Origin of the sequence: Rhodococcus sp. MEB064 (assembly GCF_000834565.1) — a bacterium.
Lineage (GTDB): Bacteria > Actinomycetota > Actinomycetes > Mycobacteriales > Mycobacteriaceae > Rhodococcoides.
The window spans coordinates 57672-173014 of sequence record NZ_JXQS01000003.1; the positions used below are offsets into that span (position 1 = coordinate 57672).

Sequence of the window (115343 nt, forward strand, 5' to 3'; positions counted from 1 at the left end):
CCGGGAGGGTTTCTCATGGCACACAAGAAGGGCGCGTCCAGCTCACGCAACGGTCGCGATTCCAACTCACAGCGCCTCGGCGTCAAGCGCTTCGGCGGCCAGTCCGTCAGCGCAGGCGAGATCATCGTTCGCCAGCGCGGCACTCACTTCCACCCCGGCGTGAACGTCGGCCGTGGCGGCGACGACACCCTGTTCGCTCTCTCTGCGGGTGCAGTCCTGTTCGGAACGAAGCGCGGCCGCAAGACCGTCAACATCGTCCCGGTCGCCGTAGACGCTCCGGTCGCCGTAGAGGTCTGATCCTCCTGCGGTGACAGCGTCGTCTCCGACGCTGCACACCTCGGCGCTGCATATCAGTACGCGTTCCCGTCAGGGGCGGTTCGGAGGGCTTCCTCCGTCCGCCCCTGACGGCGTTCCACCCAGCATCACTCTCGTTAGTTGTCTCGGAAGGACCACCCATCCATGTCGCGTTTCGTCGACCGTGTCACCCTGCATGTCAGTGCAGGCAAGGGCGGGAACGGGTGCTCCTCGGTCCACCGCGAGAAGTTCAAGCCGCTCGGCGGACCCGACGGTGGTAACGGTGGTCGCGGTGGCGACGTCGTCTTCGTCGTCGACCCGAGCGTCCACACACTCCTCGACTTCCACTTCCACTCGCATGCGAAAGCCGGCAACGGTACGCAGGGAGCGGGCAGCAACCGCGACGGCGCCATCGGCGAGGATCTGATCCTCGGTGTTCCCGACGGGACCATGGTCCTCGACAGCGAGGGACGCATCCTGGCGGACCTCGTCGGGGAAGGCACGCGCTTCGACGCCGCTGCCGGTGGCCGTGGTGGCCTGGGTAACGCAGCCCTGGCATCGCGCGCACGCAAGGCGCCCGGTTTCGCACTGCTCGGTGAGGACGGCGTCGAACGCGACCTGGTCCTGGAACTGAAGTCGGTCGCCGACGTCGGCCTGGTCGGATTCCCCAGCGCCGGGAAGTCCTCGCTGGTGTCGGTGCTGTCCGCAGCGAAGCCCAAGATCGCCGACTACCCCTTCACGACGCTGGTTCCGAACCTCGGCGTCGTCTCGAGCGGGGACACCACGTTCACCGTCGCCGACGTCCCCGGTCTCATCCCCGGCGCGAGCCAGGGCAAGGGGCTGGGCCTCGACTTCCTGCGTCACCTCGAGCGTTGCGCCGTTCTCGCGCACGTCGTCGACTGCGCGACCCTCGATCCGGGCCGCGATCCCGTGTCGGACGTCGATGCTCTCGAGGCCGAACTCGCGGCCTACACGCCGGCCCTGTCCAGCGACGCAGGGCTGGGCGAACTCGCCGACCGCCCGCGCATCGTCGTCCTGAACAAGGTCGACGTGCCGGAGGCCCTCGAGTTGGCGGACATGGTGCGCGCGGACTTCGAAGCCCGCGGGTGGCCCGTGTTCTCCATCTCCGCGGTCAGCCGGGAAGGTCTGCGCCCCTTGACGTTCGCGTTGGCCGAACTCGTCGCCCAGTACCGTCTCGATCACCCCAAGGCCGTTCCGCGTCGACAGGTCATCCGTCCGGTCGCCACCGACAAGGCCGGCTTCAGCGTCATCGCCGATCCCGACGTTCCGGGTGGCTTCATCGTGCGCGGTGAGCGCCCCGAGCGGTGGGTCAACCAGACGTCCTTCGACAACGACGAGGCCGTCGGCTACCTGGCCGACCGCTTCGCACGGCTCGGTGTCGAGGCCGAACTGGTCAAGCAGGGCGCACAGCCCGGCGCCTCGGTCACCATCGGGGACGTCAGCTTCGAGTGGGAACCGCAGACTCCGGCCGGTGTCGACGTCACGATGACGGGCCGCGGCACCGACTCGCGCATCGATCAGGTCGAGCGCATCGGCGCGTCCGAGCGCAAGCACGCACGCCGTGTCCGGCGAGGGCTGGACAGCGACGACCAGTGACGGTGACACAGCCGCACGGGAGTACCCGGGAGACCATCGCGTCGGCTCGCAGCATCGTCGTCAAGATCGGCTCGTCCGCGTTGACGAGTATGGAGAAGGGTCTCGACCTTTCCCGACTCGACGCGCTCGCCGACGCCATCGAGGCGAGGATGCGCAACGGCACCGATGTGGTCGTGGTGTCCTCGGGTGCCATCGGAGCCGGCATGGCGCCTCTGGGCCTCAAACAGCGTCCCCGAGACCTGGCGACCAAGCAGGCCGCCGCCAGTGTGGGCCAGCTCGCTCTGGCGCATGCGTGGGGCACGTCCTTCGGACGCTACGGCCGGACGGTCGGGCAGGTGCTCCTGACCGCCGAGGACATCGCGCGCCGAGCCAATCACCGCAACGCCCAGCGCACGCTGGACCGTCTGCGCTCGCTCGGCGCGGTAGCGGTGGTCAACGAGAACGACACGGTCGCCACGGCCGAGATCCGGTTCGGTGACAACGATCGGCTCGCTGCCCTGGTAGCCCATCTCGTCGGCGCCGACGCCCTGGTGCTGCTGTCCGACGTGGACGGTCTGTACGACGGTGACCCGCGCAAGGACCCGAACGCGAGGTTCCTGACGGAAGTGGCCAGTCCCGAGGATCTCGACGGCGTCGTCGCCGGGTCCGGGGGAGCGTTGGGAACGGGCGGCATGGCCTCGAAGCTGTCGGCTGCGCGTCTGGCTGCCGACGCCGGCGTACCGGTCCTGTTGGCTGCCGCGTCGGATGCCGCGTCGGCGCTCGGCGGCGGCGCGGTGGGAACCACGTTCACGGCTCGCCCCAACCGGTTGTCGTCGCGGCGTTTCTGGGTGCGGCACGCCGCCGACACGACCGGTGCGCTGATGCTCGACGCGGGCGCGGTGGCCGCGGTGATCGACCGGAGACGGTCCCTGCTGTCCGCCGGCATCGTCTCCGTCGCCGGCACGTTCGACGCGGGGGACGTGGTGTCCCTGACGGCGCAGGACGGTGCGGTCGTGGCTCGCGGTGTCGTGGCCTACGACTCGACGGAGATCACCGGGATGCTCGGACAGTCGACCGCCGACCTTGCGCCGGAACTGCGACGGCCCGTCGTGCACGCGGACGATCTGGTCCCCGGCTGACCCGTCACGAGGCGTGCGAGGGGGAGGCCGCGAGAACGCGTCGCAACGCGATCGCCACCAGCGCGACCGCCACTCCGGCAGCCACGACGGACCACAGAGCCCACCCGAAACCGGTGAGCTGCGCGAGTGTGCCGAAGGTGATGGGCGCGGTGAGCACTCCGATGCGCGCGACGAGCGACACCACGGTCATCGCCGTTCCCGGCGCGATCCCGGGTAGTCTGCCGGCGAGGCCGAAGGCCGCGGGGAAGATGGGCGCGGCACCCAGACCGGCCACCGCGAACATCGCTGCCGCGACGTACGGGGATGTCACGGCGGGGGCTGCTACGAAGGCTGCGGCGATGAGCAGCGCGCCGCCCATCAGGACGGCGTGCCGCCCGAAACGATCCACCATCGTGTCACCGATGAGTCGACCGACGAACATCGCCGACGAGAACGCCACTACGGACAGCCCGGCCAGACCGGCTCCGGCACCGAGTTCCGTGGAGTAGACGGCGCCCCAGGACTGGGGGACGTCCTCTACCAGTGCCGCCACCAGCACGAGCAGTCCCAGCAGAGCCAGCGCACCGGAGAACGGGACACGGGAACGGCGGGGCGTCGCGCTGACAGGTTCCGCGGGCGCTGTCGGGGCGTCGCGGACGAGGAAGTGCGCGGCCACCACTGCAGCGACCAGCAGGACCCCGCCGACCAGCGAGAAGTGGACCACCACGGACAGTCCCGCCGCGGCTGCTGCCGCTCCGGTCAGTCCGCCGGTGACGGCGCCCGCGCTCCACGATGCGTGGAATCGGTTGAGCAGAGACCGATCACGTCGCTTCTCGACGATCACGCCCTGCGCGTTCATGGCGACGTCCATCACCGCGTCGGCGCCGCCGAGGACTGCGAGAGACAGGGCGAGCATCCACCAGGTCCCGGCCACCGCGGGGAGGACGAACGCGAGACACAGCAGAGCCGCGGAGAGCACCACGACCATCCGGCTGCCGAGCTTCCTGATGCCGATGGCGGCGAGGGGAGTGGCCAGCAGCCCTCCCGTACCCGTCCCCGCCAGAGCGAGTCCGAGGACCGATGCGTCGAGGGACAGCGCGTCGCGGATCGCGGGGATGCGCGGTGCCCAGTTCCCGAGCACCGCCCCGTTGACGAAGAATACGACCGCGACGGCCCACGGCCGTCCTGTGGTCGAGGTCGTTCCCGCCGTCACAGGAAAGCAGCCAGGACCTCGGAACAGCCCGCCTCGATCTTCTCCGCCGCGAACTCGTCCCCGCGGGTCGTCCCGCGGTTGACGATGAATACCGGGATCTCGTTCTTCCACGCGTGGCGGACGAAGCGCAGTCCGGACATCACGGTCAGCGACGACCCGAGGACGACAAGAGCCGACGCGGCGTCGACCATGTCGTAGGCACTGCGGACCCGAGGCTTGGGAACACTCTCGCCGAAATAGACGATGTCGGGTTTGAGGATGCCGCCGCAGACCTCGCAGCCGACCATGCGGAAATGAGCCGTGCTCTCGATGATCGCGTCGGCGTCCGGAGCGATCTCGACTCCGTCGGCGCCGACCACGGATTCGATGAACCCCGGATTGAGTGCGGTCAGGCGCTCGTCCAGTGCGACGCGGGAGATCAACCGGTCGCAGTCCAGGCAGCGGACGCGGCCGTAGACACCGTGCAGGTCGATCACCGACCGTGACCCCGCCTTGGTGTGCAGCATGTCGACGTTCTGCGTGATGATGCCCGACACGGTGCCGACCCGCTCGAGCTCGGCGAGCGCGCGGTGTCCGGCGTTGGGCCGGGTCGCGTCCATGTGGCGCCAGCCGACGTGATTGCGAGCCCAGTAGTGGCGTCGGAAATCGTCGTCGCCGATGAACTGCTGGAACGTCATCGGGTTACGTGGAGGGGAGTCGGGCCCGCGGTAGTCGGGGATACCCGAGTCGGTGGACATGCCGGCGCCCGTGAGTGCGACGACGCGGCCGCCGGCCATCGCGTCCTGGAGAGAGATGGCGCTGCGCGGCGACCGATCGAGAGAGCGTGGGGAAACCGAGGTCACGTTCTCCAGAGTAGGTCGCCGCGCAGCGTCGTGCGTCAGGCAGGAACTTCGATCAACGGGTAGACGCCGTTCTCGTCGTGCCGTTCGTCGCCCACCACGGGTGGGTTGAAGACGCACAGCATGCGCATGCGCGTCCGCGTCTCCACCGTGTGACGCTCGTGCCCGTTCAACAGGTACATCGACCCCGCGCCGAGCTCGTAGGTCTCCCCGGTCTCGCGGTCGGTCAACGTCCCCTCGCCCTCGATGAGCCAGACGGCCTCGACGTGGTTGGCGTAGTGGAAGTTGTTCACGGTGTTCGGCTCGATGGTGGTCTCGTGGAACGAGAAGCCGACCTTGTCGCCGCCCAGGACGATGCGCTTGGACCGCCACTGGCCGTCCTCGCTCGCGATGTCGCGCTCGGTTCCGGTGATGGCTTCGGTGGTGCGAACGATCATGTGAACCTCCTACGGTGGGGGGTGGTCAGGAGCAGACGGTCGTGGTGGCCTCGGACAGGATGCCCAGCCCGTGGTCGAGATCCTGTTCGGAGATGGTGAGGGGCGGGAGGAGCTTGACGACCTCGTCCGACGGGCCCGACGTCTCTGCGAGCAGCCCGTGCTCGTATGCCAGCGCGGTCACCTTCGACGCCTTCTCCGCGTCGTCGAACACCAGACCCTGGACCATTCCTCGGCCTCGGGTGCTGATGCCGTCGAACCGAGCGGACAGCTCGATGAACGCATCCTGGATCCGCTCGCCCTTGGCCAGGATCGATGCCTCGAAGGCTCCGTCGGACCAGTAGTGGTCGAGTGCGGCCTTGCTGGTCACGAAGGCCGGGTTGTTGCCGCGGAACGTGCCGTTGTGCTCGCCCGGACCCCAGACGTCGAGTTCGGGACGCATCAGCGTCAGGGCCATCGGCATCCCGTATCCGCCGATGGACTTCGAGAGCGTGACGATGTCGGGCACGATGCCGGCGTCCTCGAACGAGAAGAACGGGCCCGTGCGGCCGACGCCCATCTGGACGTCGTCGACGATGAGCAGGATGTCGCGTCGCTTCAGCAGATCGGCGAGTCCGCGCAGCCACTCGGCGCGAGCCACGTTGACCCCGCCCTCACCCTGGACCGTTTCCACGATGACCGCGGCAGGACGGTTGATGCCGCTGCCCGAGTCGTCGAGGACTCGCTCCATCCACTGGAAATCGTCCGTCGCTCCGCCGAAGTAGTTGTCGAACGGCATGGGGGTGGCGTGGACCAGGGGGATGCCGGCGCCGGCGCGCTTCATGGAGTTGCCGGTGACGGACAGGGCGCCGAGGGTCATGCCGTGGAAGGCATTGGTGAAATTGATGACCGAGGAACGGCCGGTGACCTTTCGCGCCAATTTCAGTGCCGCTTCCACCGTGTTCGTTCCGGTGGGGCCGGGGAATTGCACTTTGTAGTCGAGTCCGCGCGGCTCGAGAATGCGCGAGGTGAACGACTCGAGGAATTCCCGCTTGGCGACGGTCGACATGTCGAGACCGTGCGTGATGCCGTCACGCATGATGTAGTCGACCAGAGCCTTCTTGAGGACGGGATTGTTGTGGCCGTAGTTCAGCGCACCCGCTCCGGCGAAGAAGTCGAGGTACCTGCGGCCGTTCTCGTCGGTGATCCACGAGCCCTGCGCCGTGTCGAACACGGCGGGCCACTGGCGGCTGTAGCTGCGAACTTGTGACTCGCGGGCCTCGAAGATGTCGATGGTGGCGTCGGTGGGGCTGATGCTGGTGGTGGTCAAGGAAGTCCTCCGGGGTGATCGTCGAATGGGGGCGCCTGTCGTGCGGCGTGCGCTACGTGGCGTCGAACGGACCGACCGTGTAGAGGTCTTCCGGTTCGTGGCTGTCAGGGAAAGCATTGGCGGCGAACAGGTCTCGCCGGTCGATGCCGGTCCCGCGCCGTCGGGCGAGCGAGGTGAACAAGGCGATCGAGGCGTCGTTGTCCGGGCTGATGGTGGTCTCGAGCAGGCGCGGCGCCGTGCGGTCCACCAGGGTCTCCAGCATGCGGACGGCAAGGCCGTGTCCGCGCTGATCGGCGTCCACGGCAACCTGCCACACGAAGAGGGTGTCGCCCTGCTCGGGGCGCCGGTAGCCGGAGACGAAGCCGACGGGAACGTCGTTCGTGTCGGTCGCCACGACGGAGGTGGCGGAGAAGTCACGGCACCACAGGACGTAGGCGTAACCGGAATTGAGATCGAGGACAGTCGAGTCCCGGGCAATTTCCCACAGGCGTATTCCGTCGTCGGTGCGAGGCGGTCGGAATGTGAACTGGATGGCGTCGGTCGGGTTATCTTGTCGTAACACTGGCGTCATATTGCCTACGAACGTAACAAGGACGCTGCCGCATGTCAGGTGCCTCGGTGGCCGACGTGCAGGAAAGGCACGCTAACCGCCAGTACCCTCGCCTGTTGTGAGGGTGCTCACACGGGACTGTGACGCCGGTCCAGATGGTGCCGATGTGACCAGTGTGAACGGTGTGGCGACAGCCGGCGCGCGTCACGGACCCGGAAATAAATGGCAACGGTGCGGCGAGGCACGCACCGTTCACGCGTCGTGGTAGCTAATGTCCGGCTCATTATGACTCCGAAAGTCAGGCTTCCGCAGTTCAGAGCACCGTCCACCGGTTCGGATCGCGCGCCGATCCGCAGCCGGATCGCTGCTCTCTGCGCGACCCCGGTGGCCATGCTGCTCGCCGTTCTTCTTCCCACCCTGGCCGCGGGCATCTTCTGGGTAGCGCAGACGGACCAGGACGCGACCACCGGCACGGTGACCGTCCGATCGACGGCGGGGGGATCTGCCACCGATCCGCTGGCTCCGTCCAGATCCGCGTTGACCAACACGGCGCTGCCGCTGCAGATACTCGCCGGCGGCATGACGGAACTGACCGACGGAAGCACCGAACTCGACGACGGTGCACACCAGATGTCCGACGGGCTGCATCAGGCGCGCGACGGATCCGCGAAGTTGGCCGACGGGATGACGCAGCTCCGCGCAGGACTGTGGCAGCTCGGCGACGGTTCCTCCCAGGTCAGCGGCGGAGTGGATCGCGTCGTCGGTGCCCTGACCGGGGTCGGTGCGGCGCAGGGACAGATCGAACTGATCGTGCAGCAGACGCTCGACTCGCTGGCCGCATCGGGAGACCCGCAGGCAGCGGCGTCGGCGGATCAGTTGCGCCCCGTGCTCGATCTGCTGCGCACGCAAGGACTGAACGGGGGTGTGCTGACCGATCTGGAGACCCTGCGCAAGGGTGCACAGACCGTGGCGTACCAACTCGACGACCCGAAGTCGGAGTTCGTCGACGGCATGGTGCGTGCCACCGACGGCTCGGCCCAGCTTCGCGACGGATTGGTCCTGCTCGACGACGGCGGCGTCCGCCTCGTGGACGGCACCACCCGTCTCGTCGGCGGCGTGGGTCCGATGGAGACCATGTTCACCACGTTGCGATCCAATGTGGAGAAGGCCTCGACCTCGCTTCCGGCCGCAACGCAGGTCGAGGCGGACTCGGCCGGCAGCACCAACTCCTATGTCGTTCGCTCGGCCTCGGACAACTGGCCCTATCTCGCGGCGGCCTTCGCGCTCGTCGCGGCCGCCCTGGTCGGATTCTTCGTTCCTCGCGTGCGTGCCGCCGTCCTGGGTGCCGTCGCGACGTCGATCACGATGGTGCTCGCCCTGGCCTTCGCGGACACCGGCGCGAGCCTCTCCGGTTCGGTGACAGCGACCGTCCTGATCGTGCTGTGGGTGGCGGCCACGGTCGCCGCAGCGCGTGCGATACGCACGGCGCTCGGTCTGACGGTCGGCGGCATCGTGCTGGCGTTCCTCGGCATCGCGCAGATCGTGCTCGCCGGCATGGTGCTGCGCGGCGCCGGTGGTGTCGTCGACACCGTCTCGATGTTCACCCCGATCGGCCAACTGGTGCGAATTCTGGGCGCGTCCGTGGACGGAGGCTCGCTGGTGTTCGTGCTGGTCTCGACCGTCGCCGCGGTGGTCACCCTCGCCGTCTCGGTGGCCGTTCTCCTCGCGCACGGCGCCGCCAGGGACCCCGATGAGACGGCGGATGCGTCGGAACCGGACGACTCGAGCGCTGACGACGACCGATTCGCCGACGACACGGTCGCCTCCTCCGTACCGTGAGGACAGCGGCGTCAGGCGCCGGACGATCCCGTACAGCGAGGAGCGTGACGTGCTGCTCGACGGAGCCAACGCAGTCATCTACGGCGGAGGCGGAGTCCTCGGTGGTCGACTGGCGCTCGCCCTGGCCCGCGAGGGAGCTCGCGTCCATCTCGCCGGCCGCTCACGCGAGCGTATGGGTGTCGTCGTGGACGCGATCCGCGAGGACGGCGGGTATGCGGAAGCCGCCGTCATCGACGTTCTCGACGAAGTCGACGTCGACGAGTACGTGGACGTCGTCGCTGCGTGCTCCGGCAGCATCGACATCTCCGTAGACGTGATCGTTCCCGGCGCACGCGCCGCGTCCGTCGACGCTCGGCGCAGGCTCGACCGTACGGAGGTCGCCGACCTCGAGCGCCCGGTGCTCGACGCGCTGCGGGCACACTTCATCACTGCGCGTGCCGCGGCCCGGCACATGGTGTGCCAACACTCCGGTCTGATCCTCGTTCCGCGATGCGACACCGCGCCGGCTCACCTGGACGCGCTGTCCCTGGCGTCCGCCGTGATCGACCGACTCGCTGCTCAACTGGCCACCGAGCTCGCCTCGACAGGAGTGCGCGTGGCCACGGTGGCCGCCGATCTCGGCTCACCGGACGACACGGCGTCACGCCTGGTGGCCGCCGCGTCAGACGGCGATACGTAGCGCCTCCACGAGGTCCCGGTAGAGGGTGTCGGAGTCGAGCAGCTCGCGGTGCGTGCCGCGTGAGCGCACCTGCCCACGTTCGAGCACGAAGATGGTGTCGGCGTCGATGACCGTCGACAAGCGGTGGGCGATGGTCACGACGGCACCGTGCACCGACAATTCACGGATCGCATCGTGGATCGCAGCTTCGGTGATGCCGTCCACCTGCGCCGTGGCCTCGTCGAGAAGCAGGATGTCGGGCGGACGCACGATCGCCCTGGCCAGTGCGATGCGTTGGCGCTCACCACCCGACACTGCGGAATCGCGCAGTTCGGTGCTCAGCCCGGCGGGGAGTTGCTCGATCTTCTCGGACAGGCGGACACGCCCCAGTGCCGCCCAGAGCTCGGCGTCGGTGGCATCCGGGTGGGTCAGTCTGAGGTTGTCCGCGATGGTGCCCGGCAGCGTCGGGGTCGCCTGCTCCACGTATCCGATCCGCGCGCGGATCTGGTCGTGCGACAACTGTGCGTAGGGAACGCCGGCCAGCGCCAGCTCACCGTTCCGCGGCTCCAGGAACCTCAGGAAGAGAGAGAACAGCGTCGTCTTCCCGGCGCCCGACGGCCCTACGACGGCGGTGTGTCCGCGAGCCGCGATCTCCATGTCGATGCCGTTCACCGCGGCGCTCTCCTCGCCGTAACCGGCTGTCACGCGTCGGAGAGACAGGGCGGCGGGGGCGTCGGTGATGCTGCGCGGCAACTCGGTGACAGCCACCGGTGTAGCAGCCTCGAGGTCCATCACCTGGATCTCGCGGATACGCGACGCCGCGGCGATGCCACGTTGGAGTTGCGAGACGTACAGCGTGAGTTGCGCGACGGGCCCCACCAGCTGGAAGGCGTACAGCAGGAACGCGACGAGGCTCGACACCGCGAGGGCGCCCGAGCTCACCCGGTACGCGCCCACACCGAGGACAGCGATGATGGTGAGCTGGATTCCACTGCCGGTGATGGTCCACGCCCATGCCTCGAGGCGCACGGCACGGATGCCGAACATTGCCGACGTGCGAGCCTCGTCGATCACGCGCTCACTCGAACGGTCCTCCGCACGGCTGGCCTTGACGGTCCGGACTGCACGCAGGGCGCCCTCGAGGATGCCGCCGAGCCGTCCCATCGCTTCCTGTGCATCACGTTGCGCGCGAGCCACTTTGGGCATCAGCACCCCGGCCGCGAGCCCGATCAGAGCGATGCCGAGAACCGCGGTACCCAGCAGCGGGAGATCCAGGGTCGCCATCAGGACGATGACTCCGACGATCGCGATGCTCCCGTTGACGATCTCCACGAGTGCCCACGACGACGCTTCCCGCAGCAGCACCGTGTCGGAGGTGACACGGGTCAACATCTCACCGGCCGGCCGCGCCGTCACCGCGGGAATGGTCGCTCCGAAGAACCGACGGACCATCGACGACCGGGCTTCGAGCACCACGCGTTCGGCCATCGTGCCGAGCAGCAGACGTTGCGCCATCCCGACGATCACGCCGACGACGAGCAGGCTGACCAGCAGAACGATCGCGGACTTCGTCGCCCCCGGGACTCCGAACGAATCCAGGAGGCGCTTGGTCACCAGCGGTGTCGCCAACGACGACGCCGTCACCAGCAGACCCAGCAGCAGGCCGAACCGGAACAACCGACGATGCGGGCGGATGAAGGTCCACAGAATGCGCAGGTTGGGGAGCCGGCCGAGGGACTCCGGAGTATCTGTCGTCACCTGGTCACACTAGTCGCGGGCCGCACGTGTTCCTCGAGCCGCGGCTTACCCGCGGCCGATGAGGGCGAACGGGAGGACCGCATCCGCTCCGGCCTGCCGCAAGGCTCGTGCGGCCATGGTGGCGGTCCACCCCGTGTCGGTCGAGAGGTCGAGGAGCAGCACCGGGCCCCGATGGGCGGTGAGGTCCGGCGGCTCGAAAGCATCCACCAGCGACGCGACCCGGAAGGCGGAGTTCGCACCGGACACCGGGCGCGCGTCCGGCCGTCGATGCAGCGTGCCGAGGGGTTCCAGACGGCCCACCCGCGCCAGACGTTCGCCGAGATCCTGCAAGAGGAGCGGACGAGTGTCGCTTTCCATCACCATCACTCCGGTGGGTCGCTCGTCCCACGTCCATTCCGCCAGGACCTTGATGCACGCCGCTTCCAGTCCGTCGGGGGCAGGACCGTCCTCGCCGTCGGTCAGCGCGCGCAGGCGCGGCCCCCACACGGGGTCGGTGAGTCGTCCGAGGATGCGCCCGGTCTCGGGACCCAGCGTGATCTTCCCCGACAGGTCGACGCCGACCTTCTTCAGGCCGGTGGGCCACTGCTTGCGTACCGCCAGATCGAGTCCTGGTCTGTCCAAGCGCTGCCGAGTGGATTCGACGTCGCCCTCGGACACGTCCGCGGACAGATGCTCACCCGTGCAGTTGTCGCATCTCCCGCACCGATCTGCATCGGCATCGCCGGTGAGCGACGGGTCGTCGAGTTGGCGACGGAGAAAGGACATGCGGCACTCGGTGGTCGACTGGTACTCGATCATCGCGCGCTGCTCCGACAAGCGTGCCTCGTCCAGACGCTCGTAGCGTTCGCGGTCGTAGTGCCAGTGCTCGCCGGTACCCAACCAGCCGCCCTTGACCCGTCGTACGGCTCCGTCCACGTCCAGAACCTTGAGCACCATCTCGAGCCGAGTCCGGCCCAGCTCGACCAAGGGCTCCAGAGCAGGAGTCGACTGAGGGCGTTCGGTATCGAGGACTTCGAGCACCCGCCGCACGACGTGCTCACGGGGAAACGCGACGGAGGCGAAGTAACTCCAGATCTCCCGGTCCTCGGCGCCCGGCAGCAGGATGACGTCCGCACGCTCGGTGGCGCGGCCCGCGCGGCCGACCTGCTGGTAGTAGGAGATGGGTGACGACGGTGCGCCGACATGGACGACGAAGCCGAGATCCGGTTTGTCGAAGCCCATGCCGAGAGCCGAGGTGGCGACCAACGCCTTGACCCGGTTGTTCAGCAAATCCTGTTCTGCCGCTTCGCGTTCCGTCGGGTCGGTCTGTCCGGTGTAGGCGGCGACCTCCATGCCCCGATCGCGGAGCAGTGCCGCCAGATCGGTCGCACCCGCGACGGTCAGCGAATACACGATCCCCGAGCCGGGCAGAGTTTTCAGGTGTTCTGCGAGCCAGGCGATGCGGGCCGTCGGATCGGGGATCCGAACGACGGACAGGTGCAACGACTCTCGTTGGAGACCACCGCGCAGAATGGTGGTGTCGGATCCACCGACACCGAGTTGGGCGGCGACGTCGGCGACGACGCGGTCGTTCGCGGTGGCGGTCGTCGCGAGGACGGGCACACCCTCGCGGAGCTCGGCGATCAGGGAGCGGATGCGTCGGTAATCGGGCCGGAAGTCGTGGCCCCAGTCGGACACGCAGTGAGCCTCGTCGACCACCACCAGCCCGGCGTCGGCCGACAGCGACGGCAGCACCTGGTCGCGGAAGTCGGGGTTGTTCAACCGCTCCGGGCTGACGAGCAGGACGTCCAGCTCACCGGCGGCGACGCGGGCGTGCACGTCGTCCCACTCGGTGACGTTGCCGGAGTTGATGGTGGCTGCCGTGACGCCGGCGCGCTCGGCGGCAGCGACCTGGTTACGCATCAGGGCGAGCAGCGGCGAGACGATGACGGTGGGTCCGAGCCCCTGCTCGCGCAGCAGCCGCGCGGCGATGAAGTACACCGCCGACTTGCCCCACCCGGTCCGCTGCACCACCAGGGCACGGCGGTGATGGACCACCAGGGCTTCGATGGCGGTCCACTGGTCCTCACGCAGAACCGCATCGGGGCCGGCGAGGTCGGTGAGCAGTTCCTGCGCCCGTTCGCGGGTGCTCATGCGCGTGAGCCGTCGCCGGCGAGGAGGGCGTCGATCTCGGCTGCGGTCGGTGCCGCGGAACCGGCGCCCGGACGGGTGGCGGTCAGTGCGCCGGCAGCGCACGCTCGCCGGACGGCGAGCTCGGGCCCGTCCCGCCACGCCGTCGCCAGGACTCCGGTGAACGCATCCCCGGCGCCGGTGGTGTCGACGGCCTCGACGGCAGGTGCACTGGCGGTGGCCCCGGCGCCGTCCGGTCCGCGCCACCGGGCGCCGTCCGCGCCCAGCGTGGTGACCAGGTGGGGTATACGCCGCACCGCGTCGGCTCCCAACGCGGCCTCCTCGTCGCGGTTGACGACGACGACATCGATCGCGGCCAGGAGCTCGTCCGAGAGTGGTTGCACAGGAGACGGATTGAGGAACACCACGGTCCCGTGAGCCCGTGCGTGGCGTGCCGCAGCGAGCACCGTCTCCGTCGGGATCTCGAGTTGGCACAGCAGGACGTCCGCCGCCGCGACGGCCTCCAGCTCGTCCTCGGTCAGATCGGTGACGGTGCTGTTGGCAGCTCCGATCACCACGATGGAGTTCTCGGCCGAGTCGTCCACGGTGATCACGGCGACTCCGCTCGCGCCGGGCACCTCGCGCAGCAGCGAGGCGTCTACCTCGGCGTCGACGAGCGTCTCGCGAAGTTCGAGAGCGAACGTGTCCGACCCGACGGCGCCGACGAACGTGACGTCCGCGCCGGCGCGCGCCGCGGCGACGGCCTGATTGGCCCCCTTGCCTCCGGGGCTGGTGCGGAAGGACGAACCCAGGACTGTCTCACCGGGGACGGGCAGGGAGGGTGTGCGGGCGAGAAGATCCATGTTGATGCTTCCGACCACGGCGATGCGCGGTCGTGCGGATGCGGTGCGTGCATGCTGCGGATCGGCCATGATCGCGACCCTAACGGGTGTCGCCGACATCGACGTCACCCTTCCCGGGTCGTGCGGCCGGAACTCGGTTAGGTTGTCGTCGCACCGCAAAATGCTGTCGGAGACAGATCCACCAGTGGAACGAGAGGACTGGACACCATGGCCGAACTGTTCTGCAACGGAGGAGCCATGCGTGGCGGCAACCTCCACCACAATGTGTCCGCGCATACCTTCCTCGGCTCCGTGACGACGGCTCCGAACTACCGCTTCTTCGCCGTGCGGGACGAGTTCCCCGGCCTGCTCCTCACGGAGACGGGCGGCGCCTCGATCGCCGGTGAGCTCTACGACGTGCCGATGGAGAACATCCGCACCGACTTCCTCCCGGAGGAGCCGGCCGAGCTCGAACTGTCGGTGATCGAGCTCGCCGACGGACGTTCGGTCATGGCCGTCGTCCTGCGGCCGGGGCTGGTCGACTCGATCGCGGACGATCTGACCGAGATCACCGACCTCGGCGGGTGGCGCGCGTACCGCGGATTGCCCGACCCCGACACTGCAGGAGCTTGACGAGTGAGCGATTTCCTCGCCTTCCCCGATCTCGCGTCCCGCGCTCTCGGAGGGTCCGTCAGCGCCGCGAACGACGAACTCTTCGCGCAGCGCGAGAACCTGATCAAGCCGACGGCCCCGTTCTTCGACCCCACCGAATTCGGTCACAAGGGCAAGGTCTACGACGGCTGGGAGACGCGTCGACGGCGGGACGAGGGCCACGATTACGCGATCGTTCGACTGGGCGCCGCGGGCATCGTGCACGGAGTGGTCGTGGACACCGCGTACTTCCGCGGCAACTATCCACCGTTCGTCTCCGTCGAGGCGGCGTCGATCGAGGGATATCCGTCCGCCGGGGACATCCTGAATGCGCACTGGCACACGCTCGTCGACAAGTCGCCGGCCGACGGCGACACCGCCAACCTCTACCCGGTCTCGGACGGCCGTCGGTGGACGCATGTCCGCCTGTCGATCTACCCGGACGGGGGAGTGGCGCGACTGCGGGTGCACGGTGAGGTGGTGCCCGACGCACGTTTCCTGGGAGGAACGGTGGATCTGCTGGCGGCCGAGAACGGTGGCCGGCTGGTCGAGTGCTCCGACGCGTTCTACGCCTCGCCCGCCAACATCATTCTCCCCGGTCGCGCCCGGAACATGGGGGAGGGCTGGGAGAACTCGCGTCGACGTGGCGGTGGGAACGACTTCGCCGTCTTCGCGCTGGGTGTTGCCGGCGTGCCGCGGCACGTGGAGATCGACACGTCCTACTACGTGGGCAATGCGCCGGGCTGGGCGTCGCTGCGGACCGTCGACGCCCGGACGGCCGACGTGGACGACCCCGCCGCCTGGACCGAGGTGCTGGCGAGAACCGCCGTCCAGCCGGACACGCGGCACATGCTGCTGCTCGACGACGCCCCGGCCGCAACGCATCTGAGATTGGACGTCTATCCCGACGGGGGTCTGTCACGACTGCGGCTCTTCGGGGATCCCGACGACCGCTCGCGTGACGACGCCCGCATGCGCTGGTGGTCGTCGCTCCCCGAGGAACATCGCGCGCTGGTACCCGAGCAGGCACCGGCATGATGGACGTCGTCTTCCGGGCGCCGCGAGCGATCGTGACCGGACCCGACGGCCGACAGGTGGAGACCTCCTGCGCGGTCGGGGTGGTCGACGGCCGGATCGCGGTGATCGGCGGAATCGACGACGTGATCGACGCGACCACTGTCGTCGACCTCGCCGACGACGAGGTCCTGCTCCCCGGGTTGGTCGACACGCATGTCCATGTCAACGAGCCGGGGCGTACCGAGTGGGAGGGCTTCGCCAGCGCGACCGCCGCGGCTGCTGCGGGCGGCGTCACCACGGTGATCGACATGCCGCTCAACAGCATTCCCTCGACGGTGTCCACCGAGGCGCTGGCCGTCAAGCGTGACGTGGCCGGCCCGCAGGCACGAGTGAACGTGGGGTTCTGGGGCGGCGCCGTACCCGGCAACGTCGGCGATCTCCGACCGATGCACGACGCCGGAGTCTTCGGGTTCAAGTGTTTCCTGCTGCATTCCGGAGTCGACGAGTTCCCACCGCTCTCGCCGGTCGAACTCGAGGCGGCGATGGTGGAGATCGCGTCCTTCGACGGACTTCTCATCGTGCACGCCGAGGACTCGCGCATCATCGCGGAGTCCGAGAACGACGGCGGCCGTGAGTATGCCGACTTCCTGGCCTCGAGGCCCCGCGCTGCGGAGAACACCGCGATCGCCGACGTGATCGCCGCGTCGACACGCACGGGGTGCCGGGTCCACATCCTGCACCTCTCGAGCGCCGAGGCGGTGCCGCTGGTCGCCGAGGCCAAGCGAGCCGGTGTCCGCATCACCGCGGAGACGTGTCCGCATTACCTGTCGTTCGCCGCCGAGGAGATCTCGGACGGCGCCACTCAGTTCAAGTGCTGTCCTCCGATCCGTGAGGCCGGCAATCGAGATGCGTTGTGGCAGGGGCTGTCCGACGGTGTGATCGATACCGTGGTCACCGACCATTCGCCGTGCACCGCGGAGCTGAAGCGGTTCGACATCGGTGATTTCGGCGCAGCGTGGGGCGGTATCGCGTCGTTGCAGGTGTCGTTGTCCGCGGTGTGGTCCGAGGCTCGCCGGCGAGGGCACGGATTGGCCGACGTCGTCACGTGGATGGCGGTGGCCACGTCGGCTCAGGTGGGGTTGACCTCGAAGGGGTCCGTCGAGGTGGGCAGGGACGCGGATCTGATCGTGTTCGCTCCCGATCAGGACTTCGTCGTGCATGCGGCGGAGCTACGGCACAAGAACCCTGTCACCGCGTACGACGATCGTCGTCTGAGCGGTGTCGTGCGGTCGACGTGGCTCGCGGGCGTGCGTGTCGATCCCGACGGGGATCCGCAGGGAGTGCTGCTCGACCGCGAGTGATCGCTGTTTATGCTCGGACCATGGTGACCGACCGCCCCGTACTCGCGGTGATGCACGACGGCGATCGTCCCGTCGGCATGGACGCCGTCGAAGCGCTGTACGACGTCCGCTACGCCACCGCATCCACCTTCGCCGACGCCGTCGACGGTGCCCGCGCAATCCTGCTGTGGGACAACATCCGTGAGGCACTGCGCGAGGTGTGGCCGAGGTGCTCCGACCTCGAGTGGGTGCACCTCGCGGCGGCCGGGGTGGACACCCTGTTGTTCGACGAACTCGTGGCATCCGATGTCGTGGTGACCAATTCGCGAGGCGTGTTCGACGCCCCCATCGCGGAGTTCGTCCTCGCGTCCGTGCTGGCGATGGCGAAGGACGTCCGGCGCACCGTCCAGCTCGGCAGGGAAGCTCGGTGGCTGCACCGCGAGACCGCAGACGTCGCGGGGGCGCGCGCGATGGTGGTCGGGACGGGAAGCATCGGCCGCGCCGTCGCACGTCTGCTGCGCGCTGTCGGGATGACCGTGTCGGGCGTCGGGCGCACGGCGCGCACCGGTGATCCCGACTTCGGGACGGTGCACGCGAGCAGCGACCTGGCTACCGTCGTGTCGGACATCGACTACCTGGTCTTGATCGCTCCGCTGACGCCCTCCACCCGCGGGATGGTCGGGCGCGAGGTGTTGACCGCCGCGAAGCCGGGGGTGCGCGTGATCAACGTGGGCCGCGGCGCACTGCTCGACACCGAGGCGCTGGTCGACGGCCTGCGGACCGGTCAGGTGGGCGGCGCCGCACTCGACGTGTTCGAGACCGAACCACTCCCGCCGGACCACGTCCTGTGGACCCTCGACGACGTGTTGCTGACAGCGCACATGAGCGGGGACACCACCGGCTGGCGTGAGCGGCTGATCAGCGTGTTCGTCGACAACGCCGACGCGTTCGCCGCAGGTCGGCAGCTGTCCAACGTCGTCGACAAGAAGCTGGGTTTCGTCCCGAGCTGAACCTACCGAGCCTCGGACGCCGGGACACGCTCCAGATTCTTGCGGTCGTAGAGCGCCATGACGATCCCGCCGAACGCGAGTCCGAGGACGAGTCCCAGCACCGTCATTGCCAGACCGTGCGCCAGGCCGGAGTTCCAGCGGGCGTCGAAGTACAGGATCGACCGCACCGCGAGGTAGACCTGGTGCATCGGTTCGAACTGGGCCAGCCACCCGAACAGGGCCGGCGACGCCTCGATGGGAATGGTCGCTCCGGCGGACGGCAGCCCGAGGATCACGAAGACCACGAGGTTGACCACCAGGCCGGGCGTGCCGAGGACGGCCATCACCGACAGGGCGGTGACGCCGATGGCGGAGATCGCGAGCGTGCCGTACATCCACAGTGCGAGGGAGTGGGGCACCGGCATTCCGAGGGCTGTGGCGATCGCGATGTAGAGAGCCGACACGACGACCGCGATGACCACCATCGTCAGCCACTTGGCGGCCAGCGTCGCCAACCGGTTCTCGGTCGAGCGGGGACGCTGGCGGAATCGAGCCCCGACTTCGAGGGGGACGTACCCCAGCGCGCTGTCGATCAGCGCGTTGGCGATGGTCGCGCCGGTGAACCCGGCCAAGACGAGAAGGAGCGCGAAGTAGAACGACGACAGGCCGAGTCCGGTGCCGCCCGGCAGCGGGTCGTAGGGCGTGACGACGATGTCGATCGGCTGAGCCAGCGTCAGTGATGCGGCACCCGACAGCGTGGACCCTTCCGGCAGGGCGCCCGTCACCTGCGCCGTGAGTTGTTCTCCCAGTGCGCCGTTGGCGGTGTCGAGTGCGGTGTCACCGATGGTGGTGAGGATCGACGATCCCAACGTGCCCGCACGCTGGTTGGTCAGGATGGTGACCATCGGCTTGTCGATGTCGCCGGCCACGACGCTGGCCTGCGTGAGAATTCCGACCCGCTTGGTGAAGTCGCTGGGGATGACGATGGCGCCGTAGACCTCACCGTTGGCCAGCATGTTCTGCGCGTCGGCGATGCCGACTCGGCGGAGGTCGATCTTCTCCGGATCGACGCCGTCGACGATCCCGGTGGCGATCTGTTCGCCGATGTTCGCCTGCTGACCGTTCGGGAGGACGTCGCCCTCGTCGCTGACCACCAGGGCCACCGGGAAGTGACGCAGGTTCTCGCGGGGATCGAGAATGCCGCCGAGGTACAGGGCGGCCAGAAGCGACATGATGATCGAGACGGCCGCAACCGGAACGAGCCAGGTGAGGGGACGCTTGAATGCGGGTGTGACCGTGTCGGGGGACATGTTCGAAAGACCTCTCGTCCGTCAGCCGGAACGACCGGCGCTCGATACAGTTCTGTATCGTAGGTGTCGAGGACGATCATGCACCACACGAACGACGGAGGCAACGTGACCGCAGGAACACCCGGGCGATCGCGGAACAGGGCGGAAACCCGTGAGCGCGTTCTCGACGGAGCGAAGGACGTGTTCCTCGAGCGGGGTTTCGGCCGGTCCACGCCCGAGCAGATCTGCGAGCGCGCGGGGTACACGCGGGGGGCGTTCTACTCGAATTTCTCGTCCATGGACGAGGTGTTCCTGGCGCTCTGGACGCGTCAGGCGGCGGTGGTGTCGCAGCGGGTCCGGGCCGCCATCGAGGCCGTCGACTACGGCGACATCCGCCGCGATCGGACGGACAGCCGCGAGTTCCTCGACCTCGTCGTCGAGGCGCTGGGCGGCCTGGTCGTCGACGTGTCGTGGCACGTCCTGATGGCGGAGTTCGGCGCCCATGCCGCGCGCAATCCGGAACTGGCGGTGCTGGTGACCGAACACCGCGCAGCGTTGCGAGAAGCTCTGCGGCCCATGATCGTTCGCGGACTCGCTCTGTTCGGCCGGGAGGTCGCGGTGGACGACGACACGTTGGGTCGCGGTGTCGTGGCGGCGTTCGAGGGCGCCATGTCGCAGGCGATGATCGAGCCCGACAACCCTCGTCCGGCCCGCCTGGCCGTCGAGTTGGTCGGCGCCGTCATCTGGTCCTACTCCCGCGAGTACGTCGATACCGTCGCTGACGAGGCTCGGATCACGACGATATGACCGTACTCGCGGGGGGAAGGCGAGGGCTCAGAACGCCCGCTCGTACTGCGGGGGAGTGCCGGGGGCGATCTCGGCACCCAGTTCGCGTGCTGCCCGCCGTGCCCAGTAGGGGTCACGCAGGAGCTCGCGAGCCAGGAACACGGCCACGGCTTCTCCGGTGCTGACGATGTCCTCGGCCTGCTTCGGTTCGGTGATCAAGCCCACCGCCGCTGCCGGCATAGTCGTCTCGTTCTGGATGCGCCGAGCGAACGGGACCTGGTAGCCGGGTTCGACCGGAATCGACGCCTTGGCGACGTTGCCACCGGTGGACACGTCGACCAGGTCCACTCCGTGATCGGTCAGGCGGTCCGCGAGCATGACGGTCTGATCGGGGGTCCAAGCCTCCGAGTCGACGCCGCGCTCCTCGCCGGTCCAGTCGGTTGCCGACACCCGTACGAACACGGCCTTCTCGGCGGGCCAGACCTCGCGGACCGCGTCGACCAGACGCAGCAGGAAGCGGATGCGGTTGTCGAAGCTGCCGCCGTACTCGTCGGTGCGCAGATTGCTGGCGGCGGAGAGGAACTGGTGCGCCAGGTAGCCGTGCGCCGCATGCACCTCGGCCACCTCGAAACCTGCCCGGTCGGCGCGGATCGCTGCGGACCGGAAGTCGTCGACGACGCGGTCGATGTCCGCGATCGTCATCTCGCGCGGAGCCGGGTAGTGCCCGAACTCGACGGCGCTGGGGCCGACCGTCTCCCACGCCAACGCGTGGTCCGCAGCCAGCGGCTTCCCGCCGCGCCACGGTGCCTCGGTCGATGCCTTACGGCCCGCGTGCGCGAGCTGGATGGCCGGAACGCTGCCATATCGGGTGATCGAGGCCACCACCTCGGCCAGCGCATCCGCTTGCGTGTCGTTCCAGATGCCGAGGTCCCACGGGGTGATGCGTCCCTCGGGGCTGACGGCAGCCGCCTCGGTCATGACCATCCCGACACCGCCGACGGCGCGGGACTCGAGGTGCGTGCGATGCCAGTCGTTGACGGCTCCGGTGTTCGGACCCTCGGCATCGGCCGAGTACTGACACATCGGCGACATCCACACCCGATTCGGCACAGTCACTCCACGAAGGGTCAACGGTTCGAACAACACACTCACGACGGCGTCCTTCCATGTCCGGTTGCAGGCGCACGAGATACCCCTGCTCTCCCTCGGAAGAACCACCGAACGCCCCGAACATTCCCGACCGGCCTCTGACCTATCCTGGCTGTGTGACTGCTACCACGACCAGCACCGGCGTCGACCTGGAGGCGGGGGTTCACGCTGCCGCTCGCCGCGCGCGGGTGGCGTCCCGTGCTCTCGCCTTGCTCACGACCGCGCAGAAGAACGACGCGCTGCATGCCGCGGCCGACGCGCTGCTCGCCTCGTCGGACGCGATCCTCGCCGCGAACACCGTGGACCTCGAGTCCGCCGACGCGTCGGGAACTCCGCCGTCGCAGCTGGACCGCCTGCGCCTGACGCCCGACCGGATCGACGGCATCGCCGCGGGACTCCGGCAGGTGGCGTCGCTTCCCGACCCCGTGGGGGAGATGCGCGACGGCCGGACCCTGCCGAACGGCCTGGAGATCCGTCAGGTGGCCGTACCGCTGGGCGTCGTCGGCATGATCTACGAGGCGCGGCCCAACGTCACCGTCGATGCGTTCGGATTGACGCTGAAGTCCGGGAACGCCGTGCTGCTGCGTGGGTCGTCCTCCGCCGCGCGGTCCAACGAGGCGCTCGTCGGTGTCCTGCGCAGCGCCCTGAGCGCCATCGGGCTGCCCGCGGATGCCGTACAGCTGCTCTCCAGCGAGGACCGATCCACGGTGACCCACCTGATCCGTGCCCGCGGCCTCGTCGACGTCGTCATCCCCCGCGGCGGCGCGGGCCTGATCTCGGCGGTCGTGCGGGACGCGACGGTCCCCACCATCGAGACCGGCGTCGGCAACTGCCACGTGTACGTACATTCCTCCGCCGACCTGGACATGGCCGAGCGCATCGTGCTCAACGCCAAGACCCGACGCGTCAGCGTGTGCAACGCGGCCGAGACCGTGCTGATCGACGCCGCCATCGCCGACGTGGCCGTTCCCCGACTGATACAGGCGCTGTCCGACAACGGCGTTCGCATCCACGGTGACCTGCCCGGTCTCATTCCTGCGACGGACGAGGACTGGGGAACGGAGTACCTGTCCGACGACATCGCTCTGGCAGTCGTCGACGGCGTGGACGCGGCGATCGAGCACATCGACACCTGGGGAACCGGGCACACCGAGGCCATCGTCGCGTCCGATCTCGCTGCGGCGCGGGCGTTCACGATGCGTGTCGACGCCGCCGCCGTCATGGTCAACGCGTCCACCGCCTTCACCGACGGTGAGCAGTTCGGCTTCGGCGCCGAAATCGGCATCTCGACCCAGAAACTGCATGCACGCGGCCCGATGGGTCTCCGCGAACTCACCTCGACCAAGTGGATCGTGCAGGGCGACGGCCACATCCGTCCGGCCTGACTCCCACTTCCACTCCGTACGAAAGGCCACCCGCGTGACCCAGACTGCCCACGACACGGTCCCGTTCTTCTCCGACGTCGACGACGTGTCGACGCGACTCGCCGCCACCGGCTACCTGGCCGACAAGGCCACTGCCACCGCGGTGTTCCTCGCGGACCGCCTGGGCAAGCCGCTCCTCGTGGAGGGCCCCGCCGGCGTCGGCAAGACGGAGTTGGCGCGTGCCGTGTCCCAGGCTGCGGGCGCGGAACTGATCCGCCTGCAGTGCTACGAAGGTGTCGACGAGGCTCGCGCGCTGTACGAGTGGAACCACGCCAAGCAGATCCTGCGCATCCAATCCAGTTCCGGCGCAGGGTGGGACGAGACCCGGCACGACGTCTTCTCCGAGGAGTTCCTGCTCTCGCGCCCCCTGCTGACGGCGATCCGCCGCAGCGATCCGACCGTGCTGCTCATCGACGAGACCGACAAGGCCGACATCGAGATCGAGGGACTTCTTCTCGAGGTGCTGAGCGATTTCGCCATCACGGTTCCGGAACTCGGAACCATCACCGCGACACGCCGTCCGTTCACGGTGCTGACGTCGAACGCGACCCGTGAGCTCTCCGAGGCACTCAAGCGTCGCTGCCTGTTCCTGCACCTCGACTTCCCCGACGCGGACCTCGAGCGTCGCATCCTCGCCAGCCGTGTTCCCCAGTTGCCGGCCGCAATGGCGGAGCAGATGGTCCGCACCGTCCAGGTGCTGCGCGATATGCAACTTCAGAAGCTGCCGTCGGTGGCCGAGACGATCGACTGGGGCAGAACGCTTCTCGCGCTCGGCATGGACGACGTGAACGATGCGGCGGTGCGATCCACCCTCGGCGTCATCCTCAAGCACCGGTCGGACCAGGAGCGCGCGATCGCCGAACTGCGACTCGGCTGACACGCATGGCCCAGCCCAGCGCTCCCGGTTCGGACGTCACCGGTCTGTCCGCGCACCTCGTCGGGTTCGTCGAGGCACTGCGGCGGCGCGGCATCGATGTGGGGCCGTCGGAAACCGTCGACGCAGGATCCGTGCTGGCCGTCCTCGACCTGCTCGATCGCGAGGTCGTCCGTGAGGGGCTGGCGTGCTCACTCGTTCGCCGGCCGGGCCACCGTCCCGCGTTCGATGCGTTGTTCGACCTCTGGTTTCCGGTGGCGGTGGGTTCCCGGACGCAGGACGACGACTCGGCCGTGCGGCCGCCACTGGCGGAGGACGGCACCGTCGATCTCGATGCGCTCAAGCACGTCCTCGCCGAACTCCTGGCGGAGGGCTCCGCCGAGGCCATGGCGCAGGTGCAGAGCCTCGTCGGCGACATCGTCGACACCTACGGCAAGTACAGCTCGAGCAAGGGCGAGTCCTTCTCCGAGTACCAGACGTTGCGAGCCGTCGAGCCGAGCACGCTGATGTCGAAGATCCTCGAGGGTCTGCGTGGCCGGTCCACCGATCCCGGCAACCCGACGTCGGGCGACTTCGAGTCCGAGTTGGCACGCCGGACCGCGGCGGTCCGCATCGCCGAGTTCCGGTCGATGATCGAGAAGGAGACACGTCGGCGCACCGCCGAGGTGTTGGGCAAGGAACGGGTCGCGTCGTACGGAGTGCCGCGGTTGGCCGAGGACGTCGACTTCCTCCGCGCCACCGAGACGGAATTGGCGGCGCTCCGCAAGAACGTCGCCCCCCTCGCCCGACTGTTGGCGAGCAGGCTGGCCGCGCGCCGACGACGCTCACGTGCCGGGTCCATCGACCTGCGGCGGACGCTGCGGAAATCACTGTCCACGGGCGGTGTGCCGATCGACCTGGTCAATCGCAAGCCTCGCGCGGCCCGCCCGGAACTGGTGATCCTGTGCGACGTGTCCGGGTCGGTGGCCGGGTTCAGCCAGTTCACCCTGCTACTCGTGCACACCCTGCGCGAGCAGTTCTCCCGCGTCCGCGTATTCGCCTTCATCGACGCCGCCGACGAGGTGACCCGCTTCTTCGACACCACCCTCGCGCGGACGTCGTTCGCCGAGTCCATGTCGCGGATGGTGGCCGAATCCGAGCTGATCACCTACGACGGACACTCCGACTACGGCCACTCCTTCGAGACGTTCGTCGCCCACCACCTCACGTCGCTCACGCCGCGGTCGTCGCTGCTGATCCTGGGCGATGCCCGGACCAACTATCGGGACCCGAAGATCGAGGCGCTGGCGCAGATGGTCACCGTCGCCAAGCACGCGCACTGGCTCAATCCGGAACCGACGGCGCAGTGGGGCTCCGGCGACTCCGCTGCCGACGTGTACCGGCGGGTCGTGCAGATGCACGAGTGCCGATCGGCGTCGCAACTGGCCGATGTCGTGAGCAGATTGCTCCCCGCCGGCTCCTGACGGCGTGCAGCGCACCGGGGACGGCCGCCCCCACGTAGAGTCGACCCTCGTGCAGGAACCGACGACGCAGCCCGTGGGCAGACGCCCACGACGCCTCGGTGTCATGGGCGGCACATTCGATCCCATTCATCACGGGCACCTCGTGGCCGCCAGTGAGGTCGCGGACAGGTTCGATCTCGACGAGGTGATCTTCGTCCCCACGGGTCAACCGTGGCAGAAGGAGGATCGTTCGGTCAGCCCCGCCGAGGACCGCTACCTGATGACGGTGGTGGCGACGGCGTCCAATCCGCGCTTCTCCGTCAGCCGGGTCGACCTCGACCGAGCCAAACCGACCTATACCGTCGACACGCTGCAGGATCTCTCGCGCCAGCACCCCGGAGACCAGCTGTTCTTCATCACCGGCGCGGATGCGCTGGGCAGCATTCTCGGCTGGCAGAACTGGCAGGAACTCTTCGAACTGGCACGGTTCGTCGGAGTGTCCCGGCCGGGGTACGAGTTGGGTGCGGACCACCTGGCCGAGTACCTTCAGCGCCTGCCGAAGGACGTCCTGACCTTGGTGGAGATCCCGGCCCTCGCGATCTCCTCGACGGAGTGCCGACGTCGAGCGGCCGAGAACCGGCCCGTCTGGTACCTCGTTCCCGACGGCGTCGTCCAGTACATCTCGAAGCGTGATCTGTACCGGCGGGCAGGGGAGCAGCGTGACGACGGCGTCGCGACCGTCTCGGAGCCCGCACCGACACACGTGACCGACGACCGACCTGCTTGACACACCCGAAATACCCGAAGTATCCGAAATCAGGAGAACACCACGTGAGCGCAACACCCGAGGCCATCCAGGTCGCCAGCATCGCCGCACTCGCTGCGGACGAGAAGCTCGCCGCCGACGTCATGGCACTCGACGTCTCCGACCAGCTCGTCATCACCGACTGCTTCGTCATCGCGTCGGCACCCAACGAGCGTCAGGTCAACGCCATCGTCGAGAACATCGAGGAGAAGCTGCGCGACGCCGGTCACCAGCCGGTCCGCCGTGAAGGAACACGGGAAGGCCGGTGGGCTCTGCTCGACTACGCCGACGTCGTCGTTCACGTGCTGCACAACGACGAGCGGCACTTCTACGCCCTCGAGCGTCTGTGGAAGGACTGCCCGGTCCTCGAGATCGAGGGTCTGGGCGCCGTCGACAGCACCACCACGTACGGCACGGACGATCACGGCACCGACGACTACATCGCCGAGGACGACGACCTTGCAGACGAAGACCTGGGGGACGACGTACTGGCGGACGAGGATCTGGCCGACGACACTCGCGTAGACGAGTGACGGCAGCGTCACCTGCCGTCCGCCGACTGGTTCTGCTGAGGCACGGCCAGACCGAGTACAACGCCGCCTCGCGCATGCAGGGGCACCTGGACACCGAGCTCACCGACGTCGGCCGTGCACAGGCTGAGGTGGCCGCGCGCGAACTGGCGACCCGCGAGCCCTACCGCATCGTGTCCTCCGACCTCCGGCGAGCGCACGACACCGCGTCGGCTCTCTCCACGGCGACGGGCGTGCCCGTCGAGCTGGACGAGCGGTTGCGGGAGACGCATCTCGGCGACTGGCAGGGACTCACTCATCTCGATGTCGACGACGTCTCGCCCGGAATCCGCGAGACCTGGCGTGCCGACGCGGAATTCCGTCCCCCGGGCGGTGAGTCGCGTGTCGACGTCGCGAAGCGGTCGATGCCGCTGATCGACGAGTTGCTGGACGATCCTGCGTGGACCACGTCGCCGGTCGTCGTGGTCGCGCACGGGGGAACTATCGCTGCGCTGACGGCGGCCCTGCTGGACCTTCCCGTCGACCGCTGGCCGGTGCTCGGCGGTCTGGGCAACGCCAGCTGGGTGCAGGTCGCGGCACACGGGAGCGCACCGTCGTGGCGTCTGGACGTGTGGAACGCCACCGCCGCCGTGGCCGGTGACGTGCTCTGATGGCCGATCGTCCGGTTCTGCTCGTCATTGCCGACTCGCTCGCCTACTACGGTCCCGAGGGCGGCCTCGCGGCCGATCACCCGAAGATCTGGCCGACCATCGTCGGGCGTGAACTGGGCTGGGACGTCGAACTCGTCGGACGCATCGGATGGACGTGTCGCGACGCGTGGTGGGCGTTGACGCAGGATCCGCGGGTGTGGGCGGCGATCCCGAACGCCGCTGCCCTCGTCCTCGCGACGGGCGGTATGGACTCGCTCCCGTCACCGTTGCCCACCGCGCTGCGGGAGCAGATCCGCTACGTTCGTCCGCCGATCCTGCGACGGGGAGTCCGCGCCGCGTACGGCTGGCTGCAGCCTCGCCTCTCCCACCTCGGTCGACCGGTGGCTCTGCCTCCGCACCTCAGCGTCGACTACCTCGAGCAGATCCGCGCCGCCGTCGCCGCCGTCCGCCCCGAGATCCCGGTCGTCGCGACGCTTCCGTCCGTGCACCGGTGCGATGCGTACGGTCGCGTACACGCCGGTCGGGAACCAGCGGTCCGTGCGACGACGGCCTGGGCTGCCGAACACGGTCTCGAGCTGGTGGATCTGAAGGACGCAGTCGAGGAGAACATCGTGTCCGGCAACGCCAATCCCGATGGAATCCACTGGGGTTGGGACGCTCATGAGCGCGTCGCCGAGGCCGTCCTCGCCGCGGTGCGGGCGTCCGTCCGGGCCTGATCCGGCCGCCTGTCCACAGGCACCCCGGTCATCCACAGGGTGTGCCGCGGAGGGGCCGAGGAGTCGCAGGCGTGGCCTAGCGTCGCGCTCATGTCCCTCGAGACCGACGCCGACGTCCCCGATACGGCACTCGACCCTCCCGAACGAGCGCGCCCACGCCTGCGGGTGAACCCCGGCTCGCGCGGTGCGCGTGCCCTGGCCGTCGCGGTCGCCGTCGTGGTGGCGGCGACCGCCGCACTGGTCTGGCGGGACTCGCCGCAGGTGTCTCCGGTTCCCCCACTTCCCGCACTCGACGCGGTGCCCGCGGCAGTGGCGTCACCGGTCGAACCACCGTCCCTGCTCGTGGTCAGCGTGCTCGGAGCCGTCGTGCGGCCGGGCTTGGTCACCGTGCCGGCCGAGGCCCGCATCGCCGATGCTGTCGCGGCAGCCGGAGGCCGGCGCGACGACGCGGACTTGTTCGGACTGAATTGGGCCCAGAAGGTGTCGGACGGGGACCAGATCGTCGTCGGATCCACGACCGGCTCGGTGCCCACGGCGAGTCCCGCGAGACCACCGAGTGCGGACGGCGACGCCGCCGAGCCCGTCGGTGGCACCGTCTCCCTCAACGAGGCAACCGAGGCCGAACTGGACGCGTTGCCGGGAGTCGGACCGGTGACGGCGAGCGCAATCGTGGAGTGGCGCACCGAGAACGGGCAGTTCAGTTCGGTGGATCAGCTGTCCGAGGTGCCGGGAATCGGGCCCACGCGTCTGAGCCGCCTGAAAGATCTGGTGACGCCGTGACGGAACGTCCCGCGACCGACCTGCGGCTCGTTCCCGCCGCGATCGGGGCGTGGGCTGCCTGCATCGTGGCGGTGGCCTTCGGCTGGGTGTCGGCGCTCGTGCTCGCGATGGTGTGTGTCGTGGGAGCCGGTGTCGCAGCGACACTCCGGCGCCGTGGCCGGGCCCCAGCGGTTGCCCTCGTCCTCCTGACGGCCCTGGGAGTGACCGCCGGCTTCGCCGTGGCGGCGTCTCTACGGCTCCATTCGGTCACCACCGGTCCGGTGCGCGAGGGCGCCGAGCGTGGATCGTCCGCGACCGTGGTCGGAGTCGTCACCGACGATCCCCGGCGCATCACGGGATCGTTCGCCGATCAGGTCGTCGTCCCGGTGCGCGCCCATCGCGTCACACTGCGCGGACAGGTCGTGGACGGGTCGGCCCGCATCACCGTCTTCGGTGCCCCCGACGGGTGGATCGACCTCGAACCCGGTGCGGCAGTGACGTTCCGCGCGATCCTGGCCGTACCCGACCGAGTGGGTGCCGTCGACGCTGTCGCCCGCGCCACGGGTCCTCCCGATGCAGGGCAACCCTCCGCCGCGCTGAGGTGGTCGGGACGCATCCGCGCCGCCCTCGCCGACGCGTCGGAGACAGCGCTGCCCGCGGAGGAGGCGGGTCTCCTGCCCGGCATGGTAGTCGGGGATCGCTCCGGTCTCGTTCCTGCCGTTGAGGATTCGTTCGCCGCAGCCGGAATGTCACATTTGACGGCCGTGTCCGGCGCGAACTTCACGTTCCTCGTCGGGTCGGTCGTTCTCCTCGCTCGGCTGCTCACGGTCGGTCCCCGCACGACCGCGGTGGTCGCCGGCATCGTTCTCGTCGCCTTCGTCGTCGTGGCCCGGCCCTCGCCGAGCGTGCTGCGCGCGGCGGTCATGGGTGTGCTGGGACTGCTCGCGGTGATGACGGGTCGGCGCCGTCACGTCATGCCCGCGCTGTGTACCGCGGTTCTCCTCCTGCTGGCCGTGGACCCCGCGCTGGCGGTGTCGTGGGGGTTCGCGCTGTCGGTGACGGCAACGGCGGCCCTGGTCGTCGTGGCACCGGTCATCACACAGTTCCTCGCGGGCACGGGACCCGACGACGAGCCGCGTCGGCGTCCGGTCCTCGATGCGGTTGCCGTTGCTCTCGCCGCCCATGTCGTGACGGCTCCGCTGGTCGCGGCCATGGTGGGGACGTTCTCGCTGTATTCGGTGATCGCCAACGTCGTGGCGGCACCGGTGGTCGGACCGGTCACGGTGGTGGGGGCGCTCGCCGCGGTCGTCGCCGTCGTGAACGTCGATGCGGGTGCGGTCGTCGCCGGTGTGGCGTGGCTGCCGTTGCGATGGCTGGTGAACGTCGCGGCGTGGACCGCCTCCGTGCCCGGTTCCTCCGTGTCGACGCCGACGGGGCCTGCCGGGGCAGTCGTGGTCGGCGTCGCCATAGCGGCCGGGCTCGCGGCGGCTGTGCTGATCCGGAGAATCGCGTCGGGCAGGAGGCTCACGTCGGGCGACCGTTCCCTGTCGGGCAGACATGGCACCATCGACCGGTGAGTTCCGCATCCGATCGTCCCGCACCCCTGCACCTCGTCCTGGGCGACGAGGAACTTCTCGTCGAACGCGCGGTGTCGTCCATCGTTTCCGACATGAAGAAGGCGACGGTCGGCGACGGGGCAGACGTCCCGGTGGACAGGCTCCGCGCCGGCGACACCACTGTCGCCGAACTCGCCGAGCTGCTCAGCCCGTCCCTCTTCGCGGAGGACCGCGTGGTCATCTTCGACTCGGCCGCGGAGGCGGGCAAGGACGCGGTGGCGCTGGTGCAGGATGCGGCCGCCTCGCCGATCGACGGAGTCGTTCTCGTCGTCCTGCATTCGGGTGGAGGTCGCGCCAAGTCCATGGTGGGTGTGCTGCAGAAGGCCGGCGCCGTCGTGCACGAGTGCGCCAAGTTGTCCAAGGCCAGTGACCGCGTCGACTTCGTCCGCGCCGAGTTCCGGTCGCATCACGAGACCCGTGTGGCGCCCGATGCCATCGCCGCACTCGTGGATGCAATCGGCTCGGATCTGCGGGAACTCGCCGCGGCGTGCTCGCAACTGGTGTCCGACACGGCGGGCAAGGTCGATGTGGCCGCCGTGCGTCGCTACTACTCCGGCCGAGCCGAGGTCACCGGGTTCGACATCGCGGACAAGGCGGTGTCGGGGGACCGGGCCGGTGCGCTGGAGGCGCTGCGCTGGGCGATGCTCGGCGGCACCCCTCACGTCCTGCTGGCGGACGCACTGGCGGATGCGGTCCACACGGTGGCGCGCGTCGGTTCCGCGGGGCGGGGAGACCCGTTCCGGATGGCGTCGGAGTTGGGAATGCCGCCCTGGAAGGTCAAGAAGGCGCAGGCGCAGGCGCGTCTGTGGGATCCGCAGCGGATCGGTGAGGCACTGCGAATCGTCGCGGCCTTGAATGCGGACGTCAAAGGTCAGGCGGCCGACGCCGACTACGCGGTCGAACGGGCCGTGAACGTGGTCGCCGGCTTGAGCTCCGGAAGCTGACCCGCAGACACGAAACCGCCCCGGGGGAGTGAACACCCGGGGCGGAATCCGATCAAGCTACTGCACCGGGACTCTCGAGATGAGTCTGCTCGGCGGACGTACCTGTCGAACGATCAGAGCTTGTTGAAGGCGAGCGAGAGTGCCGACTTCTTGTTGGCAGCCTGGTTCTTGTGGATGACACCCTTGCTGGCAGCCTTGTCGAGCTTGCGGCTCGCGGTCAGCAGGATCTCTTCGGCCTTCGTCTTGTCGCCGGCCTCGGTGGCCTCGCGGAACGAACGGATGACCGTCCGCAGCGACGACTTCACCGACTGGTTACGCAGACGCTGACGCTCGTTGGTGCCGATTCTCTTGACCTGGGACTTGATGTTGGCCACGCGTAGTTATCCTTCGTCTCTTCTCGGTCCGGGACGGCTGACTCCGGGGAACATTCTCGAGCCGTACGTGCAGTGCTTGTGAAAGCTTGTAGCGGCGGGAACAGACAACCGTCCCCACGCCCGACGTACGAGACTACCAGCGCCCGGGACGGAACCCAATTCGGTGACCTCGGGGAGCGGGGAGGCTCGTGAGGTTGCAGAGAATTACCGTGTCCACCGTGCCCCATTGTGAACTGTGAGGCAGCATGGCCACCATGAGTCCTCGATCAGCGGCAGCGCCACAGGCGAAGAAGGCTCGCAGGCAGACACAGTCCCAATCCGGGCCCAGTGTGTTCGACGGGTACGCCGATATCGGCAAGTACGGGCTCGCCTTCGACGAGATGTTCGACGGCGACGGCGGGCTCCGCGGTCCCTACAAAGGGATCCACAAAGCGCTCGCACCGTCCGACGCCGCCGAACTCGAGGCGCGGTCCGACGCTCTGGGTCGCGCGTTCGTCGACCAGGGCATCACGTTCGCCCTCGAGGGGCAGGAGCGTCCGTTCCCCCTCGATCAAGTGCCCCGGGTCATCGCGGCGTCCGAGTGGAACAAGCTCGAGCGCGGGATCAAGCAGCGGGTCAAGGCACTCGAGTTCTTCCTGGCGGACATCTACGGGGAGCAGGAGATCCTGCGCGACGGCGTGGTCCCGAAGTCCCTGGTGACGTCGTGTGAACACTTCCACCGCGAGGCGTTCGGCATCGTGCCCCCCAACGGAGTGCGCATCCACGTCGCGGGCATCGACCTGATCCGTGACGCCGAGGGCACCTTCCGCGTCCTCGAGGACAACCTGCGGTCGCCGTCGGGCGTCTCCTATGTGATGGAGAACCGCCGCACCATGGCGCGCGTCTTCCCCGACCTGTTCGCGAGCCACCGTGTGCGCGCGGTCGGCGATTACGCCACACACCTGCTGCGCGCGCTGCGTGCTGCCGCCGCCATCAACGAGGCGGATCCCACCGTCGTCGTCCTCACGCCCGGGGTGGCGAACTCCGCGTACTTCGAGCACTCCCTGCTCGCCCGCCTGATGGGCGTCGAGCTGGTGGAGGGCCGCGACCTCTTCTGTCGAGACAACGTCGTCTACATGCGCACCACCGAGGGTGAGCGTCAGGTCGACGTGATCTACCGCCGCATCGACGACGACTACCTCGATCCCATGCAGTTCCGACCCGACTCGGTGCTCGGTGTGGCCGGACTGGTCAACGCCGCGCGCGCCGGCAACGTCGTCATCTCCAGCGCCATCGGCAACGGTGTCGGCGACGACAAGCTCACCTACACGTATGTGCCGACGATCATCGAGTACTACCTCGGCGAGAAGCCGCTCCTGGCCAACGTCGACACGTTCCGGTGCTGGCTGCCGGACGAGTGCGAAGAGGTGCTCGACCGAGTCGACGAACTGGTGATCAAGCCCGTCGAGGGCTCCGGCGGATACGGCATCGTGTTCGGCCCGGACGCGTCGCCCAAGGAACTGGCCACGATCAGCAAGAAGATCCGGGCCGATCCGCGCGGATGGATCGCGCAGCCCGTGGTGCAGCTGTCGACGGTGCCCACCAAGATCGGTGACCAGCTCGCGCCGCGGCACGTCGATCTGCGGCCGTTCGCCGTGAACGACGGCGACGACGTCTGGGTGCTGCCCGGCGGCCTGACCCGCGTGGCGCTTCCCGAGGGATCCCTGGTGGTCAACTCGAGCCAGGGCGGCGGCAGCAAGGACACCTGGGTCCTGGCCGGCCGCGCGACCAAGGAGGACGAGCGTGAGCTCGGTGGGGCGGAGATCGTGTCCGAACCCCCGTCGTCACCCACCGCGGAGCAAGGCCCCGAGCTCAACAGCCAGCAGATCCAACAGCAGCAGCAACAGCTGACCCACTCCCCGAAGGACGGTGCCCGCTGATGTTAGCTCGCAACGCCGAATCGCTGTACTGGATCGGACGCTACGTCGAACGTGCCGACGACACCGCGCGCATCCTCGACGTCACGGTGCACCAGCTGCTCGAGGACGCGACGGTCGACCCCGACCACACCTCACGAGTGCTGTTGCGCGTATTGGGATTCGAGCTTCCCGACGAGCGCCTGGACGTGTGGTCGTTGACGGAACTGGTCGCGTTCTCCCGCGAGGGCAACGGATCCATCGTCGACTCGTTGTCCAGTGCCCGCGAGAATGCCCGAGGTGCCCGCGAGGTCACGTCGAGCGAGATGTGGGAGTGCCTCAACACGACGTACAACGCACTCGGCGACCGCATTCGAGCGTCGAAGCGTCTGGGCCCGCACGAGTTCCTCGGGTTCATCGAGGAGCGCGCAGCGATGTTCGCCGGCCTCGCCGACTCGACGCTGAGTCGCGACGACGGCTACCGGTTCCTGTTGCTCGGTCGCTCCGTGGAGCGCATCGACATGACCGTCCGGTTGCTGCTCGCTCGTGCCGGCGACCGCCCCTCGTCTCCCGCGTGGGTCACGGTGCTGCGGTCGGCCGGTGCGCACGACACCTACCTGCGGACCTACCGCGGTGCTCTCGACGCCCAGCGCGTCCTGGAGTTCATGCTGCTCGACCGACTGTTCCCGCGCTCGGTGTTCTACGCACTGAGCGAGGCCGAGCACTCCCTGGACAGCCTGGACCACCACCCGGACATGCGCGTCGGTTCCCGGGCCGAGGCGCAGCGCTTGCTCGGCCGCGCGCGCAGTGAACTCGAGTTCCTGCAGCCTGGCGTTCTGCTCGAAGACCTGCAGGACCGTCTGATGTCGCTGCAGGAGACCTGCCGCGAGGTGGGTGAGGCGATCTCCAAGCAGTACTTCCACGCAGCGCCCTGGGTCGCCTGGACCGACGCCGGAAGCCGAACGGACGAAGCACAATTGGAGGGTGAACTGTGAGCTGGCGGATGCGCGTCGTGCACACCACGGGGTACAACTACGACGCACCGGTCACGTCCTCGTACAACGAGGCCCGACTGACGCCGCGGAGCGACACCCGGCAGAACGTCATTCTCAATCGCGTCGAGACAGATCCCGCGACCAGGTCGTACCGGTACACCGACTACTGGGGCACCGCGGTCACGGCATTCGACCTCCACGCACCGCACACGTCCCTCGAGGTGGCGGGTTCCTCCGTCGTCGAGACGGACGCGTTCGTCCCGCCGGAGGAGACCCTCGACTGGGAGGACCTGGCCGCCGCCCCCGTGGTGGACAGGTTCAACGAGTTGCTCGGCCACAGCACCTACGTCCCCCGCAACCGCCAGCTGACGGCCGTCGCGAAGAAGCTGGCGAAGGATCTGGGGCCGTACGACGCCGTGGTGGCCGTCTGCAACTGGGTGAATCAGGAGATGTCCTACGTTCCCGGCACCACCGGGGTGCACACGTCCGCAGTGGAGGCGTGGGCCGAGAAGAAGGGCGTCTGCCAGGACTACGCACACCTCACGCTGGTGTTGCTCCGCAGCATCGGCATCCCTGCCCGCTACGTCTCCGGATATCTGCACCCCAATGCCGAAGCGGTGGTGGGTGATTCGGTCGAGGGGCAGTCGCACGCGTGGATCGAGGCGTGGACCGGATCCTGGTGGGGCTACGACCCGACCAACGCCGTTCCGGTCAACGAGCAGCACGTGTCGGTAGGGATCGGGCGCGACTACGCCGACGTGCCGCCGCTGAAGGGCATCTTCTCCGGTGGCGGGTCCACCGAACTCGACGTGGTCGTGGAGATCACCCGCCTGGCGTGACGCTCGATCCGCCCAGCAGTGAGCGGGTCAGTCTCTGACGCTCGTCCACGCAGGCGGTCAGAACCGCGGCGATGTCACTGTCGGTGATCATCGTTCTGCGTCCGTCGACATCGTGGTCGTCGCGCTCGATCGCGGCGACCACGATGCGGCGGACGAGTTCCCTTACGTACGAGGCGGTTCCGCCCTCGGTCGCGTCGAGGAGCGGCGTGAGGTCGGCTGCCATGTCCACTGCCGACAGATAGCGCTCCGCCAACCGGGCGCGACCGCGGGCGTCGGGCAGCGGGATCTCGACCGCGAGATCGATGCGTCCGGGTCTGTCTCGGACCGCTCGCTCGATGGAATCGGGCCTGTTCGTAGTGAGCACGAACGTCACGTCCGCGTCGCCGTCCATGCCGTCCATCGCATCGAGCAAGGCGAACAGGAGCGAGTTCACACCCGTTTCCTCGCGCTCCCGGGCAATGAGATCGACGTCCTCGACGACTACGACCGACGGGCTCAGGCGGCGTGCCAGAGTGGTGGCCTCTGCGATGTGGCGCATCGCGGACCCGGTCAGCACGATGACTGTGCTGTCCGGCACGAGTCCGAGCAGGTGGCGGACCGTGTGGGTCTTGCCGGTTCCCGGTGGGCCGTACAGGAGTATGCCGCGACCCACGTGTTGGCCCGCTTCACGTAGTCGTGCTGCTGAGGATCCGACGGTGACGAGATGACGGGTCATCGCCTCGAGGGTGCCGTCGGGAAGGATCAAGTCATCGGCCGCGACGGTGGGTCTCGTCATGAATCCCACGAGCCCGTTGCCCCGTCCGCCGCTGCTCCCCAGCGTGAGGACCTGGCCGCGCATGACGTCGTGCTCGTCCATGAGCGAGACGATGCTGTCCAGCGTGCTCGCGCCGGCGTCCCGATCGCCGCAGATCACCTCGATCTGCAGTGGCGTCTGATGCGCCGGGTCCGGGATGTGGATCGCAACCGCCACGGGGATTCCGCCGGGCGAGTAGGTGTCGAGCAACCCGAAGGCCGGGACGGACATCGTCGACTCGGGACCGGTGTCCACCGACCGGTACTCGACGGGGCCTCCTCGGACGCGGCCACTGCGGTGACATGATCGCAGCAACGTGACGAGGTCCTCGTGGGGAACTTCGCGGCCGCGGAGTGACGACCATCGTTGTGCCGCTGCAGCTTCCGGCGGATCCGAGTGGCGGTCCGCGTAGGCCTGGACGGTGAGGACGAGGGTCGCGGCGTGATAGGTGGGAAGGGACCGTCGATGCGAGATCACCGCATCCGGGGGTACGGCCAGGTGCGAGAAGATATGCAGCGCAGGCTCTTCGAGCGGCCCGGTGTCGAGTGCACGGGCACGGTGGGAGAGATGGGACAGGGCTCCGCTGACGATGTCGAGCGAGTCCGGGGAATGCGTGAGGGTCACAGTGAACGCACTACCAGTGCGGATGGTTCGAAGGAATGTGACGCGGGATGTGCCGCCGGTGAGAGGGGAATGGGCGGAAATTCACATCCGCAGAAGCACGGTAGCACCGGGAAACCCTGCTGCGCCAGGGGTTGCCGCGTCCGATTCTCGACACTCGTGCTGTCGAGCGTATCGAGTCGGAGCGTCCACAACTCGCCCGGATCGACGGAATCCCGTCGATCCGAGGGAGTTATGGACCTTCAGGCACGGGCAAGTCAGTGCCAGGAGAAGTCGGAGCGCAGCCGCCCGGCAACCAGGTCGAAGCGATCGCGCGGCAACACGGCACCCTCGCGGCGGATGCCGTCCTCGGGGACGTCGAGGACACGGTCGAGGCGGACCCAGCTGGGCCGGCCCTGCGCATCCCAGGATCCACCGCCCAGCCCGAGCCAGTCGCGATCGCCCTCGTGCTTGCTCTGACTCGACAACATCAGGCCCAGGAGGGTGGATCCGTCCCGGCCGACCACGAGCACCGGGCGGTCCTTGCCCTGTGACGGGTCCTCTTCGTAGGCGACCCACGTCCAGACGATCTCGCCGGGATCCGCTGCACCGTCGAGCGCGGGGGAGTACTCGATGCGTCGTGCGCGTGCCGCGGTGGGCGACGACGTGGAGCTGACCGGCCGTCCCGACGGTGCGGTCCGAGGCGGCGTCGCAGTCGACGCACCGACCCGTTGTCCGATGGACTGGGTGACTTTGTCCAGCGCGCCGGACCTCTGCAGCTGCCGGAACAGCCGTGGGCCCTCCGCTACTGCGAGTCGTCCCAGTTTCTTGCCGATCGACGCCAACGTTGCCATCCGGACAGGCTACCGAGGATGCGAATCGACGCTCACCCACGGCTAGTGAGCTTAGGCTACCCTGAGCCCGATTCGAGAGGTTCTCGACAGCTGAAGGGAATGACGTGATTCGACGGGGAGTACGACGAAGGGGCCGCGCGGTCCTGGCACTGGGTGTAGCGGTGACGGCGATGCTGTCGGCATGTTCGTCGGGCGCGGACGCCGACTCCGCGACCGACGGTTCGGTGACCGTGTCGCACGCATTCGGCGAGACGGTCGTGCCCGACGACCCCCAGCGCATCGTCTCCGTCGGGCTGACCGAACAGGACACCCTGCTGGCCCTGGGCGTCGTTCCCGTCGGCGTCACCGAGTGGTACGGCGAGCAGCCCGACGCCACCTGGCCGTGGGCGCACGATCTGCTGGGCGGCGCGCATCCCGAGGTGCTGTCGCAGACGGACGGCATCCAGTTCGAGAAGGTGACCGCCCTCGAGCCGGACCTCATCATCGGCACCAACGCCGGCATGAGCGAGGACGACTACACACGTCTGAGTGCCATCGCGCCGACCATCGCGCACAGTGACCCCGACTCGCCGTACTTCGAGCCGTGGGATCAGCAGGCGCGCACCATCGGACTCGCGCTGGGCAAGGAGGCCGAGGCGAACGCGCTGGTCGACGACGTACGCGCGCAGTACCGCGAGGCGGCGCAGGCACACCCGGAGTTCGCAAGTAAGAAGGCGGTCCTGCTGCAGAACGCCCTGTACGACAACCAGGCCATCGCGTACCAGGACGGTCTGAGCACGGACTTCCTGACCTCGCTGGGCTTCGAGATCCCGTCCGAGCTGAATGCGTTCGTCACCGAAGAAGACGCGCAGGCGTACATCCCGCTCGAGAATCTCTCGGTTCTCGACGCCGCCGACGTGCTGCTCTGGGCGACCGAGGGGCCGGACGATCGTGCTGCCCTCGAGGCCGAGCCGATCTACGGCACGCTGGAGGAAGTGCGAGAGAACCGCCTCGTCTTCACCGACGGCATCACCGCGGGCGCCATCTACTTCACCTCGCCGCTGAGCCTTCCGTACCTGCTGGACTCGCTGGTTCCGGCGTTCTCGTCCACACTCGCCGGAAGCGGCCCTGCCACGACGAACACCCCGGCCTGACCACGCACTACCGCCCGGGACCCCGGCCGTGGTGACGTGCAGATATTCTGTAGGTGACCACGGCCGTCTCGTCAGGAGCACCCCATCACCAACTTCGCGGACACGACGTTCACGGATCCGGTTCGGATCCGTAACTTCTGCATCATCGCCCACATCGACCACGGCAAGTCGACGCTGGCCGACCGCATGCTGCAGCTCACCGGCGTCGTCGACGACCGGTCGATGCGTGCCCAGTACCTGGACCGCATGGACATCGAGCGTGAGCGCGGAATCACCATCAAGGCGCAGAACGTCCGGCTGCCGTGGAAGGTGGGCGAGACCGAACACGTCCTGCACCTCATCGACACCCCCGGCCACGTCGACTTCACCTACGAGGTCTCGCGAGCCCTCGAAGCGTGCGAGGGCGCAGTGCTGCTGGTCGACGCCGCGCAGGGCATCGAAGCGCAGACCCTGGCCAACCTGTACCTGGCGCTGGAGAAAGATCTGACGATCATCCCGGTGCTGAACAAGATCGACCTCCCCGCCGCGGACCCGGATCGCTACGCCGCGGAGATCGCGCACATCGTCGGCTGCGAGCCGGACGACGTTCTCCGCGTGTCCGGCAAGACGGGCATGGGCGTCGAGGCACTGCTGGACGAGGTCGTCCGCCTGGTGCCCGCTCCCGTCGGTAACCCGGACGGACCGGCGCGCGCGATGATCTTCGACTCCGTCTACGACGCCTACCGCGGCGTGGTCACCTACGTGCGTGTCGTCGACGGCAAGATCCTGCCGCGCGAGAAGGTCACGATGATGTCGACGGGATCGACGCACGAACTCGTCGAGGTCGGCATCGTGTCCCCGGACCCGAAGGCCACCAAGGGACTCGGTGTCGGCGAGGTGGGCTACCTCATCACCGGCGTGAAGGACGTGCGCCAGTCCAAGGTCGGCGACACCGTCACCAGTGCGAAGAACGGCGCTACCGAAGCGTTGACGGGCTACCGCGAACCACGCCCGATGGTCTATTCCGGTCTCTATCCGGTGGACGGTTCGGACTACCCGGACCTTCGCGACGCCCTCGAGAAGCTGCAGCTCAATGACGCGGCGCTGACCTACGAGCCGGAGACGTCCGTCGCCCTCGGCTTCGGGTTCCGATGCGGCTTCCTCGGACTGCTGCACATGGAGATCACCCGTGAGCGTCTCGAGCGCGAGTTCGGCCTCGACCTCATTTCCACATCACCCAACGTGGTCTACCGCGTCGAGATGAACGACGGTGCGGAACACATCGTCACCAACCCGTCGTACTGGCCGGAAGGCAAGGCCAAGGCCGTCTTCGAGCCGATGGTCAAGTGCACCATCATCTCGCCGAGCGAATTCATCGGCTCGATCATGGAGCTGTGTCAGAGCCGCCGCGGCGAGATGGGCGGCATGGACTACCTGTCCGAGACGCGCGTCGAACTGCGCTACACCATTCCGATGGCGGAGATCATCTTCGACTTCTTCGACATCCTGAAGTCGCGCACCCGCGGGTACGCGAGCCTGGACTACGAGGAGATCGGCGAGGAGTCGGCCAACCTGGTCAAGGTGGACATCCTGCTGCAGGGTGAGGCGGTGGACGCGTTTTCTGCGATCGTGCACGCGGATGCGGCCGGCGCCTACGGCAACAAGATGACCACGCGACTGAAAGATCTCATCCCGCGCCAGCAGTACGAGATCCCGATCCAGGCCGCCATCGGCTCGAAGATCATTGCGCGCGAGAACATCCGGGCAATTCGCAAGGACGTTCTGGCCAAGTGCTACGGCGGCGATATCAGCCGTAAGCGCAAGCTGCTCGAGAAGCAGAAGGCGGGCAAGAAGCGCATGAAGACCATCGGACGCGTCGACGTTCCGCAGGAAGCATTCGTGGCTGCACTGTCCACCGACGCGTCGGCGGACAAGCCCAAGAAGTGACGGGGACCGTGTCGGAACCGGACGACGCACCTCCGTCGCTGGCCGACGCGGGCCTTCTTCGCACACCGCCCGTCACCCGTCGCGGTGTGCGCACCCGAGCCTCGCTGGTCGCTGCCGCCCGCGTGGTCTTCGAGCGGGCCGGATACCTCGAGGCCCGGTTGGTGGACATCACCGATGAAGCACAGTGCTCGTCCGGAACCTTCTACACCTACTTCGCGGGCAAGGAAGAAATCCTCGCGGCGGTCCTGGAGGTCGCTCAGGACGACATGATGCATCCGGGCACCGAACACGTGCCCGACGACGGTGATCCGGTCGCGATCATCGAAGCCAGCAACCGGGCGTATCTCGAGGCGTACGAGCGCAACGCGAAGCTGATGGAAGTTCTCGAGCAGGTCGCGGCGGTGGATCCGAACTTCCGCCGGCTACGCCGCGACCGTGCGGACGCGTTCATCAGACGGAACGCTCGCAGCATCGCCGACCTCCAGGAACGCGAACTGGCCGACACCGGTGTCGACGCGTTCGTCGCCTCGCTGGCGTTGTCCGGCATGATCTCCCGGTTGGCGTTCACCCACTTCGTCGTCGAACCCGCCCTCGGCGTCGCACCGTCGTGCTCCTCGGAGCAGTTGGTCCACACCGCGACTCGGCTGTGGGCCAACGCCCTGAGGCTCGATACGCCCGAGTGATAGGGCCGGTCAGGAGTGGTGGCCGTGGGCAGGCTGGAACTGCCCGGCCTGCACCGCTTCCTCCGCACGGATGACGTGGACGACGGCGTTGATCAGCGCGAGGTGGGTGAACGCCTGGGGGAAGTTGCCCAGGTGCCGTCCGGTCTTCGCGTCGATCTCCTCGGCGTAGAGCTTGAGGGGGCTCGCGAACCCCAGAAGGCGCTCGCACAGTCGCTTCGCACGGTGCAGTTCGCCGATCTCCACCAGCGCCGACACCAACCAGAACGAGCAGATGGTGAAGGTGCCCTCCTCGCCGGACAGGCCGTCGTCGGTGGTGTCGACGCGGTAGCGCAGGACCAGACCGTCTTCGGTCAGCTCGTCCGCGATGGCGAGCACGGTGGCCCGCACCCGCTCGTCGTCCGACGGGAGGAAGCGCAGCAGGGGGACCAACAGCAGCGACGCATCGAGCGATTCGTGGCCGTACCGCTGGGTGAACACCCCGCGCTCGTCGACGCCGTGCTCGAGGATGTCGGCCTTGATCTCGTCCGCGATCGTGTTCCACTGCTCGGCGTACGTCTTCTCCCCGTGCAAGGTCGCGAGCTTGGAGCCACGATCGAGAGCGACCCAGCACATCACCTTCGACGACGTGAAGTGCTGGGGTTCACCGCGCACTTCCCAGATGCCACGGTCGGGTTCGCGCCAATGCTCGATAGCTTCCTCGACCTGGCGTTTGAGCAACGGCCACAACGACTCCGGCACGTTCTCACGGGACCGCACGTGCAGGTAGACCGAATCGAGCATCGTGCCCCAGATGTCGTGCTGCATCTGGTTGTACGCGCCGTTGCCGATGCGCACCGGCTGGGCACCGTCGTATCCGGACAGGTGGCCCAGCTCTTCTTCCTCCAGCGTGCGTTCGCCGCCGATGCCATACATCACCTGCAGCGGAACGGGTTTGCCGTCCGGGCCCGACGTGACGTCGGAAATGAAGGAGAAGAAGTCGTTCGCTTCGCGGTCCAGGCCGAGGGTGTATAGACCCCACAGGGCGAAGGTGGAATCGCGCACCCAGGCGTAGCGGTAGTCCCAGTTGCGTTCGCCGCCCGGTGTTTCCGGCAGGGAGGTGGTGCTCGCCGCGAGCAGGGCGCCGGTCGGGGCGTACGTCAGTCCCTTCAGGGTCAAGGCGCTTCGCTGGAGGTACCCGCGCCACGGATGGTCGGGGAAGCGGCCGATGGTGATCCACTGGCGCCAGCATTCCGCGGTCTGCCACATCTTCTCGGCGGACTCCTCGAACGTCCTAGGAGGATCGAGCGTCGACCACGACAACGCGACGAAGACGTTGTCGCCCTCCGTCATGCGTGTACGCGCGCGGGCCTCGCGTCCTTCGAGGCCGATGCGCAGGTTGGTCGTCAACTTCAGGGTGGGCTCCGAGCCGTCGCCCGCACTGACGGTGGCCGTCGCTTCCTCGTACACCTTTCCGGTGTACTCCCAGACCGCCGCCTTGCGGTGGTAGTCGAAGGCGGGCTCGCAGGTCATCTCCAACTCGACCGTGCCGCTGACACACTTCACGCTGCGGATCAGGCAGTGCTCGGCATCCCAGTCCGACGGTGCGCGCTTGTGTGTCCGTGACCGCTCGTCGGTGTTGTGCCACTTGCCCATGACGAGAGCGTCCCGGACGACCAACCATCCGGTCTCGGTCTGCCACGTCGTCTCGACGATCAGGCCGCCGGGGAGATAGCGCCGCGCTGCGGGCACGTTCTGCCCGTAGGGGCCGATGCGGAAATGTCCGGCGCCCCGGTCGAGCACGGCCCCGAAGATGCTGGGGGAGTCGGGGCGAGGGATGCACATCCACTCCACGGCCCCGTTGCGGGCGATGAGGCAGGTCGTCTCGCAGTCCGACAGGAAGGCGTAGTCGTCGATGGGGGGGAACGTGGTGCGGTGGGGCAGCCATGTCTGCGACGTGCCGGGGACCGCGTCGAGCGCTCCACCTTCGTCGGGTGTGTCGGCCGACGCCGGCCCGAAGGTGGCTTCACCGGCGCTCGCGACGCGGGGAACCACGGACTGTTCGTCGAACGGACTCATTCGCCCATCATGGAGTGGTCCGCCCCCGTAGTCCACTGCTGGGCCCTCACTGTCGAAGCGACTACTGTCGGTGGGTGTGAACGCAGTGGGCTCGTGGTGGGACGGAGTGGAACTCTGGATCGCCGGGCTCCCGTTCATCCCGCAGGTTGCCGTCGTGCTGGCTGTCGTCGTACCGGCCGCCGCGATCACGGCGTACGTCGTGGACATCGTGTTGTCCACGCTCTTCGACGCACGACGTCGGATGTTCCGTCGAGAGACGGCGGCCACCCCCGTCCGTCCGGAAGAGAAGTGAGAGAAGTTGCCCCGCTCGCGTGTGACATCAGCCCTGATCGCCCTCATTCTGCTGGTGATCGTCGCCTGGCTGCTGACTCGATAGCGGAGTCGTCCCCGCCTTCTGCTAAATTCTCGGCTGTGTCCGACGCATCCTCCCACCCGATCCGCCATGAGCTGGCGCTGATCGCTGTGGGCATGCTCGCGGTCGCTGACGTCGACTGTCGCTGACCCTTACGCCGCGCCCCGTTCGCTCGAACCGGCGCGTTCCGCTCGTCAGCACGTAATCAGTCCCGTCACCTTTCCGCCCTTCACATTCACGCGCGCCACCGTCGATGGTGGGCGCGGTCCCCGAGAGGTAACTCGTGTTCCCATCACGTCGCGTTCGCCTAGTGTCCACAGCCGCTGCCGCGGCTCTGCTCGCGCTGACCGCCTGCTCGTCCGGCTCCTCCGACACCGTCGGTGAGACAGCCGCATCCACCTCGGGTCCGTCGCTGACGCTCGTCGGTTACGCCGTCCCGAAGAACGGGTGGGATGCCATCGGCGCGGCGTTCGCGTCCTCGGAGAACGGTGACAACGTCACCATCAACGCGGACTACGGCGCATCGGGCAACCAGTCCCGCAAGGTCGCCGACGGTGCACCCGCCGACATCGTCAACTTCTCGGTCGAGCCCGACGTGACCCGCTTGGTCAAAGCCGGCAAGGTCGACGAGGCCTGGAACCAGAATGCCTACGGCGGTGTGCCTTTCGGCTCCGTCGTCTCCATCGTGACGCGGCCGGGCAACCCCAAGAACATCAAGACCTGGGAAGACCTCATCCGTCCCGACGTCCAGGTCATCAGTCCCAGCCCGCTGAGCTCGGGTTCCGCCAAGTGGAATCTGCTGGCGCCGTACGCATCCGTCAGCAACGGCGGCCAGGATCGCCAGGCCGGCCTCGACTACGTGACCGAACTGGTCAAGCACTTCCCTGTGCAGCCGGACTCCGGCCGCTCCGCGTCCGAGGCCTTCCTGCAGGGCCAGGGTGACGTGCTGCTGAGCTACGAGAACGAGGCACTGTTGCTCGAGGGCCAGGGCCAGCCGGTGGAGCACATCGTTCCGGACCAGACCTTCCGCATCGACAACCCCGTGGCCGTGATCAACTCCAGCGCCAACCTCGAGCAGGCCAACGCGCTGAACGACTACCTGTACACCGCCGACGGCCAGAAGATCTGGGCCGAGAACGGCTTCCGTCCCGTCGATCCCGCGGTCGCCGCCGACTACACCGACAAGTTCCCGACGCCGCAGAAGCTGTACACGATCGACGACCTCGGCGGTTGGAGCGCGGTGGACAGTGACCTGTTCGGCGAGAACGGTGCCATCAACGCGATCTACAAGGCATCGAGCTGACATGACGACAGAGGTCGCCGGTCGGCGAAAACTCTTCACCCGCCGACCGGCGTCCTCTCAAGGTTCGCCCGGTAGACGGCGCGCGGCTTCCGGACTGCCCGGTGGCTCCCTGACACTCGGCACGGTCGTCCTGTGGCTCTCGATCATCGTGCTGCTGCCACTCGCAGCGGTTCTGAGTCGGTCACTGTCCGAGGGCCCCGCGGAATTCTTCGATGCGGTAACTGATCCGCGGGCGCTGGCGACTCTGCGCGTCACCGTGCAGGTCTCGGTACTCGCCGCTCTGATCAACGTGGTGATGGGAACCGTCATCGCCTGGGTTCTGGTCCGCGACGAGTTCCCCGGCAAGTCCATCGTGAACACGCTGATCGACCTGCCGTTCGCCTTGCCCACCATCGTCGCGAGCCTTGTTCTGCTGTCCCTCTACGGGCCGATGAGTCCCGTCGGGATCACGCTCAATGCCACGAAGACCGGCGTCGTGATCGCCCTCGCCTTCGTCACGTTGCCGTTCGTCGTCCGTGCGGTACAGCCGGTGCTGATCGAACTGGACCGTGAGGTCGAGGAAGCCGCCGCATCGCTCGGAGCGAGCAACCTGGTCATCTTCCGCAGGGTCGTCCTCCCGGTGCTGCTGCCGTCGATCCTCTCGGGAGCGGGTCTGGCATTCTCGCGTGCACTGGGCGAGTTCGGCTCCGTCGTTCTCATCGGCGGCAACATCCCGGGCAACACGCAGATCGCGTCGCAGCTCATCCGTGAGCAGATCGAGACCGACCAGCCCGTCGACGCGGCCGCGATCTCCGTGGTGCTGCTCGCCATCGCGTTCGTCGTGCTCTTCGTGCTGCGGATCGCGGGCAGCCGCCTCGCACATCGGGAGGAACAGAAATGAGGCTCGCCGCCGGCACCCGTATCGGGTTGCGCACCGTCGCGTTGCTGTACCTCGCCGTCCTCGTCGTTTTCCCCCTCGGCGCGATCCTCTACCGGACCTTCGAGAACGGCATCGTCTCGTTCTTCCAACTGATCACGACCCCTGCCGCGCAGTCGGCTCTGCAGTTGTCGTTGATCATCGTCGCGATCGTCGTTCCCCTGAACGTGGTGTTCGGCGTCGTCACGGCACTAGCCCTGGCGCGAGGCAGCTTCCGCGGCAAGGGCTTCGTGCAGGCCGTCGTCGACCTTCCGTTCGCCGTGTCCCCGGTCATCGTCGGAGTGGCGCTGATCCTGCTCTGGGGCGCGGGCGGGTGGTTCGGCTTCCTCGCGGAGTGGGGCATCACCGTCATCTTCGCGCTGCCCGGCATGGTGCTGGCGACGATCTTCGTGACGCTGCCGTTCGTCGTGCGCGAGGTCGAGCCCGTCCTCTACGAGATCGGTGAGGAACAGGAAGAAGCAGCCGCCACCCTGGGCGCGACCTCGTGGCAGACCTTCTGGCGGATCACGCTTCCGGCCATCCGGTGGGGTCTGACGTACGGAGTCGTGCTGACCGTCGCGCGCGCCCTGGGCGAGTTCGGTGCCGTCATCATCGTCTCCACCAACCTGCCCGGCATCTCCCAGACGTTGACTCTGTTGGTCAATGCCCGGTACGAGGACTTCAACCAACCCGGCGCCTACGCCGCCTCGACACTTCTCATGGTCGTCGCCGTCATCGTGCTGCTGCTGATGACTGTTCTGGACCGCAAGCGAACCAAGGAATGAGCACCGTGACCACATCGACGACGCAGAAGCGCACGGACAGCATCGAGATCTCGGTCCGCGGTGCACAGAAGCGGTACGGCGACTTCGCCGCCCTGGACGACGTGTCCCTCGACATCCCGTCCGGGTCGCTCACCGCTCTGCTGGGGCCCAGCGGCTCGGGCAAGTCGACGCTGCTCCGCTCGATCGCCGGCCTCGAGGAACTGGACTCCGGCGTCGTCGTCATCGCTGGGGACGACGTGACCACCGTCAGCCCGCAGAAGCGCGACATCGGTTTCGTGTTCCAGCACTACGCGGCCTTTAAGCACCTGACCGTGCGTAAGAACGTCGCCTTCGGACTCGAGATCAGGAAGAAGCCGAAGGCGGAGATCGACGAGCGGGTCGACCAGCTCCTCGACATCGTGGGACTGTCCGGCTTCCAGACCCGCTTCCCGGCACAGCTGTCGGGTGGTCAGCGTCAGCGCATGGCCCTCGCCCGCGCCCTCGCGGTCGATCCTCGGGTGTTGCTGCTGGACGAGCCGTTCGGAGCTCTCGACGCCAAGGTGCGCGCCGACCTCCGGACCTGGCTGCGTCGACTGCACGACGAGGTCCACGTCACCACGGTGCTGGTGACGCACGACCAGCAGGAGGCACTCGACGTCGCCGACCGCATCGCCGTCATGAACAAGGGCCGCATCGAACAGATCGGGGCTCCCCGCGAGCTGTACGACACCCCTGCCAACGACTTCGTGATGTCGTTCCTCGGCGAGGTCTCCAAGTTGAACGGTCAGTTGGTGCGGCCGCACGACATCCGTGTCGGACGCACACCCGACCTGGCCCGTGCCGAGCAGACCGGAACCGCCGAGAACGCCGGCGTCACCCGGGCCACGGTCGAACGCGTCGTCCATCTCGGCTTCGAGGTCCGGGTCGAGCTGCGCAACGGCGCGACCAACGAGCTGTTCTTCGCGCAGATCACCCGGGGTGACAACGAGGCGCTGGGTCTGGAGAGCGGCGAAACCGTGTACGTGCGCGCCACCCGCGTGCCGGTGATCCCGGGCTGAGCCTGCGCCGATGGGCGTGCGCTCACCGGAACCCGTGTGCACACACCGTGCAGCACCCTCTGGCCGAGCGAACACCTCTTGTGTGGAGTGCACACCGGCTCCGGCATGCGGGGGAGGGTGTGCGCTTACCAGAACCCATGTGCACACACCCTTCGGCGCCCGCCGCGGCCGCGTGAGTGCTCTCCGGCTGAGAGAACACGTTTTGTGTGGAGTGCACACCTCGTACGGCAGGCAGTAAAGGGTGTGCGCTCACCAGAACCCGTGTGCACACACCGTGCAGCACCCTTCCACCGAACACGTGAGCACGGAACACCCTGATCGTGGACATCTGCCCCCGGATACCGGTGGCTATAGTCCACGATCGGCGTGCGTTATCCCTGGAACGGCACGAGCCTGCGTCCCCAGTCCGTGCAGCGCCCCGCCAGACACCGTGCAGCTCCTACCGGCCGAGTGAACACCTCTTGTGTGGAGTGAACGCACGCTACGGCGCGCCGTAGAGGGTGTGCGCTCACCGGAACCCGTGTGCGCACACCGTGCAGCGCCCCGCCAGACACCGTGCAGCGCTCTCCGGTCGAGCGAACACCTCCCGCGTGAAGCGAACACACAGTGCGGCATGCCGTAAAGGGTGTGCGCTCACCAGAACCCGTGTGCAGACACCCTGCAGCGCCCCGCCAGACACCGTGCAGCGCCCTCCGGCCGAGCGAACACCTCTTGCGTGAAGCGAACACACGGTGCGGCAGGCCGTAGAGGGTGTGCGCTCACCAGAACCCGTGTGCACATACCGTGCAGCACCCACCGGCCGACCGAACACCACTTGCGGGAAGTGCACACCCGGTACGGCAGGCCGTAACGGGTGTGCGCTCACCACAACCCGTGTGCACACACCCTGCAGCGCGAACCCCTCGAAGGGGCTACTTCTCCAGTCCGCGCAGCACCGAGGCGGCGACTTCGGACGGGTCCGTGGTGTCGTCGGCGTCGACGCGGTGCTCCGTGACGGAGATGCCCGCCGCCTCGATCTCCATGCGAGCCGCCGCGAGATCGTCGGCATCCGTCGAGGAGACCGGCACGACGGCGACGACACCGGCATCGGCGAACAGCCGGGCCAGGCGCGCCAACTGCACAGTCGCGGAACGGGTTCCGGCGGAGGCGTCGATGTCGAGAACGCTTCGCACGTTGTCCCCGCCGACGATGTAGGCAGTTCTGCCCGCGGCGGTCAGAGCATCTTCGACGGCAACCGTGATGGACGCCTTGTGCGACGACGGGTGGCCGGTGAGCCAGATGGTCGCGCCGCGCTGACCCGTGCGGCGCGCCCGTTCGTCCCGCGTGAGCGACGAGGGAATCCAGGACGGGGTGTCCGAGCGGTCGAGGACTGCTCGCGCACCCTCGATGATGCCGGCGGCAACGGTGTCGTTGGTGTGCTCGTCGAGCAGGATGAACGCTCCGGAGTCACGGTTGTCGCGGTAATCGTCGGCCACCACGACGGCGCTGGTGCGCAGCGTGACGCGGGCGATGTCGTTGAGCGACAGGTTCTCCGAGCCGGGGTGCTCGTCGAGCGTCTCCGGATCGAGCCGTGAGTGGATGCGCTGGACGGTGGCGCGAACCGTCGTCGTGGTGTGCTTGAGGGCCAACCTGTCACCGACACCGAGCGGTGCTTCGGCGAGCCAGCACACTGTGGCGTCGAATTCGCGTGCCAGCGTGGGGAAGTGGGCCTGCGGCTCGCCGCTGACGAGCACATCGCCACGGGCGACGTCGATGTCGTCGGCAAGTTCGACGGACACGCTCAGAGGTGCGACGGCGACATCGCGGCCCGCATCGAGGGTGTCCAGTGCGGTGACGACACTGCGTGATCCCGACGGCAGGGCCACCACGGAGTCACCGACCTGGATGGTGCCGGCCGACAGGCGTCCGGTGTAGCGGCGACGCTCGCCGTCGGTGGGACGCGAGACCCACTGCACGGGCAGGCGCAGCTCGGTCGCCACCGGTGCGGGAGCGACCAGGTCGATCTTCTCGAGGTGATCGAGAAGTGTGGGCCCGGAGTACCAGGGCATGTTCGTGGACGGCTCGACGACGTTGTCGCCCAGCTTTGCCGCGATCGGGATGACAAGGATCTCGGTGCCGAGACGAGCGCCGAGTTCGGCGAGTTCCCGCTCGACGTCGCGGAACCGGTTCTCGTCGAAGTCGATGAGATCCATCTTGTTCACGGTCGCGACCAGTCGGTCGACGCCGACCAGCGTCGCGATCCTGGCGTGACGACGCGTCTGTCGCAGCACCCCGGCGCGGGCGTCGACAAGGAGGATGGCGACGTTCGCGTTGGACGCCCCGGTGAACATGTTGCGGGTGTACCGCTCGTGTCCGGGAGTGTCGGCGAGGACGTAACTGCGTGTGGGAGTGGAGAAGAAGCGGTAGGCGACGTCGATGGTGATGCCCTGTTCACGCTCGGCGCGCAGACCGTCGGACAGTGCTGCCAGGTCGGCGACACCCTCCTCGTCGGTCACGGCGTCGAGGTGGTCGAGCGGCAGGCTGTCGGTGTCGTGGAGCAGACGCCCGATGAGCGTGGACTTGCCGTCGTCCACGGAACCCGCGGTGGCGATGCGCAACAGCTGGCGTGGGGGAGACGCTGCACCCGACGCGGTGTCGGCGGGGAGGTCGTAGGTGGCGGTCATCAGAAGTACCCCTCGCGTTTGCGATCTTCCATTGCGGCGGTGGACGTTCGGTCGTCGGCGCGGGTCTCGCCGCGCTCGGAGACCGTGGCCGCCGAGATCTCGGTGATCACGCCCGCGATGTCGGTGGCGTGCGAGCGGACCGCGCCGGTGATGGTGAGGTCGCCGACGGTGCGGTATCGCACCATCTCCACTGCGGCACTCTCGTGCTCGGTCGGAGAGGTGAACTCGGAGGTGGCCAGCAGGATGCCGTCCCGTTCGAAGACCTCGCGCTCGTGCGCGAAGTAGATCGACGGCAGTTCGAGCTGCTCGAGCTCGATGTAGCGCCAGATGTCGAGCTCGGTCCAGTTGCTGAGGGGGAACACGCGGACCTGTTCACCGCGCTTGATGCGTCCGTTGTAGAGGGACCAGGGCTCGGGACGCTGTGCGCGCGGATCCCACTGACCGAACTCGTCACGGAAGCTCAACACACGCTCCTTGGCGCGGGCGCGTTCCTCGTCGCGCCGTGCACCACCGAAGGCTGCGTCGAACTTGTTCTCCTCCAACGCATCCAGCAGGGTGCGGGTCTGCAGACGGTTACGCGAGCCGGACGGCCCGCCGACTTCACGCACGCGCCCCTTGTCGATCGACTCCTGGACGGAGGCGACGACCAGTCGATGGCCACCCTCGGCGAGGCGACGGTCGCGGAACTCGATGACCTCGGGGAAGTTGTGGCCCGTGTCCACGTGCATCACCGGGAACGGGATGGGGGAGGGGCGGAAAGCCTTCTCCGCCAGTCGCAGAAGAACGATGGAGTCCTTGCCCGCAGAGAAGAGGAGAACGGGCCGCTCCAACTCCGCCACCACCTCGCGGATGATGTGGACGGACTCGGCTTCGAGAGCCCTGAGTTCGTCGACGTGCGTCACGTCCACGACGGGCTCCACCGGAGCTGCGGTCATCGGGTTCCTTCCTCGGACGAGTGCAGTCCGCACTCCGTCTTGGTGCTACCGGCCCATCGGCCGCTGCGGGGATCTGCTCCCGGTGCCGGCTTCGCGGTGCAGGGTGCGCACCCGATCGAGGGGTAGCCCTCGTCCACCAGCGGGTTCACCAGGATGCCGTGCTGGTCGATGTACGCCTGCATCTCGTCGTCGGACCACGCGGCGAGCGGGTTGATCTTCACCAGACCGAAGCCCTCGTCGAACGAGATCAGCGGCGAGTTCGCACGTGTGGGCGCCTCGACTCGGCGGATACCGGTGACCCAGGCGCTGTAGTTCTTCAGCTCACGCTTCAGCGGGACGACCTTGCGCAGCGCGCAGCACCGTGCGGGATCTCGGGCGAAGAGGTCCTTGCCCTCGAGGCGGTCCTGTTCGGCGACGGACACCGTGGTGGCAGCGTCGATGACGTTGACGCCGTAGACCTGTTCGACGGCGTCGCGCGTGCCGATGGTCTCGGCGAAGTGGTACCCGGTTTCGAGGAAGAGCACGTCGACACCGGGATGGATCTGCGCGGCGAGGTGGACCAGTGCGCCGTCCTGCATGTTCGACGCGACGATGTAGTCGTCACCGAAGTTGTCCTCGGTCCACTGCATGAGCTCCACCGCGGAGGCGCCGTCCAACTCTCGCGCCCCGCGCTCGGCGATGTCGCGGAGTTCGGACTCGGACAGGTGGCGATGTGTGGTGATGCTCATGATGCAACCTTTCGCGCGGAGACGGTCCACCGCTCAACCAGGTCTCGACCCGGGCGATTCCCGCGGCCCGTCACTGCAGATCCGCTTCGTCCGCACGGACGGCCCACTGCGCGAATCGCTCGCCCTCGTCGCGGTGCTTGACGAAGTTGCGGACCACCCGGTCGATGTAGTCGCCCAGCTCGACGCTGGTGACCTTGTGCTGGCGCAGCTTCCGGCCGAAGGCACTGTCGAAGCCGAGGCTGCCACCGAGGTGGACCTGGAAGCCCTCGACCTGACCGCCGGCACCGTCGTCGACGAGAAGGCCCTTGAATCCGATGTCCGCCACCTGCGAGCGAGCGCACGAGTTGGGGCAGCCGTTGATGTTCACGGTGATCGGCACGTCGAGTTGTGCGTTGACGTCGGCGAGACGCTGCTCGAGCTCGGGCACCAGCACCTGCGAACGCTTACGGGTCTCGGCGAAGGACAGCTTGCAGAACTCGATTCCGCTGCAGGCCATCAGGTTCTTGCGCCAGATCGACGGGCGTGCCGGGAGGCCCAGCGCGTCCATCTCGGCGATGAAGTCCTCGAGCTTCTCGTCGGAGATGTCGAGCACGATCAGCTTCTGGTACGGGGTGAAGCGGATGCGGTCGGAACCGGCGCGCTGGGCGGCGTCGGCAACCTTCTGCAGGATCGTGCCGGACACACGTCCGGCGATGGGGGCGAGGCCCACCGCGTTGAGCCCGTTCTTCAGCTTCTGCACGCCCACGTGATCGATGGGACGGGTCGGCTTCTCGGGCGCCGGGCCGTCGAGCAGCGGACGCTTCAGGTACTCGGTCTCGAGCACCTCACGGAACTTCTCGATGCCCCAGTCCTTGACCAGGAACTTCAGCCGGGCCTTCGCGCGCAGACGGCGGTAGCCGTAGTCGCGGAAGATCGACACGACGCCTTCCCAGACGTCCGCCACCTCGTGCAGGGGAACCCAGACGCCGAGACGCTGCGCGAGCATGGGGTTTGTGGACAGTCCGCCGCCGACCCAGACGTCGAGGCCGGGACCGTGCTCGGGATGGTTCACCCCGATGAACGCGATGTCGTTGACCTCGTGCACCACGTCCTGCTGGCCGGAGATGGCCGTCTTGAACTTGCGAGGCAAGTTGGAGTACTCGGGCTTGCCGATGTAGCGCTCGACGATCTCGTCGATCGCCGCGGTCGGATCGAGCACCTCGTCGAGCGACTCGCCGGCCAGCGGTGAACCGAGGACCACGCGGGGGCAGTCACCGCACGCCTCGGTCGTCTTCAGGCCGACGGACTCGATGCGTCGCCAGATCTCCGGGACGTTCTCGACCTCGATCCAGTGGTACTGCACGTTCTCGCGGTCCGACAGGTCGGCGGTGTCGCGGCCGAACTCCGTCGAGATCTCGCCGAGAGTGCGCAGCTGGAGCGCGGTGAGCGCCCCGGCGTCGCAGCGGATGCGCATCATGAAGTACTTCGCTTCGAGCAGGTCGATGTTCTCGTCGCCCGTGAAGGTGCCGTCGTAACCCTGCTCGCGCTGGGTGTAGAGACCCCACCAGCGGAAACGGCCGCGCAGATCGGCCTTGTCGATGCTGTCGAAGCCTTGCTTGCTGTAGATGTTCTCGATGCGCGCACGCACGTTGAGGGGGTTGTCGTCCTTCTTGCTCTGCTCGTTCGCGTTCAGCGGCTCGCGGTAGCCGAGGGCCCACTGGCCTTCGGACCTGCGCTTGGCGGATCGGGGCGTGCGCGCACGAGGCGCAGCTGCATCGGGTGAGGTCGTCATGAGTCGCGCTCCAGAAGTCGGGCGCCGACAGGTTCGCAGTGTTCGGAGGGCTGGTCCGCACACCTCGTCCCTGACCGGCCGGGGTTGTGCGGGCTGGCGGGAAGATCAGACGGTGGATTCCAGACAGCTGCAGACGCGTGCGAGATCGACGTGGCGGCGAGCCACGAGCATGATCTCAATGACGGTCATGGCGTCCATTCTGCCATGACGCCGAGTGCGGTCCGACCACGGCGGGCTCCGGAACGTGCTCACCAGCAGGTGGAGGACACTCGTACCGGTGACCTCCGCTGCACTCACCGCACCCGACACCGACACGTCCACACCGTTCGGGCTGTACCTGCACGTCCCGTTCTGCGCCACGCGCTGCGGCTACTGCGACTTCAACACCTACACGGCCGGTGAACTGGGCACCTCGGCGTCACCGCAGTCCTGGCTCGACGGAGTGCGCCGTGAGCTGGATCTCGCGGCGGCCACGTTCCAGCGGAAATCGGGCCGAGTGCCGAGTGTCGACACGGTCTTCGTCGGCGGCGGAACCCCGTCACTGCTCGGAGCCGACGGGCTGGCCGACCTGCTGGGGGCCGCACGGTCCTCCTTCGAGTTCTCCGCCGGAGCCGAGGTGACGACGGAGTCCAATCCGGAATCGACGTCGCCGGACTTCTTCGACGGCATCCGCGCAGCAGGCTTCACCAGGGTGTCGCTCGGTATGCAGTCCGCGGCGCCGCACGTGCTCGCCATCCTCGACCGCACGCACACACCGGGACGAGCCGTCGACGCCGCGCGTGAAGCAGCGGCGGCCGGCTTCGACCACGTCAATCTCGATCTCATCTACGGCACGCCCGGCGAGCGCGACTCCGACCTCGACGCGTCGCTGGATGCGGTGCTGGACGCCGGAGTCGACCACGTGTCGGCGTACGCGCTGATCGTCGAGGACGGCACCGCCCTCGCGCGTCGGGTCCGCCGCGGCGAGATCCCGATGCCCGACGACGACGTGCTGGCCGCCCGGTACGAGCGGATCGACGAGACCCTGAGCCGTGCCGGTTTCGGCTGGTACGAGGTGTCCAACTGGGCGCGAGGCAACGGGGCCGAATGTCGCCACAACATCGGCTACTGGGACGGCGGCGACTGGTGGGGCATCGGGCCCGGCGCCCACAGCTATGTGGACGGGACCCGGTTCTGGAACGTCAAGCACCCGGCGCGGTACGCCGAGACGCTGTCGACCGGCGAGTTGCCGATCGCGGACTCCGAGGTGCTCACCGCGGAAGAACAGCATATGGAACGAGTCATGCTGACGGTGCGGCTGCGGACCGGTGTCGCGGCGTCGGACCTGTCCGCCGACGAGGTGAGCCGCGCTCGATCCTTCGTGGAGGAGGGACTACTCGACGCGCAGGGCGAGACATTCGTGCTGACCGACCGTGGACGACTGCTCGCCGACGGGGTCGTACGCGACATCCTCGAGTGAGGCTCCTAGACAGCGATCGCGTCGTAGTCGAAGACACGGGCGTGGAGTACGACGCGGTTACGGAGCGCGGCGCGCACGGCCCGGTGCAGCCCGTCCTCGAGGTAGACGACGCCGTGATAGTGCACGGCGTGGGGAAAAAGGTCACCGTAGAACGTGCTGTCCTCGGACAGCAGCCGGTCGAGTTCGAGAACCTTGGTGGTGGTCACGATCTCGTCGAGACGCAGCTGTCGGGGCGGAATCTTGGACCAGTCGCGCAGCGACAGGCCGTGCTCCGGGTACGGCTTGCCGTCGCGCACTCCCTTGAAGATCACACCGGTCACAGTAGTGGAATGGGGCACCGTCGCGGCGGCGACTAGAATCGGCTGGTCCCGGTGCCCGCGTCCGACAGTGGTGCCGAATCCGAGCGTAGGAGGGTTGCGATGTCGAGTACGGAAGATCGACGTTTCGAGGTCCTGCGTGCCCTGGTCGCCGACTATGTCGCGACGCAGGAGCCGATCGGGTCGAAAGCACTGGTGGACCGCCACAACCTGGGCGTATCGAGCGCGACCGTGCGCAACGACATGGCCGTTCTCGAGGCGGAGGGCTACATCACCCAGCCGCACACCAGCTCGGGCCGCATTCCCACCGACAAGGGGTACCGGCAGTTCGTCGACCGCATCGCGGACGTCAAACCGCTCTCGGCGGCAGAACGGCGCGCCATTCTGCAATTCCTCGATTCGGGTGTCGACCTGGACGACGTGCTGCGCCGAGGCGTCCGTCTGCTCGCCCAGCTCACCCGCCAGGTAGCGGTGGTGCAGTACCCGACACTGTCGGCATCGTCGGTGCGGCACCTCGAGGTCGTCGCGTTGACACCGGCGCGGCTGCTGCTGGTTCTGATCACCGATTCCGGACGCGTCGATCAGCGCATCGTCGAACTGGGAGACGTGATCGGCGACGAGGACTTGAGCCGTCTGCGCACTCTGCTGGGCGGCGCGCTGGAAGGTAAGCGGCTGGCCCAGGCGTCCGTCGCCGTGGCCGAACTCGCGGAGACGGCACCCGACGATCTTCGCGACGCCGTCGTCCGGTCGTCGACCGTGCTGGTCGAGACCCTGGTCGAGCATCCCGAAGAACGCCTGGTCCTCGGCGGCACGGCGAACCTCACCCGCAACGCCGCGGACTTCGCGGCACTGAACGGCTTCCCCGGCTCGTTGCGCTCCGTTCTCGAGGCGCTCGAGGAGCAGGTCGTCGTCCTCAAGCTGATCGCCGCGACACAGGAGACCGGGCGCATCACCGTGCGGATCGGTGAGGAGACCATGGCACCGGAGATGCGCGGAGCCTCGGTCATCTCGACCGGCTACGGCTCCGCGGGGAACGTGCTGGGCGGCATGGGAGTGTTGGGTCCCACACGGATGGACTATCCGGGAACGATCGCCTCCGTCGCTGCCGTTGCCCGATACATAGGAGAGGTGCTGGCCGAACGCTGACGGCCATCACCGAAGACACCACCTCACACGAACCCGTTTCGGACCGAAGGATATGAGTACTCACGTGGCACGCGATTATTACGGAACTCTGGGCGTCGACTCGAAGGCGTCCGATCAGGAGATCAAGCGCGCGTATCGCAAGCTCGCGCGCGAGTTCCACCCCGACGTCAACCCCGACGAGTCGGCCCAGGCCCGCTTCAAGGACATCAGCGCCGCTTACGAGGTGCTGTCCGATCCCGAGAAGCGACGCGTCGTCGACCTCGGCGGCGACCCCCTCGAGAGTGGTGGAGGCGGCGGTGCCGGCGGCTTCGGTGGGGCGGGCTTCGGCGGTGGCCTCGGCGACGTGTTCGAGGCATTCTTCGGCGGCAACGGCGGAGGGTCACGCGGTCCTCGCGGGCGCGTCCAGCCCGGATCCGACTCGTTGCTGCGCACCACCCTCACCCTGGAGGAGTGCGCCACGGGCGTCACCAAGCACATCGCCGTCGAGACGGCCGTGCTGTGCGACGTGTGTACCGGTGCCGGAACCAACGGCGACTCCAAGCCCGTCCGCTGCGAGACGTGCAACGGCGCCGGCGAGGTGCAGTCCGTCCAGCGGTCGTTCCTCGGCCAGGTCATGACCGCCCGCCCCTGCCCGACATGCCGCGGCGCCGGTGAGACCATTCCTGATCCGTGCCGCAAGTGTGGTGGCGACGGACGCGTCCGTGCCCGCCGCGAACTCGCCGTCAAGGTGCCGGCCGGTGTCGGCAGCGGCATGCGGATCCGTCTGGCCGCGCAGGGCGAGGTCGGCCCCGGTGGTGGTCCCGCCGGTGACGTCTACGCCGAGGTCGTGGAGAAGTCGCACGACGTCTTCGTGCGCGACGGGGACGACCTGCACTGCACCATCCGCGTGCCCATGGCGGACGCCGCGCTGGGAACGTCTGTCAGCGTCGACGCGATCCTCGACGGCCCGACGAACATCACTATCGACGCCGGCACACAGCCCGGGTCCGTCCAGGTTCTCCGCGGACACGGAATGCCGAAGCTGCGCAGCGGAGTTCGCGGTGACCTGCACGCTCACCTCGAGGTGGTCGTCCCGTCGCGCCTGGACTCGACCGAGACCAAGCTCCTGCAGCAACTCCGAACGCACCGCGAGCGCGACAACGCCGAAGTGGTGACGACGGCGTCGCAGCACACGGGCGGTCTGTTCTCGCGCCTGCGCGACGCCTTCAGTCGATAGCCGGTTCGGGCGATGGCTGCGACCGTCTACTTCCTCGACCCGCTACCCGCGCCGGGAGAGACGGGTGTTCTCGAGGGCGCAGAAGGTCGGCACGCCGCGACGGTGCGGCGCACCACGATCGGTGAGCGGCTGGTGCTGTCCGACGGTCACGGATCGTTCGCGACGGTCGAGGTGGTCGGCGTCGAGAAGAACCGCCTCGACGTCACGGTCCTGTCCGTCACGTCGGCAGCGCCGCCGTCCCCGACGGTCACCGTGATCCAGGCGCTCCCCAAGTCGGAGCGCTCGGAGCTGGCGGTCGAGACGGCGACCGAGGCCGGCGTCGACGCGATCGTGCCGTGGCAGTCGCTGCGGTGCGTATCGCGGTGGGACGGACCCAAGGCCGCCAAGGGCGTCGTCAAATGGCGCAATGCTGCGACTAGTGCGGCCAAGCAGGCCCGGCGCGCGTTCGTTCCGGACGTCGCGGACCTGCACGACACGAGGATGGTGCTCGAGATGGTGTCGGGTGTCGTGGCACGCGGAGGCCTGGTCGTCGCCCTGCACGAGTCCGCGTCCTCACCGTTCGTCACACTGCCCTTCCGTGACGCGGGCGAGGTCGTGCTCATCGTGGGACCGGAGGGCGGGCTGGACGACTCCGAGATCGACAAACTCGTCGCCGCCGGTGCAGTCACCGCCCTGCTCGGACCGACGGTGTTGCGCACGTCGACAGCCGCAGCCGTGGCGCTCGGGGCCCTGGGCGCCCTGACCGACAGGTGGGACGGCGCGCCCCCTGCTTGAAGCGCCAGCCGTGCGCACCTGCTCCGGTTTCCGCAACCCGCTCCTGTTGTAACCGGAGCAGGTTGCTGTAACCGGAGCACCTAGTGCCGCGGGTGCCTGGCGACATAAAGGAATGCGCTTCTCGGGGAGACGTTAAAGTGGTGAGAGGTTCCCGTCGCTGGACGAACCGAGTATCGAAACCCGAGAGAAGGCCATAGCCACCACGTGAGTGACAACACCCCTCGCGTCGCCGCAGGCGACGACAGCCAGACCGGTTCACGCTCGTCCCGCGCCGCCAAGCGCCAATCCGCCCGTCCGGTTCTCGCCGAGGCTCGTGTGTCCGAGACGATGGAACTCGATCCCGCGGTGATGTTCCCGCTGCTCGGTTCGACGGACGGAAACCTCCGCGCGCTCGAACAGGTCCTGTCGGCGGAGATCCACGTCCGCGGCAACGTGGTCACCTTCGAGGGTGCACCCTCCGACGTAGCCGTCGGCAAGCGGGTGTTGACCGAGCTGGCCGCGGTGGTCACCGCCGGCGGACCCGTCACGCCCGACGCGGTCCGGCGCTCGGTCGCCATGCTGACCAGGGGTGTCAGCGAGTCCCCGGCAGAGGTGCTCAGTCTCGACATCCTGTCGCGTCGCGGCAAGACGATCCGTCCGAAGACGCTGAACCAGAAGCGCTACGTCGACGCGATCGACGCCAACACCATCGTCTTCGGTGTCGGCCCCGCCGGTACGGGCAAGACGTACCTCGCGATGGCCAAGGCGGTTCAGGCCTTGCAGGCCAAGCAGGTCAGCCGCATCATCCTGACGCGTCCGGCCGTCGAGGCGGGCGAGCGGTTGGGCTTCCTGCCGGGCACCCTGCACGACAAGATCGACCCGTACCTCCGGCCTTTGCACGATGCGCTGCACGACATGATGGACGTCGAGGCGATTCCGAAGCTCATGGCCGCGGGCATCATCGAGGTCGCGCCGCTGGCGTACATGCGTGGGCGCACTCTCAACGACGCGTTCATCATCCTCGACGAGGCGCAGAACACCACGGCCGAGCAGATGAAGATGTTCCTGACGCGACTCGGCTTCAACTCCAAGATCGTGGTGACCGGCGACATCACCCAGGTCGACCTACCGGGTGGATCGAAGTCCGGTCTGCGTGCGGCGAGCGAGATCCTGGTCGACATCGACGACATCCACTTCGCCAAGCTCGACAGCAGCGACGTCGTCCGTCACCGGTTGGTGTCGTCCATCGTCGATGCGTACGAACGGTTCGATGCGTCCGAGTCGGCGTCGAACAATCGTGCAGCCCGACGCGGCACGGGTCCTCGGGCCGCGCACCGCTGACTGCTCCGACCGGTCCGGGTTCTGCCTGCACTAGTACGGTGATCGCATGAGTATCGAGGTCTCCAACGAATCCGGCATGGAGGTCGGCGAAGAAGATCTGATCGCGGTGGCGCGCTACGCCATCGCCCGGATGGACGTGCACCCGGCGGCCGAGCTGTCGATGGTGCTGGTCGACTCGGCCACCATGGCGGACCTGCACATGCGGTGGATGGACCTCCCCGGTCCGACTGATGTCATGTCGTTCCCGATGGACGAGCTCGAGCCCGGCGGTCGCCCCGATTCGCCGGACCCGGGCCCGTCCATGCTCGGCGACATCGTGCTGTGCCCGTCGTTCGCCGCGGACCAGGCGGAGAAGGCCGGCCATCCCCTCGAGCACGAGCTCGCCTTGCTGACGGTTCACGGTGTCCTGCACCTGCTGGGCTACGACCATGCCGAGCCGGACGAGGAGAAGGAGATGTTCGGACTCCAGAACAGCCTCCTCGAGGACTGGTACGAGAGCCTGCGTCAGGCCGATCGTGATGCTGCGTCGGCGGCGAAGGACGCGAAGCTGTTGGGCAGCACCGGTTTCGTGGCACCCGACACCCGTTCCGGTGGTGAGTCCGCCCGGTGACCAGCGCTCCGGCACTGATCGTGCTCGCCGTCATCCTCGTTCCGCTCGGTGGCCTGTTCGCCGCCGTCGACTCCGCCATCAACACCGTGTCCTCGGCGCGTGTGGAGGAGATGGTCAAGGAGTCGCGGGGCGGCTCCTCCGAGTTGCTGCGGATCCTGGACGACCGCCCCCGGTACGTCAATCTGATGGTCCTGCTCCGCATCCTGTGCGAGATCGGGTCGACGGTGGTTCTCGCGGGAGCGCTACTGGACCTGCTCGAGCCGGCGGCTGCCTTGGCCATCGCCGCCGGAGTCATGGTCATCGTCGATTACGTCGTGATCGGTGTCGGGCCCCGCACACTGGGTCGACAGCACGCGTATTCGATCTCGCTCGGATCGTCGTATCCCTTGCGCGCCATCGGCATCCTGCTCGGACCGGTCAGCAGGCTCCTGATTCTGGTGGGTAACGCCATCACACCGGGCCGCGGTTTCCGCAACGGTCCGTTCGCGTCGGAGATCGAACTTCGGGAACTCGTCGACATGGCGGGGGAGCGCGGCGTGGTGGCGGCCGGTGAACGACGGATGATCCAGTCGGTCTTCGAACTGGGTGACACCTCGGCCCGCGAGGTCATGGTTCCCCGCACCGAGATGGTGTGGATCGAGCGCGACAAGTCCGCGGGTCAGGCGACGACCCTTGCCGTCCGCAGCGGACACTCCCGCATCCCCGTCATCGGTGAGAACGTCGACGACATCCTCGGAGTCGTGTACCTCAAGGACCTCGTCCAACAGACCTACACCTCGTCCGACGGCGGTCGGAGCGTGCGCGTGGACGAGGTGATGCGACCCGCCGTGTTCGTTCCCGACTCGAAGCCGTTGGACAGTCTGCTGGCCGAGATGCAGCGCGACCGCAAGCACATGGCGGTCCTCGTCGACGAGTACGGCGGCGTGGCCGGGTTGGTGACCATCGAGGACGTCCTCGAGGAGATCGTCGGCGAGATCGCGGACGAGTACGACACCGACGAGGTGGCGCCGATCGAGGAGTTGGACGACGAGAGGTACCGGGTGTCCTCCCGACTCCCTCTGGAGGACCTCGGCGAGATCTTCGACGTGGAGATCGACAACGACGAGGTCGACACCGTGGGCGGACTGCTGTCCTACGAGATCGGCCGCGTGCCGCTGCCGGGAGCTCGGGTGGAGGCACACGGGTTGATACTGGTGGCGGAGGGCGGAACGGATGCGCGTGGCCGCGTCCGGGTCAGCACCGTCCTGGTGGAGAAGAGCCCGGAACCCGAATCCGGTGACGACAGCACAGACGACGACAGAGACGAGAACGACGATGACCGACGCTGAGCCAGGCGAGTTCCACTCCGGATTCGTCTGCTTCGTCGGTCGGCCCAACACCGGCAAGTCGACGCTGACGAACGCGCTCGTCGGCGCCAAGATCGCGATCACGTCGTCGCGGCCGCAGACGACCCGGCACACGATCCGCGGCATCGTCCACCGCGACCATGCACAGCTGATCCTCGTGGACACGCCGGGACTGCACCGCCCCCGCACCTTGCTGGGTCAGCGACTCAACGACCTCGTGCGCGACACGTATTCGGAGGTCGACGCGATCGGACTGTGCATCCCGGCCGACGAGAAGATCGGACCCGGCGACCGCTGGATTCTCGAGCAGGTGCGCCACAACGCCCGCGGCACCAAGCTCGTCGGGCTGGTCACGAAGATCGACAAGGTGTCCAAGCAACGCGTGATGGAGCAATTGATCGCCGTCTCGAATCTGCTCGGTCCGGAGTGCGAGGTAGTGCCGGTGTCGGCGGCGTCGGGTGAGCAGATCGAGATCGTCATCGACGTCTTCGCCAAGGTGCTCCCGCCCGGTCCAGCCTTCTATCCCGACGGCGAATTGACCGACGAGCCCGAAGAGACGTTGATGGCGGAGCTGATCCGCGAGGCAGCGCTGGAGGGTGTCCACGACGAGTTGCCGCACTCGCTCGCCGTGGTGATCGAGGAGATCGGTCCCCGTGAGGGTTCCGACTCGATGCTCGACGTGCACGCCATCCTCTACGTCGAGCGGCAGTCGCAGAAGGCCATCGTGATCGGTAAGGGCGGCACTCGACTGCGCGACGTCGGTACGGCCGCGCGCAGCCAGATCGAGAAGTTGCTGGGCACCCGCATCTATCTCGACCTGCGCGTGAAGGTGGCCAAGGACTGGCAGCGCGATCCCAAGCAGATGGGCAAGTTGGGCTTCTGACCCCCGCGGCTACCGTGCCGTGCTCGCTCGTCGCGACACGGTAGCCGGGTGAGAACTCAGGACAGGTGCTCGGGCTCCGTCTGCGTCTTGTGGTGCTCGTCGGATCGCATGGCGTCCTGGCCTCCGTGCCCGGTCCCCGGGCTTCCGGCCTTCGCCGGACTCAACGACACGATGATCGACTTGGACGTAGGGCAGTTGCTGTCCGTCGCCGACGAGTCGAGCGGGACCAGGGGGTTGGTCTCCGGGTAGTAGGCGGCCGCGGACCCCTTCGGCGTCTGGTACTCGACGATCCGGAAGTTCTCGGCGACACGCACAACGTCGTCGTCGTCCCACTTGGTGGTGATGTCGACGAAGTCGCCGTCCTTCATGCCGAGTTCCGCGATGTCACCGCGATTGACGAACACGACGCGGCGTCCGCCCTCGATGCCCCGGTACCGGTCGCTGAGGCCGTAGATCGTGGTGTTGAACTGATCGTGGCTCCGGAACGTCTGCAGCAGAAGGTGCTTGGGCGGTACCTGCAGGGCATCGATGGGCGAGACGAAGAACTCGGCCAGCCCGGACTCGGTCTGGAAGGTCCGCGAATCACGCGGCGGGTGGGGGAGCACGAAGCCTCCGGGACGGCGGGCGTTGACCTCGTAGCCCTCGCACCCCGGAACCACCCTCGAGATGTGCTGACGGATGGTGCGGTAGTCGTCGCGCATGCCCTTCCAGTCGAGACCGTAGCGGTCGCCGATCGTGGCTTCGGCGATCTGCGTGATGATCTCGACCTCGGACTTCACATGCGTGCTCGGCGGATCGAGCGGACCGCGGGAGGAGTGCACGGAACACGTCGAGTCCTCGACGCTGATCCACTGCGGCCCGCTGGCCTGGATGTCCTTCTCGGTGCGGCCCTTTGTCGGCAGGATCAGCGCCACGTCACCGGTGACGAGGTGCGAGCGGTTGATCTTGGTGGAGATGTGCACCGTCATGTTCGTCTTGCGCATCGCCTCGAACGTGACAGTGCTGTCCGGTGTGGCCTGGGCGAAGTTGCCGCCGAGACCGAGGAAGAACTTGACCTTGCCGTCGCGCATCCCACGGATCGAGTCGATGGTGTCCAGACCGTTCTCCCGCGGCGGATCGAACCCGAACTCGGTCTCCAGTGCGTCGAGGAAGTGCTTCGGTACGCGCTCCCAGATGCCCATGGTGCGGTCGCCCTGGACGTTCGAGTGACCGCGCACGGGCAGCACGCCGGCATTCGGCTTGCCGATGTTGCCCTGGGCGAACGCGAGGTTGGTGATCTCCTTGACGGTGTTCACCGCGTTGCGGTGCTGGGTGATGCCCATCGCCCAGCAGAAGACGGTGGCCTTTGAGTCGCGCAGCAGCTTCGCGGCGTCGGTGATCTGCGCCCGCGAGAGACCGGTGACCGTCTCGACCTCGTCCCAGTCGACCTCGGAGACGTGCTGCTTCCACAGGTCGAAGTTGTTGGTGTACTTCTCGATGAACTCGTGATCGAGGGCGTCCCACTCGACGAGGAGCTTGCCCATCGCCTGGAACAGAGCCAAATCCCCGTTGATGCGGATCGGCAGGTGCATGTCCTCGAGGTCGGTGCCCGGACCCACCATGCCGCGCGGCGTCTGCGGGTTCTTGAAGTTGATCAGGCCGGCTTCGCGCAGCGGGTTGATCGCGAGGATCTTGGCGCCGTTCTGCTTCGCCTTCTCCAGCGCCGACAGCATGCGCGGATGGTTGGTGCCCGGGTTCTGCCCGGCCAGGATGATGAGATCCGCGCCGTACACGTCGTCCAGCACGACGCTGGCCTTACCGATGCCCATCGACTCCTGCAGGGCGAAGGAGGTGGACTCGTGGCACATGTTGGAACAGTCCGGCAGGTTGTTGGTGCCGTACGCGCGAACGAAGAGCTGGTACACGAACGCGGACTCGTTGGACGCGCGGCCCGAGGTGTAGAAGGTGGCCTCGTCCGGGTGCAGCGAGCGCAGTTCCTTGCCGATGAGGTCGAAGGCCTCGTCCCACCCGATCGCCTCGTAGTGGGTGCCACCCGAGCGCTTGACCATCGGATGCGTGATGCGCCCCTGCTGGCCGAGCCAGTGCTCACTGTGCGAGTCGAGGTCGGCGATGCTGTGGCCGGCGAAGAACTCCGGCGTGGCTCGGCGCTTGTCGGCCTCCTCCGCCACGGCCTTCGCGCCGTTCTCGCAGAACTCCGCGGTGTGGCGATGTCCCGGATCAGGGTCCGGCCACGCGCAGCTCATGCAGTCGAAGCCCTCGGCCTGGTTCAGCTCGAGCAGCGTCCGTGCAGTACGCACCGGGCCCATGCGCTCGAGTGAGCGCTTCATCGAGACGGCGACGGCAGTAGGACCTGCTGCATGCTTCTTCGGCTTCTCGATCGAGAGGTCTGCCTCGTCGTAGTCCCGTGAATCGTGCGTCGTGGTCATCGTTCCCAACTTCCCTCTTCGGCAGTTCGATACTTCGAGCATGCCCCGGTCCCACAGTAGAGCGGGCGCCCGACACGACACCCTCGGCGAACGTTTACCCCCGGCCGGGACCGGTGAATCCGTCCCCTACCGTGGGGTAGATGAAACGAACTCTGACGGTGTCCGACCACGTCGACGTCGCTGCGGAACCCGACGCGGTCTATGCGCTGCTGAGCGATCCGACACAGGTGCACCGCTGGAGTCCCGAGAACACCGGTGCCGTCGTCGAGAATCCGCGCCGCGGCGGCGCGTACGAGGGAATGACCTTCGTCGGCCGCAACAAGCGCGGCCGCGCCACGTGGAGTACCCGGTGCGTCGTCACGGCCGCCGAGCCGGGCCGCCGCTTCGCCTTCCGCGTCGACGTCATCGGCCCCGGCAAGCCGGTGGTCAAGGCCAGGAACGCCACGTGGGAATACCGGATGGAGCCGATCGCCGGCGGTACGAGGGTCACCGAGATCTGGACCGACGATCGCCCGTGGCCGGACGCCGTGGCCGCCGTGTTCGACAAGGTGGCGGCGGGCCGACCGTTCGCGGACTTCCAGCGTCGCAACATCGCCACGACCCTGAAGAATCTGCAGGAGGACCTCGGCGCTCCCTGATCACCGGGCACGCCCGACGTGGGAGAATGGTGAGGTGCCGACGCGGCACCCGCGTACCGGCTGGAGGTGACGAACGATGAGGTCGTATCGCGATCACGCCGTCGTGCTCCGCCAACACAAGCTGGGCGAGGCCGATCGCATCGTCACGTTGCTGACTCGCAACAACGGTCTGGTGCGCGCGGTGGCCAAGGGCGTGCGGCGCACCACCTCCAAGTTCGGGGCACGTCTCGAGCCGTTCGCCTACATCGACGTCCAGCTCTACCCGGGTCGCAACCTGGACATCGTGACGCAGGTCCAGACCGTCGAGGCCTTCGCGTCCGACATCGTCTCGGACTACAGCCGCTACACCACCGCATGCGCGATTCTCGAGACGTCGGAGCGGCTCGCGGGTGAGGAACATGCTCCCGCGCCCCGATTGCACCATCTGACGGTCGGGGCCCTGCGTGCGCTCGCGTCGGGTGAGCGCGACTCGGGACTGGTGCTCGACGCGTTCCTGCTGCGCGCGATGAACTTCGCCGGCTGGGCGCCCGCACTGGACGAGTGCGCCAAGTGCGCGACTCCCGGCCCTCATCGCGCGTTTCATGTCGCGGCCGGGGGAGCGGTGTGCACCCACTGCCGCCCGGCCGGGTCGAGCACGCCCGCGCTGGGGGTGCTGGATCTGATGTCCGCGTTGCAGAGCGGCGACTGGAACGGCACGGTGGCGTCCACCGACTCGATACGCGCGCAGGCCAGCGGCCTGGTGGCGGCCCATCTGCAGTGGCACCTCGAACGCCAACTGCGCACGCTGCCCTTCGTCGAACGCACGGGTGGCGGCGCCGTTCGCGTCGTCGGGCAGGATGAGGTTCGTGATACGTCGACGAACGCAGCACACACCGCCTGAGAAGCGGGAGGTCCGCGCGCCCGACCCGCATCCGTCGGGAGCGAGGGCGCCGATCATCCAGCCCGAGCTGATCCCGCGTCATGTCGCTCTGGTGATGGACGGCAACGGCCGCTGGGCGCAGGATCGCGGCCTACCGCGTACTGCCGGGCACGAGCAGGGCGAAGCGGTTCTCATGGACACCGTGTGCGGATGTATCGACATCGGCGTGACGTGGCTGTCGGCGTACGCCTTCTCGACGGAGAACTGGCGGCGCAGCCCGGACGAGGTCAAGTTCCTCATGGGATTCAACCGTGACGTCATCCGTCGTCGGCGGGACGAGATGCACGAGATGGGGGTGCGCGTGCGGTGGGCCGGCCGGCGTCCTCGACTGTGGCGCAGCGTCATCACCGAGCTCGAGACGGCGGAGGAGCTGACGAAGGACAACACCGTCATGACGTTGACGATGTGCGTCAACTACGGCGGTCGGGCCGAAATCGTCGACGCAGCGCGGGAGATCGCGCGGCGAGCTGCCGCCGGCCAACTCGATCCGGACAAGATCTCCGAGGCGTCGTTCGCCAAGTATCTGGACGAGCCCGACATGCCGGACGTCGATCTGTTCCTGCGTCCGTCCGGCGAGCAACGCACCTCCAACTTCCTGATCTGGCAGTCGGCGTACGCCGAGATGGTGTTCCAGGAAAAGCTCTTCCCCGATTTCGACCGTCGTGACCTGTGGGCCGCCTGTGTCGAATACGCCTCTCGTGACCGCAGATTCGGAGGTGTCAAATGAGTGAGGACGACATCGTGAGGGCACTGCAGGATCGTGCCCGTCTCGCCCTCGGCCAATTCGCCGACGTCAGCGTCGGAGACGACGGATCGCTCGGATTCTCGTATGCCGGAGCACTGTGTTCGCTGCGCGCGGTGGCTCTCAGTCCCGGTCTCGAGGTCCTCTCGTTGACGGCGGTGCTGGCCTGGGATCGTCCGTCCTCGGGCACTCTGCGTGCGAAAGTCGCTGTGCGCAACAGTGAATCGCAGTTCGGGTCCATCTCCCTCACCACGCACGGATCGCAGGCAGACGTCGTCATGCGCTACACGTTCCCCGCGTCCGGACTGGACGACGAGCCGTTGATGACGATGCTGGTGTTGGTGCTCTCCGGTGTCGAGAAGGCGCGCGTCGGCCTCGTCCCGTGACCCGTCGGAGCGTCGGCGACATCGACGCCGAACACATCTGGCACCCGTATTCGGGATTCCCGTCTCCGCGTCCGGCGGTGGTGACATCGGCTGCGGGCGTGCGCATCACGCTGGACGACGGGCGTTCGTTGATCGACGGCATGAGTTCGTGGTGGGCTGCCGTCCACGGGTACGGACACCCGGTTCTCGACGCTGCCGTCACGGCGCAACTGGGCGCCATGAGTCACGTCATGTTCGGCGGTCTGACGCACGAGCCGGCGGCCAGGCTGGCGGAACTGCTGGTGACGATCACCCCGGAGGGGCTCGAGCGGGTGTTCTTCTGCGACTCCGGCTCGGTGTCCGTCGAAGTGGCGGTCAAGATGGCGCTCCAGTATCACCGGGCCCTGGGACGCCCCGACAAACGCCGGCTCCTGACATGGCGCGGCGGCTACCACGGTGACACCTTCACGCCGATGAGCGTGTGCGATCCCGACGGCGGCATGCACTCGGCGTGGTCGGGAGTCCTGGCGGAGCAGGTGTTCGTCGACGCGCCGCCGCGGTCGGACGCACCGTTCGACGAGAGCTATGCGGCGCTGCTGCGCGAGACGATCGAGCGCCGCGCGTCCGAGCTGGCGGCGGTCATCGTCGAACCCGTCGTCCAGGGCGCAGGCGGTATGAGATTCCACGACCCACGCTACGTTCGCGTGCTTCGTGAGGCGTGCTCCGATCACGACGTCCTTCTGATCCTCGACGAGATCGCCACCGGATTCGGCCGCACCGGAACGTTGTTCGCGTCCGAGCAAGCCGGTGTCGGCCCGGACATCCTCTGCGTCGGCAAGGCGCTGACGGGTGGCTACCTGTCGATGGCTGCGACGCTGTGCACGGCGGAGGTGGCGTCGGTCATCAGCGCGGGGCCCGCGGGCGGTCTGATGCACGGCCCGACCTTCATGGCGAATCCGTTGGCGTGCGCTGTGGCGGTGGCGTCGACGGAACTTCTGTTGGCACGGGATTGGCGGGCGGAGGTCGCGGCGATCGAGACGGGTCTCGGCCGCGAGTTGGTCCGTGCGAATGCTCTGCCGATCGTCCGCGAGGTGCGGGTGCTCGGCGGTATCGGTGTGATCGAGCTCGACCGTGAGGTCGACGTCGCGGTCGCGACCGCGGCCGCCGTGGACCGCGGCGTGTGGATCCGGCCGTTCCGGAATCTGATCTACGCGATGCCGCCCTACGTCTGCACGGCCGACGACATCCGTGCGATCGGGGAAGCGCTGGTGTGCGCGGCCGCAGCCACGCAAACTTGAACAGTGTTCAAGTCCATGCGTAGGCTGCGCGTTCATGACCGACAGGGCACTGGCGTGGCTCGACGCCGCGGCGGTCCGGCGTACCGATGCCGGACTGCGGCGAGTCCTCCGACCACGGACACCCGACGACCGTGTCATCGACGTTGCCTCGAACGACTACCTGGGTCTGAGCCGGCACAGCGCGGTGATCACCGGCGCCCGTGATGCGCTGGATCGATGGGGAACCGGCAGCACCGGATCACGATTGGTCACCGGAACGACGACCGACCACGACGCCCTCGAGCTCGACCTGGCGGACTTCGTCGGCGCCGACTCCGGTCTGCTCTTCTCGAGCGGCTACCTCGCCAACCTGGGTGTGGTGACGGCACTGTCCGGCGCGGGTTCGCTGATCGTCTCCGACACCGCATCACACGCGTCACTGGTCGATGCGTGCCGCCTGTCGCGAGCGCGCGTGGAGGTGACGCCGCACCGTGATGTCGCTGCCGTGAACCTGGCCTTGTCGACGCGATCCGAGGCGCGGGCACTGGTGCTCACCGACTCGGTGTTCAGCGCGGACGGTGATCTGGCGCCCCTCCGAGAGCTCTACGCGGTGACCCGGCGTCACGGCGCCGTACTGGTTGTCGACGAAGCGCACGGTCTCGGTGTGCGAGGGGACGGCGGGCGCGGACTGGTACAGGAGTGCGGTCTCGCCGGCGCTCCCGATCTCGTCGTCACCGCGACGCTGTCGAAGGCTCTCGGAAGTCAGGGTGGAGTGGTTCTGGCGGAAGAAGCTGTGCGCGAGCACCTTCTGAACTCGGCCAGGACCTTCATCTTCGACACCGCTCCGGCTCCGGCATCGGTGGGGGCCGCGCACGCGGCGCTGGGAGTGCTCCGGCGCGAGCCGGACCGGGTAGGGGCGTTGCGTCGGCACGCAGGTCGGCTCGCCGCGGAACTGGGACTGCCCGACCTGCCGGAATCGGCGGTGGTCCCCGTGATCGTGGGCGACGCGATGTCGGCTCTCCGAGCCGCGAACGCGTGCCGCGCACAGGGCGTGTCGGTCGGATGTTTCCGGCCGCCGTCGGTGCCGGAAGGCCGCTCGCGCCTGCGGATCACGGCCCGCGCCGATCTGACCGACGGCGAGGTGTCCAGGGTGTGCACCGTGGTCGCGGGGGCGCTCGAGCTGGTGTCCCTGTGAGCGTTCTCGTGATCACCGGGACGTCGACGGAAGTCGGGAAGACGATCGTCACCGCGGCACTCGCCGTCTTGCTGGAAAGCGCCGGGCACGTGGTCTCGGTATGCAAGCCTGCCCAGACCGGTGTCGATCCGGACGACGCCGGAGATCTGGATGCGGTCATCGGCCTGTCGGACCCGCTGCGCCGCAGGGAGTACCGCGAGTGCGTGCGCTATCCCGATCCGCTGGCACCCGGCGTCGCAGCGCGGCGCAGAGGGCGTGCATCGCTGTCCGTCGGCGACGTGGTCGACGCTGTCGGCGATCTTCCCGGAACGGTGCTCGTGGAGGGCGCCGGGGGAGTGGCCGTTCGTTTCGACGACCGTGGGACCACCGTGCTGGACATCGCCCGCGCTCTCGACGCGCGCGTTCTGGTCGTCTCGCAGCCCGGCCTTGGAGCGCTCAATCACGCCGAGCTCACCGTGGACGCCGTGCGCCGTGCCGGATTGTGGTGCGTGGGAGTGGTTCTCGGCTCGTGGCCGACGGTGCCCGACCTCGCCGCTGTCACCAACCTCGCGGAACTCCCTGCCGTCACCGGCGTTCCGATCGTCGGCCGCATCCCCGACGGCGTCGGCTCGTGGTCGGCGGAACGTTTCGTCTCCACCGCGCCGACATGGTTCGTCCCCGATTTCGCGCCGTTCGCGTGAACCCACCGAAGGAGTCAGCATGACCGACACACCGACCGACGACGTCCTGCGCGAGGCCGAGCGCATCGTTCTCGACGAGGGCCGCCCACTCGACGTCGATCGGGTCCTCGCCGTTCTCGAGTTGCCCGACGACCGGGTCGCCGATGCACTCGATCTCGCTCACCGGGTGCGCATGCGCTGGTGCGGAGAAGAAGTCGAAGTCGAAAGCATCATCAGCGTCAAGACAGGGGGGTGCCCCGAGGACTGTCACTTCTGCTCCCAGTCCGGACTGTTCGTCTCCCCGGTGCGCGCCGCGAGACTCGACATCGCCGAGTTGGTCGAGGCCGCGAAGCAGACGGCGAAGACCGGTGCGAGCGAGTTCTGCATCGTCGCCGCCGTGCGCGGTCCCGACGAGCGATTGATGAGTCAGGTCCAGGCCGGGATCGCGGCCATCCACGCGGAGGTGGACATCGATATCGCATGCTCGTTGGGCATGCTCACGCGCGAGCAGGCCGAGCGACTCGCGAGCTGGGGTGTCCACCGCTACAACCACAATCTCGAGACCGCCAGGTCCTACTTCCCGACCGTCGTGACCACGCACACCTGGGAGGAGCGCCAGGAGACTCTGACGACGGTCGCTGATGTCGGCATGCAGGTGTGCTGCGGTGGCATTCTCGGGATGGGCGAAAGTCTGCGTCAGCGAGCAGAATTTGCCACCGAACTCGCGGTGGTGAATCCGCACGAGGTGCCGCTGAACTTCTTCGATCCCCGCCCGGGAACACCGTTCGCACATCTCGACGTGCTCCCCGCGCAGGATGCTCTGCGTGCCATCGCGGCGTTCCGGCTCGCCTTGCCTCGCACCACGCTGCGCTATGCCGGTGGTCGGGAGATCACCCTCGGCGATCTGGGTGCCCGTCAGGGGATTCTGGGCGGCATCAACGCGATCATCGTCGGCAACTACCTGACGACGCTCGGCCGTCCGGCGGAGTCCGACCTGGATCTGCTGGCGGAGCTGAAGATGCCCGTGAAGGCGCTCGATGCCGCCATCTGAGGCTCCCGCGTTCGACGGATGGACCGGGGAGGCGCTGGTCGACGGGCGACCGGCGCACCCGCGGGCTCTGGAGCCACCGCGGTACTGCGCGTGGTGTGGGCGCCGGATGGTGGTGCAGGTGTTCCCGTCGGGGTGGACGGCGAACTGTTCGCGGCATCCCGCCGTGAACGGCTGACGTCAGGAGCGGGCGGCGCACTCGCTGCAGGTGCCGAATATTTCGGCGGTGTGGCTGACGTCCGTGAAGCCGTGCTCGGTGGCGACGGATCTGGTCCACCGCTCGACGGCCGCCCCCTCCACCTCGACGGTGAACCCGCAGTCCCGGCACACCAGGTGATGGTGATGCCCGTCCGAGCACCGTCGGTAGACCGACTCTCCCGAATCGGTGCGGAGCACGTCGATCGTGCCGGCGTCGGCGAGGGCCTGGAGGGTGCGGTACACCGTCGTCAAGCCGATACCGTCTCCGCGCTTGCGCAATTCGTCGTGCAGTTCCTGAGCCGACTTGAACTCGCCGACGGTGTCGAGCAGCTCGGAGATGGCGCTGCGCTGCTTCGTGGAACGGACACCGATGGTGCGGGGGGCGGTCACGAGTGGTTCTCCTCTCGGGCGTGGGCGACGGCGTCGACGACGATGTGGGCGAGGTGGTCGTCGACGAGTCGGTAGAGAACTTCGCGCCCGGACCTTTCCCCGTGCACCACGCCGGCGGCCTTGAGGACCCGCAGATGCTGGCTGATCAGGGGTTGGGTCACACCGAGTGCACCCACCAGTTCGTGCACGCATCGTTCGGACTCGCGGAGCTGCAGGACGATGGCGATGCGGACGGGGGCAGCCAGGGCGCGCAGCAGATCGCCGGCGTCGTTCAGCACGTCCTTGGACGGCAGCGGCGTGGCCGGCGTGGGGACCGGGTGAGCGGTCACCGATTCGTCGATGCTCATGCGCGTCCCCTCGGTAGTTCTGCAGGCCTTATTGGAAACAATAACCACTTCCGCCCTCCACTTTGATATGCGTGGACGTGCATGTCAACTCACCGGTGCTCGGAGACCGGGACGTCGCCGGATAGTCTGATGTGTCGCGAGCAGAGGGACACCCCCTCGCTCGGCAGTACTACCGACCACCCGAGATGGAGAGCTGGCCCCGTGGCACCGAAGTCCAAGATCGATACCGTCGCCAACCTGGCCAAACGCCGGGGACTCGTCTACCAGTGTGGCGAGATCTACGGCGGAACCAAGTCGGCCTGGGATTACGGGCCCCTCGGCGTGGAGCTGAAGGACAACATCAAGAAGCAGTGGTGGCGCAACATGATCACCAGCCGCGAGGACACGGTGGGTCTCGACTCGTCCGTCATCCTGCCGCGCGAGGTGTGGGAAGCGTCCGGCCACGTCGAGACGTTCTCCGACCCACTGGTCGAGTCGCTCCACACCCACAAGCGCTACCGCGCCGACCACCTGCTCGAGGCGTACGAGGAGAAGCACGGCCACCCGCCGGAGAACGGACTCGCCGACATCCGTGATCCCGAGACCGGCGAGCCCGGTTCCTGGACGGAGCCGCGCGCATTCTCCGGACTGCTCAAGACGTTCCTCGGACCCGTCGACGACGAGGCCGGACTGCACTACCTCCGCCCCGAGACGGCGCAGGGAATCTTCGTCAACTTCGCCAACGTGCTCACCACGTCGCGCAAGAAGCCGCCGTTCGGCATCGGCCAGATCGGCAAGAGCTTCCGCAACGAGATCACGCCCGGCAACTTCATCTTCCGCACCCGCGAGTTCGAGCAGATGGAGATGGAATTCTTCGTCAAGCCCGGCGAGGACGAACAGTGGCACCAGTACTGGATCGACTACCGCATGAAGTGGTACACCGATCTGGGCATCGACCCGGAGAACCTGCGGCTCTACGAGCACGCGCAGGAGAAGCTGTCGCACTACTCCAAGCGCACCGTGGACATCGAGTACCGCTTCGAGTTCCAGGGCAGCGCGTGGGGCGAGCTCGAGGGCGTCGCCAACCGCACCGACTTCGACCTGTCGACGCACTCGAAGCACTCGGGCACCGACCTGAGCTTCTACGACCAGGCCAACGACGAGCGTTACACGCCGTACGTCATCGAACCTGCTGCGGGACTGACTCGTTCGCTCATGGCCTTCCTCGTCGACGCGTACCACGAGGACGAGGCTCCCAACGCCAAGGGCGGTGTGGACAAGCGGACCGTGCTGCGCCTCGACCGTCGACTCGCGCCGGTCAAGGCTGCCGTGCTCCCGCTGAGCCGCAACGCCGATCTGACGCCCAAGGCCAAGGATCTCGCGGCGCAACTGCGACAGAACTGGAACGTCGAGTTCGACGACGCCGGCGCCATCGGCCGCCGCTACCGTCGCCAGGACGAGATCGGTACCCCGTTCTGCATCACGGTCGACTTCGACACTCTCGACGACCAGGCGGTCACCATCCGCGAGCGCGACAGCATGGCGCAGGAGCGGATAGCCCTCGACCAGGTCGAGAGCTACCTCGCTACCCGACTGCTGGGCTGCTAGCGCTTTTCCAGAGCAGCGATCATCTGCTCCTCGGTCTCTTTCCCGACCCGCTCGAAGGCGATGCCTGCGAGCGGGTCGGCCAGTTTCGCGAGGCCGTTGAACTCGATATTCGCGTGATAGGTGATCTCGGTAGAGGTCGGGCCGGCCTCGTTCAGCGTGATGTCGTCGGTGCTCGTCGCGGTCTTGTTCGTGCCCTTCAGAACGATGTGGCCGGGCTCGTCGACCTCGAGGCGATACGTCAGCTCGGTCGAGATCCCGTACAGCTTGGACGTGTTGTTCCACTCCGTGCCGACGGCGACAGGGCCGGGTGTGGCCTGCGTGCACGCCACGGTGCCCGGATCCCACTCGGTGGCGTTGGCGAAGTCGCGGAGGTACGCGGCGACGTCCGCTCGGGCGCGGGAAACGGTGAACGTGCGGGTGACATCGACCATGGGTGGGGCTCCTGATGCTAGGTGGGTGACTCCAGAGTGCCCGTTCGCGCGCAATGCTGAAACACCACCTCAGCGGACGCAGGAGCGCTGCTGGTTCTAACAACTGGCGCTGTACCGACACGGGCACCGGGATGCGGGTGTAGACCGGTGCGTCGTCACCCACTGCGATCCACGCGGGGGAACACGGCTCCGTGTCGCGACCGGGCGTTGTGCTCCTCTCGCGCGCAGAATGCGCGGGATCCCGCGCGTAGTCGCCGCGGGCGGAGCATCACGGTCACCCGATCAGAAGCGTCCACCCGACGACCGTCCGATGCGTCCCGAGCTCCCCGATCCACCGAACGATCGTGGGCCGCCGCCGAATCCGCCGTACCCACCGCCGCGCCGGTTGCCGTACGACCGACCACCCGAGAAGCCGCCGCGAAGCACACTGTCGATCAGCACTCCTGTCAGCACACCTCCGGCGGACGACGAACTGCCGAATCCGCCGCTGTGGCGCGGGCGTTGAGTCTCTTCCCATTCCGCGACATCGGCCTGCGCCAGATGCGAGGCCTGCGCCGCCATGGACAGCGCCGCAGCCGCGTGCTGCAGCGCACGCGGAGCGTCGGTCGCGGCGAGCTGTTGCGCTGCCTGCACGTGCCGCTCCGCCTCGGCCAGTCGTGTGCGGGCCTGCACCTTGACCGCACCGCTGCGGGAACCGATGTAGTCACCCGCTGCACGGACCTGCGCCTGGGCCGACGCGAGATCGCGGTCGAGCCGCGCCCGCGCGTGGTCGTCCTGCTCCTTCGACTGCGCCGCGGCGGCGAGGGCGCGGTCGAGTTCCGCGTCGGCCGCGACGAGAGCGTTCATGGTGCCGAGCGGGTCCTGAGTACCGCGTGACTGCGCTTGATCCAGAGCTGTCGCTACGGCGGCCCTCGCGGCGGCCAGCGGGTCGCCGCCGTGCTCTGCGAGACGGTCGGCCGACGCGATGTCCGCTCGGGCGTCCTCCATCGCCGCGGGGAGCCCGTCCCGTGCCGCGGTGATGTCACCGTCCGCGTGCTCGACCGCGTCGAGAAGCGACCGCGCTCGCGACAGTGCGCTCTCTGCGGTGCGGACCGCGGCGACGACTGGACCCTGATGTCCGACGGGTTGTGCCGCGGCGTCTCGTCCGTCGTCGATGCTGTTGTCCGCCAATGCCAGCTGTTCGCGGGCGAGGTCCACGTTCTGTGCGACAGGCGCCAGGACGGCGGCGTCGTACCGCTCCCGCAGCGATGTCAGAGTGGCCGCGGCCGGATCGAGCCGGGCCGTCTGCTCCACCTGGGCGCGGGTCAGGGCGTCCAGGCGCGCGTCGGCGTCGATGAGCAGATTGCGGATCTCGTCGAACTCGGCCACCTTCTCGTCCAGTCGGCGGTCGGCGTCGCTGCACGAGGTGATGATCGCCATGAGCATCTGCCGGCGTTCGTCTGGTGACTCGGGAATGGCGTCGTCCAGACGCTGGCGAACTGCGAACGCCCCGGAGAGTGCGCGTCGGGCACCGTCGAGGGCATCGACGAACGGTCGGGCCGCGGCATCGCCCAGTTCGCCTGCTGCGGTGGACAGCTCGTCGGCGCTCGCACGGATGGCCTCGTCGGTTTCCACGAGCAGGGCGCGAGACCGCTCGTCCAGCACGTCCAGCGGCAGTGCCGCGAAAGCAGCGGGATCGCTGCCGTCGAGTTGCTCGGCGGCCTCGAGTGCGTCCTCGCGGCGTCGCTTAGCCCGCAACCTGGTGAAGGCGAAGGCCCCCACCACGATCAGGAACACGACCCCGACCGCGACCCACAGGCCTGCCGAACCCGATCCGGACGTGGACGACGCCTTGCCCAGACCGGTCGCCGCCGCGGTCGCCGCACCGGCCCAGTTCTCCTCGCGCAGAGCCGGTTCGATCGACGACTGCTCCAGTTCGGAGATCTCCGAATCCGAGATGCTCGACAGGGCCTGCGGGACGTTCAACGTGTAGGCACGGGCCTCCGTCGCCACCGCCATCAGGACGTCGCGATCACCGAAGTCACTGATCGTCGCGGTGCGATCGCCCCACGTCGTCGCGGCCTGGCCGGAGAAGTCGTCGACGAAAACGACCCAGAGCCGGAAGCCCTGCTGGTCGTAGAGCGAGTCGACAGCCGACTGCACCTCGGACAGCTCGCTCGGGTCGAGGGCACCCGACAGGTCGCTGACCTGTTCGGGAACCCGGAACGGCTGCTCCGCGGAGGCGACGGCGGACGGCAGCAGCGCGGCCGACAGCAGCATGGTCGCCGCGGCAGCGGCGCGCAGGAAAACTCGAGCGCGGGTCATGGTGGGAACCTACCGGGCCGCCGCCTGCCGCGAGTACCCATGACAAGTGTCACCTCGGAGTCGTGACGCTCGGACGAGGGTCAGGGTGCCGGAACGGAGCATCGTTCCGTACATGACCACACCAGCGATCCACCTCGACCGCCTCCGGAAGTCGTTCCCCGGTCCCGGCGGTACACGTGTCCAAGCAGTCGACGACGTGTCGCTCGTCGTGCACCCCGGCGAGATCGTCGCGTTCCTCGGTCCGAACGGAGCCGGCAAGACGACCACGATCGACATGATGCTCGGCCTCGGGCGCCCCGACGACGGAACGGTGTCCCTGTTCGGGGAGTCCCCGCAGGACGCCGTCGCCACCGGACGCGTGTCCGCGGTGATGCAGAGCGGGGGACTCCTGAAGGACGTCACCGTCGAGGAGACCGTGCGGCTCATCGCGACTCTGTACGCGTCGACAAGGCCGGTGTCGGAGGTGCTCGCGCGGGCCGGCATCGCCGACATCGGTGGCCGGATGGTGGGCAAGTGCTCGGGCGGGCAGCAGCAACGCCTGCGATTCGCCCTCGCGTTGCTCCCCGATCCGGACCTGATCGTTCTCGACGAGCCCACCACCGGGATGGATGTCGAGGGCCGCCGCGAGTTCTGGTCGGCGATGCAGGAGGACTCCTCGCGCGGCCGGACCGTGCTGTTCGCCACCCACTACCTCGACGAGGCGGACGCCTACGCCGACCGCATCGTGTTGATCCGCGACGGTCGCATCGTGGCCGACGGCACTGCCGCCGAGATCAAGAACGTCGCGTCCGGTCGCCGCGTGTCCGCGGTGCTGCCGGGGGCCGACGCTGCCGAGTTTCTCTCGATTCCGGGTGTCGACGACGTGGAGATCCGGGGTGACCGCCTGACCGTCCACGCATCGGACTCCGACCAGGTTGCCCGATACCTGTTCCAGCGCACCGAAGCCCGCGATGTGGAGATCGTCGCGCACACCCTCGAAGACGCTTTTCTGACCCTCACCACCGATACCGCCGGGAGCCACGCATGACCACCACAGGATCGCTCGTCCGTTCTCGCTCACTGCCCGCCCACGGTGGGTTCAACGCAGGCTTTCTCGCGCTCGAGATGCGGCGAATGCTGCGGAACCGGCGCACCATCGTGTTCGCGCTCGTGGTCCCGCCGATCTTCTTCCTGATCTTCGGGTTGCAGGGCGATCTGAAGACCGAGTCCGCCGGGTCGGCCAACGTGACGGGATATGTCATGGTCAGCATGGCGCTGTACGGGGCGATGCTCGCCACGACGAGCGGCGGCGCCATGGTGTCCATCGAGCGAGGGTTGGGGTGGAGCCGACAGCTCAGGCTCACACCGCTCACGCCTACGGCGTACATCGCGATCAAGGTCGTCGTCGCCATGGCACTCGGACTGGTGTCCGTCGCCGTCGTGTTCGCTGTCGGCGCGGCAGCCGGAGCAACACTTCCCGCGGCCGCCTGGGTCGAATGCTTCGTGCTCGCCTGGATCACCTCGATCGTGTTCGCCGCCTTCGGGCTCTTCATGGGCTACCTGCTGCCGTCGGAGAACGTGATGCAGATCCTCGGTCCCGGCCTGGCCGTCCTTGCCTTCGCGGGCGGGTTGTTCGTCCCCGCCAGCGGATGGTTCGAGACCGTGGCGAAATTCGTTCCCACGTACGGTGTGGCCACGTTGGCGCGGTCGCCGCTCGGCGACACCAGCTGGTCCTCGCTGATCGAGGCGCTGGTCAACGTTGCCGTCTGGACGGCGATCTTCGTGGTCGGCGCGAGGACGATGTTCCGTAAGGACACCGCCCGCGTATGACACGGACGAGGGCAGCGGGTCTAGCGTGGCACCGGTGAGCAGGACCACCGGTGCCACGCTGTACCGATCGCTACGGTCGCACTTCGTGATCGAGCCGCGCGAGGTGAACCTCGACGACAGCGAGGGCACGCGGCTACGGGATGCCGTGCGTCGCGGCTGGGTCTTCAGCGCCGTCTGGTTGATCTATCTGATCTACCCGGTGCGCGCCGTGGCCGGTTACGACGGTCCGGTGGCCTGGAAGGTCGCAGCCGCGTTGTCGCTGATCGCCTTCGCCGCCGTGTTCCTCGGTGGGTTCCGAGACTTCCGTGGTCGCTTGCATGCCTCGGAGGAGGTACGGGTGCCGCGGCAGTGGGCCGTGGTGGTGTCCTTGATGCTCCTGCTGGTTCCCGCTGCCCCCGCCGCCGGCGACTCCGTTCTGACCGGGTGCGTCTTCGTCGCGGTTCTCGCGGTCATGACGCTGCCGCGCCGGTCGGCTCTGGTGGTGCTGGCTGCGAATTTCGTTGCGGTCGAGGGTCTTCCTCGCATCGTCCCGAGCTGGACGCCGGACGACTCCGCAGGGTTCACGCTCGGAGTCGCGGCCTTCGCCGCGTGGGGGATCAGTCAGCTGGTCGCCCGCAACATCCAGTTGAACGAGGCGCGTCGCCGCCTGTCGGACCTGGCCGTCGTCGAGGAGCGCGAGAGAGTGGCCCGCGACGTCCACGACATCCTGGGTCACTCGTTGACCGTCATCACCGTGAAGGCGGAACTCGCCGGTCGACTCCTCGAGCTGGATCCGGCGCGTGCCGCCGCGGAGATCGCCGACGTCGAAAGTCTCTCGCGTGCAGCGTTGGCCGATGTACGGTCCACCGTCGGCGGCCTTCGTCACCTGCGTCTCGAGACCGAGCTGCGGGGAGTCCGCAGCGCGGTCGAGGCGGCCGGGATGGTGGTGCACATCGAGGGTTCCGCGGCGGGTGTCGACGAGGACTGCCGTGAACTGTTCGCGTGGGCGATGAGGGAGGCGGTGACCAACGTGGTGCGCCACAGCAAGGGAACGGAGTGTCGGATCCGCCTGGAACCACGTCGTATCACCGTGACGGACAACGGGGTCGGACCTCAGGGTAAATCGACGGGAACCGGCCTGAGAGGTCTGTCCGACCGTGCGGACGCACTCGGCGCCACCGTGCGCGCCGCACGAGGGAGTGACGGCGGATTCGTCCTCACGGTGACAGCGCCATGACGATCCGACTACTGCTTGCCGACGACCAGGCCCTGGTGCGCGGTGCTCTCGCGGCGCTGCTCGGACTCGAACACGATCTCGATGTCGTGGCCGAAGTCGGGCGCGGCGACGAGGTCGTTCCCGCGGCTCTCGAGCATCGACCGGACGTGGCGCTCCTGGACGTCGAGATGCCGGGCGGCGACGGCATCGTCACCACCGGACTTCTACGGGCCGCGCTTCCGACCTGCCGTGTCCTCGTGGTGACGACGTTCGGACGGCCCGGTTACGTCAGACGTGCGATCGACGCGGGGGCCGGCGGATTCGTCGTCAAGGACACTCCCGCCCGCCAGCTCGCCGAGGCCGTGCGACGGGTCCATGCCGGCCTGCGGGTGATCGATCCCGAGCTCGCGACGGAGACTCTGACCGCGGGCACCTCACCCCTGACTGCGCGTGAGCGGGAAGTTCTGTCGGCCGCCAGGGCGGGCACCACCGCGGCCTCGATCGCGTCGGCGCTGCACTTGTCCGAGGGCACCGTGCGCAACCATCTGTCCGCCGCCATCGGCAAGACGGGCGCCACGACGCGTGCCGAGGCCGTGCGGACAGCAGTGGACAACGGCTGGCTCTGAAGGCGCGCCGACCACTACTCACAGGTGCCGACTGGCAGAATCGCCGTGTGAGTACCGACTACCAGTACGACTACCCGCCTCAGCCTGCACGTCTCGGCTTCGGTGGCACGCTCGCGCGCTGGCTGCGACGCGTGATCGCCGGTGTGGTGCTCGTGGGACTGCTGCTCGTGGGCGGAACCGCCGTACGCGTGTGGCAGGTCGCCCGTATCGACGACCACACCCCGTCCGACGCGATCGTGGTTCTGGGGGCGGCTCAGTACGACGGTGTTCCGTCATCGGTGTTCGAGGCGCGACTCGAACAGGCACATGCCCTCTACGTCAGTGGCGTGGCGCCGCTGGTGGTGACCGTCGGCGGCAAGCAGGTGGGAGACAACTACACCGAGGCTGCGTCGGGGCGGAACTATCTGATGGACCAGGGGATACCCGGCGAGAACATCGTGGCGGTCGAGGAAGGCTCGGACACCCTGCGGAGCATCGAGGCGGTGTCGGCGACGTTGGCGTCGCGCGGGCTGAACACCATCACCCTCGTCAGCGATCCGTGGCATTCGCTGCGCACCCGCACGATGGCCCGCGACGCGGGTCTCGACGCCTGGACGTCGCCGACGCGGCAAGGCCCCGCCGTGTTCACCCGTGAGTCGCAGATCCATGGAATTGCCAGGGAGACAGCCGCTCTGCTGTGGTACCAGCTCACGCACTACTCGGCGGACTTCCAGTACACGGCCAGCCAGTGACGACCTACGACACCGCGGACGTCGCACGGTTGGTGGTGGAGGGCACGAAGACCGCCGCGCTCAGTGCCGGCGATCCCCGAGGGGATTTCTCCCGCGATCGCGCCCGCGTCCTCCACTCCGCGGCGTTGCGACGCCTCGCCGACAAGACCCAGGTGACCGGCCCCCGCGAGGGAGACACACCACGAACCCGGTTGACCCACTCGCTCGAAGTCGCCCAGATCGGCCGCAGCATCGCCGACGGCATCGGATGCGATCCGGACCTGGTCGAGCTGGCCGGTCTGGCGCACGACATCGGGCATCCGCCCTACGGACACAACGGCGAGCGCGCGCTCGACGAGGTCGCCGAGGCGTGCGGCGGATTCGAGGGGAACGCACAGAACCTGCGCATCCTCACCGTCCTCGAACCGAAGGTGCTGACCACCGACGGCGCGAGCGCGGGGCTCAATCTCACTAGGGCGTCGCTCGACGCGTCGATCAAGTACCCGTGGCTGCGTCCCCGGCCGGGCGCCAAGTTCGGTGCCTACGACGACGACGCCGCGACCCTGACCTGGGTGCGCGAGGGCGCCCCGGAAGGCCGTCAGAGTCTCGAGGCGCAGGCCATGGACTGGGCCGACGACGTCGCCTACTCGGTGCACGACGTCGAGGACGGGGTCATCGCGGGCCGCATCGACCTGCGGTCGCTCGCCGACCCCGCCGAGCAGTCGGCGCTCGCAGACATGTCGGTCAGCGAGTTCCGGGGCTTCGATCGCGACCACATGCGCGAGGCGGCACAACGGCTCTCGGAGATGCCCGTCGTGACGGACGCCGCCGGCTACGACGGGACCCTCGTGCGGTCCGTCGCGCTCAAGCGCATGACCAGCGAGCTCGTCGGTCGCTTCACCACCGCCGCCATCTCGAGCACGCGGGAGGCCTCCGACGGCCGACCCGTACGGCGTTACGACGCCGATCTGTCGGTGCCGTCCCTGGTGCGTGCGGAGGTGGCGCTGCTCAAGACGATGGCGCTGCGGTACGTCATGTCCGACGCGGGCCATCGTCAGCGGCAGGACCGCCAGCGTGACCGCATCCACCGCGTCGCAGCGTGGTTGTTGTACTCCGCGCCGGCCAGCCTGGACCCGATGTTCGTCCCGGCCTGGGTCGCGGCGGAGGACGATGCGGCGCGGACCCGCGTCGTCGTCGATCAGATCGCGTCGTACACGGAGTCCCGGCTCGAACGCGTCGACCAGGGCAGTCTGGGCGCTCAGGCCGCCTGGGGCTGATGTCGCCGAGTGCACCTAGACTGGGCAGGTGGCCGGCCGAATACCTGAACGCGATGTTGCGGCCATTCGTGAACGCACTCGCATCGAGGACATCGTCGGGGAGTACGTTGCGCTGAAGGCGCCTCGCGGCGATTCGATGAGTGGTCTGTGCCCGTTCCACGACGAGAAGAACCCGTCGTTCCACGTGCGGCCCAACCACGGCACGTTCCACTGCTTCGGCTGCGGTGAGGGTGGGGATGTCTACACGTTCCTGCAGAAAATCGAGCACATCACGTTCGTCGAGAGTGTCGAGCAGCTGGCGGACAGGCTGAGCTACTCCATCTCGTACGAGGGCGGCGGCACGTCCGTCCAACGCGATCGCGGAACACGCGCACGCCTCGTCGCTGCGAACGCCGCTGCCCAGCAGTTCTATGCCGAGCAGTTGCAGTCCGCCGAGGCGCAGCCGGCGCGTGACTACCTCACGCAACGCAACTTCGATGCGGCCGTGGCCCAGGAGTTCGGCTGCGGGTTCGCGCCCAGTGGCTGGGACACGTTGACCAAGCACCTGATGAAGAAGGGCTTCGAGTTCAAGGAACTCGAAGCGGCCGGGCTTTCCCGCGAAGGCAAGCGCGGTCCGATGGACAGGTTCCATCGACGGCTGCTCTGGCCTATCCGCAACCTCTCGGGCGACGTCATCGGCTTCGGCGCGCGCAAGATCTTCGACGACGACACCATGCCCGGAAAGTACGTCAACACGCCGGAGACGTTGCTGTACAAGAAGTCTCAGGTGCTGTTCGGGCTCGACCTGGCGAAGAAGGACATCGCGAAGAGCCACCAGGCCGTCGTGGTCGAGGGTTACACCGACGTCATGGCGATGCACCAGGCCGGCGTCAAGACTGCCGTCGCCTCGTGCGGCACGGCGTTCGGCGACGAGCACCTGGCGCTGCTGCGCCGGCTGTTGATGGACGACAAGTTCTGGCGCGGCGAGATCATCTACACCTTCGACGGCGACCCGGCAGGCCAGGCGGCCGCGATGAAGGCGTTCTCCGGCGACCAGAAGTTGGCGGGCCAGACGTTCATCGCCGTCGCGCCCGACGGTATGGATCCGTGCGATCTCCGCCTCGAGAAGGGAGACGCGGCCGTCCGCGACCTCGTGGCCCGCCGCACCCCTCTGTTCGAATTCGCCATCCGCGGCGCACTGTCGGAGTGCAACCTCGACACCGCCGAGGGCCAGGTCGAGGCGCTTCGTCGCGCTGTTCCGATGGTCGCTCAGATGAAGGACCGCGCGCTGCGCGACAACTACGCGACGCGACTGAGCGGGTGGGTCGGCTGGATCGACGAGCGCATGGTGGTCAACCGTGTCCGCGAGGAGGCCGCGAAGATCGCCAAGGGTGGCGCTCCTGCTCCGTTGCGTCGACCCGTCCGCAGCATCGAGACCGATGACGCTGCGCCCGTCGGACCGGCGCACCCCAAGCGCGACGACCCCACGCTGTGGCCGCAGCGCGAGGCGTTGAAGGCCGTCATGCAGCACCCCGGCATCGCCGGCTCGGTGTTCGATTCGCTGCCCCCCGAGACGTTCGGCCACCCCGCCTATGCCGCGGTGTCGGACGCTGTCCGCGAGGCCGGCGGCACCGCGGCCGGGCTCGGAGGAGGGGAGTGGCTCGACGCCGTCGGCAAGAAGGCGGAACCCAAGGGTCTTCGCTCCCTGGTCACCGAACTCGCCGTCGAATCGATGCCCATTTCCGACGAGGCCACGCCCCGGTACATCTCCGGAGTGCTGGCGCGGCTACAGGAGGTCTGGGTGGGGCGGCAGGTGGCCGAGCTGAAGTCGAAGCTGCAGCGGATGTCACCGATCGACAAGCCCGACGACTACAACGCGCTGTTCGGTGACCTCATCGCACTCGAGCAGTACCGCCGCAGTCTGCTCGAGCAGGCCGTCGGCAGCACCACGGACGCGGAGTTCCCCGCCGTCTAGAGCTTGTCGTGCGGGATGTACAACTGCGTGTCGTCCACTTGCTTCATCGGCTCGAGCTTCGGCTGCGTGCTGAGGCTGTCGGAGAGCTTCTGACGGCCCGCGGACACGATCTTCTTGGTCGCCGGGCTCGACGCGACCGCCTTCGTCGCGCGGCTGATCTGTTCGTAGCGCGCACGCCCTGCCTTGGTGCCGAGCACGTATCCGGCGGCTACGCCGGCCAACATTCCGATCATGTGAGCGTGGATCCTTTCGAGACGTCTCCCCATATCCTGCCCGACCGCACGGACATGTGCCGTGGGCGGGGGGCGCACAGCCTGGCGAGATCCACCGGCATGTACGGCAGTGCCTCCGACCAGCCGATTTGGTGGTGTGCGGGTGTGATGAGCTAGAGTCTGTTCTCGGTCGAGGACACATCCGCAAGGGTCAGTTCGAGGCCACGGACATTCCCCCATAGCTCAATTGGCAGAGCATTCGACTGTTAATCGAAGGGTTTCTGGTTCAAGTCCAGATGGGGGAGCGCCTGAAAAGCCCCTGACCGGCACCTTCTTGTGTTGGTTAGGGGCTTTCGCTCGCTTCGCGGCCTCGGGTGTCTGGGTCTGTCCGGTGGTCGCTCATGAGTGGACGATCTCATGGCTTACGGTGACGAGTGCGATATCCAAGCGGCCGAGGATGTCCGTGTCGCCATCGTGCCCGCCGAGTTCGCCGACCTTCCCAACGCCGACATCGCCGAACACCAACAGGTGTCCCTCGATCTGATTGTCGACATTGCGAAGCAGGCTGGCGCGGACGCGGTCTATCCGGGGTACGGCTTCCTGTCAGTGTCCACCCTTTCGGACCGTCCGCCTAAAATGTTTGATGGCCTGTGTGCCCCTCGGCTCCGGAGGCGCACACCGCGGGAATGGTCAGAGACCTCAGCAGAAGCGAAGACCGTTCACAGAGACTCAGACGCCAGACTGAAGTGGGCGATCTTTCGCTTCATCTCCGTAAAGTCATCGGACTGTTGGATATCGAGAGAGGCCATCGGCGAAACGGTCCAGCGATCACGAGGAACGAACTGTTCAAACTCATCGATATAGAAGTCTCCGGGTCGTCGCGATCCGCTTCGTTCGCTTGAGCCAACGAAGCGCGACGCTAGTTCTACGAGTTCCACCCCGCTATCGAGCATCTGCAGCATCTGTCGACTCACTCGGCTTCGGGTCTCGAAATCCAGAAACTGAGCCAACCCGAGCACGCCGATAGACCTGTCGACCGTCGACCCGGTCAAGTCGTCGATACATGCGTCGTACTGCCGCCTTCTGTGGTTCTCCAGCCAAACACTGTTCGGTGGTCTGTCTTCTCTGTTCTCATCGGTTGGGTACACGCCGGAGGAAGACAGGACGAAAGCCGTCCGCACCGGGCCGAAGCGGGACTCGAAGTCGTCCAACAACTGGCGCCCATCGGTGTCCGCCGACTTGGACATCGCCTGAAGAAGCAGCAGTCCCACCATGCGGGTGGTCTCGTAGTTGGGAGACGAGTGTTCGGGTTCTTCGATTAGTCGCTCGCACAGTGCTGTAGACGCGAGAGCGAACTGGCCAGCTGAAGCCGTTCGCAACGATTCGGGGTTGAGCAGGTACCGATTCGCCTTCTCGGCGGCGAGAGCCTTCCGCTCGTCGCTCAGTGCAGCGACGAGGTCAGATTGGGACAACAGCCGCCCGTCTTGAACGATGCCTTCGATTCCAGCGATCACATCACGATCGCTGATGTCACCCAAGGGAACAGTCAGATAGAAGTACCGGTCGAAATAGGTGGCATCCGAGACCCGCTTGGGTCGGTATCGAGCCCCGATCTGCCTGGCAATTCTGTGATCTGCTCGCGGGACACGTTCGAACATGTAGTGGAGGACGTTACGAAGTTCGGACTGCGTTCCCTCGCTAACTCCATCCGTCGACCGGTTGATCTCGGCCTGCCACTCGCTCTGCGGTCTTCCGGCACGTTCCAGTGCATAAGTCATACCCGTTCCGAGGAGCGAGCTCTTGCTGTCGAACACCGCACGATGGAGGGTGGGGTGCGTAAGCCGGATGTACGTGATCAACAGCATGTCGTAGAAGTCGACTTCACTCGGACCGACTGACAGCAGGGCTACCTCCAGTTGCTCGCACAACCGGTGGATTGATCGAAGTGTCGTCAGGTCGCTTCGAGGGATCAGACCTAACAGATCTGAGGCGCTTGATCTGCCCGCGTCGTTCTCCCGTGCCCACTCGTTCATATCGAGGCCGCAGCGATCAGCAACCGTCGCCAGTGAACTCGCGACTTCTCGTTCGCGATGAACCGGCTGCAGCGGTGGTGTGGCGAACGGATACTGGACGATCTTCTCCAGGTACTTCAGAGCCCGTTCAGAGCTTTGATTGGCCATGGGCGTCGACGCCAGAACGTCACACACGGTTCGCTCGTCGTACGCAAGCAGGTAGTGGATCCCTGGAAAGTTTCCCAACAGTCGAATTGTCTTGAACAGAGACATCAACTCGTCTACATGCAGTCGGTCAATGTCGTCGACGACCACAAGTATCTTGACCTCGGCCTTCCGCAAGTCCTCGGACAACCTTCGAAACTGCTTGTCGAACGGTTCCGGTCTCGACAGAAAATCTTCCGCCTGCTTTGCTGCTGCAGCGGCGGCCCCGCCCGCGACGGGGATCATCTCGGCGGCTGCCGATCCCACAGTCAAGATCCCCGCCATCGACTTGCGGACCTTGGTACGCAGTTTCGGTTTCATGGCCGCGCTGATCGTCGCGAAGAATTCTGCGATCAGCGTTCCCGGGTCGGACGCAGCCCATGGGGTGAAATGCTGGATACACCATGGATCGGCCAGAGACTCTTCGATCATCGCCAGGAGTGACGTCTTCCCTCCGCCCCACTCCCCGGTCAAGCCAAAAACGGTACTCGGGCCACTCGCTGCGCTAGAGATTTTGCCCGCAACACGTTCCGCAAACTGCGCTCGGCCCAGGCGGTCCTGCGACTTGGTTCGAATCGCGCTGTCATCGAATACGCCAGTCTCACTCACGGTTAGCAGTTGACCAGAACACTGCGCTCAGCGCTAACTCGATCGCGAAAACTACGCGCCGAGCAACCGTGTCGGACGGAACCGTCATGCTGACGGTCATGAGTATCGCGGCGCAACGTCAGGTCTGCAGTTCAGTGACGAAGCGGTCGAGCGACGCGTTCGGTTCTACGGCATACACGATTTGGCAACCGGGTGGCAGGTCCCTCGCGTCGCAGGGATTGCGGAGTTGTTCGATCCAAATGCATCCACGGTCAGCCTCGATTACGTTCTTGAGCTACACCACGTACAGCAGTACCTCGAACTGGGACTTCTTCCGACCTCCCTGTCCGACGAACAGCGCGCGCAACACTGTATTTTGTGTGCGCAGCTCATTCATGATGCGTACTCAGGCGCAGCAACTCAAGAATGGTCGACGAAGACAAGTCCACGGACACGGACACGGACACGGACACGGTGACCATCCTAGAGCGGTCCTTCACCCGCCCCGTTTTGCCGGTGAAGCACCACGTCGCGGGTGGAGGACGCAGTGGACCCGCGCTGCCGCGCTTGCCGGGAGAACGCGTGACGTGAGTGCAACGAATAGACAGCCTTCGAGCATTGTTCGCACAGGGCATCTTTTGCCGTGTCTTTCGCCCGGTATCGCACCGGTATGTCAGTGTCTCGGTCATGCCGAACGGAAGAAATGCCGACCCAAATGTCGTCGCCGCAAAACTTGCCCGTATCCGCGATCCGCATGTGGCACTTCTCAACGCCCTCGAGGACCGGATTGTCGACCACCAAGGTCTCCCGCACGGGATTGTTCCGTACGTCGACGACGACCAGGGAGGCATCGACGCCCGAATGCTGGTGCTTTCGGACAACCCGTCGACGAAAGCCGAGCCCGAACCGGATAAGGATTGTTGAAACTGGACGACGACGACCGGACAGCCCGCAACCGCCGCGAGGCGTGCGCCCGGCACGGGGTGTCCTCGAGGAACGCGGTGAGTTGGAATGTGGTGCCCTTTCCTGTGGCAGGAGTGCGCAAAGGCGGCTCGACCACTACCGACGGGGTTCGCGGTGTGCGGTGGACGGGAGAGTTCGTCCAACTTTGCCCGCGAGTTGAGATTGTGTTGCTGCTCGGTGCGTCGGCCCGCGACGGGTGGGACCGCGCAGGCGTCTCGGGTCAGTGATACTTGGTGCCAAGAAAGGTTCCGCATTTCTCCGCGCGGGGCCTCAATTCGCCCGGCGGACGGGAGCGATTCGAGGGCGCGATCGAGAAGGTCGCGGGCATGCTCCACTGACACCAAGGGCTCGCAATTTTTACGATTGAGCGACATATTCCGCGCCTTAGCCCACCGACTGTGCCGTGCGATGCCGGCTCACCCTCGTCCTCCCCGTGGGTTCCAGTACGCGCCGCGGACAACAGGTTCACGGTTCATACTGCTGACGGGACCGAGGTGCTCACCTGCGGTTGTTGTACCTTTCTGGCATGGCCAAATTTCCCAGAGTCCGAGAGCAACACGTCGCAGTCTTCGGCGAGAGCGGGTCGGGTAAGACCGTTCTGGTGTCGTCGTTTTTTGGGCCGACTCAGGAGGGGTCCTACGACAACGATCTCTGGGATCTTGTCGCCGACGACATCGGCAACGGGCACAGGCTTTACAAGAACTTCCTCCGCATGCGAGACCTTTCCGCAACGCCGCAGCCAGACCGATTCAAGGCGTCGACCTACTACTTCTCCGTCAAACTCAAGGGCGGCGACACCGACACCGCGAAGAAGCGGCCCTTCGATGTCCTGCGGCTCGCGTGGCACGACTACCCGGGCGAATGGTTCGAAGCCGAGCCCAGCAGTCCATTGGAGCGTGAGCGGCGCACCGACACCTTCCGTTCACTGCTGCGGTCCGACGTTGCCCTCCTGTTGGTCGACGGGCAGAAGTTGCTCGACCACCGAGGCGACGAGCAGCTATACTTGAAGTCGCTGATGTTCAGTTTCCGTCAGGGGCTGCTGAGCATGAAGGATGACCTGCTCGAGGACGGGCCCATCGTCGAGTTCCCCCGAGTATGGATTCTCGCGTTGTCGAAAGCCGACCTGTTCCCGGACTGGGACGTTGACACTTTCCGTGACCTTTTGATTCTCAATGCCGCCGAAGACATCGAACAGCTCCGATCGACCATCGCCGACTTCATCGACACCCCCGCCGCCTTGTCTATTGGCGATGACTTCCTGCTGCTTTCCTCCGCCAAGTTCGAGCGCGAGTCGACCAGTCCTCAGACCATCGACATCGATCTGACGCGGCGTATCGGCCTCGACCTTGTCCTTCCGGTGGCGTCCATTCTTCCGCTTCAACGCCGTGTGCAGTGGCAGGAAAAGCATGACATCCCTCTCAAAGTGCTCGATTCGCTTGCCGACGGCGCCGAGTTGTTGGCCGCGGCCCTGACCAATGAAAAGTTCGCAACGGTGGAGAAGATTCTGGCGAAGATGGTCAAGGCGAGCCCAGGCGGTAAGGGGAAGATCGCCGCCGCAGCACTGCCGTTCCTGGCTGACGCCGCGCGACTGGTGGGACCGAAGCTCAAAGAGATGAACGCACAAGCCCGCATGCAGCGTGACTACCTGAGAGCGGCGCTGACCCAGTTCAAACTCGACCTTGAGCAGGGCGTCGACGATAAGGTGATCAGGAACCCGAAGTGAGCATCAGTCCCGAACCCCCCAACATGATCTGGGCTACAAGGGGCCGTGATTGGGGTTTCCGATTTCTACTCGACGCGGGACTGAGCGATCCGCTTCCGAGCTACGAACGCGCTTTCGGCGACGTTGGGGATGCAACGACTGCGTGGCGCCGCGGCGACGGACACGTTGCGCTGCGCATCGAGGATCCGCTCGGGCGCCGGGACTCGGCGGGCCGGGTGATTCCCCACGAGTTTGTCATCTTCGGCGACCTCGCCGGGGTCGTCGACTCGGTAGGGGACGGTCTGCTCGAGGTGTGGCCGCTGGTGTCGGAGAGGTACTCGGGCATCTGGAATACTTCCAACCCGTTTATCGGCTGACAGCTCGCAAACCCATCAGGTCACGAGAACTCACCACAATTGCGTCGAAATGGCGGTGCACGAATGAAAGTTCGAGAGGGTGAGTTAGCACCGGTTACCACCACACACGGGTGCCGCAGAAGCAATGGTCCCAAGTGCCGCGAGCCGGCCTCGACGGCGGCGGAGTCCACGCTCGCGTTTCACCGACAAAGTCGCTGACGAGGGCACCAAGTGTGCGGGCGCATTGAGTGGGCACAGAGCGGCAAATTTTCGAGAACGTGAAGCGTGGTTCCGGCTGGCCGCCTACCTTTTGCGGGGACACTACGGTTCAGATCAAGCCACTCCCGAAGTCCGATCAATTGTTGCCGCAGATCAGAAGCCTCGTTCGATAGGTCGAGAACAGGTCGCCCACATCAAAGAGTTGCAGCCGCCCAGCTCTCCGGAGGATCGACCGGCTCTGGAGCCGCCGGCACCCACTCCCTGATTGTTTGCAGCACGTCGGTATAGAAGACGTCTACAGCAGCGGTGACGCTGGTGACGAACCCCGACGCGGTACCGGATCTCTTGCTTCCCATCGTGGTGATGCGAGTCAGTGAGAACTTCACGATGTGCCCCTGGCGACCCTCGGTGAGTGCTTTGGGGGTGGCGCGAACAGTCGCCAGAGTTTCGCAGGCCACCACGCCGTGTTCCGAGAACACAGCCTCTACGAGCAGATCCTCGGGCGCCGAACCGAGCTGCTTCATAATCCAGGACAGTCGCTTGGTTGTGGAACCCTCGTCAGGAGCGGTGACGGTCGTCTGGCAGGTGACTCGGTTTGCTCTGAGGTCGACACTGACATCCAGATCGCCCGCAGTTTCTGGAACGCGGAATGACGCGTCGAGAGTCCCCTCCGACGCCAGCTTGTCCACGAAGAACGCGGTCCTCTGAGTCGGATCATTCACCAGCCGTCGCGGTAGAACGTGGCGCACCGGCACGCCGAGTTCAGCGGTGAGTCGCTGGGAAAGGTACCGGGAGAGGCTCAGCCACTTGTCGGCAACGAACGACACTTTCTTGTCGCCGGCGCGCAACGTGCCGGCGGCAATGCTGTCCCGCACAGTGACCCAGTGCGGTCCCATGTCGACGAAGTCCGCCGCACCTGACCGTGGATGCGCGAGGTAGCGAACGAATTCCGTGAGAATCCACGCTTCGAGACCGTCCTCGATACCGCCGTGTGCCAACAGCATTCGCGCTTCGTGGACGACGTCTGTCCATGACAGATGTCGAAGGTCGACCTTGGCGAGCTTTCGTCTGTCGACCTCGACGGGAAGGTCCCCGACACCGGGTGGCACGTCGTTGGACAGGCTGACGACGACGTCGTACTTGTGGCGTCGGGCAACATCCAGGTAATTCTCGAGTTGGTCTCGGCGCAGTTCGCCGGTACCCGTCTTCACTTCGAGCAACGCCGTCCACATCTTGGACCCTCGGGCGACACGAAGGACGGCGTCCGGGATGACCTTGGTTTCGCCCTTCGTGTACGGGACTTCGACATAGCCTTCGAATCGGCCGGCCGGTGCGCCGACACGTCCGCTTATTGCGCGCGCGAAGGGTTTCACAGCCTGCATGGTGGCAATGAGTGCGGCGGTCGCACGGCGTTCCTGTTCGTCGCCGGAGCCGACCCCGACGACGGAGAACAGTCGAGCAGGCGCCCAATTGTCCCCGTCGGCTAATGCGAAGTTGAACGGTTTCGCCTTTTTGGGCGCTGCCTTCGTGGTGCGCACCCCGCGAGGCTTGGGGGGAGGCGCCAGCTGTGCAACGTTCTCCGATTCATCTACTACCGCAACCGACTCTGACGATGCGGCCGCCGTCGGCATGTCGCCGTCGCAGGTAGGCGGAGCGGAATCGTTGGAATCCGTGTCGAGGGTGGTATCGATACTGACCGAACCGTCAGCGTCAGCATCGACAACGGATTCAGCGACCGCATCCGAATCGGGCACATCGTCGTTCTCGACCGACACACCGAAATCGGTTGCCAGGCCTTCGAGGCCGCTGGTCCATCCCTGTCCGACCGCTCGCAGTTTCCATCGACCGGAGCGTTGGTACACCTCGCCGAATACGAAGGCGGTTTCCTCGCGCGCATCTGCCGTGACGTATTCGCCCAGCGTCATGCCCGCACCATCGATTACACGCAGGCTCAGCTTGCCGAGGTCACCGAAGGTCCGCCCGGTGACACTGCCTGCGAGCGCTACGGTCAGAACGCGCGGGTCGAGAAGTGCTAGGTCGATACTGATGCGTTCGCACAGGCCGTCCTCGGCGGCACTCCGTCCAAGGTGGCGGACGGCGCCATCCGAACTCTCAGGTTGGTTGTAGAACACGAAATCGGCGTCCGTGGACACCTTGCCCGACTCCACCAGCAGAAGCGCGGACGCGTCCACGTCACCCGTGTCGTCGACCCAGCTGATCAGGATGTCCACCCTCGAAACTGCCTCGGGGAGCTCGATGTTCTGGCCTTTGGACAGGAAACTGGACGTCATCGGTACCTTCGGATCGGCCGGCATCTCTTCGCGCACCGGTCGATCAGACCATACAAGCGGTTTTGTTGTGAAGCGTCTGAAATACCGCTGTGACTACGTTGCAGCGCGCCCCGCGGGCAGTGCCCCACGCAGAGCGGCCGCGAGCAACAGGGCACCCGACCCCACACCGGAAACGAGGTCGACCCACATCGCCTCGGCGCCACCGAAGGCGAGCGCCAGGCCGATGAGGCCGAGCGCTGTGAGCCCTCCACCCAACAGTAGGAAGAGGCGCACCCGCCACAGCCGTCCCAGCGCAAGAAAATGCACGCCGACCACGACGGCGACCCAGGCGACGCCCGCCTCGGGATGGTCCAAGGGGCCGGCGATGATCCTGACGCCCGCGAACAGGGCCACGACTTCGGCAGCGACGACGATCCAGTAGCCACGGCCGAACGGTTTCAACGACGGGGGCGTCGGATCGGCCGGCAACCGGACGAGTGCGGCGACGATCGCCACCACCGTGAGTGCCGTCGCGATCAGGAGAATCGCGCGGAGAGCGCCCGGCGACGACGCCGAATTGACGACGACGAAGACGGTGCCGAATACGCCGCCGATCACCGACCCGAGTTTTTGTGGGGGCAGGCGGCGGCGAGTCGTCATGGCCTCAGTGTGACGTGTTCACGGACCGTTCGGTCACTTTTGTGCGCTGGGGGACTGTTGTGGAGTGAAATACATTGCCCTCCGAATCGTCTTTTGGCTCGCGTGCGATGCCGAAACGCCACATCAGCGGCCCGACGAGGCGGTCGAACAACGCGGGAACGAGTGAGTACCCGGCGGAGGCGAACTTGTTCACCAGGCCGAAGACCGCGTCGGCATCGCGTTCGCGCTGCGGTCGCTTCACCACCGCGGCCACGGCGCGGGCGATGACCTCGGGCTGCGCGACGGGAGGCGGTGGTGAACCTGCTCGCCCGACTACCGTGGCCGCCTGCGAGTAGATCGGTGTGTCGACGGCGCCGGGTGCCACGCAACTGACGTGGACGCCCGGGTACTGCCGAACTTCCTGCTGCAGAACGCGAGTCAACCCGCGCAGACCCCACTTCGACGTGACGTAGGTGCCCATCCACGGGACGGCGATGCGGCCGAGCAAAGATCCGATGACGACGAGGTGACCGTGCTCTTGATCGCGGAACACCGTCAGTGTCGACCGGGCGACGTTCGCGGAACCGATGAGGTCGACGTCGACGGCATGGTCGAAGACCTCTGCCGGGGTATCGAGGAAGGTGCCGTAGGACATGACGGCGGCGGAATGGACGCAGACGTCCAGGCGACCGAACTGCTCGACGACTTCGGTGACCACCTTGGTCACGTCGTCGCCGCGCACGACGTCGACAGGCTTCACGGACACAGCCGCTGCACCTCGCTGGACACACTCGTCGGCGACTGTAGCCAGCGCGTCGCGGCCGCGAGCACACAGGACGATGGACCAGCCGCGTTCGGCGTAGAGGTGAGCGGTGGCGCGGCCGATGCCGCTGGATGCGCCGGTGATGAGGATGGTTCCGGCGGAACGATGGTCGGGGGACGTGTTCGACTGGGTCATAGAAACACCTCTGAGGTCGACGCGAATCCCACACAGGACCGCGTCAGTGGAGTCGTAGGTCGTAGACCTGACAAGGTGACGCCGGTTCTTGACGCCGTCGACGCCGGCCGAAGAAGCAACGGCGTCCGAACAGATGTACCCGGTATTCGGAGCCGGTCACGTGCCGAGATGCGACGAGGGGGATTCTTCTCGCGGTGCAATCTGTGCCGGGGGTGTGCACACCGGCTCAGAGCAGGACCACGTCAGCGGGGTGACGAGTCCTCGCCGTGCGACATGCGCAGCGCGCGGCCGCGTTCGATGTGCTCGCGATCGGTCTCCTCGTTCTTGTCCGACACGCGAGTGTCCCGAGGGGGCAGCTGCAGATGGTCCTCGGCCTCGATACCGGCTTGGAGCTGGCGGCCACGCTCGAGCTCCGAATCGAGCTCCGCGCCGAAGAGCAGAGCAAGGTTCGTGATCCAGAGCCACAGCAGGAAGATGATCACGCCGGCAAGTGAGCCGTACGTCTTGTTGTAACTGCTGAAGTTGGCGACGTAGAAGCCGAACAGAACCGAGGCGAGGATCCACACGACGATCGCCATCCCGGCACCGGTGCTCACCCAGCGGAACTTCGGTTGCTTGATGTTGGGTGTGGCGTAATAGAGGATCGCCACGGCAAGGATTATCAGCACGAGGACGACCGGCCACCGCGCGATGTTCCACACCGTCAATGCAGTGTCGCCGAGGCCTATCGCGTCGCCTACCGCCTTCGCGATGGGGCCGCTCACCGCCAGCATGAGACCTGCGGTCGCCAGGCAGATCAGCCCGATCAGCGTCACGAGCAGCATGACCGGCCGCAACTTCCAGATCGGCCGACCTTCCTCCACCTCGTACATCCGGTTCATCGCTCGGCCGAACGCGCCGACGTATCCGGACGCCGACCACAGTGCGCCGGCGAGACCGATGACGAGTGCGAGACCGGCGGTCGGAGCCTGCACCAATTGTTCGACCGGTCCGCGCAGGGTGTCCACCGCGGACGACGGCCCGAGGTCGGAGACGATGTCGAGCACCGAGTTCACGGTCTTTTCGCCCTGCCCGAACACGCCGAGAAGAGACACTATGGCGAGGAGTGCGGGGAACAGTGACAACACCGCGTAGTACGTGAGGGCGGCAGCCAGATCGGTGCACTGGTCCTTCGAGAACTCCCGTGCCGTCTTCCGGAGGACGTAGAAGAACGACGGCTTCGTCAGGTCGGTGGGGGACTCGGGCTTGCGGGGGTCGTCGGGATCCGCGTGAGCCGTATCATCACCAGTACGTGGCTGTTGGGTCATGGCCTCTCGGCTACCCGTCGTGCCATTCCACAAACCGCTGCGCGAGGAGTGTGCTGGGCTGACGTCGAACAGAACATCCTGGTGACGGAGATGTACAGCTCGTCAGACTTCCATCTCGTAGATGATTTCCAGCCCGTCCTCGTCGTCCCATTGCTCGCCCACCGCAACGAATGCAAAGCGACCGATCAGGCCCAGTGATGGCGCGTTGGTCGGGCTGATGGTGGCGCGAACCGTATGTACATCCTGATGGCGCCGGGCAACGGCGAGAAGAGTCTCGACGGACCGTAGTGCCCAACCCTGTCGGCGCATTTCTGGGTCGACTCGATACCCGATCTCGACCATTCCCGTCTCGTCGGGGGCACTGTGGAAGCCGGCTGCACCCAGTGGTCGAGCGACGCCTGGATGGACCATCACCCTCGTGATCCACGGTGCATCCGTGGGGGTTTCGATGATCTGCTTGCTCCGTCGCTGCCACAGGCCGATGCATTCGTGCCCCGCCAAGTACGGCGAGGCGTACCCCGATGTGAGCGCGGCCGAACTGCCGGCGGCGAGAGCGTGAATGACGGTCGAGGGTACGACGTCGAGGTGCAGTCGCGACTCCGTGGGCTGAGGGTGACACCACGGGGTGCTTGCCATCGTCATTCTCGCGGGCCCGCCTCCACAGGTGGAATCGACATCGACTCTGACGGCGGTGTCAGGGGCCAGGGGAGCACTGTGAGGTGCGGCCACACCGACACCCATCGAGCCGCTTTGGCCTCGTAGACGTGGCGCATCGGCACCCGCGGATTCGGTCTGATCACACCGGCGAAGACATCGTCGAAACCGTGCGGGGCGTACACCTGACGTGCTCCTGCCGAGTTGATCCTGATCCCGAAACAGCACGTGGTGGAGACGAAATGGTCGATGGCATCTTCGCTGCTCGTGAAGGGCCGAATCGCCGAGCCGAAGTGCTCCTCGTACCAGAGGTGGACACGCGCCTGGTTGCGCACTTCGACATCGACCCCCAGGTCGTCGAACAGCGTGGCGGCGCGGCGAATGACTCGGTCCTCGGCCTCGTAGGACAGGTCCGAATCGTCGAAATAGAAGAAGTCGTAATCACGAATGCCCGTGTGCGGGGCGTTGCCGGCGACCTGATTCCACACCGTCTGGAAGAGTCCGCCGGCGGTGAGGTACCAATCCGGTAGCTCGAGACGTCGCGCGCGATCGAGAATGTCCGTCACAACGGGGTTGGTGTCCACGGCCGCGAGAAAGTGGCGTTCGTTCACCGAGAAATCGTAGGGGGTCGGGCTCGGTCAGGCGGAGAGCGGCGGGGTGGGGGCGTCGGCGACCTCGTGAACTCCGCGGACGAACTCGGCGAGAGCGTCCCGAGCGGTGTACCGCGGGGTCCAGTCCAGCTCGTCGTGTGCCCGCGAGGAGTCCATGATCGGGAGGCGCAGAACGGCATCGAACAGGCCGGGGTCCGTGGGGACGACGCGGGCGGTGAACAGCGCATCGAGCGCTGTGCGGACGGCGAAGGTCGGGACGGGTACCAGCTTGGCGTTCAGGACGTCGGCGAAGGTCTCCGGCGTGATGACGGGTTCGGCCGCCAGGTTGAACGGCCCCGATACCTCCCGCACCGCTGCTTCGGCGAAAGCCTGTCCGACGTCGTGCGAGTGAACACCCTGGAACACCAGGTTCCGGATGTTCGGGAAGATCGGCACCAGGGACGGTCGAACCAGCCGGGCCGGAACGAACGGGCCGCCGAAGAGGCGGCGTTGCTCTGTGGACGCCGACGCCTCGAAGACGAAGGCAGGGCGCATGCGAACCACGCGCATATCCGGATTCTGCGTCTCGACGCGATCGAGAACCCGTTCGAGGTAGGACTTCTCACGCGTGTACGCCGCGCCCTGCCATCCGTGTGTCGGCCAATCCTCGGTGACCCGAGTGTCTTTCGGGCCAGGGGTGTACGCACCCACCGACGACGCGTGCACCAGAGCGCCGACACCCGCGGCGGCCGCGGCATCGAACACGTTCATCGCGCCGACGACGTTGACGTCCCACGTGTGGATCGGGTTCCGGGACGGCTGGAACTGCCACGCCAGGTGGACGACGACATCCGCACCGTCGAAGATCGAAGTCAGATCGTCGCGCGCGATGTCCGCCTCGACGAACGTGGTGCGCGGCGGATTCCAGGCCGGTGTGCCGTTCGTCGTGTGCGGTGCACGGCGAGCGATGGCGCGGATCGCGACCACTCGATCATCGGCGGCCAACGCATCCACCACCGAGGTACCGAGATTTCCTGTCGCTCCGGTCACGGCCACTGTGAGGCCACTGCGCTGTTCACCCATGCCTGAGCGGTACCCGTCACCCGCACAGCCAAACGGGACGTGTCAGCGTCGAGCCTTCTCCCGGTACATCGCATTGTCGGCCCGACGGATGAGAAGGTCCAGGTCAGGGGCGTCCGGGCCCGGAGTCCACACCGCGACGCCGATGCTGACGGATACCGCCGCTGTCGACGACTCTGCCTGCGCGACCATTCCCAGATCGACAGCGTCCGCGCGGTCGGCGCCGGGAAGGACGACGACGAACTCGTCGCCTCCCACCCGAGCGATGACGTCCTGGCCTCGGAACGACTCGGTGAGCGCGTCGGCAAGTCGAACCAGTGCAGCGTCACCCGCGTCGTGACCGGACAGGTCGTTCATCTCCTTGAGTCCGTCGACATCGAGGTAGAGAACACTGACCGGGAGTGCATGCTCCCGACACGAGTCCAAATCGACCGCCGCACGGCGGGTCAGACCCCGACGGTTGAGCAGTCCGGTCAACTCGTCCACGTGCGACAGGGAATCGGCGGCGGCCCGCGCCTCGTCGACCAGGCGATACTTCTCGGACAACAGGTCGATGGTTTTCATTCGAAAGAAGTGGATGACGGCCACGACGAGAACGGTGCGGACGATCGACACCGCGAACGTTTCCACGCTCACGTCCGTGCCGTGTACCACGGCCAACGCGATCCACGCCGAGACGGCTGCGGTGGTGAATACGACGATGTGCGTCCGACGCTGTAGAACGCCGGCGAAGGCCACGATGGCCAGGACGAGACCGAATGCGGGATACGCCGACCCGGCGCTCGCGTATCCGAGAACCGGGCTGGCGACGATCATGATCGCGGACACCAATGTCACGGTGTCTGTGTGGCGGTAGAACAGGCCCGCCCTCGCCGTGTGGAGCGCACACCACGTTGCCGCCGATACTGCAGCTACTCCGAAGGTGTAGGTCTTGGACCACCATGTGAAGTCGTAGTCGCCGGCCGACACCATCCACACGAAGACCGTTCCGAAGAGCACCGTGCACAGGGCCGAGATCGTGGCAAGCCCCTGGACGATGACGAGGTCCGACCGGACAGGGTCACCGTCGTGTGCTGTCGACCGCCATACCTCGCGGGAGTGGTGCGCACGGTCCGACCACGATCGAACTCCGATGCTTCTCACACTCTCGACCGTCCTCGTGACCAGCCCCCGAAGCCTGCTGTACGAGGAACTTACGCGACGCGATCACCGCGCGGAGCATATCGACAGGACGGCCGGCGTCAGGGGGCGTCGGTGAGGTATCCGCCGCCGTGCGGGAAGAATTCCACGGCCGGAACATCGCGGCCGTCGTCGGTCCTGACGACGTCCACGACCAGGGCGTGATTGCGTCCGAGATGAGCGTTCGGGCCGGCGACGATCGCCATGCCGTCGCCCTCGTGAATGAAGATCCGGCCCGGCGTTCCGCCGTAGATGCCCTCGGAGACATGAGCCTTCACGATGCTGATCCGTCGACCCCGGTGGTGCGTCCACGCCGACGGGTACGGGTCCGACTGCGCCCGGACAAGTCGGTCGATGTCGTCCGCGGGCCACCTCCAGTCGATGCGACTGTCGATGTCGGCGCGCTTGTGAAAGAACGTGCGCTGGGCCAGGTCCTGCGGGGTCCACGACGCAGTGCCGTCGGCGATCGCGTCCAGGGCCTCGGTGAGCACCTCGGGAATGAGGTCGATCGTGGCCTGCACCAACTGCGTCGCGGTGTCGCGGGGCCCGATGGGAACGGCCCTCTGCACGACGACATCGCCGGTGTCCAGTTCGTCATCCATGCGGTGCGCCGTGAGACCGGTTTCCGACGCGCCGCTGATGAGCGACCAGATGACGGGTGAGAAGCCGGTGAAGCGCGGCAACATCGAGTCGTGCAGGTTGAGCGTTCCGTGCGTCGGCAGGTCGTAGATGTCGCGCGGGAGCTTGGTGCGCCAGTTGTTGGCGACGATGATGTCCGGCTGCGACTCGGCGACAGCTGCCCTCATGGCGTCGTCGGGTCGGAGCGCGAGGTGAACCGGGATGTCGTGCTTCCGCGCCAGCTCTTCCACCGAGTCGGACCAGATCGACTCGTAGGAATGCTCACTGGGCGGGTGGGTCACGACGAGAACGACCTCGTGCTCCGACTCGACGATGCTCTGCAGAGTCTTGTGTCCCCAGGTCTGATAACCGAACATAGCCACGCGCATGCTGGTTAGCCTAACCTTGCTCGCGGCGTCCGTGGTGTCAGCCCCTGAGGACCACCGGAACACCCTGGTAGGGGTGCAGTGTCATCGGGAAGCTGCCCAACTCGTCCACGACGGCGATGTCTTGATCGGTGAACAGGTCGACCACCGTGGCGCCACCCGTCAAGTGCTTGGACTGCACCGTCGCGTTGATCTCGTCGCCGGTGAAGTTGAGCACCGTCGCCGAGATGGTGCCGTTGCCCAGCTGATGCACCAGCACCAGAAGCCCCTTGTGGGACACCGACGGAACATCGAGCTGGGTTGCCGTTGCGATGCCGTACCGCTTGCGCACGTCCAGGATCCGCGCGAGCTGCCGCGCGAACGACGACGAGTCCTTCATCTGTTCGGGCAGCGATCCGTACAGGCTCCGGCCCCGAGGGATTCCGGAGTCCGATCGCGTGGCATCGGGTGAGCTGTTCATCAGGTCGTGCGCACCACGGTTGATCCAGCGCGTGTCGCCCTCGCGAATCAGATCGGCGACTTCTTCTGCCGGGACCGGGAGGATTCCGGTGAGGTCCCATCCGGACAGTGCGAAGACGCCCGGCTGCAGCGCGTTGTACATCGCCAGCATCAGGTGAGCCCGTTTGACGGTCTCGATGTCGGTCTCGTCCATCCGGTCGAGATCGCGGATACCGAGCGACGCCGTGATGACCGACGCTGTGGTGCAGGCGATCCCGTTGTTGGTGAACGTGCGGTTGTACGGAGCCCAGCGTCCGGTCAGCCGCTCGCACAACTCCGCGCGGATCTGGTCGCCCAGATCGCTACCCTTGATCACGTCGCCGCCGTAGGAGAACTCGTCCTCGCGGTGAAGGGTGGCGAAGTGCACGAGTTCGAACGTCATCTCGTCGTGGTTCTGCAGAGCGTGCACCAACGACGCTGTGTCGACGCCGTGATCCCGCGCGAGGTTCATCGTCAGTCGGAGGAACTCCGTGTTCCCCATGACGAGCGCGTGGTGGTACGCGGGCCGGTTGATGAAGTCGTACGACAGATCCGCGCCGCTGCTTCCCATCGCCTTGATGTCGTCGATGGTCAGGTTCAGCTCCTGGAAGGTGAACCCACCCATCTTGCGCACGATGCTCGAGATGAGGTGGTTCGCTGCCTCCGACAGGGGATGCCCCTCGGACCATCCAGGGCCTTCGGTGCGGCGTTCCACACCGAGGAAACCGTTGGCGTCCAGGCGAAGTGCGCCCGCGCCGAGGTCGGCGATGGAGTGGCACGCATCGCCGATGACGAGGCGCATGCCGGCGAACGAGGGATCCAGCCAGTTGATGGACGGCTGCCCTGCCTTGAAGTAGTGCAGGTAGACCCAGCGGCGTTCGACGCCGTCGACACCGCGGATGACGGGCGTCGCACTCCAGTTGGTCTCCTTGACACCCATCTCGTAGAAGATGACTCGCTGCAGCTGCCCGACGATGTATCCGGCGCGCGCGAGATTGGCCTCCGCTTCGGCGTCGATGTTGACAGAGTCCTGCCCTGCGCGGACGCGGGGGAGCAGATGCCAGTCCTGCTGCTCGATCTCCACCATGTGGTAGATGCCGGGGTAGTCGGAGACGTTCATCTCGGCGAGCCGGAAGTCGGCGCCCTTGCCGGTGTGACCCGGAACGATGTCGTCGATCACGATGCCCTCGTACGCCGAGGCGACGACGCACAGCCGGCGGAACTCCTCCTCGGAGCCGAAGGCCGGATCGATCTGCATGCTGACGCGGTCGAAGTGGCCGTCCACGGACGGAGTGGCATGCCAGCCGTGCAGGCCGCCGGCTTCTTTGACGGGGCCCGTGTGCACTGCGGTGATACCGATGTCGGAGAACACCTGCCACAGGTCCTCGTCCCCGAGCGTTCCGAGGAAGCTCTGGCCGGGCGCGGCGATCAACGAGATCGGATAGGCCGTGAACCAGACGGGCGCACGCTCGACGGCGGCGCGCGGGTTCGGGTCGGCATACGGGTTCTGCCACATGCTGCCCTTGCCGGACAGCTGCTCGGCGATGAGTTTCGCGTCCTGGAGCATCGAGCGCTCGACGAGCCACGAGACGTACTCCGGGTTGGAGGCGTCGGCATCACCGTGCGGCAGTTCGGTCGCGGATCGATAGGCGCGACGAACCGACGGCTTCAGCGGCCTGGGTCGGGCCGGGTAGAAGCTCTCGTCGTAGGTGATCTCGCTGGGTTCGTGCTGGACTTCCGGATCCACAGTTCCTCCGTTGTGACAGGACGCGCGGACATGTCTGATCGGGACGCTCCCGTCGCGCGCACGAGTGTCGAGCGATGCCTGCACGCCGTCCGGGGAACTACCCGAGGGTCGACGGATCGAAACGTCTCCACGAATCGCCGACCGCGCTCGTCAGCCTACGCACGACGGGGGCGGTTTCGCCGGACACGGGCGTGCAGTGGAGCCACCATGTGATCGAATGGAGGTATGGACAGCGACGGTCGGGCCGAGGGTGGTCTGACGCCTGCGCGTCTGGGGGAGATCGTGGGCTCGCTCGGACGCCGGTTGGAAGATTCGGACCAGCTCGGTGAGCTGCTGCAACGGTCGGTGGACGTCGCACACGACGTCATCGGTGGGGCCGACAGTTGCGGCGTGACAATCGATTACGCGGGAGCCACCTACACGGCCTGCTACACCGACAGTACGACCCTTTCCGTGGACCAGGCGCAGTACGAGACCGGGGAAGGTCCGTGCCTCGAAGCGTCCCGGACGGGGCAGACCATCGTGGTCGATCTGAACAGCACCGAGCAGCGGTGGCCGGCGTTCGCCGAGGCAGCGCGGGCGGAGGGTGTGCGCTCGTTCCTCGCCTCACCCATCAGGACGCTGGACGGCATCATCGGCTCCTTCAACCTCTACGGGTCGGCCAGCGACGCTTTCGACGGCATGGACGCGGACATCCTGGACACGCTGACCACCGCGGTGGGACGCGCGGTCGGGGAGCATGCGCGATACAGTGACGCCGAGTCGACCGTCCGTGACCTGCGTAGCGCCATGGCTCAGCGTGCACCGATCGAGCAGGCCAAGGGAATCCTGATGGCCATGCGCGGGATAGACGCGGACTCTGCCTTCGCCGTGCTGTCCGACGACGCCCAGCGCCGCAACATGCGTGTTCGCGACGTCGCCCGTGAGTTCGTCGAGAGCGCGACGAAACGCAACGACGCCACTCCCTCGACGGACAGCGGCGCGGCCGAACAGGGTCGCTAGCCTGCTCGACGCTCCAACAGCATCGTCGTCATCTCCGACGCGCTGGCGGGGTGCGCCAGCCAGAACCCCTGGGCCAGGTCGCATCCGCTGTCACGGAGTCGGTCGAGCTGGACCTGGGTCTCCACACCTTCGCCCACGACCGCGACGTCGAACGCGTGGGCCAGCGACACGATGGCGGTGACGATGGCTTCGGATTGCTTCCCCGGCATCGCCTGGATGTAGGTCTGGTCGATCTTGAACGCCTCGATGACCGGGTACCGGCTCAGGTAGGTGACGGAGCTGTGGCCGCTCCCCAGATCGTCGAGGAGGATCGACACGCCCATGGCGTGCAACTCGGTCAGCGCGTCACGCACCTGCGCAGTGTCGGCCAACCACACCGTCTCGGTGATCTCGAGGCCCAGCCGTCCGACGGGCAATCCGGAGCTGGACAGGATGCGCGCCACACTGTCCACGAACCCGGGCTGACGCAACTGCAGCGCACTGACGTTCACCCGCACGCCGACGTCGGAGATGGCTTGCCACTCGGCAGCCTGGACGCAGGCGGTGTGCAGAGCCCACAGGCCGAGGCTGTTGATCTGACCGGTGCGCTCGGCTATACGGACGAACGTCTCGGGACTGACCGAGCCGAGTGTGGGGTGCTGCCACCGCGCCAGGGCTTCGACCGCCGTGATGCGACCGGAGGCGATGTCGAAGATCGGCTGGTACGCGAGGGTGAGGATCTGGCTGTCCAGCGCGGTCCGCAGATCGGCCGACAGAGCCAGCTGATGCCGACGGTGCTCGCGATCGTCCGTGTCGAAGAGCGCGGAGTTTCCGCGGCCGGTGTCCTTGGCCCGGTACATCGCGACATCCGCGCGGCGGATGAGCTCGTTGCCCAGGACATCTCCGTCGGCGAGTGCGACGCCGATGCTGGCGGTGATACGCAGCTCGTTGTTGTCGACGACGATGGGCGCGCGTACCGCATCCGCGTAGAGCTGCGCCACGGTCAACGACTCCTCGGCGTCGGCGATGTTCTCGCAGACGGCCACGAACTCGTCGCCACCGAGCCGGGCGACGGTGTCCCCGGGACGCGATGCGCGGGTCAGTCGGTTACCGATCGCGATGAGCGTCGAATCACCGGCCTCGTGACCCAGACCGTCGTTGATGGACTTGAAGTCGTCGAGATCGATCAGCATGACGGCCGTCGTCGTCGACTTGCTGAGTCCGCGATCGATCGCGGAATCGATGCGGTCGTAGGCCAGCGCACGGTTGGGAAGCCCCGTCAGCGGGTCGCGAAGGCTGCGATAGCGCAGTTCGCTCTCTACGCCGACACGTTGGACGGCTGCGGACACCACGTCGGACACCGTGTCCAGGGCGGAGGTGTCGAGCATCGGGTTGTCCATCTGCGAGATGTCCCGGGGTGCGATGTGGAGAGGAACGGTCTCGACGACACCGTCGATCGACGTGCCGTCCGACGCACCGAGGTAGCGGGAATCGACGCCGAGGACCGTCAGCACACCCCACGGGTGGCCGGTGCCGTCGATGGGCACGGCGACCGCGTTACCGATGCCGGCTGCGATCAGGGGGGAGACGTCGAAACGCTCGTCGTCCGGTTGACCGGTCCACACGACACGGGCAGCGGAACGGATCGCGAGTGCCATGACGGACGCCGGGCCCGGTGAGAACAGATCCGCGTCCGCACCGTCTCCGGTAGTCGCCACCGTCTCGAGCGTCGCGGGCGCATCGTGAGCGCGGGTGATGATCACGCAGCGAGCGCCGAACAGAGTCGCCAGCGAGTCGGTCGCGGACGACAGCAGCTCGTCCAAACGCCCACGCAATGCGAGGCGGGACAGCTCCGCGACGACGCGCTGCTCCGCAGCTCTGAAGGTGGACGCGTCCAGAGCCTTCTGCAGGTGATGATCGTCGACGGTCGGGCTCGCCACATCGCGGTGGATGGTGACAACGAGCGAGGAGTCCTCGTCGTGACCGCGGACGGCAAAGGCTGAGGTCGACACGGCCACCCTCTCTCCCAAGGAAGTTCGCAATTCTGTTCTGCCCGTCCACGTTCCGTGGTTGCGCACTGTTGTCAAGATGTGGCGTGTCGACAGAGACGGCGCAGTATCGACAGGGACGAGGACAGATTCCAGCGTGGGGCCGCCGGATGCTCCCGGCAGTCCGGCGCCGATACCCAGCGTCGTGACGGCGTGGGGGTTGGCGTGAACGACGGTTCCGTCCCGGTCGGCGACAAGGACGACGTCGGGCGATCTGTCGAAGATCGCTGCCAGCGTCGACCAGGAGTAGCCGTCTGCCGATCCCAGCGCGGTGAGCGGCGGGATCGATGCGTCCTCTGCGGGTGTCATCGTCGTTCCTTCGGCTCCGCCGTCGGTCCTGCCCTTCGTCGTGTCGGTCGAGACTGCTGTCCCGAGAGCCGCCGGCTCCCCGTCACCGATGACGAACATCGGCGCCGAACAGACGGGTAGCCCTGTCGATCGTTCCAAAACAAACCTATAGTTCAGAAGATAGCAGACGAACAGTCCGATAGACCGGTGAGACGCGTCGCACTGTAGAACCCGGACAGGTTGTTCATGAGGGGCGCGCTTACGCCGCATGCGTGGCGGCAGAAGTGGGGCGGGTGGGGCTCGAACCCACGACCAATGGATTATGAGTCCACGGCTCTAACCGACTGAGCTACCGCCCCCGGCAGCGCTGTTGCGCGCGGCACACGTTACCTGGGCCGCTCGGCTGTCCCGGCGGGTGGCCCGGGAGCCGTCACGACGAGGGTGAGAGAGTCCCGGCGCGCAGCATTCCCAGGACGACGTCGGACGGCTGCGGTCGCGCGTACAGGTAGCCCTGGGCTCTGGTGCACCCGAGCTCGACCAGCACGGCACGGGCATCGATGTCCTCGAGACCTTCTGCGATGAGATCAAGGTCGTAGGCACGGGCCAGCGTCGTGACGGCCTCGACGATCGCCCGATCGTCCTGGCTGGTAGCGAGGTGGGTGACGAACTCGCGGTCGATCTTCACCGCGTCCACCGGGAGCGTTTTCAGGTGGGACAGGGAGCTGTATCCCGTCCCGAAGTCGTCGATCGCGACGCGGACACCCAGTGCGCGGACATCTTTCAACGCGCGGGCCGCCAACAGGACGTCGTGCACCACGGCGACCTCGGTGATCTCGATGCACAGGCGGTGAGGGTCGATCGAGTGGGCCGCGAGCACGTCCTGCACGGTTCGGACGAAGTCGATCGACACCAACTGCGCCGGCGAGACGTTGACGCGGAGGGTGATGTCCAGCGCGCCCAGCGTGCGGTGCCAGGACGCGTACGTCCGGCACGCCTCGTTCAGTACCCACCGACCCAGATCGGTCGCAAGGTTGACCGCTTCGGCGATGGCGACGAATTCCACCGGCGGCAACATGCCCCTGGTCGGATGTTGCCAGCGCACCAGAGCTTCGACGGCGGTGATCCGGTCGTTCGTCAGGTCGATCTCGGGTTGGAAGTGCAGGAGCAGCGACTCGCCCTCGATGGCTGCGCGCAGGTGGAGTTCGATGTCGTTCTGCAGTTCGTTGCGGGCACGGATCTCGTCGGTGAAGAGCGATACCGTGTTACCGCCGGCCGTCTTCGCGGCCAGCGCTGCCTGATCGGCGTCGGCGATCACCGAGTCGACCGTGCTGGTGCCCGGAACGGCCAGTGCGACGCCGATACTCGCTGTGCGCGAGATGTACTCGCCGGCCATGTCGACGCGCGCTGTCACGACGGTGAGGATGCGGCACGCCTCGGCATAGGCGTCGTCCTCGGTGATCGGTGCGGGGAGTACGACCACGAATTCGTCGCCACCCCATCTGGCCAGCAACGTCTCGGAGTCCGAATTGTCCTGCAGCCGTGATCCGATGGTGCGCAGGAACGAGTCGCCCGCCGAGTGGCCGAGGAAGTCGTTGAGTGCCTTGAGCCGGTCCAGGTCGAAGTAGAGGACCGCGAACGGTTCACCGCCCGCATCCAGGCGGGAGCCGAGGTGATCGGAGACGCCCCGCCGGTTCAACAATCCGGTGAGCGCGTCGTGCGTGGCCGCCCATCGAAGATGTTCTTCGGCGTGAATGCGCGCCTGGACCTGGGCGAACAGCGTGGCGACCGATTTGAGAGTGTCGACCTCGTCGTCCGACCATTCGCGGTCGCCCGACGCCACGAGGCCGAGGACGCCGGTCGTCTGGTCCCGCGACAACAGCGGAACCGTCGCCATCGAGATGGTCTGGTAGCCGGATGCGCTCTCGACCAGCCGGCGGTACTGCTCCATCGCCGGGTCGGGACGGAACAACAGCGGCTCGACCAGGAACTCCGCCGCCGCGAAGACCGGGTCGGCATCCGCGAAGAAGACGGTGCCCAGAGGATCTGGCTGGGGAACGTCGAGGCGCTCCGGCCACTCCGCGACCATGACGGTGGCGCGTAGATCCGGGTCGTGATGACGGAGATACGCGGCATCGGCGTCGAAGTACCCGACAAGGTCCTCCAGGACGTCCCGGTAGCCGCCGCCCACGGTCATCGAATCGACGCCGATCAGATGTGTCGCAACCTGAGTCACGAGTACGTCGAGGCTCGAGCGGCGCTCCAACGTCGATTCTCCTCGCGAGAGTGTCGAGCGCGGAGGTGCGCTCGTGATGCCGACTGTACCTGGGGGACAGCCGTCATCGGGTTCGACGTCGACTTCGAATCGCCGGAGTTGTGCAGTGCGACAGGCGCAATACCAGGGCGATCGGTTCGTTCACCTCGGCTCCGATGATGTCGACGAACTGCGATCGAAGTGCTGCAAGGTCTTTCGCGTATCTTCCCGACAAGCCCGAGAAGTCCTCGGTGGAACGGGCGAAGAGGAACACCGGCGAGACCGGATGCACTGCGAGGCCCAGCATCTCGGCCTCGATCCACACGCGTTCGACGGCGCTGCCGGCGGTGACGTGCTCCTGTGCGCTCGGACCGGACGCCATCACGACGGCGACCGCCGACGTCGTGGCCATCCGATCACGGGTGTCGTCTCCCAATGCGGTACCGCCGTCCCAGTCGGCAAGCAGGCCCATCACGTCGGAGCGGCGAGCGACGTCGAGTTTCACGAGGTCGGTGGCGTCCAGCGCGAGTGTTCCGACGTCGATACCGGTGTCGGGATCATCGTCACCGGGCCATCTCAGCTCGGACATCATCTCGGTGTGCAGGGCTTCGGTGAGATAGCGCAGTCTGTCGGACTCGGCCAGCACGGCTCCCAGGTCGGCTAGCGCTCGGCGATCGGTGACGACAATCGCGCGGGCGCCTTCCTGCCGGGCCGCCGCCGTGAGAGCGTCGATCGAGCTCTGCGGCACGGGGGACGGGCGTCCCGCGTGCCGGTTGGTCGACCGCGCCATCATCGCCTCGTACAGTCCGGCGAGTTCGACGTCGGCAGGTGATCCCGACGTGTCCGTAAGGGCCGGACCCACCTCGACATCTGCGGAGATCGTCGCATCGTCCCGAGCTCGGAGGTCGACCGCAGCTGCTCTCCCGAGGTGCGCGGCGGCGACTCGAGCATTGAACAGCGCTGCGCCCAGGGCGACCTGGCTGCCGCGCCAAGAGACGTCGAGCCCGGTGGTGCGGCTCGGGTCGAGAGCGACGGTCAGCCGATCGGTCGTCGTCGACATCGTCCACGGCTGGACGTTGCCACCCGACGGTGCGCGCCGAGCTGCTTCCGCGATCACCTCGACCGTATCGACGGGGCGCTGCGACGGTGCCACGTCGGCCGGATCGACGGTCGAATCCGCGACGAGGGGCGGTGACGACAGGTCGTCGAGAAACGCATCGACGTCGATACGCGTCCGCCCCGACGCCACGGGGCGACCGAGGGCGATCCGACGCACCACCGACGCGACCGTCGCGCCGCCGAGAGCCACGTCGCTCCCGAGTTGCGGCCACGTCGAGATGGTTCTCTCCACTTCCACCATCGACGCGGCGAAGCGTGCCGACACGTCCGACGCACCGAGAATCGACATGACATGCGGGACCTTGTCGCGGGTACTCAGGCCGGCCAGGTCCGTCGACTCGAGCGTGCCCAGTGCGCCGTGGAACAGCGGACGATCCGGCTCGAGGTCGAACCGTTCGACGTCGAGCAGGCCGCGATCGCTGGTCTCCATGATGACGGGTATCCGGTGTCGTCGAGCCGCCTCGCGCAGAAGGACTTTCATGTCCAGCGAGTCGCATTCCTCGACGACGATGTCGAGTCCGTCGAGGAAGTCGTCGACGGTGTCGGGTGTGATGCCGTCGTCGTACACGCGGACGGCCAGATACGGGTCGAGTTCGGCGATACGCCGCGCGACGACATGTGTCTTGCTCTCGCCGAGTTCGAGGATCGAGGAGGGGATCCGGTTCAGGTTGGACAGCTCGAGGTCGTCGAAGTCCGCGATGCGGAGCTCGCCGCAGAGACCTTCCAGTGCCAACGTGTGGGCGACGGCGTGGCCGACGCTGAGTCCGACGACTCCGATGCGGATGTCGCCGAGTCGATCCTGCTCGGCCGCGGTGATCTTGTTGCGGTTGCGATCGAGTCGCAGCCGCCGGAACCCCTTCGGCCCGACGACGTGGACGAGGGTCCGCCGCCAGGGATAGTGGATCCACCGCGCGGTTTCGTCCGTGATGTCGCTGGCGGGCAGGGGGACCAGCTCCGCCAGCCCGCGCCGCTGCGCCTCCACGGTATCGAGAACCACCGTGTCGCCGTCCGTCCGCAGCGAGTCGATGCGCCGGCGGTCGTCGTCGTCTGTCGGGTCGAGAACGACGGCGCCGTGGTGCCCGAGCAGTGATCCGGTCATGAGATTGCTCCTGATGGGGCGAGGTGTGGCCGCTCGGACACGGCTCTGGTGCGAACGAGTTGTCGCGAGGCATTGTCCATGCGCCGAACATGGTCGGGCGCAGCGACATCTCGGAAGGACCGGGTGTCCCACCAGAGCGCCCGCGTCCGATATCTGTCGTCCGGGTACGACGCGGGCTCGACATCGAGGGCGACGACGGCACCGGCGTCCTGCCACATCGAGAGGACATGGTCGGCGGCGGTCACCAGGGCGTACCGGGCGTCGAGGAGCAGGCAGCCCAACGGTCCTGCGTACCCGATCATGTCGGCGAGCTTGCTCGTCCGAGGGGCGGCTCCGTCGACCCACCCGGTCTTGAGCTCGACGACTCCCTCGCTCAGGCGGTCGTTCACCATGCGCCGCAGACGTGTTCGGCCGTCGGGATGGGAGCGCCATTCGCTGTCCGCATGAGTCTGTCGCGCATCGCTGTAGGGCCCCTGCAGGCGGGCGCCGGCCAACATGCGTCCCGCCGGATCGATGGCGCAGAAGAACAAGCTGGTGGTCGACCCGTCACGGATGACGTCGTAGTCCAACGCGGAGAACACGTCGTGGTGGACGTAGCTGCGGTGGGCGCCGTCGAGGAAGCGCTCCCACAGATCGGGCCGGTCCGACGGGTCGGTGGCGACGATCGTGCACCCGAACGCCGAGTCTGTGTAGTAACCCCGATCGGACGGCCTGGTTCCGACCGTCGACACGGTCGGCATCGCCGACATGTCGCCTCCGTTCCGTGCGGTGTGGATGACGCTCAGGCGACCGACGCGACGGGAACGACCGGAGTGGACTCGACCATCAGGTAACGGCGCCGCCCGACGAGCACGCGCGTCAGCAGAAGATCGACCTCGACGGCCGAGTGGTCCTTGCGCATCAGTCGCACTCGCGCTCGCGACATGCCGTCCGGCGAATGCGTCGCCCGGCCGGTGGCCGCGGCCAACTCGGGCGCATCGTGGGGGTGGAGGATGCCTGCCGACGGCAGGGAGGCCAGCTCGGCGGCGTCGTAACCGAGGAGCCCGCTGCACGCGGCGTTGAACAGCGCGAGAGCGCCTGTCTCGTCGTGAATGGTCGTGGCGAGAGACGACCGGACCACGCGGTAGTACAACGTGGACAGGTCGGGAACGGGAGCAGTGCTGTGCGCGCGTCGAGCTGGTTCGGATGACTGGCCGGCAACTGGGTCCCGCATGGCATGCATTCTGGCACAACAACTTACGATCCTGCCAGACTCGTGTTGCGGTGAAACAGGGCCGGAGCCGGTTTTCCTGTGGTATCTCATGAGTTGCAGGTCATAGTGTTTGCGAGTCAGATGGTATGCATGTGATGCACCGGCAGTGCTCGAGCTGCGGTGTCCGCGGGGGCGGAGACGGTGTGTGGGGTGACAAGGGTTGTGCGGGGGCACGTCGGGGTCCGAAGAATTTCAGGAGATGTCATGGAGGCACATCACGGCTCCGCAGGCGTGCGACGGCCGTTGAACACACTTGTGTCCGATCTGGCGACGCGCCTTCTCGGTGCCGATGCGGCGACCGTCGCAGACGCGTACCGGCTGCTGCTGTGCGACCTGGTGAACGTCTTCGACATGGACACGTGCTTCCTGCGACACAACGACGCCGCGGCGGATGCGACGGTCATGGTCGCCGAATGGCCCCCGCGCTCGTTCGTGCCGGATCCCGACCCGCTGGGCGTCGTGAGGTTCGCCGACGCGGACCCGGTCTTCGCCGTGACTCGGACGCAGACGCAGGTGCAGATCTACCGGCCGAGCGACCAGCCCGAGGACTACCGCGAACGGATCGAGGAAGGATCCGGCGTCCCGGCCACCACCGTCGTCACCGTTCCTCTCCTCGGCGCCGGGAAAACCCTCGGCGTCCTCGGCTTCGTCTGCTTCGAGGACAGGGAGTGGACTCCCGACGAGCTCGCGGCCGTGACGGCCGTGGGAGCGATGCTCGCGCAGGTGCAACGTCGGGTCGCGGCCGAGAACGAGCTGCGCAACACCGCCATGTACGACGAGTTGACGGGACTCCTGAACCGGCACGGCCTCGGTGAGCATCTCGCCGAACTCGTCGATGCCGGTTCCACGGTCGGGATCCTGTTCGTCGACATCGACCGACTGGCCGCCCTGAACGACTTCCTCGGGCACAGGATGGGTGATCAGTTCCTGCGCACCGTGGCACAGAGGCTTCGCGCGCGCCTGCCCGACAACGACGTCGTCGCCAGGCTCGGTGGGGACGAGTTCGTCGTCGTCCTCGGCGGAACTCCGTCCGCCGACGTCGTCGCGGCGCGCGCGGAGGCGGTCCGGGCGTTGGTCGCGGAGCCGATGGTGATCGGCGACGACAGGGTCACCCGGACGGCCAGCATCGGGGTATCCGTCGGAACGGGAGATCCCTCCGAACTGCTCCGCCAGGCGGATCAAGCAGCGCTGCAGGTCAAGTCGGCCGGTGGAAACGCGGTGGTCCTCTACTCGGACGCGATCGCGGCGAGCAACGATCTGCGCAACGACATCGAGCTGACTCTGGGATGGGCCATCGCTCACGACAAGCTGATCCTGCACTTCCAACCCGAAGTCGATCTGCGCACGGGCACGGTCGTCGCCGTCGAGGCGCTGGTGCGGTGGCCGCACCCCACCCGCGGGCTGTTGGGCCCCGACGTCTTCGTCCCCATTGCCGACGCGTCGAACCTTGCCGCGGACCTCGGACGCTGGGTGATCGACGCGGCGTGCCGGGCCTACGTCGGATGGCGCGAGAAGACCGGCCGCGCCGATCTCGTTCTGCGCATCAACATTTCACCGGTGCATCTGGCTGTCACCGGGTTCGCGCGGGGAGTCCAGCGAGTACTCGACCACTACGGCATCCCGGCGAGATTGGTCTGCCTGGAACTGTCGGAAGTAGCCGTCGTCGACTCCGTCGCCGGTTCCGGAGCGGCGCTGATGGCGTTGCGCGAGATCGGCGTTCTCACCGCCATCGACCATTTCGGCGTCGGATACTCCTCGCTCCTGCACCTCAAGCGCCTGCCGCTGGACGTCCTGAAGATCGACCGACATTTCACGGACGGCCTGGGTATCGAGGGCGACGACCGCGCGCTCGTCTCGGCCATGATCGGCCTCGCCACCTCGCTACGCCTCGACGTCGTCGCGAACGGAGTCGAGACCACGCGTGCGGCCCGGATGTTGGTCGCGTCGGGATGTCACCGCGCCCAGGGTCACGCCATCTGTCCACCTGTGGACGACGACGCGTTCACCGCGCTGCTCGTCGACGGGTCCCCGCTGATCGACTTGTCGGTGGAGTGAGCGGACCCCGCCGGCCGCAGTGTCACGGGCACTCCGTTGAGAATTGCGTTGCCGGCGACGTTCTCGACGCGTGCGGGGTCGGTGATGTCGTTGACACTCGGCCCGAGGACCGTTCGGGCGACGTCGAGTTGCACGCCGTCGCGGTCGTGGCCGAAACCGTGCGGAATGCTGACCACGCCCACCATCATCGAGTCGCTGGCCGTCACGTCGATGCGCACGGTACCGGCGGCCGAGGAGACGTCGACAGTGTCGCCGTCGGCGATTCCGAGTCGCGCGAGGTCGTCGGGATGAGCGAGCAGTCCGTGGCGCGGGCGACCCTTCACCAATCTCGGCGAATTGTGCATCCACGAGTTGTTGCTGCGGACGTGACGACGCCCGATCATCACCAGGTCATCGTCTGCTCGCGGTGCTGCGGTCACCGTCGCACGGAGACGGTCGATGTCCGTGGTGACCACGTCGTGCATCAGCGAGATCCGCTTGGTACGCGTGAGAAGTTTGCCGGGGAGTCCGGGACGCAACGGCCCCAGATCCTGACCGTGCGGGTGCTTCCGGAGGGAGCGCATCGTGACGTGGCCACGCGCTGCCAGGAGAAGCAGTTCGATGGTGCGCCCGGGGGACAGCCGCGTCCGGACCTCGCGGACGACGGACGCTCGACCGAGGCGTCCCGCCGTACGGTCGCGCAGACTGCGGCGGCGCACCGCCGAGTACCGCAGTGTCAGGTCCCGGAAGATCTCCCAGTCATGCATCGCCCCGGCAGGTTTCGGC

104 protein-coding genes, 2 tRNA genes and 1 pseudogene (1 of these 107 only partly in view) are annotated in these 115343 nt (G+C 67.1%); 64 read left to right on the plus strand and 43 right to left on the minus strand.

Annotation, left to right across the window (positions count from 1 at the left end):
* Positions 1–15 precede the first annotated feature (15 nt).
* From rpmA to proB, 3 genes are all read left to right on the plus strand, one after another.
* The gene (gene rpmA / locus RU01_RS01710) at positions 16–297 is read left to right on the plus strand and encodes a 50S ribosomal protein L27 (RefSeq protein WP_042572778.1); all 282 of its coding nucleotides are present in this window, start codon (positions 16–18) and stop codon (positions 295–297) included.
* Between the two features lie 162 nt (positions 298–459).
* Positions 460–1911, plus strand: a complete 1452-nt coding sequence (gene obgE, locus RU01_RS01715) for a GTPase ObgE (protein ID WP_042572779.1) — start codon at positions 460–462, stop codon at positions 1909–1911.
* Positions 1912–1913: 2 nt separating this feature from the next.
* Positions 1914–3029, plus strand: coding sequence for a glutamate 5-kinase (gene proB / locus RU01_RS01720; RefSeq protein ID WP_156148741.1), 1116 nt, complete (start codon positions 1914–1916; stop codon positions 3027–3029).
* Positions 3030–3033: 4 nt separating this feature from the next.
* Here proB and RU01_RS01725 read toward each other — a convergent pair whose 3' ends face one another.
* The 5 genes from RU01_RS01725 to ectA form a co-directional block, all read right to left on the minus strand.
* Positions 3034–4221: an MFS transporter gene (locus RU01_RS01725; RefSeq protein WP_042572780.1), complete on the minus strand. Its 1188-nt coding sequence runs from the start codon at positions 4219–4221 to the stop codon at positions 3034–3036.
* Positions 4218–4997, minus strand: a complete 780-nt coding sequence (locus RU01_RS01730; protein ID WP_042572781.1) for a Sir2 family NAD-dependent protein deacetylase — start codon at positions 4995–4997, stop codon at positions 4218–4220. The genes RU01_RS01725 and RU01_RS01730 overlap by 4 nt, the downstream gene beginning before the upstream one ends.
* Before the next feature lie 101 nt (positions 4998–5098).
* Entirely contained in the window at positions 5099–5497 is a 399-nt protein-coding gene (locus RU01_RS01735) for an ectoine synthase (protein ID WP_042572782.1), read from the minus strand.
* Positions 5498–5522: 25 nt separating this feature from the next.
* On the minus strand, positions 5523–6803 hold the full coding sequence (gene ectB, locus RU01_RS01740) for a diaminobutyrate--2-oxoglutarate transaminase (RefSeq protein WP_442970427.1): 1281 nt from the start codon (positions 6801–6803) through the stop codon (positions 5523–5525).
* 52 nt (positions 6804–6855) lie between these two features.
* A complete protein-coding gene (gene ectA, locus RU01_RS01745) occupies positions 6856–7374 on the minus strand; it encodes a diaminobutyrate acetyltransferase (protein ID WP_042572783.1) in 519 nt (172 codons plus the stop codon).
* A 264-nt stretch (positions 7375–7638) separates the two neighbouring features.
* Here ectA and RU01_RS21950 point away from each other — a divergent pair, with 264 nt between their 5' ends.
* Positions 7639–9192 carry a hypothetical protein gene (locus tag RU01_RS21950; protein WP_052493068.1) on the plus strand — a complete coding sequence of 518 codons (1554 nt, stop codon included), beginning with the start codon at positions 7639–7641 and terminating at the stop codon, positions 9190–9192.
* Positions 9193–9241: 49 nt separating this feature from the next.
* A complete protein-coding gene (locus tag RU01_RS01755) occupies positions 9242–9871 on the plus strand; it encodes an SDR family NAD(P)-dependent oxidoreductase (RefSeq protein ID WP_052493069.1) in 630 nt (209 codons plus the stop codon).
* Here RU01_RS01755 and RU01_RS01760 read toward each other — a convergent pair.
* Genes RU01_RS01760 through RU01_RS01770 form a run of 3 tightly spaced genes read right to left on the minus strand, consistent with a single transcriptional unit; the run spans position 9854 to position 14649 of the window.
* Positions 9854–11608 carry an ABC transporter ATP-binding protein gene (locus RU01_RS01760; RefSeq protein WP_197074649.1) on the minus strand — a complete coding sequence of 585 codons (1755 nt, stop codon included), beginning with the start codon at positions 11606–11608 and terminating at the stop codon, positions 9854–9856. The two genes, RU01_RS01755 and RU01_RS01760, sit on opposite strands and share 18 nt — an antisense overlap.
* A 45-nt stretch (positions 11609–11653) precedes the next feature.
* Complete coding sequence (locus RU01_RS01765) at positions 11654–13741, minus strand: RecQ family ATP-dependent DNA helicase (protein WP_042572784.1); 2088 nt, start codon at positions 13739–13741, stop codon at positions 11654–11656.
* Entirely contained in the window at positions 13738–14649 is a 912-nt protein-coding gene (locus RU01_RS01770; RefSeq protein ID WP_042572785.1) for a ribokinase, read from the minus strand. The genes RU01_RS01765 and RU01_RS01770 overlap by 4 nt, the downstream gene beginning before the upstream one ends.
* 138 nt (positions 14650–14787) lie before the next feature.
* Here RU01_RS01770 and RU01_RS01775 point away from each other — a divergent pair, with 138 nt between their 5' ends.
* The 4 genes from RU01_RS01775 to RU01_RS01790 are packed head-to-tail and all read left to right on the plus strand — an operon-like array spanning position 14788 to position 18577.
* Positions 14788–15192 (plus strand): allophanate hydrolase-related protein, encoded by a 405-nt coding sequence (locus RU01_RS01775; RefSeq protein WP_042572786.1) that lies wholly within the window; start codon positions 14788–14790, stop codon positions 15190–15192.
* A gap of 3 nt (positions 15193–15195) precedes the next feature.
* Positions 15196–16248, plus strand: a complete 1053-nt coding sequence (alc, locus tag RU01_RS01780) for an allantoicase (protein WP_042572787.1) — start codon at positions 15196–15198, stop codon at positions 16246–16248.
* Positions 16248–17588, plus strand: coding sequence for an allantoinase AllB (gene allB / locus RU01_RS01785; protein WP_042572788.1), 1341 nt, complete (start codon positions 16248–16250; stop codon positions 17586–17588). Before alc ends, allB begins: the two co-directional genes overlap by 1 nt.
* Before the next feature lie 20 nt (positions 17589–17608).
* Complete coding sequence (locus RU01_RS01790; protein ID WP_197074650.1) at positions 17609–18577, plus strand: D-2-hydroxyacid dehydrogenase; 969 nt, start codon at positions 17609–17611, stop codon at positions 18575–18577.
* A gap of 2 nt (positions 18578–18579) precedes the next feature.
* Here RU01_RS01790 and RU01_RS01795 read toward each other — a convergent pair whose 3' ends face one another.
* Complete coding sequence (locus RU01_RS01795) at positions 18580–19866, minus strand: YhgE/Pip domain-containing protein (protein WP_042572789.1); 1287 nt, start codon at positions 19864–19866, stop codon at positions 18580–18582.
* 105 nt (positions 19867–19971) lie between these two features.
* Here RU01_RS01795 and RU01_RS01800 point away from each other — a divergent pair, with 105 nt between their 5' ends.
* Positions 19972–20652 (plus strand): TetR/AcrR family transcriptional regulator, encoded by a 681-nt coding sequence (locus RU01_RS01800; protein ID WP_197074651.1) that lies wholly within the window; start codon positions 19972–19974, stop codon positions 20650–20652.
* Between the two features lie 27 nt (positions 20653–20679).
* Here RU01_RS01800 and RU01_RS01805 read toward each other — a convergent pair whose 3' ends face one another.
* Positions 20680–21783 (minus strand): NADH:flavin oxidoreductase/NADH oxidase, encoded by a 1104-nt coding sequence (locus RU01_RS01805; protein WP_042572790.1) that lies wholly within the window; start codon positions 21781–21783, stop codon positions 20680–20682.
* Between the two features lie 113 nt (positions 21784–21896).
* Between RU01_RS01805 and RU01_RS01810 the strand changes: the two genes are divergently transcribed.
* From RU01_RS01810 to holA, 10 genes are all read left to right on the plus strand, one after another.
* On the plus strand, positions 21897–23165 hold the full coding sequence (locus RU01_RS01810) for a glutamate-5-semialdehyde dehydrogenase (RefSeq protein ID WP_042572791.1): 1269 nt from the start codon (positions 21897–21899) through the stop codon (positions 23163–23165).
* Positions 23166–23199: 34 nt separating this feature from the next.
* The gene (locus RU01_RS01815; RefSeq protein WP_042572792.1) at positions 23200–24081 is read left to right on the plus strand and encodes an AAA family ATPase; all 882 of its coding nucleotides are present in this window, start codon (positions 23200–23202) and stop codon (positions 24079–24081) included.
* 5 nt (positions 24082–24086) lie between these two features.
* On the plus strand, positions 24087–25541 hold the full coding sequence (locus RU01_RS01820; RefSeq protein WP_042572793.1) for a vWA domain-containing protein: 1455 nt from the start codon (positions 24087–24089) through the stop codon (positions 25539–25541).
* Positions 25542–25590: 49 nt separating this feature from the next.
* On the plus strand, positions 25591–26307 hold the full coding sequence (nadD, locus tag RU01_RS01825) for a nicotinate-nucleotide adenylyltransferase (protein WP_268793346.1): 717 nt from the start codon (positions 25591–25593) through the stop codon (positions 26305–26307).
* Between the two features lie 44 nt (positions 26308–26351).
* On the plus strand, positions 26352–26858 hold the full coding sequence (rsfS, locus tag RU01_RS01830; protein ID WP_082042810.1) for a ribosome silencing factor: 507 nt from the start codon (positions 26352–26354) through the stop codon (positions 26856–26858).
* Positions 26855–27505 (plus strand): histidine phosphatase family protein, encoded by a 651-nt coding sequence (locus tag RU01_RS01835; RefSeq protein ID WP_042572795.1) that lies wholly within the window; start codon positions 26855–26857, stop codon positions 27503–27505. The genes rsfS and RU01_RS01835 overlap by 4 nt, the downstream gene beginning before the upstream one ends.
* Positions 27505–28221, plus strand: a complete 717-nt coding sequence (gene octT, locus RU01_RS01840; protein WP_042572796.1) for a diglucosylglycerate octanoyltransferase — start codon at positions 27505–27507, stop codon at positions 28219–28221. Before RU01_RS01835 ends, octT begins: the two co-directional genes overlap by 1 nt.
* A 90-nt stretch (positions 28222–28311) precedes the next feature.
* Complete coding sequence (locus tag RU01_RS01845) at positions 28312–29001, plus strand: ComEA family DNA-binding protein (protein ID WP_042572797.1); 690 nt, start codon at positions 28312–28314, stop codon at positions 28999–29001.
* Positions 28998–30557 carry a ComEC/Rec2 family competence protein gene (locus tag RU01_RS23295; RefSeq protein WP_042572798.1) on the plus strand — a complete coding sequence of 520 codons (1560 nt, stop codon included), beginning with the start codon at positions 28998–29000 and terminating at the stop codon, positions 30555–30557. The genes RU01_RS01845 and RU01_RS23295 overlap by 4 nt, the downstream gene beginning before the upstream one ends.
* Positions 30554–31540 carry a DNA polymerase III subunit delta gene (holA, locus tag RU01_RS01855; RefSeq protein WP_042572799.1) on the plus strand — a complete coding sequence of 329 codons (987 nt, stop codon included), beginning with the start codon at positions 30554–30556 and terminating at the stop codon, positions 31538–31540. Before RU01_RS23295 ends, holA begins: the two co-directional genes overlap by 4 nt.
* Before the next feature lie 113 nt (positions 31541–31653).
* Here the strand turns inward: holA and rpsT are convergent, their stop codons facing one another.
* On the minus strand, positions 31654–31914 hold the full coding sequence (rpsT, locus tag RU01_RS01860; RefSeq protein ID WP_042572800.1) for a 30S ribosomal protein S20: 261 nt from the start codon (positions 31912–31914) through the stop codon (positions 31654–31656).
* Positions 31915–32168: 254 nt separating this feature from the next.
* Here rpsT and RU01_RS01865 point away from each other — a divergent pair, with 254 nt between their 5' ends.
* The 3 genes from RU01_RS01865 to RU01_RS01875 are packed head-to-tail and all read left to right on the plus strand — an operon-like array spanning position 32169 to position 35643.
* Positions 32169–33833 (plus strand): circularly permuted type 2 ATP-grasp protein, encoded by a 1665-nt coding sequence (locus RU01_RS01865; RefSeq protein ID WP_442970428.1) that lies wholly within the window; start codon positions 32169–32171, stop codon positions 33831–33833.
* Positions 33833–34804: an alpha-E domain-containing protein gene (locus RU01_RS01870; RefSeq protein WP_042572802.1), complete on the plus strand. Its 972-nt coding sequence runs from the start codon at positions 33833–33835 to the stop codon at positions 34802–34804. The genes RU01_RS01865 and RU01_RS01870 overlap by 1 nt, the downstream gene beginning before the upstream one ends.
* Before the next feature lie 8 nt (positions 34805–34812).
* Positions 34813–35643 carry a transglutaminase family protein gene (locus tag RU01_RS01875; protein ID WP_082042811.1) on the plus strand — a complete coding sequence of 277 codons (831 nt, stop codon included), beginning with the start codon at positions 34813–34815 and terminating at the stop codon, positions 35641–35643.
* Here RU01_RS01875 and RU01_RS01880 read toward each other — a convergent pair.
* Both RU01_RS01880 and RU01_RS01885 read right to left on the minus strand, forming a co-directional pair.
* Positions 35627–37060, minus strand: coding sequence for an AAA family ATPase (locus RU01_RS01880; RefSeq protein ID WP_052493071.1), 1434 nt, complete (start codon positions 37058–37060; stop codon positions 35627–35629). The two genes, RU01_RS01875 and RU01_RS01880, sit on opposite strands and share 17 nt — an antisense overlap.
* 254 nt (positions 37061–37314) lie before the next feature.
* On the minus strand, positions 37315–37890 hold the full coding sequence (locus RU01_RS01885; RefSeq protein WP_042572804.1) for a type II toxin-antitoxin system PemK/MazF family toxin: 576 nt from the start codon (positions 37888–37890) through the stop codon (positions 37315–37317).
* A 170-nt stretch (positions 37891–38060) separates the two neighbouring features.
* Here RU01_RS01885 and RU01_RS01890 point away from each other — a divergent pair, with 170 nt between their 5' ends.
* From RU01_RS01890 to RU01_RS01900, 3 genes are all read left to right on the plus strand, one after another.
* Entirely contained in the window at positions 38061–39023 is a 963-nt protein-coding gene (locus RU01_RS01890) for an iron-siderophore ABC transporter substrate-binding protein (protein ID WP_052493081.1), read from the plus strand.
* A gap of 84 nt (positions 39024–39107) precedes the next feature.
* Positions 39108–40949 (plus strand): translation elongation factor 4, encoded by a 1842-nt coding sequence (gene lepA, locus RU01_RS01895; RefSeq protein ID WP_082042812.1) that lies wholly within the window; start codon positions 39108–39110, stop codon positions 40947–40949.
* Between the two features lie 8 nt (positions 40950–40957).
* Complete coding sequence (locus tag RU01_RS01900; protein WP_231568559.1) at positions 40958–41632, plus strand: TetR/AcrR family transcriptional regulator; 675 nt, start codon at positions 40958–40960, stop codon at positions 41630–41632.
* A gap of 9 nt (positions 41633–41641) precedes the next feature.
* Here RU01_RS01900 and RU01_RS01905 read toward each other — a convergent pair whose 3' ends face one another.
* Positions 41642–43687 (minus strand): glycoside hydrolase family 15 protein, encoded by a 2046-nt coding sequence (locus RU01_RS01905; protein WP_082042813.1) that lies wholly within the window; start codon positions 43685–43687, stop codon positions 41642–41644.
* A gap of 85 nt (positions 43688–43772) precedes the next feature.
* On the opposite strand from RU01_RS01905, the gene RU01_RS01910 reads away from it, so the two are divergent.
* The 6 genes from RU01_RS01910 to RU01_RS01930 all read left to right on the plus strand — a co-directional run bounded on the left by RU01_RS01910 (position 43773) and on the right by RU01_RS01930 (position 48059).
* Positions 43773–43979: a hypothetical protein gene (locus RU01_RS01910; protein ID WP_442970430.1), complete on the plus strand. Its 207-nt coding sequence runs from the start codon at positions 43773–43775 to the stop codon at positions 43977–43979.
* Positions 43980–44098: 119 nt separating this feature from the next.
* Positions 44099–44188 (plus strand): Ms4533A family Cys-rich leader peptide, encoded by a 90-nt coding sequence (locus RU01_RS23515; protein ID WP_442970429.1) that lies wholly within the window; start codon positions 44099–44101, stop codon positions 44186–44188.
* A 161-nt stretch (positions 44189–44349) separates the two neighbouring features.
* Positions 44350–45342, plus strand: a complete 993-nt coding sequence (locus tag RU01_RS01915; protein ID WP_231568560.1) for a sulfate ABC transporter substrate-binding protein — start codon at positions 44350–44352, stop codon at positions 45340–45342.
* Between the two features lies 1 nt (position 45343).
* Positions 45344–46222: a sulfate ABC transporter permease subunit CysT gene (cysT, locus tag RU01_RS01920; protein WP_082042814.1), complete on the plus strand. Its 879-nt coding sequence runs from the start codon at positions 45344–45346 to the stop codon at positions 46220–46222.
* Entirely contained in the window at positions 46219–47022 is an 804-nt protein-coding gene (gene cysW / locus RU01_RS01925; protein WP_042572808.1) for a sulfate ABC transporter permease subunit CysW, read from the plus strand. Before cysT ends, cysW begins: the two co-directional genes overlap by 4 nt.
* A gap of 5 nt (positions 47023–47027) precedes the next feature.
* Positions 47028–48059 (plus strand): sulfate/molybdate ABC transporter ATP-binding protein, encoded by a 1032-nt coding sequence (locus RU01_RS01930; protein ID WP_231568561.1) that lies wholly within the window; start codon positions 47028–47030, stop codon positions 48057–48059.
* Between the two features lie 911 nt (positions 48060–48970).
* Here RU01_RS01930 and RU01_RS01935 read toward each other — a convergent pair.
* From RU01_RS01935 to RU01_RS01950, 4 genes are all read right to left on the minus strand, one after another.
* Complete coding sequence (locus RU01_RS01935) at positions 48971–50722, minus strand: GTP-binding protein (protein ID WP_052493072.1); 1752 nt, start codon at positions 50720–50722, stop codon at positions 48971–48973.
* A complete protein-coding gene (gene cysD / locus RU01_RS01940) occupies positions 50722–51657 on the minus strand; it encodes a sulfate adenylyltransferase subunit CysD (protein ID WP_042572810.1) in 936 nt (311 codons plus the stop codon). Before cysD ends, RU01_RS01935 begins: the two co-directional genes overlap by 1 nt.
* On the minus strand, positions 51654–52385 hold the full coding sequence (locus RU01_RS01945; RefSeq protein WP_042572890.1) for a phosphoadenylyl-sulfate reductase: 732 nt from the start codon (positions 52383–52385) through the stop codon (positions 51654–51656). The genes cysD and RU01_RS01945 overlap by 4 nt, the downstream gene beginning before the upstream one ends.
* Before the next feature lie 70 nt (positions 52386–52455).
* Positions 52456–54156, minus strand: a complete 1701-nt coding sequence (locus RU01_RS01950; protein WP_042572811.1) for a nitrite/sulfite reductase — start codon at positions 54154–54156, stop codon at positions 52456–52458.
* Positions 54157–54433: 277 nt separating this feature from the next.
* Between RU01_RS01950 and hemW the strand changes: the two genes are divergently transcribed.
* Positions 54434–55615: a radical SAM family heme chaperone HemW gene (gene hemW, locus RU01_RS01955; RefSeq protein ID WP_042572812.1), complete on the plus strand. Its 1182-nt coding sequence runs from the start codon at positions 54434–54436 to the stop codon at positions 55613–55615.
* 5 nt (positions 55616–55620) lie between these two features.
* Here hemW and RU01_RS01960 read toward each other — a convergent pair whose 3' ends face one another.
* Positions 55621–55926 (minus strand): type II toxin-antitoxin system VapB family antitoxin, encoded by a 306-nt coding sequence (locus RU01_RS01960; protein ID WP_042572891.1) that lies wholly within the window; start codon positions 55924–55926, stop codon positions 55621–55623.
* Positions 55927–56034: 108 nt separating this feature from the next.
* Between RU01_RS01960 and hrcA the strand changes: the two genes are divergently transcribed.
* From hrcA to era, 7 genes are all read left to right on the plus strand, one after another.
* Entirely contained in the window at positions 56035–57078 is a 1044-nt protein-coding gene (gene hrcA / locus RU01_RS01965; protein WP_042572813.1) for a heat-inducible transcriptional repressor HrcA, read from the plus strand.
* 64 nt (positions 57079–57142) lie between these two features.
* Positions 57143–58294, plus strand: coding sequence for a molecular chaperone DnaJ (gene dnaJ, locus RU01_RS01970; RefSeq protein WP_042572814.1), 1152 nt, complete (start codon positions 57143–57145; stop codon positions 58292–58294).
* A 12-nt stretch (positions 58295–58306) separates the two neighbouring features.
* The gene (locus tag RU01_RS01975) at positions 58307–59068 is read left to right on the plus strand and encodes a 16S rRNA (uracil(1498)-N(3))-methyltransferase (RefSeq protein ID WP_042572815.1); all 762 of its coding nucleotides are present in this window, start codon (positions 58307–58309) and stop codon (positions 59066–59068) included.
* A 327-nt stretch (positions 59069–59395) separates the two neighbouring features.
* A complete protein-coding gene (locus RU01_RS01980) occupies positions 59396–60388 on the plus strand; it encodes a PhoH family protein (RefSeq protein WP_082042828.1) in 993 nt (330 codons plus the stop codon).
* 46 nt (positions 60389–60434) lie between these two features.
* A complete protein-coding gene (gene ybeY / locus RU01_RS01985; protein WP_042572816.1) occupies positions 60435–60998 on the plus strand; it encodes an rRNA maturation RNase YbeY in 564 nt (187 codons plus the stop codon).
* A complete protein-coding gene (locus RU01_RS01990) occupies positions 60995–62326 on the plus strand; it encodes a hemolysin family protein (RefSeq protein ID WP_042572817.1) in 1332 nt (443 codons plus the stop codon). Before ybeY ends, RU01_RS01990 begins: the two co-directional genes overlap by 4 nt.
* Complete coding sequence (gene era, locus RU01_RS01995) at positions 62313–63227, plus strand: GTPase Era (protein WP_042572818.1); 915 nt, start codon at positions 62313–62315, stop codon at positions 63225–63227. Before RU01_RS01990 ends, era begins: the two co-directional genes overlap by 14 nt.
* Positions 63228–63283: 56 nt before the next feature.
* On the opposite strand, the gene RU01_RS02000 is transcribed toward era, so the two are convergent.
* Positions 63284–65653, minus strand: a complete 2370-nt coding sequence (locus RU01_RS02000; RefSeq protein WP_042572819.1) for an FdhF/YdeP family oxidoreductase — start codon at positions 65651–65653, stop codon at positions 63284–63286.
* A gap of 140 nt (positions 65654–65793) precedes the next feature.
* Here RU01_RS02000 and RU01_RS02005 point away from each other — a divergent pair, with 140 nt between their 5' ends.
* From RU01_RS02005 to bsaP, 9 genes are all read left to right on the plus strand, one after another.
* Positions 65794–66291, plus strand: coding sequence for an SRPBCC family protein (locus RU01_RS02005; protein WP_042572820.1), 498 nt, complete (start codon positions 65794–65796; stop codon positions 66289–66291).
* A gap of 76 nt (positions 66292–66367) precedes the next feature.
* Positions 66368–67171, plus strand: a complete 804-nt coding sequence (recO, locus tag RU01_RS02010) for a DNA repair protein RecO (RefSeq protein ID WP_042572821.1) — start codon at positions 66368–66370, stop codon at positions 67169–67171.
* The gene (locus RU01_RS02015; RefSeq protein ID WP_042572822.1) at positions 67128–67937 is read left to right on the plus strand and encodes an isoprenyl transferase; all 810 of its coding nucleotides are present in this window, start codon (positions 67128–67130) and stop codon (positions 67935–67937) included. The genes recO and RU01_RS02015 overlap by 44 nt, the downstream gene beginning before the upstream one ends.
* Positions 67934–68338, plus strand: a complete 405-nt coding sequence (locus tag RU01_RS02020) for a hypothetical protein (RefSeq protein ID WP_042572823.1) — start codon at positions 67934–67936, stop codon at positions 68336–68338. Before RU01_RS02015 ends, RU01_RS02020 begins: the two co-directional genes overlap by 4 nt.
* Entirely contained in the window at positions 68335–69615 is a 1281-nt protein-coding gene (locus RU01_RS02025; protein WP_042572824.1) for an adenosylmethionine--8-amino-7-oxononanoate transaminase, read from the plus strand. Before RU01_RS02020 ends, RU01_RS02025 begins: the two co-directional genes overlap by 4 nt.
* Positions 69616–69649: 34 nt before the next feature.
* Complete coding sequence (locus RU01_RS02030) at positions 69650–70789, plus strand: 8-amino-7-oxononanoate synthase (protein WP_042572825.1); 1140 nt, start codon at positions 69650–69652, stop codon at positions 70787–70789.
* A complete protein-coding gene (bioD, locus tag RU01_RS02035; RefSeq protein ID WP_042572826.1) occupies positions 70786–71469 on the plus strand; it encodes a dethiobiotin synthase in 684 nt (227 codons plus the stop codon). The genes RU01_RS02030 and bioD overlap by 4 nt, the downstream gene beginning before the upstream one ends.
* Before the next feature lie 19 nt (positions 71470–71488).
* Entirely contained in the window at positions 71489–72499 is a 1011-nt protein-coding gene (gene bioB / locus RU01_RS02040; RefSeq protein WP_042572827.1) for a biotin synthase BioB, read from the plus strand.
* Positions 72486–72674, plus strand: a complete 189-nt coding sequence (gene bsaP, locus RU01_RS23300; RefSeq protein ID WP_082042815.1) for a biotin synthase auxiliary protein BsaP — start codon at positions 72486–72488, stop codon at positions 72672–72674. The genes bioB and bsaP overlap by 14 nt, the downstream gene beginning before the upstream one ends.
* A 2-nt stretch (positions 72675–72676) precedes the next feature.
* Here the strand turns inward: bsaP and RU01_RS02045 are convergent, their stop codons facing one another.
* On the minus strand, positions 72677–73084 hold the full coding sequence (locus RU01_RS02045) for a Fur family transcriptional regulator (RefSeq protein WP_042572828.1): 408 nt from the start codon (positions 73082–73084) through the stop codon (positions 72677–72679).
* Entirely contained in the window at positions 73081–73431 is a 351-nt protein-coding gene (locus RU01_RS02050; protein WP_042572829.1) for an ArsR/SmtB family transcription factor, read from the minus strand. Before RU01_RS02050 ends, RU01_RS02045 begins: the two co-directional genes overlap by 4 nt.
* A gap of 201 nt (positions 73432–73632) precedes the next feature.
* Between RU01_RS02050 and RU01_RS02055 the strand changes: the two genes are divergently transcribed.
* On the plus strand, positions 73633–75018 hold the full coding sequence (locus RU01_RS02055) for a glycine--tRNA ligase (protein WP_042572830.1): 1386 nt from the start codon (positions 73633–73635) through the stop codon (positions 75016–75018).
* Here the strand turns inward: RU01_RS02055 and RU01_RS02060 are convergent.
* Entirely contained in the window at positions 75015–75449 is a 435-nt protein-coding gene (locus RU01_RS02060) for an SRPBCC family protein (protein ID WP_042572831.1), read from the minus strand. The two genes, RU01_RS02055 and RU01_RS02060, sit on opposite strands and share 4 nt — an antisense overlap.
* Positions 75450–75731: 282 nt before the next feature.
* Complete coding sequence (locus tag RU01_RS02065) at positions 75732–77753, minus strand: TPM domain-containing protein (protein ID WP_042572832.1); 2022 nt, start codon at positions 77751–77753, stop codon at positions 75732–75734.
* Positions 77754–77865: 112 nt separating this feature from the next.
* On the opposite strand from RU01_RS02065, the gene RU01_RS02070 reads away from it, so the two are divergent.
* From RU01_RS02070 to dnaG, 7 genes are read left to right on the plus strand one after another with little or no spacing between them, the layout of a single operon-like run.
* Positions 77866–78780, plus strand: a complete 915-nt coding sequence (locus RU01_RS02070; protein WP_042572893.1) for an ABC transporter ATP-binding protein — start codon at positions 77866–77868, stop codon at positions 78778–78780.
* Entirely contained in the window at positions 78777–79562 is a 786-nt protein-coding gene (locus RU01_RS02075) for an ABC transporter permease (protein WP_042572833.1), read from the plus strand. The genes RU01_RS02070 and RU01_RS02075 overlap by 4 nt, the downstream gene beginning before the upstream one ends.
* 34 nt (positions 79563–79596) lie before the next feature.
* Positions 79597–80778 carry a sensor histidine kinase gene (locus RU01_RS02080; RefSeq protein WP_156148745.1) on the plus strand — a complete coding sequence of 394 codons (1182 nt, stop codon included), beginning with the start codon at positions 79597–79599 and terminating at the stop codon, positions 80776–80778.
* Entirely contained in the window at positions 80775–81383 is a 609-nt protein-coding gene (locus RU01_RS02085; RefSeq protein ID WP_042572834.1) for a response regulator transcription factor, read from the plus strand. The genes RU01_RS02080 and RU01_RS02085 overlap by 4 nt, the downstream gene beginning before the upstream one ends.
* Positions 81384–81430: 47 nt before the next feature.
* Positions 81431–82114, plus strand: a complete 684-nt coding sequence (locus RU01_RS02090) for a YdcF family protein (protein WP_042572835.1) — start codon at positions 81431–81433, stop codon at positions 82112–82114.
* Positions 82111–83370, plus strand: a complete 1260-nt coding sequence (locus tag RU01_RS02095; RefSeq protein WP_042572836.1) for a deoxyguanosinetriphosphate triphosphohydrolase — start codon at positions 82111–82113, stop codon at positions 83368–83370. The genes RU01_RS02090 and RU01_RS02095 overlap by 4 nt, the downstream gene beginning before the upstream one ends.
* A 28-nt stretch (positions 83371–83398) precedes the next feature.
* Entirely contained in the window at positions 83399–85324 is a 1926-nt protein-coding gene (dnaG, locus tag RU01_RS02100; protein WP_042572837.1) for a DNA primase, read from the plus strand.
* On the opposite strand, the gene RU01_RS02105 is transcribed toward dnaG, so the two are convergent.
* Positions 85321–85557: a hypothetical protein gene (locus RU01_RS02105; RefSeq protein WP_042572838.1), complete on the minus strand. Its 237-nt coding sequence runs from the start codon at positions 85555–85557 to the stop codon at positions 85321–85323. The two genes, dnaG and RU01_RS02105, sit on opposite strands and share 4 nt — an antisense overlap.
* Before the next feature lie 211 nt (positions 85558–85768).
* Between RU01_RS02105 and RU01_RS02110 the strand changes: the two genes are divergently transcribed.
* Both RU01_RS02110 and RU01_RS23015 read left to right on the plus strand, forming a co-directional pair.
* A tRNA-Asn gene (locus RU01_RS02110) sits at positions 85769–85841 on the plus strand.
* Positions 85842–85953: 112 nt separating this feature from the next.
* Positions 85954–86130: pseudogene (locus RU01_RS23015) on the plus strand (hypothetical protein); the annotation flags it as partial.
* 125 nt (positions 86131–86255) lie between these two features.
* Here the strand turns inward: RU01_RS23015 and RU01_RS02115 are convergent.
* Positions 86256–88361 carry a KAP family P-loop NTPase fold protein gene (locus RU01_RS02115; RefSeq protein WP_197074652.1) on the minus strand — a complete coding sequence of 702 codons (2106 nt, stop codon included), beginning with the start codon at positions 88359–88361 and terminating at the stop codon, positions 86256–86258.
* A gap of 666 nt (positions 88362–89027) precedes the next feature.
* Between RU01_RS02115 and RU01_RS23490 the strand changes: the two genes are divergently transcribed.
* From RU01_RS23490 to RU01_RS02130, 3 genes are all read left to right on the plus strand, one after another.
* Positions 89028–89264 carry a hypothetical protein gene (locus RU01_RS23490; protein ID WP_331386517.1) on the plus strand — a complete coding sequence of 79 codons (237 nt, stop codon included), beginning with the start codon at positions 89028–89030 and terminating at the stop codon, positions 89262–89264.
* 565 nt (positions 89265–89829) lie between these two features.
* Positions 89830–91026 (plus strand): hypothetical protein, encoded by a 1197-nt coding sequence (locus tag RU01_RS02125; protein ID WP_042572840.1) that lies wholly within the window; start codon positions 89830–89832, stop codon positions 91024–91026.
* Positions 91023–91382, plus strand: coding sequence for a hypothetical protein (locus RU01_RS02130; RefSeq protein WP_197074653.1), 360 nt, complete (start codon positions 91023–91025; stop codon positions 91380–91382). Before RU01_RS02125 ends, RU01_RS02130 begins: the two co-directional genes overlap by 4 nt.
* Before the next feature lie 392 nt (positions 91383–91774).
* On the opposite strand, the gene RU01_RS02135 is transcribed toward RU01_RS02130, so the two are convergent.
* The 10 genes from RU01_RS02135 to treS all read right to left on the minus strand — a co-directional run bounded on the left by RU01_RS02135 (position 91775) and on the right by treS (position 103485).
* Positions 91775–93871 (minus strand): TerD family protein, encoded by a 2097-nt coding sequence (locus RU01_RS02135; protein ID WP_042572896.1) that lies wholly within the window; start codon positions 93869–93871, stop codon positions 91775–91777.
* Positions 93872–93964: 93 nt separating this feature from the next.
* Positions 93965–94510 (minus strand): hypothetical protein, encoded by a 546-nt coding sequence (locus RU01_RS02140; protein WP_042572841.1) that lies wholly within the window; start codon positions 94508–94510, stop codon positions 93965–93967.
* Between the two features lie 4 nt (positions 94511–94514).
* Positions 94515–95447, minus strand: coding sequence for an SDR family NAD(P)-dependent oxidoreductase (locus RU01_RS02145; protein WP_042572842.1), 933 nt, complete (start codon positions 95445–95447; stop codon positions 94515–94517).
* Between the two features lie 242 nt (positions 95448–95689).
* On the minus strand, positions 95690–96754 hold the full coding sequence (locus RU01_RS02150; RefSeq protein ID WP_042572843.1) for a YihY/virulence factor BrkB family protein: 1065 nt from the start codon (positions 96752–96754) through the stop codon (positions 95690–95692).
* 102 nt (positions 96755–96856) lie between these two features.
* Positions 96857–97390 (minus strand): GNAT family N-acetyltransferase, encoded by a 534-nt coding sequence (locus RU01_RS02155; protein WP_197074654.1) that lies wholly within the window; start codon positions 97388–97390, stop codon positions 96857–96859.
* 2 nt (positions 97391–97392) lie between these two features.
* Positions 97393–98019 (minus strand): nucleotidyltransferase family protein, encoded by a 627-nt coding sequence (locus RU01_RS02160; protein ID WP_042572845.1) that lies wholly within the window; start codon positions 98017–98019, stop codon positions 97393–97395.
* A gap of 27 nt (positions 98020–98046) precedes the next feature.
* Positions 98047–99081 carry an NAD-dependent epimerase/dehydratase family protein gene (locus RU01_RS02165; RefSeq protein ID WP_042572846.1) on the minus strand — a complete coding sequence of 345 codons (1035 nt, stop codon included), beginning with the start codon at positions 99079–99081 and terminating at the stop codon, positions 98047–98049.
* A 42-nt stretch (positions 99082–99123) separates the two neighbouring features.
* On the minus strand, positions 99124–100221 hold the full coding sequence (locus tag RU01_RS21955) for a GGDEF domain-containing protein (protein WP_052493074.1): 1098 nt from the start codon (positions 100219–100221) through the stop codon (positions 99124–99126).
* Positions 100222–100319: 98 nt separating this feature from the next.
* On the minus strand, positions 100320–101264 hold the full coding sequence (locus RU01_RS02175) for a methionyl-tRNA formyltransferase (protein WP_042572847.1): 945 nt from the start codon (positions 101262–101264) through the stop codon (positions 100320–100322).
* A gap of 37 nt (positions 101265–101301) precedes the next feature.
* Entirely contained in the window at positions 101302–103485 is a 2184-nt protein-coding gene (gene treS, locus RU01_RS02180; protein WP_042572898.1) for a maltose alpha-D-glucosyltransferase, read from the minus strand.
* Between the two features lie 225 nt (positions 103486–103710).
* Here treS and RU01_RS02185 point away from each other — a divergent pair, with 225 nt between their 5' ends.
* Positions 103711–104487 (plus strand): GAF and ANTAR domain-containing protein, encoded by a 777-nt coding sequence (locus tag RU01_RS02185; protein ID WP_052493075.1) that lies wholly within the window; start codon positions 103711–103713, stop codon positions 104485–104487.
* Here RU01_RS02185 and RU01_RS02190 read toward each other — a convergent pair.
* From RU01_RS02190 to RU01_RS02215, 6 genes are all read right to left on the minus strand, one after another.
* Complete coding sequence (locus tag RU01_RS02190) at positions 104484–106823, minus strand: sensor domain-containing protein (RefSeq protein ID WP_197074655.1); 2340 nt, start codon at positions 106821–106823, stop codon at positions 104484–104486. The two genes, RU01_RS02185 and RU01_RS02190, sit on opposite strands and share 4 nt — an antisense overlap.
* A 264-nt stretch (positions 106824–107087) precedes the next feature.
* A tRNA-Ile gene (locus RU01_RS02195) sits at positions 107088–107161 on the minus strand.
* A 71-nt stretch (positions 107162–107232) separates the two neighbouring features.
* On the minus strand, positions 107233–109035 hold the full coding sequence (locus tag RU01_RS02200) for a putative bifunctional diguanylate cyclase/phosphodiesterase (protein ID WP_231568562.1): 1803 nt from the start codon (positions 109033–109035) through the stop codon (positions 107233–107235).
* Between the two features lie 103 nt (positions 109036–109138).
* Positions 109139–111271, minus strand: a complete 2133-nt coding sequence (locus tag RU01_RS02205; protein ID WP_042572849.1) for an Rv1355c family protein — start codon at positions 111269–111271, stop codon at positions 109139–109141.
* Positions 111268–112020, minus strand: coding sequence for a hypothetical protein (locus RU01_RS02210; RefSeq protein ID WP_042572850.1), 753 nt, complete (start codon positions 112018–112020; stop codon positions 111268–111270). Before RU01_RS02210 ends, RU01_RS02205 begins: the two co-directional genes overlap by 4 nt.
* Before the next feature lie 32 nt (positions 112021–112052).
* Positions 112053–112484, minus strand: coding sequence for a PAS domain-containing protein (locus tag RU01_RS02215; protein ID WP_197074656.1), 432 nt, complete (start codon positions 112482–112484; stop codon positions 112053–112055).
* Positions 112485–112727: 243 nt separating this feature from the next.
* Between RU01_RS02215 and RU01_RS02220 the strand changes: the two genes are divergently transcribed.
* Entirely contained in the window at positions 112728–114578 is a 1851-nt protein-coding gene (locus RU01_RS02220; RefSeq protein WP_042572852.1) for a putative bifunctional diguanylate cyclase/phosphodiesterase, read from the plus strand.
* Here RU01_RS02220 and RU01_RS02225 read toward each other — a convergent pair.
* A protein-coding gene (locus RU01_RS02225; RefSeq protein WP_082042820.1) for a molybdopterin-dependent oxidoreductase crosses the window boundary here: on the minus strand, positions 114491–115343 show its final stretch. 1409 nt of this gene lie beyond the right edge of the window; the window shows 853 of its 2262 coding nt (coding positions 1410–2262); its start codon lies off the right edge, out of view; the stop codon is at positions 114491–114493. The genes RU01_RS02220 and RU01_RS02225 overlap by 88 nt on opposite strands.

What these genes read in the sequence shown, in the direction of transcription:
- rpmA (WP_042572778.1), top strand. Translation starts at nt 16, where the DNA reads ATGGCACACAAGAAGGGCGCGTCCAGCTCACGCAACGGTCGCGATTCC.
- obgE (WP_042572779.1), top strand. Translation starts at nt 460, where the DNA reads ATGTCGCGTTTCGTCGACCGTGTCACCCTGCATGTCAGTGCAGGCAAG.
- RU01_RS01730 (WP_042572781.1), bottom strand. Translation starts at nt 4,997, where the DNA reads ATGGCCGGCGGCCGCGTCGTCGCACTCACGGGCGCCGGCATGTCCACC.
- RU01_RS01735 (WP_042572782.1), bottom strand. Translation starts at nt 5,497, where the DNA reads ATGATCGTTCGCACCACCGAAGCCATCACCGGAACCGAGCGCGACATC.
- ectA (WP_042572783.1), bottom strand. Translation starts at nt 7,374, where the DNA reads ATGACGCCAGTGTTACGACAAGATAACCCGACCGACGCCATCCAGTTC.
- RU01_RS21950 (WP_052493068.1), top strand. Translation starts at nt 7,639, where the DNA reads ATGACTCCGAAAGTCAGGCTTCCGCAGTTCAGAGCACCGTCCACCGGT.
- RU01_RS01765 (WP_042572784.1), bottom strand. Translation starts at nt 13,741, where the DNA reads ATGAGCACCCGCGAACGGGCGCAGGAACTGCTCACCGACCTCGCCGGC.
- RU01_RS01770 (WP_042572785.1), bottom strand. Translation starts at nt 14,649, where the DNA reads ATGGCCGATCCGCAGCATGCACGCACCGCATCCGCACGACCGCGCATC.
- RU01_RS01775 (WP_042572786.1), top strand. Translation starts at nt 14,788, where the DNA reads ATGGCCGAACTGTTCTGCAACGGAGGAGCCATGCGTGGCGGCAACCTC.
- allB (WP_042572788.1), top strand. Translation starts at nt 16,248, where the DNA reads ATGGACGTCGTCTTCCGGGCGCCGCGAGCGATCGTGACCGGACCCGAC.
- RU01_RS01790 (WP_197074650.1), top strand. Translation starts at nt 17,609, where the DNA reads ATGGTGACCGACCGCCCCGTACTCGCGGTGATGCACGACGGCGATCGT.
- RU01_RS01795 (WP_042572789.1), bottom strand. Translation starts at nt 19,866, where the DNA reads ATGTCCCCCGACACGGTCACACCCGCATTCAAGCGTCCCCTCACCTGG.
- RU01_RS01820 (WP_042572793.1), top strand. Translation starts at nt 24,087, where the DNA reads ATGGCCCAGCCCAGCGCTCCCGGTTCGGACGTCACCGGTCTGTCCGCG.
- octT (WP_042572796.1), top strand. Translation starts at nt 27,505, where the DNA reads ATGGCCGATCGTCCGGTTCTGCTCGTCATTGCCGACTCGCTCGCCTAC.
- RU01_RS01845 (WP_042572797.1), top strand. Translation starts at nt 28,312, where the DNA reads ATGTCCCTCGAGACCGACGCCGACGTCCCCGATACGGCACTCGACCCT.
- RU01_RS01865 (WP_442970428.1), top strand. Translation starts at nt 32,169, where the DNA reads ATGAGTCCTCGATCAGCGGCAGCGCCACAGGCGAAGAAGGCTCGCAGG.
- RU01_RS01870 (WP_042572802.1), top strand. Translation starts at nt 33,833, where the DNA reads ATGTTAGCTCGCAACGCCGAATCGCTGTACTGGATCGGACGCTACGTC.
- RU01_RS01875 (WP_082042811.1), top strand. Translation starts at nt 34,813, where the DNA reads ATGCGCGTCGTGCACACCACGGGGTACAACTACGACGCACCGGTCACG.
- RU01_RS01885 (WP_042572804.1), bottom strand. Translation starts at nt 37,890, where the DNA reads ATGGCAACGTTGGCGTCGATCGGCAAGAAACTGGGACGACTCGCAGTA.
- RU01_RS01890 (WP_052493081.1), top strand. Translation starts at nt 38,061, where the DNA reads ATGCTGTCGGCATGTTCGTCGGGCGCGGACGCCGACTCCGCGACCGAC.
- RU01_RS01905 (WP_082042813.1), bottom strand. Translation starts at nt 43,687, where the DNA reads ATGAGTCCGTTCGACGAACAGTCCGTGGTTCCCCGCGTCGCGAGCGCC.
- cysT (WP_082042814.1), top strand. Translation starts at nt 45,344, where the DNA reads ATGACGACAGAGGTCGCCGGTCGGCGAAAACTCTTCACCCGCCGACCG.
- cysW (WP_042572808.1), top strand. Translation starts at nt 46,219, where the DNA reads ATGAGGCTCGCCGCCGGCACCCGTATCGGGTTGCGCACCGTCGCGTTG.
- RU01_RS01935 (WP_052493072.1), bottom strand. Translation starts at nt 50,722, where the DNA reads ATGACCGCCACCTACGACCTCCCCGCCGACACCGCGTCGGGTGCAGCG.
- cysD (WP_042572810.1), bottom strand. Translation starts at nt 51,657, where the DNA reads ATGACCGCAGCTCCGGTGGAGCCCGTCGTGGACGTGACGCACGTCGAC.
- RU01_RS01945 (WP_042572890.1), bottom strand. Translation starts at nt 52,385, where the DNA reads ATGAGCATCACCACACATCGCCACCTGTCCGAGTCCGAACTCCGCGAC.
- RU01_RS01950 (WP_042572811.1), bottom strand. Translation starts at nt 54,156, where the DNA reads ATGACGACCTCACCCGATGCAGCTGCGCCTCGTGCGCGCACGCCCCGA.
- hrcA (WP_042572813.1), top strand. Translation starts at nt 56,035, where the DNA reads ATGTCGAGTACGGAAGATCGACGTTTCGAGGTCCTGCGTGCCCTGGTC.
- RU01_RS01975 (WP_042572815.1), top strand. Translation starts at nt 58,307, where the DNA reads ATGGCTGCGACCGTCTACTTCCTCGACCCGCTACCCGCGCCGGGAGAG.
- RU01_RS01980 (WP_082042828.1), top strand. Translation starts at nt 59,396, where the DNA reads ATGGAACTCGATCCCGCGGTGATGTTCCCGCTGCTCGGTTCGACGGAC.
- ybeY (WP_042572816.1), top strand. Translation starts at nt 60,435, where the DNA reads ATGAGTATCGAGGTCTCCAACGAATCCGGCATGGAGGTCGGCGAAGAA.
- era (WP_042572818.1), top strand. Translation starts at nt 62,313, where the DNA reads ATGACCGACGCTGAGCCAGGCGAGTTCCACTCCGGATTCGTCTGCTTC.
- RU01_RS02000 (WP_042572819.1), bottom strand. Translation starts at nt 65,653, where the DNA reads ATGACCACGACGCACGATTCACGGGACTACGACGAGGCAGACCTCTCG.
- RU01_RS02005 (WP_042572820.1), top strand. Translation starts at nt 65,794, where the DNA reads ATGAAACGAACTCTGACGGTGTCCGACCACGTCGACGTCGCTGCGGAA.
- recO (WP_042572821.1), top strand. Translation starts at nt 66,368, where the DNA reads ATGAGGTCGTATCGCGATCACGCCGTCGTGCTCCGCCAACACAAGCTG.
- RU01_RS02015 (WP_042572822.1), top strand. Translation starts at nt 67,128, where the DNA reads ATGAGGTTCGTGATACGTCGACGAACGCAGCACACACCGCCTGAGAAG.
- RU01_RS02020 (WP_042572823.1), top strand. Translation starts at nt 67,934, where the DNA reads ATGAGTGAGGACGACATCGTGAGGGCACTGCAGGATCGTGCCCGTCTC.
- RU01_RS02030 (WP_042572825.1), top strand. Translation starts at nt 69,650, where the DNA reads ATGACCGACAGGGCACTGGCGTGGCTCGACGCCGCGGCGGTCCGGCGT.
- bioB (WP_042572827.1), top strand. Translation starts at nt 71,489, where the DNA reads ATGACCGACACACCGACCGACGACGTCCTGCGCGAGGCCGAGCGCATC.
- bsaP (WP_082042815.1), top strand. Translation starts at nt 72,486, where the DNA reads ATGCCGCCATCTGAGGCTCCCGCGTTCGACGGATGGACCGGGGAGGCG.
- RU01_RS02050 (WP_042572829.1), bottom strand. Translation starts at nt 73,431, where the DNA reads ATGAGCATCGACGAATCGGTGACCGCTCACCCGGTCCCCACGCCGGCC.
- RU01_RS02060 (WP_042572831.1), bottom strand. Translation starts at nt 75,449, where the DNA reads ATGGTCGATGTCACCCGCACGTTCACCGTTTCCCGCGCCCGAGCGGAC.
- RU01_RS02065 (WP_042572832.1), bottom strand. Translation starts at nt 77,753, where the DNA reads ATGACCCGCGCTCGAGTTTTCCTGCGCGCCGCTGCCGCGGCGACCATG.
- RU01_RS02070 (WP_042572893.1), top strand. Translation starts at nt 77,866, where the DNA reads ATGACCACACCAGCGATCCACCTCGACCGCCTCCGGAAGTCGTTCCCC.
- RU01_RS02075 (WP_042572833.1), top strand. Translation starts at nt 78,777, where the DNA reads ATGACCACCACAGGATCGCTCGTCCGTTCTCGCTCACTGCCCGCCCAC.
- RU01_RS02085 (WP_042572834.1), top strand. Translation starts at nt 80,775, where the DNA reads ATGACGATCCGACTACTGCTTGCCGACGACCAGGCCCTGGTGCGCGGT.
- RU01_RS02105 (WP_042572838.1), bottom strand. Translation starts at nt 85,557, where the DNA reads ATGATCGGAATGTTGGCCGGCGTAGCCGCCGGATACGTGCTCGGCACC.
- RU01_RS23490 (WP_331386517.1), top strand. Translation starts at nt 89,028, where the DNA reads ATGCCGAACGGAAGAAATGCCGACCCAAATGTCGTCGCCGCAAAACTT.
- RU01_RS02125 (WP_042572840.1), top strand. Translation starts at nt 89,830, where the DNA reads ATGGCCAAATTTCCCAGAGTCCGAGAGCAACACGTCGCAGTCTTCGGC.
- RU01_RS02135 (WP_042572896.1), bottom strand. Translation starts at nt 93,871, where the DNA reads ATGACGTCCAGTTTCCTGTCCAAAGGCCAGAACATCGAGCTCCCCGAG.
- RU01_RS02140 (WP_042572841.1), bottom strand. Translation starts at nt 94,510, where the DNA reads ATGACGACTCGCCGCCGCCTGCCCCCACAAAAACTCGGGTCGGTGATC.
- RU01_RS02145 (WP_042572842.1), bottom strand. Translation starts at nt 95,447, where the DNA reads ATGACCCAGTCGAACACGTCCCCCGACCATCGTTCCGCCGGAACCATC.
- RU01_RS02150 (WP_042572843.1), bottom strand. Translation starts at nt 96,754, where the DNA reads ATGACCCAACAGCCACGTACTGGTGATGATACGGCTCACGCGGATCCC.
- RU01_RS02155 (WP_197074654.1), bottom strand. Translation starts at nt 97,390, where the DNA reads ATGGCAAGCACCCCGTGGTGTCACCCTCAGCCCACGGAGTCGCGACTG.
- RU01_RS02165 (WP_042572846.1), bottom strand. Translation starts at nt 99,081, where the DNA reads ATGGGTGAACAGCGCAGTGGCCTCACAGTGGCCGTGACCGGAGCGACA.
- RU01_RS02175 (WP_042572847.1), bottom strand. Translation starts at nt 101,264, where the DNA reads ATGCGCGTGGCTATGTTCGGTTATCAGACCTGGGGACACAAGACTCTG.
- RU01_RS02185 (WP_052493075.1), top strand. Translation starts at nt 103,711, where the DNA reads ATGGACAGCGACGGTCGGGCCGAGGGTGGTCTGACGCCTGCGCGTCTG.
- RU01_RS02190 (WP_197074655.1), bottom strand. Translation starts at nt 106,823, where the DNA reads ATGACACCCGCAGAGGACGCATCGATCCCGCCGCTCACCGCGCTGGGA.
- RU01_RS02205 (WP_042572849.1), bottom strand. Translation starts at nt 111,271, where the DNA reads ATGACCGGATCACTGCTCGGGCACCACGGCGCCGTCGTTCTCGACCCG.
- RU01_RS02210 (WP_042572850.1), bottom strand. Translation starts at nt 112,020, where the DNA reads ATGTCGGCGATGCCGACCGTGTCGACGGTCGGAACCAGGCCGTCCGAT.
- RU01_RS02215 (WP_197074656.1), bottom strand. Translation starts at nt 112,484, where the DNA reads ATGCGGGACCCAGTTGCCGGCCAGTCATCCGAACCAGCTCGACGCGCG.
- RU01_RS02220 (WP_042572852.1), top strand. Translation starts at nt 112,728, where the DNA reads ATGGAGGCACATCACGGCTCCGCAGGCGTGCGACGGCCGTTGAACACA.